The sequence below is a fragment of the Leisingera sp. SA215 genome (assembly GCF_055902035.1).
Window position 1 is genome coordinate 1 of record NZ_JBVVXU010000011.1, and the last position, 114,725, is coordinate 114,725.

A 114,725-nucleotide genomic window follows, 5' to 3' on the forward strand; every position below is an offset into this window, starting at 1 on the left:
AACCGCTGCTCCAGCAGATTTGGCGAGGGTCTGAGGCTGTGATTGCTGTCTGTGGTGCGTGGCTTCCGGCGCTTGTGCAGGCGCGGTGAGACATTGTTTTTCCGCATTATTCTGGCCACGCGCCGCTCCGAGACATGGGCCCCATCGGCGATCAGATCCTGGTGGACCCGCTTTGACCCATATCTTTTTTTGCTTTGGGAAAACGCCGCTTTGATCTTGGCCAGCAGGTCTGCGTCCCGGTCGGTACGCAGCTTTTGCCGCTGATCTCGGGCTGGTTGCGACTGAACAAAGCCATAAAACCAGCTGCGCGCAATGCCAACAATGCGACAGAGATGAGTGATCGGGTAAACAGTCTTGTGGGCAGCGACAAATGCATGCTTGTGTGTCATGTCTTCGCTGCCCTTGAGGCGAAAAAAGCAGAAGCTTTCTCGAGGATTTCATTTTCCAGCTTCAAACGTTTGTTTTCCTTGCGCAGACGGTCCAGCTCCGCCGCATCCGCCTGCTGCCTGCGCAGTGCCGCCATTGATCCTGCCGCTTCGATCTCCAAGCGCCAGGTCTTCAACTGCGAGCTCGTCATACCCAGTTCCCTGGCCACGCCGGTTTGTGTGGCGCCAGGCTGATAAAGCCGACCAACAGCTGCGGCTTTAAACTCGTCTGTGAACGTCCGCCTCGATTGTCCCATTCCATGTTCCTTTCTTGGACAGGGGTACTTTACCCCGGTGTCCGGGAACAGGAACGAAGTTCAGCTGTAATCGGCTCAAGCCAGCCCGGAGCGGCCGTAGACGAGGGGTGCCGCGTCAAAGATGCTGCCTGTGCAAAATTCCATGGTCACTTTCCAGGAAGCGGACCCTCGACAGGGCCAAGCTGCCTCATGTGATGCTGCGGGTTGCACTGGGGGCAGCGGAGCTGTAGCTTTCCCGGACGCCACGCGCGACGTTATAATGATGCGCGGCATTGCCTGGCGTCGGAGAAGCGCGCAAGCGGGAAATCGCGGTGTTGGAATTGGGCAGGCCAGCTGGCTTTTGTGTGGTTGCCGCCTGCTTTGCAAGGAGAACATTGACCTTTTGAACCAGTGATCGAGTGCGTACTTGTTTAAGGCCTTCTAGTGCGGCCTCTCAAGCGCCGCTGGCCGATGTGGAGATCCGCGGGTCAGCTCCAAATCTAAAATTCGGACTGTTGCGTCCTTAACTTTGCGCTGGTTTCGCTCACCCTGATCTGGTCGATCAACTTGCCCATCGGGGCTTTGCCTTCCTCACATTCCTTCGTTCTCGTTTACCTTACGTATTTTTCCCTCACGCGGTCGCTGCGGCCGGTTCCCGATAAGCCTCCTGCTTCGTTGTCATCGCCCAGACTGCGCGCGCCATTGTGTTGGCTAATGCAATTGCCACGACCATGCGCGGTTTGCGTTTGAGCATGGCGTTGAGCCAACCGTTTTTGAAGTCGTGGCCGCGAGAGGCCCGGCTGATCACCGACATCGCCCCAATGATCAGAAGCCGTCGGATGCCCCGCTGGCCCATCTTCGACGTTCGGCCCAGGCGTTGTTTTCCCCCTGTCGAGTTTTGTCTCGGAACCAGCCCCAGCCAGGCTGCGAAGTCTCGTCCCCGCCGGAATGTATCCATAGGCGGTGCAAAGGTTTCGATGGCCGCCGCTGTGATCGGCCCTAGCCCCGGCATCGTTTGCAGCCGTCCTGATGTCTCTTGCTGGCTGGATTTGGCGTTGATCTGTTTCATCGTTTCGTCAATTCGGCGTGTTTTGTCGGAGATCTGGCAGAGCAGATCACGACAAATATCTCGGGCTTCCTGAGGTAAAGATGCGTCCACATCCTCTACGATTCCGGCCACCTTTCGAAGATGGCGCGGTCCTTTCGGAATGACGTGCCCGAACTCGTACAAATACGATCTGATCGCGTTGAAGAGCTCGGTCCGTTGCTTCACCAGCTTTTCCCGGCAGCGGAAAAGAACAGCGCTCGCCTGCTGACTTTCTGATTTATGCGCAACAAAATGCATCGAGGGACGCTGTGCGGCTTCAACGATTGCCTCGGCATCCGCTGCGTCGTTCTTTTGACGCTTGACGAAGGGTTTCACATAGTGCGGCGAGATCAGCTTGGTCCGGTGACCCAGTAACTCCAGTTCACGCGCCCAATAATGCGCACCACCGCAAGCCTCCATGACCACAAACGATGCCGGATGATCGGCCATGAAGCGATGGAATTGCGCCCGCGTGAGCTTCTTTCGGAAAATAACAGCCCCGTCCGCAGCCGCGCCGTGCAGCTGGAATACGTTCTTTGCCAGATCAACGCCGATGATGATATCTTCCGTCATGGTTGCCGTCCTTTCCATTTGAATGTGTTGTTCAGACTCTCATTCATGGCACATCGCGATGCCGTTCGGGGAATTGGCGGCAACCACCCCATCTAAAATGGCGCGTCTTCACCAGTAAAATGGCGCGTCTTCACCAGATGTTCAGGTTTCGCCGGCAGGGTCTTATCCACCGAGTTTAGCGTGGGTCTTCGAAAGTTTGTGCGAGTCATGTAAGGGAGGCGGAGTTGATGCCAATAATAAAGATATACGATTGGTCGCTTTATACGTTGCCACCGGCAATCCCGATGACGGACATAGAGGGCGATACCCATTCCAACGATCCGGATAGCCCGGATTATAATGCCTCGGCGCCAACATGGATCGGTGAAACCTTCACATTCAACGGCGGATCAGGTTCCCAGTTAGAAATCATTGATGATGACGGTCAATTCGAGGACGAATATGTAGAAACTGGCGGAGCTCAGACACTTGGCCAAGATGTCACCATAAATGGTGTAACGTATCTGGCCGGTTCTGTCGTTGAGAATGAGTTCTCAATGTTGGATTCTGCTGGCAATGAAGTGTTCGTTGTCAGGATTGACGGTGTAAACGTTGGTTTTGGCTATCCAGAGGGGCAAGAACCTGTCAACGGAACAGCATTTACAGCTGTACAGGGGCGCGATGGCGATCCATTTGATAGCGGCGACGGCACATCATCCAGTTCGGAGCCCTACAGCAACATAGTCTGCTATGCCCTTGGCACGATGATCGGCACACCGGACGGGCCGCGCCCGGTGGAGACGCTGAAACCTGGCGATTTGGTTCTGACCCGCGATCACGGCCCGCAGTCAATCCGCTGGGCACGCTGCAGCGACCATCCGCTGGAAGAGGTCGAAGCCGGTGCAAAGCCGGTGCAGATCAGGGCCGAGGCATTGGGTCGGAACCTGCCCGCGCAGGACCTGATCGTCTCGCCGCAGCACCGCATATTTGTCGGCGGGAACGGGCAATTAGACGAAGTGTTCACCAGCGAGGCGTTCGCGCCCGCAAAATCCCTGACGGCGGTGCCGGGCATCCGCCATATGAAGGGCAAGAGAGAGATCACATGGGTTCACTTCGCCTGTGACCGGCACGAGGTTGTCACCGCCAATGGCTGCCTGTCGGAATCGCTGCTGCTCGGGCCGATGGTCGTGAACGGGTTGACCGCCGCCGAGCGTCGCGCGGTCGTCGGCATTTTCGGACCTGCGCCCGCACCCAACACGGCCCTGAACGGCCCGCCGGCACGGGATTGCCTGACCGTTGGCGCAGTCAGGCGCAAGATCGCCAAACAACGCAAAGACAGGGATCGTATCTTGACCAAGGAAATCCGGAAATGGGATCTGGACCTTGCGATGGAAAAACACGAGGCAGAGCGGTTCGGAGAAAGCTTTCGCCTTGTACAGAGCAAAGCCCGGCAGAAATCCTGAATCGGAGCCGAAATTGGCCTGCGGACCAAGCTACTACAGGTCCCGCCGGCCCAGACATAGACCCAACCTGGCCGCCCTCGGCACCCTCGGGCGCGCTCTTCCCAACTGTGCGATCTTCGCCGGCGCCCAGAACCGCAATTCGATGATCGAAGGCATCCGCAGGGCAGGCGCGGAAAAGTTCATCTTCCGTCACAATTACGCTGCTCACCTCGACGAGTTGATGAGCGATATCGATCCTGATCGCCCCAAATTCGTCGCGTTCGAGAGTGTCTGCAGCATGGACGGCGGCATCGCCCCGATCGGGGTCATCTGCGATGTCGCCGAAAGGCATGGCTCGCTAACCTGTCTCGATGAAATCCATGCCGTCTGATTTTAGGTACGCGCGGTGGCGGCGTCGCCGAACGTGAGGGACTGGCGCATCGCCGGACCGTGATCGAGGGCAGCCTGACCATAGCCTTTGGCGAGATGGGCGGCTACTTCGCCGGCCCGTCCATGCTGATTGGTGTCATCCGCAGCATGCCCGACAGCTACATCTTCACCACCTCTCTCTGTCTTCATCCTGCCGCGGTCGCACACACCGCGATCCAGCACGTCAAGGCCCATCCTGAAGACCGGGACCGACAGGCCGCCAATGCCGTCCGCCTCAAGGCGATGCTCCGCGACGCCGCTCTGCCCGTCCTCGATACGCCGGGTCATATCCTGCCGGTGATCGTCGGCGACGCGCATCTGTGCCGCCGCATCAGCGAACGATTGCTGGCCGAGCACGCTATCTACGCCCAGCCGATCAACTACCCGACGGTCGCGCGTGGGCAGGAGCGTCTGCGCATCACCCCGACGCCGTTTCACACCGAGGCCCATATGCGCTCGCTGGTCAATGCACTTCTGGCGGCCGGCAGCGGCCTGGGTTGGGCCGCCATAAAGCCGGCCGCCTGATGTCTGAACTTTTCAGGACCGAGTTGCACGGATTGAACAATGGCCGCAGGCACCCCACGCCCCCAAGAAAATTCATGCTATCAGCTCAAAGCGGGAGCGGCCCAATCCGGTCATTCGGTTGAGAATCTTTGCACCGATGCCGGCTTCGGCCTTCTGGTTTTCAAATTTCGCTCCCGCAGTTTCTCTCCTATAACCGCCTTTCACCTGCCGGTCTGTGCTTTTCCCCGCTGCACTGATTGTAGCCAGTGGACTGCTGCCTGGCCATTCGGCCTCGGCTGCGGATTTCAGTAATGTGACGGTCGCGAGACGTCGGGTTTCGTGCCGCATCTGCGCTGAGCGCCGCCAGAAACAGCGAGGGTTGCTGCATGACGGGCGCGCAAAAGACCGGAAGTCCGATCGAAACCGCTCTCAAAACCGGCATGCCCGTAACCCGGATAGTAGGGATGTAACAGGTCACGAAAACCGCAGGATACAACGCATGTTGAGAAAATCCCGCAAACTCTGTGTTAAGGCTGACTGCAAGAGTGCCGCCGCGTCATCCTGGACCCTGCATTGAGGATGGCAAGGCGCAGAGGCGTTACCTCGCGAAATTTACAGCACTCCCGGTAACTGCGATAAATACTTAAACTTCACTCGGGAAATCTACTGTTTTGAATGCAGGCTGCAACCGCAGCCGGGGTGCAAAACACACCCCGGCCGGCGGCTTACTCCCCGGGAACGGCCTGCAGCTCCGGTTCGTCATGGTGATGATGCTCTTTCACCGGGCGCATCGCGAGATTGGCAAAGAAGGCCGCCGCCAGCAGCGCCGCCATGCAGTACATCGTGGTGTTATAAAGGCTCGGCGTCGGATCCAGGGTGCCTGCGGGGGCGATCTCCATCAGCCGGGCGATGGTCACGGTCTTAGCCGCCACCAGCTGATCCAGCTGCGCCACCGGGGCGCCGAATTTCTCGGCAAAGGTGGCGGGATCGACCTTGGCCGCCAGATCCTGCACCGCGCTGTTTACCGACATCTGCCGCAGCGAGGTGATGGCCAGCGGCCCCAGCACGCCCGCGGTCGACCAGGCGGTCAGCAGCCGCCCGTGAATGCCGCCCACATGCATGGTGCCGAACATATCCGCAAGATAGGCCGGAATGGTGGCAAAACCGCCGCCATACATCGAGAAGATCAGCATGGTGGCAAGGTAGAAGCCGCCCAGATACAGCAGCGAGGGGTTCGCCGCCGCCGCCGAGGCAAAGTACGGGATCGACAGATACAGCACCGTGCCCAGCACGAAGAAGCACATATAGGTCGCCTTGCGCCCGATATAGTCCGATGTCGACGCCCAGAAGAACCGCCCGACCATGTTGAAGACGGAAATCATCAACACATAGGTCGAGGCGAAAGCAGCCGTCGCCACCAGCGGCATCACCGAGCCGAAAATCTCAGACATCATTGTCTTGGCAACACCGATCACGCCGATGCCCGCGGTCACGTTGAAGCACAGCATCACCCACAGCTGCCAGAACTGCGGCGTCTTCAGCGCCTGGTCGATATGCACGTTATTCTGCGTCACCAGACCCGAGGCCGCAGGTTTCGGCGCCCAGCCCGCCGGTGCCCAGTCCTTGGCGGGGACCCGGTACTGGAAGGCGGCCAGAATCATCACCACGAAGTAAACGATACCCAGCGTCATGAAGGTCTGCGCGGCGCCGGTATTGCCGGTGCCCACCGCATAGGCGCCGGCCTCCCCGCCAAACTCGGCAGCCTGCGCCGCGCTGGCGATCACCACCTCGATTTTGCCTTGCGCGGTTTCCGCAAAAACCCGGCCGTTTTCAACCACGGTCTGCACCGCGTCCTTGGCACCCAGATAGGTCGGTGCGGTTTCGTAGAAATCCAGCAGCCAGCCCTTGACCGGCGCGGCGATCATGGCGCCGCCGCCAAAGCCCATGATCGCCATGCCGGTTGCCATGCCGCGCCGGTCTGGGAACCAGCGTATCAGGGTCGACACCGGAGAGACATAGCCCAGTCCCAGCCCGCAGCCGCCGAGCACCCCGTAGCCCAGATAAACCAGCCACAGCTGATGACTGGAAATGCCGAACGACCCAACAATGAAGCCGCCGCCCCACAGCAGCGCCGCCACCACGCCGACCATGCGGGGACCGACCTCTTCCAGCCATTTGCCGGCAAATGCGGCGGCCAGCCCGAGGAAGACAATGGCGACCGAAAAAATCCAGACAACCGAGCCGAGGCTCCAGTCATTGGCGCTGGAGGCCACCACCCCCAACTCGCGGGTCAGCGGCGGGTTGAACACCGACCAGGCATAGACCGAGCCGATACAGAGATGGATGGCGATCGATGCCGGCGGCACCCGCCAGCGGTTAAAGCCGGGTTCGGCAGTGATGTGGCTCTTGTGCAGAAAACCCAGTCCACCGGGTGATTGGTTGCTCATATGTAATCCTCCCTGTTGCTGTTCCGGCGGCTGCAACCTCCTATTGCGGCCCTCCGGAATGGCCTGCGGCGTCGCGCAGTAGCTTGACAAAGGCGGGGAGCCGGCCGATCTGTCAAACAAATAATTTAGTTATAACAATAGCTTATCTCGCCACTTTGTCCGACCGGCGAACCCCAGGCAGGCGGTTGCGGGACAATCTGTCCGCCCCGGGGCTGCGACGCCCCGCAGATTTGCGCCAATTTGTCCGGATCAGCTGGCGGCAGGAGAGGGCAGAAAAATTTCGAACCGGCTGCCCTGTCCGGGCTTCGACTGCACGGTGATGCTCCCGCCCGCGCGATTCACCAGCTGGTGACTGATCGACAGGCCCAGCCCGGTGCCCTGCGCCAGCTTGGTGGTGAAGAAGGGATCGAAGATGCGGCTCTGCAATTCTGGCGGGATGCCGGTGCCGGTATCCTCGGCGGTGAGCAGCACGCCGTCCGGGGCATCTTCAGCCGTCAGGGAGAGGCGGCCGCCGCCGGGCATAGCCTGCACTGCATTGAGGATCAGGTTGACCAGCACCTGCTGCAATTCGGTGCGCGACATCCGCACCTCGCCGGTGCTGTCCAGACGGGTCACGGCCTTGACCCCCGCCGCTTCGATCTGGTGGCGGGTCAGCACCAGGCAATCGGACAGCACTTCGGCGGGGGAGACTAGCCCGGCGGCGCCGGAATATTCCTCCGGCCGAGCGAATTGCAGCAGCTTGGAGACGATCACGCCGATGCGGTAGACCTGATCGTCGATCAGGCGGAATTCCTCGTCGACCGGGCGGGCCTGATCGCCCAGCAGCGTGCGGGCAAGGTCAAGGTTGCCCTGGATCACCGCCACCGGATTGTTGATCTCATGCGCGACCGAGGCAGTGATCTCGCCCACCGCAGCGAGTTTCTCGGAGACGATCAGCCGCTCGGTGGTCTGCTCCAGCCGCCGGTTCGCCTCGCGGAGGTCGGCAGTGCGTTCCTCGACCTTGGCCTCGAGGCTTTCGCCCCAGTGGCGCAATTGCCGGTCGCGCTCCTGCACCTGATCCAGAAGGCTGTCTAAGTGCGACGCCACCCGGGCAATCTCGCCACTGGCGTCCTGCGGGCGGTTGCGGGCGGCAAGGTCGCCCTGTTCGACCATGGCGATGGTCTGGGTCATGCTTTCAAGAGGGCGGAAGATACGCCCGGCCCACCGCAGGAAGATCGGCACAGACAACGCTGCGATCAGCAGGAAAGCCCCCCCGAGCGCCAGCACCGATTGGCGCTTGGCCTGGCGGAACGGGGTTTCCAGAAAGCCGACATAGAGCATGCCGGCCCGCTGGCCGCGGCTGTCGAGGATCGGCTCGTAGGCGGAGATATACCAGTCGTTCACCACAAAGGCCCGGTCGAGCCAGGTTTCGCCGCGCCCCAGCACCAGGCCGCGCACTTCGGCAGAGACCCGGGTGCCGAGCGCGCGCACATTTTCGAACAGCCGCACATTGGTTGAGATCCGCACGTCCTCGAGAAACAGCGTGGCGGTGCCCTGGCTGCCCTCCGGCAGGCTTTGTTTGCGGTACACCAGCGCGTTGATGGTGTCGATGAAATCGAGGTTGCGGTTCAGCAGCCGTCCCCCGACCAGCACCGCCCGTTGGCCGTCCGGCAGGGTCACCGGGGCGGCCGAGTGGATGATCATGCCGCGGGTTTCGACGCTGCGGGTGGCCGGGACGGCGGCCTCGGTCGCAACCAGCGGGATGGCGGCGCGGGCGGCGAGGCCGGGGCTCAACGCGTCAAGCTGGTCAGCGTCCAGAATGTCGACAGCGCTTTGCCATTGCCCCTGCAGCGCGCCGCGGATGACGGGCCAGTCTGCAGGAGTGAAACCGGAACGGCCATCGAACCCGGCCAGATAGAGGAAATCGAGACCGAGCCGGGTCCGTTCCTGCGCTAGGAAATCTGCAGTGCTGCCCGCCGTAAGCGCGCTGCGGAAACGGACTGATTGCGCCACCGCATCCAGCAGTTCGCCCGAGGTGGCGGTCAGCCTGGCCAGATACTGGTCAGCAATGGTCAAATCCCCGTTAACCTTGCTGATCAGCAGGCCGTCGATCTGGTTCGACCAGCGCCAGGTGGCGAAGCCCAGCAGCAGGGGCATCAGCACCAGCATCGGCAGCAGCGCAATCAGCAGAAGCCGGACCCGGACCGACCGCATGAGCAGACGCAGCCTTCGCATGGCTTAAAGCCCCCAAACCGCACATTTACGGTCAATGGTCTTGCGCGAGACCCCCAGCCGCCGCGCCGCTTCGCTGCGGTTGCCGCCGACCGCCTCCAGCGCGTGCAGAATCTCGCGGCGCTCGACTTCTTCCAGCGGCAGGATGTCAGCAGCGGGGCGGGCCGGGGCCAGCGTGTCCAGGGAAAAACTGCCGAAGATCAGCGAGCGCTCAACAAAATTCCGCAGCTCTCGGATGTTGCCAGGCCAGTCATGACGCAACAGAGCGGACTTGACGCTGGCGGACAGCTCCAGTGGCGGCAGCTGCAGCTGGGCGGCGATTTCGGTGAGGAACAGTTCAGCAAGTTCGACAATGTCGGTACCGCGTTCGCGCAGGAGCGGCATTGCCACTTCGAGCACGTTGATACGGAACAGCAGATCCTCGCGGAAATTTCCTGCAGCAACTGCCCTGGCCAGTGTGCGGCTGGAGCTCATCACAAAGCGGACATCGAGCTGCACCGTCCGCTCGGTGCCGATCGGCCGGATACGGCCATCTTCCAGCACCCTCAGCAGCGCGTTTTGCGCCGACGGGCTGAGCTCACCGATTTCATCGAGGAAAACGGTGCCGCCCTGCGCCGAGGCAAGCAGCCCTTCACGGCCGGCAGGGGCACCAGGAAAAGCGCCAGGAGCGTGTCCGAAAAGTTCGTACTCGATCACATCCGCCGGAATGGCGCCGCATTGCACAGGCACGAAGGGCGCCGAAGTGCGGCTGGAAAGCGCATGCAAGTGGCGTGCGGCAACCTCCTTGCCGGTGCCGGAGGCGCCGGTGATCAGCACCGGGGTAGAGACCTGTGCCACCCGGTCCAGCAAGACGCGCACATGGTTGATGGCGGCCGACGCTCCGACCAGCTCGCGGCGGCGGCGGCGCCCGACGCCAGTGGTTTCCAGTTCTCTCCGCAGCAGCATATTCTCGCGTTTCAGCTGGGCCGTTTCGATGCAGCGTCGCAGAGCATTGAGGATCTGATTGGAGCGGAAAGGCTTTAAAACGAAATCCGACGCCCCGGCCCGAAGAGCGTCGATCGCCGTTTGCAGATCGGCGTAGGCCGTAATCAGGATTGTATCCAAGAAGCCGCCGTCCCGCCGCTGCTCCTCCAGCCAGTCCAGACCTTTCTGGCCAGGCATGATGTTGTCAAGGATCATTACATCATATTGCCGGGTATTGAGCAGCGCAGCAGCGGCTTCAGTGTTTTCGGCCTGATCCACCAACTGACATAGAGGGCGCAGAGTTTTCACGAGGAAATTGCGCATGCCCGGCTCATCGTCAACGATGAGAATACTTGCCTGCTCGAGCGGGTCGGCCAGCTTTGCCATATCTGTATTTTTCATACCTGCCGCTCTTCTATGGGGCCGGTATTGGACTATTGTCGCTTTCCTTTGCTTTGTCGAGAGATCTGGGCCTGCCTCGCTGCCGGCCGGGCACATTCCAGCGGCCGCAGCTTGGGCGCACCTGCGAAATACCTCGCCTCACTCTGCTACGGGCGGCATTCTGAAGCCCGCTGCGGGAATGAGGCAGTCAAGGGGTCAGGAATTAAGTTACCCGCCGGCGGATGCCCCTTCAACGCGTCCGCAAGAGGCAGCACAGGCTTCCGCTGCGCACAACGCCAGGTGGTGCCGTTGGCCCAGACCGCCATCCGGGATAGCGTGTCGAGGGCGTGCAGGGGTACAAGCCGCTCTAAAGGCCCATTTTATATGACGACGGTCACTATTCACCTCCCTCGCCACGAGATGACATCCGCAGATTTTCGCAACCTCCGCACCGCCGCCGTGAAGGTCTGCCGCACCATCGCTCAGACCGGCACCGCGTGATCATTGCAGTCAGCCCCGGTTTCGGTCCTCGTCAGTTAACTTTAAGGTGCCAGAGTTGATATCCGACGGGTTTGACGATACCGCCGCAGCAGAATCCCTGCGCGAAGTTGCCCGGCGGTGCTACAGATGGGACCGGATCAGGCTGCAGTACTTCGGCCTGATGCAGGCGGATACACAGAAGACAAGAGGTCAGAGGCGATGCAGATAGATGAAACAGGGCTGCCGGGCCTGAAGGTGCTGACACCCGCACGGTTCGGCGATGCACGCGGGTTCTTCAGCGAAAGCTGGAACCGGCAGCGGCTGGCCGCCCACGGCATCGATCTGGATTTTGTCCAGGACAACCATTCCGTTTCGGCGCAAACCGGCACCCTGCGCGGCCTGCATTTCCAATCGCCTCCCCGTGCCCAGGACAAGCTGGTGCGCTGCGGCCAGGGCGCCCTGTTCGACGTGGCGGTGGATATCCGCAAAGGCTCGCCCGCTTACGGCAAATGGTTCGGGATCGAGCTGTCGGCAGAGAACGGCAAGCAATTGCTGGTGCCCAAGGGCTTCCTGCATGGCTTCCTGACCCGGGCGCCGAACACCGAGGTGATCTATAAATGCACCGATTACTACGCGCCCGAGTGCGACGGCGCGGTGGCCTGGGACAGCTGCGGCATCGATTGGGCGTTTGACGGCACGCCCGTCCTGTCGGACAAAGACAAAAGCGCACCCGCGCTGGCTGATTTCGACAGCCCCTTTGCCTGGGAAGGATAAGTGATGAAGATACTCGCAGCCGGAGGCGCGGCATGAAGATACTGGTGACCGGCGGGGCCGGCTTTATCGGCTCGGCAGTGGTGCGGCTGGCCGTGGCGCGCGGCCATCAGGTGGTGAACCTGGATGCGCTGACCTATGCCGCCTGCCTGGCAAATGTGGCCGATGCCGCAAAAAGCCCGCTTTATGCCTTTGAGCAGGCCGATATCCGCGACCGCGCCGCGCTGGACCGCGTGTTTGAGACCCATAAACCGGATGCCGTGATGCATCTGGCAGCGGAATCCCATGTCGACCGCTCGATCGACGGACCAGGCGATTTTGTCGAGACCAATATCACCGGCACGTATCAGATGCTGGAGGCCGCCCGGAAATACTGGATGCAGGCCGGCAGGCCGGACAGCTTCCGCTTCCACCACATCTCAACCGACGAGGTCTATGGCTCGCTGCCTGCGGACCCGGCAGTGATGTTCACCGAAAACACCGCCTATGATCCGCGCTCGCCCTATTCCGCGTCCAAGGCCGCCAGCGACCATCTGGTGCGCGCCTGGGCCGAAACCTATGGCCTGCCGGTGGTGCTGACCAATTGCTCCAACAACTACGGGCCCTATCATTTCCCGGAAAAACTGATCCCGGTGGTGATCCTCAATGCGCTGGCGGGCAAACCTCTGCCGATCTATGGCGACGGCTCCAACGTGCGCGACTGGCTGTATGTGGAGGATCACGCCGACGCCCTTTTGCTGGTGGTGCAAAAGGGTGCATCGGGCCGCAGCTATAATATCGGCGGCGAGAATGAACGCTCGAACCTGGAGCTGGTGCAGACGCTCTGCGCCATTCTGGACAAGAAACAACCGCGCAAGGACGGGAAATCCTACACAGACCAGATCACCTTTGTCACCGACCGCCCCGGCCATGACGCGCGCTATGCCATCGACCCCAGCCGCATCCGCGACGAACTGGGCTGGCGGCCGTCGGTGACGGTTGAGGAAGGCCTGGAGCGCACCGTGCAATGGTATCTCGACAACGAGACCTGGTGGCGCGCCCTGCAGGACCGCGACGGCGTCGGCCAGCGGCTGGGCACTGGCAAGTGAACCGGGGCAAGTGATGGCTTTCCGGCTGGAAAGCCTGCCTCCGGCGGGAGTATTTGGGGAAAGATGAAACGGAGCGGGGAAGACCTTATGAGTATCCTGGTTTTCGGCAAGACCGGCCAGCTGGCACAGGAACTGGCAATGCTGGAAGGCGTCACCTGCCTGGGTCGCGATCAGGCGGATCTGAGCGATCCCGAAGCCTGCGCCGCAGCCATCCGCACCCATGCGCCTGCCGCCGTGATCAACGCCGCCGCCTATACCGCCGTCGACAAGGCGGAAGAGGAAGAAGCCCTCGCAAAGGTGGTCAACGGCGCGGCGCCTGGCGCGATGGCGCAGTCCTGCGCGGATCGGAACATTCCCTTTGTCACCGTCTCCACCGATTACGTCTTTGACGGCAGCGGCACTGTCCCCTGGCAGCCCAGCGATGCAACCGGCCCGGTGAATGCCTATGGCCGCTCCAAACTGGCAGGCGAACTGGCTGTGCAGGCGGCGGGCGGCACATATGCCATCCTGCGCACCTCCTGGGTGGTCTCGGCGCATGGCAGCAACTTCGTGAAAACCATGCTGCGTTTGGGCCGTGCGCGCGAGCGGCTCACCATTGTCAGCGACCAGACCGGCGCGCCGACCCCCGCGCGGGACATCGCGGCTGCCTGCATGAAAATGGCGCGGCAGCTGCAGGCGGATCCGGGAAAATCCGGGATCTACCATCTGGCAGGCGCGCCCCAGACCTGCTGGGCAGGCTTTGCCAGAGAAATTTTTGCCCGGGCCGGGATTGCCTGTGCGGTAGAGGATATTCCAACCTCCGCTTATCCCACGCCTGCGGCGCGCCCCTTGAATTCACGTCTCGACTGCACATCGTTGGAGACAGTTTTTGGCATCCCGCAGCCGGACTGGCGGGCAGGACTGAACGACATATTGACAGAATTGGGAGAATTGGCATGACAGATGGCAAGCCCGGCACAGGAACCGCCCCCGCCCGCAAAGGCATCATTCTCGCGGGCGGCTCCGGCACCCGGCTCTATCCGATCACCATGGCGGTCTCAAAACAGCTGCTGCCGCTCTATGACAAGCCGATGATCTATTACCCGCTCAGCGTCCTGATGCTGGCGGGCATTCGCGAGATCTGCGTGATCACCACGCCGCAGGACCAGGAGCAATTCACCCGCCTCCTCGGCGACGGCAGCCAATGGGGGGTCGAGCTGACCTATGTGGTGCAGCCTTCACCCGACGGTCTCGCGCAGGCGTTTATCCTGGCCGACGACTTCCTGGCCGGCGCCCCCTCGGCGCTGGTTCTGGGCGACAATATCTTCTTTGGCCATGGCCTGCCGGACCTTCTGGCCGCCGCCGATGCGCAAACCGCCGGCGGCACTGTGTTCGGCTATCACGTGGCGGATCCGGAACGCTATGGCGTGGTAGGGTTCGACGATCAGGGCCGCGCGCGCGAGATCATCGAAAAACCTGAGGTGCCGCCCTCGAACTATGCAGTGACCGGATTGTATTTCCTGGATGGCACAGCGCCGGAACGGGCCCGGCGGGTTGCACCGTCGCCGCGCGGCGAGCTGGAGATTACCGATCTGCTGCAGATGTACCTGGAAGAAGGGTCATTGCGGGTTGAAACCATGGGCCGTGGCTACGCCTGGCTGGATACCGGCACCCATGGCTCGCTGCTGGATGCGGGCAATTTCGTGCGCACCCTGCAGGAGCGCCAAGGGCTGCAAACCGGCTGCCTGGAGGAAATCGCCTATGGCGCGGGCTGGATCGATGCGGTCCAGCTGAAGGCGCGGGCGGAAAAATTCGCCAAGAACGCTTATGGCGCTTATCTCGAAGGCCTGCTGAAGTAGGCGGCCCGCTCCCGCCCGCGCATCTGCTGTCACGGCGAAGTCACACTAGCACCGGGACGGTTTACGGCTACTCGATTTTTTTACACAGGTAGGCCGGATGCCAGGTCCGTAGATCAGCGAGGTGGTCGCAGGATTTCGGACCAGTTGCTAAGCTGTAGCGCCTGACGAAGGAACGACCACATATGACGACGCGGAAAGGCTATTCGGCGGAGTTCAAGGCCAAAGTTGCTCTTGAGGCCATTCGTGAAGAACTGACGACGGCCGAACTGGCCAAGAAGTACGGCGTCCATCCGACAATGATCAGCGGTTGGAAGAAGACGGCGATCTCGAACATGGCTTCCGCGTTTGGCGGGAAGCCCCAGGAAGAGCCGCCGATCTCACCGAAGGTCGTGGAAAAACTGCATGCCAAGATCGGCCAACTGGTGGTGGAACGCGATTTTTGTCCGAAACCTCCAGCTTTAGCCTCGGAACTGGAGGCAAAAAGCGGTGACGCACGAGCATCCCGATCTCGGCGTCCGGCGGAGGTGCAAGCTGCTGTCGCTGGCCCGCTCAAGCCTGTATTACCACCCCCGCGGTGAAAGCGCCGGGAACTTGGCGTTCATGGAGATCATCGACCGCCAATTCCTGAATAGGCCGTGGCATGGCTCGCAGCAGATGGCCCGTCACATGCAGCGAGAGGGGCACAAATGTGGACGCCACCGGGTGCGGCGGTTGATGCGCCTCATGCGCTTGGTGCCGAACGACCAGGAGCCCAAGACCAGTCAAAAGCCTCCGGAACACAAGGTTTGTCCATATCTTCTCAGGGACTTGGTTATCACCCGCCCCAATCAGGTCCTCCTCTCGGGATCATGCTGCGCATGACCCTGCCGGGCAACGGGTGTACCGACATGACTCTGAGTAATTGATCATCCGCGCTCTCGAACGGTGCACAGTTGCTGCACCAGAAAAAGGAGAGTTGTGATGGAACGCTATTTTGTTGGCCTTGACGTGTCGAAGGATGAAACAGCGGTTTGTCTGCGGGATGATCGAGGTGACATTTTGGCATCTTTCAAGAAGCCTACGGACCCGGATGTCCTCTCACGCGCATTGAGTGCGGAAATGGAACATATCGTCTGTGTCGTACTTGAGACCGGGCGGATGACAAACTGGCTGTATGGTGAACTCAGTCAGAGGGGTCTCCCAATGGTCTGTATCGATGCACGTCAAGCCCATGCAGTTCTGAGCCAGATGCACAACAAGACCGATGAGAATGACGCTGCCATGCTGTCGAAACTGGCCCGGACGGGGTTTTACAAGAAGATCGAGGTCAAGAGCCGCCTTGCCCAGGAACGTCGCGCCCTTTTGCGCGCCCGGGAAGTTGCAATCAAGATGCGCATGGACACGGGGAACACGATACGAGGGTTACTGGCCAGTTTTGGGATCAGATTGCCCAAACATCTGCAAACCTAAGAGCAACGGGTCCGGAAAGTTCTGGAAGGTCAGGCCGTTCTGGCTGGAGTTATCGAACCTTTATTGAAGTTGCGGACAGAAGCGCTTCGACAGGCCGCGTTTCTGACCAAAGAGATGACCCGTCATTCGCGGAATGATGAAGCCTGCCGCAGGCTGATGACGATACCGGGCGTCGGAGCTGTCAGTGCCGTCACGTTTGTGGCAACGATCGACACGCCGGACCGCTTCAAACGATCCAGATCTGTCGGAACCTATATCGGCCTGACATCAAGACGCTACCAATCTGGCGACATCGATTTTGGTGGCCGAATATCAAAGCGTGGCGACCGAATGTTGCGCACGGTTCTGTACGAGGCAGCCAACAGCCTGCTTTGCCGCGTGAAATCCGGTCCGGGCCAGCGCCTCAAGGAATGGGAAATGGCGCTGAAAAAGCGCACCAGCCATAAGAAAGCTGTTGTGGCCTTGGCCCGAAAACTCTCCGTGATCATGCGCGCGATCTGGAAAGACGGCACCGAATTTGAACCCAAGGAGACCTAAGAAAAAGCACCCGAGCCGCGATACACGCGCTCGCCCAAAGTTGCCGTACCGACCACAGCGGCAGGCAATCGACAAAACCCGAGCGATCTACATGCGAGCATCATGCATCGCGAATATCACCTTCGGGACGTCGACGCCTTGGATGCCGAGATGAAGCACCAATTGGGATGACTTCGAAAAGAACCTTGCAGGTGGCCGATACAAGCGACAATATCAACGAGCGCAGATGATCAATTAAAGAACCTGCATTCCGATGCGGCGCGGGTTCCTTTACCTGATCGCCATCATCGACTGGTACAGCCGGAAGGTGCTGAGCTGGCGGCTGTCGAACGCAATGAACGCCGGGTTCTGCATAGAGGCCTTGAAGGATGCGCTGGCCAAATACGGTCAGCCGGAGATCTTCAATTCAGACCAGGGTTCGCAGTTCACCAGCACCGGCTTCACCGACGTGCTGCGCGACGCCAAGGTGAAGATCCCGATGGACGGCCGCGGCCGCTGGCCCCGCTCTCGTCGTTTGCAAGCAAACGACTGCCGCGCAACGGACAACCGGATGATCGAACGGTTCTGGCGGTCGCTGAAATACGAATGCGCCTGCCTGAACGCCTTCGAGACCGGCTCGGAGGCCCGCAACGGGATCGGGGCATGGATCAACCATTCCAATGGAAAACGTCCGCACTCATCGCACGGGCTGCTGACGCCCGCCGAGGCCTATGATACGCCACCCCAGATCCTGAAAGCCGCCGCCTGACATGAAACCCAGGCTATAGCTTAACCCGGCGGAAAACTGGTCGCAAAAACAGAACCACCTCTGTTGGGCTGCTGCAGCTGTCCACCTTATGCGCGAATTGGCTGTACATGACCGGGGCTGTTCTAGCCTCCCGCAACAGGGAGCATATTGTCGTTGATTTCACCGCACAGGCAATTTCCTCGCCGCGGCTGCAGGCGCTGCGGGAACTGCTGCTGGCGGTGATTGTGCTGGTGCTGGATGTGTTCTTTCTGTCGCTGGCGCGCGACATGCTGGGCTGGTCCTTCCGGCGGCCGCAGACTACCCCGGGCCTGGGCATTCCGCTTCTTGCGGGACAGGGCGCCATCGTATTCGCCGCTGCGGCCGCCACGTTATATGCGCTGCGTGATGCCGTGGCCGGGATTCTGAAACTGTTCATTGCCAACAGGGAGACCTGAGCTATGGAGCCGATCTGGGCAATCCTTACCCTGCTGGTCTTGATGGTGTTCGGCGTGCCAGTTGCCTGGTGCTTCGCCGGCGTGCTGATGTACCTTGTCTGGACCTATGACGTCTCGACCCCGACCCTGCTGCTGCAGGGCTTCCGGTCACTGGATTCGGTTATCTTGCTGGCCCTGCCGCTGTTCTTGCCGCTGATACTGGCGAATAACGTGGGTCCGGTGCATTTCGGAACCATTGTCGCCCGTTCAGTTGTGATCGGCGCCAACAGCCCGCCGGTTGCGCCGATCCTGTATATGGCCTGCCGCACCGGCAATGTCTCGATTCACCGGGCAGTAGCACCGGCGTTGATGATGATCTTCCGGGGTGCGTTGCCGGTGATGCTGGCGGTGACCTTCCTGCCAGCGCTATCGCTGTTCCTGCCTCGGCTGATAGGTGTTTACTAGGTATAGTTTTCAGTATCTGGCACGGCCTGGCAGGCAAATGCCTTCAAAAGCCACAGGTGTGGCGGGTAGGATGGGCGCTCCCGCAAAAGGGCCTTGTTGCGGGAGTGCGCCCTGGCGGTTTTTGGGCGAAGGGATGCAGGGGCTCTGTTGCGTCGGGCCTTCTAGGCTGAAATGTGCGGTGTTTCCGTTTCCACTCAAGCGGTTTCAGAACAGAGGTTCGCAGCGAAGACGATCCCATGGTATAAGCCGCGCTTTGGGTTTTACCGGCACAGCGCCGGCACGGCGGAAACGGACCTCATCACGGCCCCTGTTCTTCCAGTTGCCGGCGGCGCCAGCAAAGCGTTTTTTCAAGCCTATGCAAACCGGTGCCGCTATGGCCGGTCTGGCGCAGCGGCCTAAGTTGGACTATCGACTATTCACGGTCTGGGACGGAGGAACCACTTATGACGAAATTTCTGAAACATATGGGCGCCATGATGGCAGCCGGCGTGCTGCTGGCAGGAACTGCTCAGGCTGAAACGCGGGTGACCTACAAGTCTGCCAAGAGCGGCTCCTCTTACTACCAGATGGGGGTGGAACTGGCAGAAGCAATGAAAGCCGGAACAGATGGCGGCATCATCGTCACCATCGAGGAAAGCCAAGGGTCGACCCAAAACGTGATGGAAGTGCGGGCGCGCGGCGGCGACTATGTGTTCACCACTCCGCCAGCGCTGGTCGGCCTCGCGCAGCAGGGTAAAGGCCCCTTCGAGGGAAAGTCGGCGCCGCAATTCGATGAAATCCGGGCATTGTTCCCGATCCCTTCTCTGACCATGCATTTTGTGATGGCCGGCGAAGGCGGCACCGGCAAGCTGGACGACCTGGCGGGAAAGACAGTGTTGCTGGGCAAGGGCTCCTTCGGTGCGACCGAAGGCGAGAAGTACCTCACCCTGTTCGGCCTCGCCGACAAGGTGAAGATCGCCGATGCGGAGCTGTCGAACGCGGTTGCCGCACTGAAGAACGGCCAGATCGGCGCTTTCGTCACCGCCGGCTCCTTCCCGGCGCCGAACGTGGTGGAAGCGGCCGCCTCGACCCAGGTGACCCTGCTGTCGCTCAGCCCGGAACAGGTGGCTGAGACCAAACGCACCAAACTGGTGATCCCGGCGGGCACCTATGCGGGCCAAGATGAGGATGTGACCACCACTTCGCTGCCGGTTGCTGCCTTCACTACCACCAAGATGGACGAGGAAACTGCCTATCAGCTGACCCGCACCTATTGGGAGCAAAAGGCCGAGATGGCGGATACCTCTGCATGGTGGAACGGTGTGACCGAGGAACTGATGGCGCATATCACCACACCGCTGCACCCGGGTGCTGCCCGCTATTACGAGGAAGCCGGTATCGCCCTGCCGGACGCCCAAAAGCAATAATCGACTGTTCGGCGCGTCTCGGGGCGGCTACCCCCGCGGCGCGCTGTTTCTTTTAAAGGCCCCCCAATGACAAAATTACCGACGCGCCGCCTCGCCGCTGGCTTCTGGCTGCTGCTGGCCACAGGGCTGGTGGCCTACCACCTTGCGCTTGTGTTTGCCGGGATCGTTCCGAACCTTGTGAGCCGCCCGCTGCATATGGCGTTTATCCTGCCCTTTGCGCTGGTCTTTGGCGTCAAGGCGCGGGGGCGGCTTTATTCGGGAATTGTGCTGGCGGTGCTGGGCTGCGCGGCGGCCATATGGGTTGCGGTTAATGCGGATGCATTGGGCGATCAATACGGGTTCCTTGAGGGGCGCGGGCAGATCGTTATTGCCGTGCTGCTGCTGGCCGTGGTGCTGGAGACCGCGCGGCGCGCGATCGGCTGGCCGCTGCCAGTAGTGGCAGCGCTGGCCCTGCTCTACGGGCTGTTCGGCCAGCACATTCCGGGCGAGTTCGGCCACTCCGGCACGCCGCTGGAAAGTTTTCTCGGCACGCTCACCATCGCCGAGGGCGGCATCTGGGGATCGCTGACCGGGGTGTCGGTCGGGGTGGTGTCGATTTTCGTGATCTTCGGCGCGGTGCTGAACGCGGGCGAGGCAGGCCAGGGCTTCATGAATGTGGCCGGGGCCGCCGCCGGCCGTCTCAAGGGCGGCGCGGCCAAGGTTTCGGTTATTTCATCCGCGCTGTTCGGTTCGATCTCCGGCTCGGCGTCGGCCAATGTCGCCTCTACCGGCGCCATCACCATGCCGGCGATGACGCGGCTGGGCTACCCCAAGCGGCTGGCGGCAGCGGTCGAGGCAGTGGCTTCCTCCGGCGGTCAGATCATGCCGCCGCTGATGGGGGCGGGCGCCTTCGTTATGGTGGAGCTGACCGGGGTGCCCTACACCTCGATCATGGCGGCGGCGGTGCTGCCTGCGCTGCTGTATTTCCTGGCGGTCTGGGTTGGCATCAACGCCTACAACCGCCGCTTCGAGCTGCGCGGCGTGCCGCCGGAAGAGCGGCCGCAGCGGCGCGACGTGATTATAACCTCGCTGTTTTTCCTGGTGCCGTTCACCGTGCTGCTGTGGGGCATGTTCGGGGCTGGTTTCACGCCTGAATATGCCGCCGCCCTGTCGGTGCTTGCTGGTGCGGTTCTGCTGCTGTTCAACGCCGAGATGACGTTCAAGCCGCGCCAGATCCGCGACCGCGTGATGGCGGCCTTGCTGAATGCGGCGCGGCAGGTTTCGATGATCGCCGCGATCATCCTGTGTGCTTCGATCATCATCGGCGTACTGTCGATCACCGGGCTGGGCGTAAAAATCACCTCGCTGATTATCCAGGGGTCGGGCGGGCTGCTGTGGCCGTCGCTGATCCTGACCGCGATCGCATGCCTGATCCTGGGCATGGAGGTTCCGACCACCGCGGCCTATGTGATCTGCGTTTCCGTCGCCGGACCGGCGCTGACACAGCTTGGGCTCGAGCCGTTGCAGGCGCATCTCTTCGTATTCTGGTTCGCGCTTCTGTCCACCATCACGCCACCGGTCTGCGGCGCTGTGTTCATCGCAGCGGGTATGATCGGGGAAAGCTGGCTGAAGGTGGCGCTCACCGCAATGTCGCTGGGCGTCGGGCTGTACCTGATCCCGCTGGGGATGGTGGCCAATCCGGGCATCTTGAACCTCGCCGATGATCCGCTGAACGCCCTGATAGCACTGCTGCGCATGGGCGTGGGGCTGACGCTGGTCTCTGCCGGGTTGATCGGAGCGCGCCGCCTGGCTCCCACCATAGGACTCTGCGGGCTTGGGCTCGCGGTCACGTTCTCCGGTCTCTGGATCTGAGCACGGCCGGGCCGAAACTGGCCGTAATCGAGGTCAGCCTGAACCGGTCCCGGCTTTCAGCGTGATGTCCATGGGGCACTGAAAGTTGTCAGCGCGTGCTCATTCTTCAGCGGCGCCGGAAAAGTGACCGAAAGGCCCGGCTTCGCGGCCCTGCCCTGTTTCCGCCGTCAGGATCTTTCCCGTTCTGTGACGGCCTTGAACGCCGGACGATCGGCGCAGCGCCTTATCCAGGCTTGGACCGAGGGCTGGTCCGGCATGGCGTCCGGAAGCCAATGGAAGGGGCTCGACAGCAGCAGGTCGACCGCCGAGTAGTCCTCTCCGAGAAGATAGGGCTGGCCGTCCAGCGCTTCGGACAGGCGGGCGAAAACGGCATCCAGGTCGCGGAATGTCGCGTCCAGGACGGGATGATCGATCTTCGCCCAGTCGAGCACCAGCACGGGCTCCATCACGCCCTGATAATAGAACAGCCAGCTCAGGAAGGCGCCGCGCTGCGGGTGCCCGGCGGGACGGCCGTGCCCGGCCTCGGGGAACTTGTCAGTCAGGAAGGCGACGATTGCACCGCGCTCGCGAACGCTATCCTCGCCGTCGCTCAGGTAGGGCACCTTTTTCTCGGGGTGCGGATTGCGCGGGTCCGGACCGCCGCTGCCGTCCGGCCGGGCGACAGTGACGCCGACCACGTCGATACGGTCGGCGATGCCCATCTCCTCGATCAGGACGAGGATGGACGTCGAGCGGGAGTTCGGGGCGTGGTAGAGTGTCGGCATGGGTATCTCCTGGAATTGCGTGATGCCTTGACTTAGCTGCAAGCTGCTGACAGATCGCGTCAGCATGGCCCGGACCGACCGCCTCATGCGCCTGATGGACGCGCTGCGCCGCCTGCCCGCGCCGGTCACGGCCGCGCGGCTGGCGCAGGAAACAGACGTATCAAGGCGGCAGCTCTACCGCGACATCGCCACGCTGCGCGCGGGCGGCGCTCTGATCGATGGCGAGGCCGGGGTCGGCTACCGGCTGACCGAGGACCCGGCGTTGCCGCCGCAAAGCTTTTCCCGGCTGGAGATCGAGGCGCTGGTCCTGGCCGTGGGAGAATTGCGCCAGACGGGCGATGCGGCATTGGAGGCGGCGGGCCGTTCCGCCCTTGCCCGGATCATAGCCACGCTCGCCGACGGGCAGTCGCAGCAAGCCATGCACACCGTTTTGCGCAGCTTCCGCCCGCCGCCTGCCCGCGTGGAGTTCACCGTCGACATGCCGCTTCTGCGCCGCGCCTGCTGGGAAGAACTGGCGCTCGACGTGCGGTATCATGACCTCAAGGGCCAGGTCACGCAGCGCGAGGTCTGGCCCCTGGGCATCAGTTACTCGGACGGCACACTGATGGTGCTGGTCTGGTGCTGCCTGCGGCAGGACTGGCGCGTCTTCCACGCCGCCGGGATCGAACACGCAGGCCTTAACGGACGCAGCTTCCGGCCCCGGCGTGTGTCTTTGCTGCGCGGCTACGCAGCGCGGCACACTGCTCCCGGATCGTCCGAAAGAAAGTAGGAGCGGCCGATCCGCACGGGGCTGCCGGCTCCGAAAGAGAAGGGGCTGGACTGCAAGCGGCCTCCATGTGCTGCCAACCCCTGGAGGACCGGTATACGCGGTATTTGCTGGAATTGGACGAGAAGGGCAAAGGACTGTGATGATATCGCCGCTGCCATTGTTCTGCTGACTTTGCCATGCGGCCTGTGACGGAAACCTTCAGCCGGCATCCCGTTTCAGACAATCCAAAATGCCGCTGGCCGGATTGGCGGCTTGATATCGTCATGTTTCCCATCTGCCGCCCTCAATCTTCACTCCGGCTCCACAGCCGGAACCGGGCTGGCACAGGGTCGCCGGTCAATAATTGACAAAATTAGTAAATTAAATTACCCGCCGCGCTCGAAGGAGATGCGGATGTTCTACGACCTGGCCGGATTGCGTGCGTTTGCCGGCAATCCTTGCGTGATTGCGGCGGACGGAGCCGAGCTGACTTACGCTGCGCTGGCTGACGCCGCCGCAGAGTTCGGCAGACTGCTGCCGCAAGACCGGCGGCTGATTGCGGTTGAAGCAGCCTCCGATCCCGAAGCCGTCATCGCCTATGCAGGCGCCTTGGCCGCGGGCCACGCTGTGATGCCGCTGCCGGCCGCAGACCCCGCCACCGCCGCCCGCCTTGAGGAAAGGTTCCGCCCGGCTGCCAGCTTCCGGCGCATGGGCGGAACCTGGCGGCTGCTGGCGCACGCGCATGACCCCGCAGAAATCCACCCGGATCTGACACTGCTGCTGCAGACCTCCGGCAGCACCGGCCACGGCCGCGGGGTGCGCCTGTCCGGCACTGCGGTGGATGAAAATGCCAAGGCCATTGCCCGGTATCTGGAAATCCGGCCCGAAGACCGCGCCGCGCTGATCCTGCCGCTGCATTACTCCTACGGCCTGTCAGTGCTGCACTCGCATCTTGCCGCCGGTGCCAGCCTATGGCTCTCTCCCGGCTCGGTGCTGGACCGCGGTTTTGCCACAGCGCTGGAGGCCTCCGGCGCCACCAGCCTGGCCGGCGTGCCGCATCACTTCCGCCTTCTGGACAGCGCCGGCCTGTCCCATTCTCTGCCGGTGAACATCAAAACCCTCACCGTCGCAGGCGGTGCCATGGAGCCGGGTCAGGTGCACGCCTGGGCCACCCGGATGCAGGCCCGCGCCGGGCGGTTCTTTGTCATGTACGGCCAGACCGAGGCCACCGCGCGGATCAGCTACCTGCCGCCGGAACTGGCACTGGACAATCCCGGCGCCGCCGGCCGCGCCGTTCCCGGCGGCCGCCTGCTGCTGCGCTCTGCAGCCGGTAGCGAAATCACCACGCCGGAAGGCGAAGGCGAGCTGATCTACCAGGGCCCGAACGTGATGATGGGCTATGCCGAAAGCTGCAGTGATCTGGCCAGGGGCGCAGAACTCAGCGAACTGGCAACCGGCGATCTGGCCCGGCGCGATGCAAACGGGCTTTACCACATCACCGGCCGGCTCTCGCGGATGTCCAAGATCGCCGGCCTGCGCATCGGCCATGACGCCATCGAACGGGCCTTGGCCGCTCAGGGGCATGAGGCCGCGGTTTGGGGCGATGACAGCCGCATCTCGATCGCCATCTGCGGGCCAAAGGACGGCATTGCCGCGATGGCCGCCAAGCTGGCCGGCATCGGCCAGCAGCATTTCACCGTCCTGCCGCGTAAATCCCTGCCGCGGCGCGCCAATGGCAAGATCGACTACCCGGCGCTGAGGACGCAGTCAGCGCAGCCCAAACCTGCCCGGAATGTGCTGGCAGCCTTTCAGGCCGCCTTTGCGCCGCAGACCGTGGGCCGCAACGACAGTTTCGCATCGCTCGGCGGAGATTCCCTGCGCCATGTCGAGCTGTCCCTGGCCCTGGACGAGGCCCTCGGCGGCGCCCCTGCCGGCTGGGAAGTCATGCCGATCAGCGCTCTGGAGCAAGCCGCCCCGGCGCCCGGCGCCAGCCTGCCCTTCGATCTGGCGGCGCGTGCGGTTGCCATCCTCGCGGTGGTGGTGGCGCATCAGACCTTCTGGCCGGTGTTCGGCGGCGCCGCGGCGATGGTGATCCTGATGGGGATGAGCGTCGCAGGCTTCCGCTGGGACGCGCTGAAATCCGGCGATATGCGCAGTTTCTTCAAACCGGTGGCGGCGGTGCTGATCCCCTATTACCTGATCCTCGCAGGCTACGCCGCGGCCTGGGAGCAGGTGCCCTGGGTTTCCCTCTTTCTGGCCGGCAACTTTGCCCTGACGATCCCGGAAACCCACCTGATGCTGCCGTATTTGTACTGGTTCATCGAGGCCTATCTGCAGATGACCCTGCTGGTGGCGCTGCCCTTTGCCCTGCCGCCCGTGCGCCGCTGGCTGGTCCGCCAGGGCGCGTTCCGCAGCGGGATGTGCTTCCTGGCACTTGCCGTGGCATTGCGGCTGATCGTGCCGGAGGTCTGGCCAATCGGCGGCCGGGCACAGTTCACCGTGCCGTGGGTCTTCTACCTGTTTGCCCTGGGCTGGTGCATCACCGCCGCCAGCACGCTGCGGCAACGGCTTCTGGTGCTGGGGGCAGCCTGCCTGATCATGCCCGCGGCGGCCTATCTTGGCGGCAACTGGTACGGCGGCTGGATCAAATACATGTGGCTCTTGGCGCTGATTGCCGGGCTGCTGTTCGTCACCCGCCTGCCGATGCCGCGGTTTGCGGCCCGCCCGCTGATGCGGCTGGCGCAGGCCGCCTTCCCGGTCTACCTGCTGCACCGTTTTGTGCCGGAACTGCTGATGCCAATGATCGGGCTGGAGGGCCGCAGCCCGCTGATCGATGCGCTGGCAATCATTGGCGGCCTGGCCCTCGGCCTGGCCGCTGCCGCCGTGCAGCGCCAGCTGGTGCAATCCTGGATCAGCGCCCGGAGCCGCCGCCAGCCGGCCGCGGCACCGGGCTAAGCCAGCGCCGAAACTGCAGCGGCGATCCGGGACAAGGCTTCCTGCAGCTCCGTCTCGGATGTCGCATAGGAAATCCGGAAATAAGGGGAGATGCCAAAGGCCCGGCCCGGCACCACGGCCACATGATGGCGGTCCAGAAGATAGGCGCAAAAATCCGCGTCCGTCTCAAGCACAGCCCCCTCCGGCGTCCGCTTGCCCAGCACGCCTGCGCAGTTGGCAAAGGTATAAAACGCCCCCTCCGGCACCGGGCACTCAATGCCGTCCATGCCATTGAGCGCCTCCACCACCAGATCGCGCCGCGCCTGAAAACCGGCCCGCCGCTCTGCCAGCACCTCCTGCGGCCCGTTCAATGCTGCCGCCGCTGCCGCCTGCGAAATGGACGACGGGTGCGATGTCGATTGCGACTGCACCACTTTCATCGCCGCAATCAGATCTTTCGGCCCGCCCGCATAGCCCAGCCGCCAGCCGGTCATCGCATAGGCCTTGGAAACGCCGTTGACCGTCAGCACCCGCTCCTTCAGCCGCGGCTCCACCTGCGCAGGCGTGGCGAATTCGAACCCGCCATAGGTGATGTGCTCATACATGTCATCGGCCATCAGCCAGACATCCGGATGCCGCAGCAGCACCTCCAGCAGCGGCCGGTAATCCGCAGCGCTGTACCCCGCGCCTGCCGGGTTCGAGGGCGAATTCAACAGCAGCCAGCGGGTGCGCGGGGTGATTGCCGCCTCCAGTTTCTCTGCGGTCAGCCGGAACCCTGTGTCACTGCCGCAAGGCACCAGCACCGGCTCGCCGCCTGCAATGCGGATGATATCGGAATAAGAGGTCCAGTAGGGCGCGGGCACGATCACCTCATCGCCGGGATCAAGGCTCGCCATGAAGGCATCAAACAGGATCTCCTTGGCGCCGGTGCCCGCGATGATCTCGTCCAGCCCATAGTCCAGCCCGTTATCGCGTTTGAACTTCGCCTGCACCGCCAGCCGCAATTCCAGCGTGCCGCCAAGCGGGGTGTATTTGGTCTCCCCCGCCCGCATCGCGGCGGCGGCGGCCTCCTTGATATGGTCCGGCGTGTCGAAATCCGGCTCTCCTGCGCCAAGGATGATCACCGGCGCCCCCTGGCGCTTCATCCCGGCAGCTTTTGCGCCGATGGTCAGAATCTCCGAGACCTCGATCGGGTCAAGACGGCTTGCGCGGCGGAACTGGGCCATGGCGAGGGCTCCCTGCTGGTTTGCTGGCGCTGCAAGGTTGCCGCGGCCAATACATCAGGAAAACCGGCCGTTTGCGACAGCATTCATTCCGGTTTGGCATCAAATTCCAAGGGCCGCGCCCATGTGGCCCCTCTCAATCCGACTTCGATCGCAATTGCTTCTTCAGCCACCGTTCAAGCTTCTGCACCGCTTCCGGCACCGGCCCGTGCGGGCGCACCAGGTAATAGCGCTTGCGCGACACCAGCTCCGGTCCCGGGATCCGCAACAGATCCCCTGCCGCAATCTCCCGCGCCACCATGTCATAGGGCACAATCGCCGCGCCCAGACCCGCCGCCGCGGCCGCAATCACCATCGAATGCTGGTCGAAATAGCGCCCGTCCTGCCGCGGTGCCCCTGTCAGCCCCGCACGCTCGAACCATTCCGCCCAGGATCCCGCCCGGCTGTCCAGATGCAACAGCGGCGCCTGTGCCAGATTACCCGCCAGCTCCAGCCGGTGCGCGGTGTAAAACCCTGGGGCGCAGACCGGCACCATTTCCTCGCCGAACAAGGGCGCCATATGGGTGCCCGGCCAGTTGTCCAGCCCGTAGTGCACCGAAAGGTCAAAGTTCTCCCGCGCAAAATCAAACGGTTCCAGCCTCGTCGAGAAACTCAGCTCCACCTCCGGATGGCGGGCGAAAAAATCCGGCAGCCGCGGAATCAGCCACAGATTGGCAAAGGCCGGCAGCACCGCAATCCGCAGGGCCGAGCGGCCCGCACCGGCAGCTGCAGCCTTCTGCAGCGTCGCCCGCAAACCGGCCAGATCCAGCTCCAGATCGGCGGCCAGCCCCTGCCCTGCGGGCGTCAGCACCACACCGCGGCCCGACCGCTGGAACAGGTCGAATCCCAAATCCGCCTCCAGCTCCTTTACCTTTTTGCTGACGGCGCTTTGCGTCAGGCCCAGTTCCTCTCCCGCAGCCGTGAAACTCTGATGCCGCGCAGCGCTTTCGAAACAGCGCAGATGGGTCAGGCTTGGCAGCCGCATCTCAGGCCTCCCCCAGCTGCGACAGCAGCCATTCGCGGAATTTGATCAGCGGATACTCCTCTGCCTGATCCGCAGGCCAGACCAGGAAATACTCGCCCAGACTCACCGCTGCCCCTTCCATCGCCAGCGCCAGCCTGCCTTGCGCAATCTCGTTCTGCGCCAGGAAATCCGGCAGCAATGCTACCCCCAGCCCATGCACCGCCCCCTGCGTCATCGCCGAGGATTGGTCAAACAGCATCCCCCGCAGCTTTGCCGCCGGCACATCATGCAAGTGAAACCATTGCTCCCAGCAATCAGGATGGGTCTCCAGATGCAACAGCGGGTAATCCAGCAGGTCCGCAGGCGCAGACACCGGCCCCGCCATCAGCCCCGGCGCGCAGACCGGCAGCACATATTTCGGCATCAGCGGCAGATACGCCACCCCCGGCCAGTCCCGGGTGCCGTAATGGATCGCCGCCTGCGCCGTGCCCGCATCAAAGCTGAACGGCAGGTTGTGGGTATGCAGGTTCACCGTGATGCCGGGATGCGCGGCGGCAAACTCCCGCAGCCGCGGCGCCAGCCAGTGCAGCCCGAAGGACGGCAGGATCGACAGGGTGAAGCTGCCGCCGTCCGGATTGGCCCGCAGCTTGACCGAGGCCTGCGCCAGCCGGGTCAGGATCGCGCGCGCCTCCTTGGCAAAGCCTGTTCCGGCAGGCGTCAGCTGCATCCGCATCTGGTCACGGGCGATCAGATCGACCCCCATCTGCTCCTCCAGCTGTTTCAATTGGCGGCTGATGGCGCTTTGGGTCAGGGACAAATCCTCTGCCGCAGCCGAGGCACTGCCCAGCCGGTCCACTGCCTCCAAAGCCAGCAGCGAGGGGATTGAGGGCAGAAAACGGCGCGGCGCAATCATATGACTCTAACTCATAGGGGCAGAATTTAGTTTCATTAGCAATCCAGAGAGCGCAGTGCAATTTCTATATCAGAACCCTATCCGGCAGGATACCCGCGGAATCCACCCAAAAGTTTTCCTCATGCCCTGCCCCGCTCGACAAGGACCCTGATATGCCCCACTCCGACATCCTCGCCGCCGCCGGCCTGAGCCAGGCCGAACTGACCGGCGGCAGCCTTGCCGTCACCACTCCCGTGGACGGCAGCGAAATCGCCCGGCTGAAGACCCACTCCGCGGCAGAGGCCAAAGCCCGGATCGCCGCCGCCAAAGAGGCCTTCAAATCCTGGCGCCTGGTGCCCGCCCCCCGCCGCGGCGAACTGGTCCGGCTTCTGGGTGACGAATTGCGCCGCGAGAAAGAAAACCTGGGCCGCCTCGTCACTCTGGAGTGCGGCAAGATCTACCAGGAAGGTCTCGGCGAAGTGCAGGAGATGATCGACATCTGCGACTTTGCCGTCGGTCTCTCGCGCCAGCTTTACGGCCTTACCATTGCTTCCGAACGCCCCGGCCACGCGATGCGCGAAAGCTGGCATCCGATGGGCACCTGCGGCATCATTACCGCCTTCAACTTCCCGGTTGCGCCCTGGTGCTGGAACGCGGCGCTGGCGCTGGTCTGCGGCGATCCGGTGATCTGGAAACCGTCGGAAAAGACCCCGCTCACCGCCCTCGCCGTGCAGAAGATCTGCGAACGCGCCATGGCGGCTTTCGGCGCGGACGCCCCCGACGGGCTGATCCAGGTGCTGATCGGCGAACGTGATCTGGGCGAGGCGCTGACGGCTTCCAAAGACGTTGCCATCATCTCCGCCACCGGCTCGGTGCCGATGGGCAAGGCGGTCTCCGCCGACATGTCGAAACGGCTCGGCCGCACTATTCTGGAGCTCGGAGGCAACAACGCGATGATCGTGGCGCCCTCCGCCGATCTGGAAATGGCCCTGCGTGCTATCGTCTTTTCCGCCGTCGGCACCGCCGGCCAGCGCTGCACCTCTCTGCGCCGCCTGATCGTGCATGAGGATATCTATGACGCGCTGATCCCGCGCCTGATCAAGGCCTACGAGGGCCTGCCGATCGGCGACCCGCTGGCAGACGGCACCCTGGTCGGCCCGCTGATCGACGGTGCCGCCCTGGACGCGATGACCAGCGCGCTGGAACGCGCCCGGGCAGAAGGCGGCACCGTGCATGGCGGCGCCCCGGCCCTGACGGACACCCACGGCGCAGCCGCCTATGTGCATCCGGCCATCGCCGAGATGCCCGCCCAGACCGCCATCATGCACACTGAAACCTTCGCCCCGATCCTCTATGTGGTGAAATACTCCGATCTCGACCAAGCCATTGAAATGCAGAATGAAGTACCCCAGGGCCTCAGCTCCTGCATCTTCTCGACAGACGTGCGCGAAACTGAATATTTCCTCTCGGCAGCGGGCTCGGACTGCGGTATTGCCAATGTGAACATCGGCCCCTCCGGCGCTGAAATCGGCGGCGCATTCGGGGGCGAAAAGGAGACGGGCGGCGGCCGCGAAAGCGGCTCCGACGCCTGGAAGGGGTACATGCGCCGGCAGACCAACACCGTGAATTACTCGCGCGAGCTGCCGCTTGCTCAGGGGATCAAATTTGACATCTGAACCGGCGTCCAGCCTCTGGCAGCAAACCTGTCAGGAAAACACTGCCTTCCCGGAATTCACCGGGGAGGCAAAGGCCGACCTTGTGGTGATCGGCGGCGGCTACACCGGCTGCAGCGCGGCGCTGCAAGCCGCAGAAATGGGCGCCTCCGTCCAGCTGATCGAGGCGGCGGAGATCGGCAGCGGCGGTTCGGGCCGCAATGTCGGGCTGGTGAATGCAGGCCTCTGGCTGCCGCCCGAAGACATCAACGCCGAACTTGGTGCCGTGTCCGGCAACCGCCTGTCAGCCCTCCTGAGCGGCGCCCCTCAGAGGGTGTTCTCCCTGATCGAAAAACACCGCATTCAATGCGAGCCGGCACACACAGGCACCTTGCACTGCGCCCATGCGCCGGCCGGGCTCAAGGATCTGCAGCGCCGCCATGCCCAGCTCACCGCCATCGGCGCGCCGGTGGAATTGCTGGACCGGGACGAAGCCGTCCGGCGCACAGGCTCCGCTGCCGTGCACGGGGCTCTGTTCGATCCGCGCGCAGGCACAATCCAGCCGCTCGCCTATGTGCGCGGCCTGGCCCGCGCCGCCGCAGCTGCCGGCGCGCAGCTGCACAGCCATTCCCCTGCCGCCGCGATCAGCCGCGGCGGCAGCAGCTGGCATGTCTCCACCCCCAAGGGCAGCATCCGCGCCAAACATCTGATTATGGCGACAAATGCCTATGCCCGCGATATCACCGGCTATCAGACGCCGCAGGTGATCCCGGTGCATTATTTCCAGGCCGCCACCGACCCGCTTCCCGCCGCGCTGCTGGAGAAAATTCTGCCGGGCCGCGAAGGCTGCTGGGACACCGCGCTGGTGATGTCCTCCTGGCGGCTGGATCAGGCCGGGCGGCTGGTGATCGGCGGCATGGGGGCGCTCAACCACTGCGGCAGCGCTCTGCACCGCAATTGGCTGCCGCGCAAGCTGGCGGCGCTCTATCCGGAACTGAAGGACATGCCCCTGCGCAGCCACTGGCACGGCCGGATCGCGATGACCACCGAACACCTGCCCAAGATCCTCGATCTGAACGGCGGCTTGGCCTGCTTCGGCTACTCCGGCCGCGGCATCGGCCCCGGCACGCTGTTCGGCGCCGCCATGGCCGAAACCTTGCTGACCGGCGACCGCTCCCGCCTGCCAGTGCCGCCGTCACACGGCCACGCGATCCCCTTCGCGTCCTTGCGCAGCACCTATTACGAAACCGGCGCCGCCCTCACCCATCTGGTCAGCAACCGCTAAAAAGGCGGGCCGCCCTGGCCCGCCTCCGCTTATTTACAGCTGGCAATCGCGGCGCCAAGGTTTTGCAGCAGCGCCGGATAAAACTGCGGTCCCGGCTCCAGGCTGGCTCCCAGCGGATCCAGCACAGCAGTGCCTGCCCCGGTGCCGTCCAGCACGGTGGCCGCCAGGCCGGGATTGAACTGCGGCTCCGAGAACACGCAGGACACTTCCAGCTCCGCCACCACATCGCGCACTTCAGCAATCCGGGCCGGGCTGGGCGTGCTGGCGTCGCTCAGCGAGATCGCCCCTGCCGTCTGCAGGCCAAAGCCCCGCTCGAAATACTGATAGGCATCATGGAACACGATGAACTGCCGGGCCCGGAACGGCTCCAGAACCGCCGTGATACTGGCGGCAGCCTCCGCAATCTCCTGTTTGCCTGCCTCTGCGTTGTCCTTGTAGGCGGCAGCGTTATCCGGATCGTGTTCTGACAGCTCTGCTGCGATCACGTCCAGCCACACCTGCGCATTTGCCGGCAGCAGCCAGGCATGCGGATCGGCCCCCTGGTGATCATGCGCATAGGCCGCAGCGTGAGCCTCATGGCCCTCGTGATCATCATCGTGATCATCGTGGCCTGCTTCCCCATGCTCGTCATGATCATGGCCCTCGTGACCGTCACCGCCTTCGCCGCCGGCATGCGCTTCGTGATCCGCATGATCTTCATGACCGTCCTGATCGCCGTGTTCCCCATGCGCCTCCTCATGCGCATGCGCCTCAAACCGCGCCCCTTCGCGGAAGGCCAGCACCGTTGTGCCCTCTGCCTGCAGCAGCTCAATCCGGTGCGCGTCCCCGGCCAGCTTCTCCAACGGGCCTTCCAGCCAGGGGGTCAGCGGTTCCCCCAGCCAGAAGACCAGATCCGCCTGATCCAGCGCCCGCGCCTCCGAGGGGCGCATTGAATAGCCATGCGGCGATGCTCCCGGCGGCACCACAAGGTCAGGTGTGCCCAGGCCCTGCATCACCCGCGCAACCAGCCCGTGCACCGGCGTTATATCCGCCGCCACTCGCGGCACCTCCGCCCAGGCAGCCCCCGCCCCGGCCCCGGCCAGCAAGGCCACCGCTGCCGCACTGTTTTTCCACATGCTGGATTTATGCATTTCCGCCTCATGTAACTTTATAACATCACGCGGTTGATAAACGTCATAACATAACATATCAAGAGCCAAATCAGCCTCCGCCCAAAGGACCCGCGCAATGGACACCATCGGTTTTGAACCGCATGACCACAGCAGCTGCATTCACGATTGCATCGCGGCGGTGGACACTCAGTGCCGCACGGCCGGGCTGCAATTCACGCCCGTGCGCCGCCGGGTGCTGGAGATCCTGCTGCAGGAACACCGCGCGCTCGGGGCATATGAAATCCTCGACCGCCTGCGCGAAGAAGGCCTGGGTTCGCAGCCCCCGGTGGCCTACAGGGCGTTGGATTTTCTGGTGAAAAACGGCTTTGCCCATAAGATCGAACGCCTGAACGCCTTCATCGCCTGCACCCATCCGGGCGAACATCACGCGCCGGTCTTCCTGATCTGCCGCGCCTGCGATGCGGTGGCTGAATCGCAGCGCGAGCCTACCCAGGGCCAGCTCGGCCAGGCTGCCCGCGACGCGGGGTTTGTCATCGAACGCGCCGTGATCGAGGCCGAGGGGCTGTGCCCCAAATGCCAGCAGGCAGGCGCCGCATGAGCTTGATTTCTCTCGATCATCTGACTGTCGCTTATGGCGGCAAGACAGTGCTGTCCGGTGTGAACCTGGCGATTGAACCCGGCGAGATTGTCACTGTGGTCGGCCCCAACGGGTCCGGTAAATCCACCCTGCTGCGCAGCGTGATCGGCGCCCTGAAACCCACAGGCGGCGCCGTCAACCGCGCGCGCGGCCTGCGCATCGGGTATGTGCCGCAGAAACTGCATATCGACCCCACCCTGCCGCTGACCGTGCGCCGCTTCCTCAGCCTGCCGGAACGGGTTTCCGATAGCCGCGCCTCCGAGGCATTGGAGCAGGCCGGCGCCGGCGATCTGGCCTCCCGGCAGATGTCCGGCCTCTCCGGCGGCCAGTTTCAGCGGGTTCTCTTGGCGCGCGCGCTCCTGAACAATCCGCAGCTGCTGATCCTCGATGAGGCCACCCAAGGCCTGGACCAGCCCGGGTCCGCCGCCTTTTACCAGCGCATCGAGAAGGTCCGGCAGGAGCTTGGCTGTGCGGTGCTGATGGTCAGCCATGAGCTGCATGTGGTGATGGCGGCCTCGGACCGGGTGGTCTGCCTGAACGGCCATGTCTGTTGCGAAGGGGCGCCGGAACATGTCGCCTCCGCCCCGGAATACCGCGCCCTGTTCGGCACCGGCACCCAGGGTGCACTGGCGCTTTACCGGCATGAACACAATCACAGCCATGATCATGATTGCACACATGGCAGCCATCACGAGGCGGCAGAATGATCCTGCTTGACGATTTCCTGATCCGCGCCGCCCTTGCGGGGATCGGCGTGGCCCTGGCCGCGGCACCATTGGGCTGTTTTGTGGTCTGGCGGCGGATGGCCTATTTCGGCGATGCCACCGCGCACGCGTCGATCCTGGGCGTGGCGCTGGCGCTCAGCTTTGATGTCTCGGTCTTTGCCGGCGTGCTGGCGACTGCGCTGGCCATGGCCACCACTGTCTCGGCGCTTGCCGGGCGCGGCTATGCAATGGATACGCTGCTGGGGGTTCTTGCCCATTCCTCGCTGGCCTTCGGCCTGGTCGCAGTGTCTTTCCTGCAGGGCGTGCGGATTGATCTGATGGCCTATCTCTTTGGCGATATCCTGGCAGTGGGCCGGGGCGATCTGGCGGTGATCTGGGCCGGTGCGCTGCTGGTGCTGGCACTGCTCTGGTGGCGCTGGTCCGCGCTGCTGACGGCCACATTGAACCCGGATCTGGCCCATGCAGCAGGCATTGATCCCCGGCGCGAACAGATGGTGCTGACGCTGGCTTTGGCGCTGGTGGTGGCGGTTGCCATCAAGGTGGTCGGCGTGCTGCTGATCGCCGCCATGCTGCTGATCCCGGCAGCGGCCGCCCGCCCCTTTGCCGTCACGCCGGAACGGATGGCGGTGATTGCCGCACTGCTGGGAATGCTGGCGGCATCGGGGGGGCTGCAGCTGGCTTTTGTGTTCGATACCCCCGCCGGCCCCAGCATCGTTTGCCTGGCGGCCGCGCTTTTCGCCGCCGCCAGCCTTGCCGGCCTGGTGCTGCAGCGGCATCGCGGCTGATGGCTGTCCTATCGCACCCCTGCCGCGAGGGACAGCAAACGGCCCTGTTGCGGGCAGCGGGCCTCACTCCGGGCCTGTCTCTGCCTGCGGAAGACCCCTTGGCCGGCCTGGGCAGGCGCCGTCTCAGCTGCCAGTGCGCTGCAGGTTGTCATCGCTGGTCCACTTGCTGACCGCTTCGATCAGCGCCTTCTTGTTGATCGGCTTGCTGAGGAAATCATCCATCCCCGCCTGCAGGCATTTCTCCCGGTGGGTCTGCAGCGCATTGGCGGTCAGCGCCACAATCGGACATCTACTGCTGCCGGTCTCCGCCTCGATCCGGCGCATCTCGGCGGTGGCCTCCAGCCCGTCCATCTCCGGCATCATCATGTCCATCAGGACAATGTCGGGCCGCTCTGCCTGAAACTGCGCAACAGCCTCCACACCGTTCTTGGCAACACTGATCTTCAGCGGCGTATTTTTCAGCATTTTGGTAACCACCAGCTGATTGGTGCGGTTGTCCTCGGCCAGCAGGACATTCACCAGCCGGCCCTGCGGCGCATCCTTGCCCCCGCCGCCGGCAGCAGCAGCCGGCTTTTGCTCCTGAACATTCAGCACCCGGGTAATCACCTGCCGCAGCTGCACCGCCCGCACAGGCTTCAGCGCAAACTCGCAAATCCCGATCGCCTCGCAATCCGACCGGCTCAGCGCCTGTTCCACCGAGGACAGCACAATCAGCGGCACCGTTTCAAAACCCGGCATAGCCCGGATCCGGGCGGCCAGTTCCTGCCCGTCCATCGCCGGCATCTGGTAGTCGAGAATAATGAAATCGAACCGGCGCCCGTCCAGCTGCGAATCCGACAGAATCTCCAGCCCCTCATGCGCCGAGCCGGCCAGCGTGCAGGCCACCCCCCAGGAGCTTAGACGTTCGGACAGCATCACCCGGTTCAATTCCAGGTCATCCACCACCAAGCCGTGGAGCCCGGCCAGGCTGAGCGGGCTGTCCGCCCGCACCGGGGCAACATGACCGCCCGCCTGCAGCGGCAACTCGATGGTGAACACAGACCCCTCGCCCAGCTCCGACCGCACCTGCACCGAGCCGCCCATCAGCTTCAGCAGCCGCGCCGAAATTGCCAGCCCCAGGCCGGTGCCCTCGAAATTTCGGCTGGCGGCATTGTCAGCCTGTTCGAAGGCGCGGAAGATATGCCCAGTCCGGCCCGGCTCAATGCCGATTCCGGTATCGGTGACCTGCAGCGTCAGCAAATGGCGGCCGTCCTGCTCGCGGCCGGTCAAATCGATGTAGACATAGCCCTTGCGGGTGAACTTGACCGCATTGCCGGCGACATTGGTGATCACCTGGCGGATCCGGCCGGCATCGCCCATAAAGATTTCCGGCAGCGCGGGGTCGTACCGCAGGGTCATCTCAACCCCTTTTTCCGCGGCCTTGGGCGACAGCAAGGTGACCACATCCTCCAATGCCGTCTGCAAATTGAACGGAGCAAGGTTAAGCTCGACCTTGCCGGCCTCGATCTTGGAGAAGTTCAGGATGTCGTTGATAATTGTCAGCAGCGCCGTGCCGGATTTTGAAATGGTCTCCGCATACATCCGCTGGTCCTCGTCCAGCGCGGTGTCCTGCAGCAGCTCTGCCATGCCGATCACCCCATTCATCGGGGTGCGGATCTCATGGCTCATATTGGCCAGGAATTCCGACTTGGCGCGGTTTGCGATATCTGCCGCTTCGCGCGCCTGCTCCATCGCGTATTCGCGCTCGTCGCGCTCGGCAAATGCGTCCTCCAGCACGCCGACCGAAAAATCCAGTGCCCGGAATTCCCGGGAGGCGAACCAGGGCAGCGGCCGCAGCGGGCTGCGCAGCCCGGCAATGGCATCAGACATCCGGTTGTGGATCATCTGCAACGGACGCAGCGCCAGAACATGCACCAGCAGCAGCACCAGCAGCGACAGCGCCAGCACCGGCACAACGGTCCAGATGATGATCTGGCGCACCTTGGCCGCCACCAGCGCTTCGCCGTCGCGGGTCGACCACTCCACCATCATGGTGCCGAAGGAAGCGCCTTCGAGCTCAATCGGCCGTTCATAGATCACATGATGGTCCGGCGGCGGCACGGCCGGCGCATTGGCCGCGGCCAATAGCCTGCCCGACGGGCTGCGGATCTGGATCGATACAATCTTCGGGTTACGGGTGACCGCCTCGATCAGCCCGGTTTCCAGTACCGGAACATCCTCCACAATGATCGATTCCAGCATCAGCCCGCTGAGCAGTGAAACCGTCAGGTCAGCCTGGTCGGCGAGCTGCTCCTCAAGCCGCTGCACCTCCTGGCTCTGCGCCAGATGGCCGACCGTCAATCCAACGGCCGACGCGGCCAGCAGCAGCGACAACACGATCTGAAAAAGTATGCCTGTACGTTTCATATCTCTACTGCGGCACCTCAGAATGCCAGGCTTCGCTCCATTGCCCGGCGGATGATGTCATAGTCGGCATCAACCCCCAGCAAAAAGCCGTTTTTTGATATCCGGCGCACGATTTCCTCGTTTTCCGAGGACAGCATCACCTTGCGCATCGCCTCCAGCACGCTGTCCGGCATATCCGGCGCTGCCAGCCAGGGTTTGGTCACATTGTCAAACGAGGCCAGCGCCCGGATCGGCACCCCCTTGGCGACCAGTTTCTTGAACGTGCTTTCCTTCAGCGCGCCCGCGGTATACTTGCCCGCGCCGACCGCCTCGCCGACCAGGTCGTGGCGGCCGAGATAGGCGAATTCCTGCAGGTCGGCGCCGCTGATACCGGCCTCCAGCAGGTGCTCCTGCGCCAGGTAGCGGCCAATCGTCGACAGTTCATCGCCAAAGGCAAAGCTCAGCCCGGCCAGTTCCTCAACCGACCGCAGGCTGCTGTCCTTATGCACCACGATCACCCCCTTGAACCGCTTTCCGCCGTTCTTGGATTCCATCGCGACAATCCGGATTGCCGGATTCTCCATCATCACATGCACATAGGACGCCGGGCCGAAACGGGCAAAATCCACTTCGCCGTCAGCCAGCTGGCGGATGCCTTCGCCATACTCCTTGGCGATCTTCAGCCGGATCGAGACCGGCTCCCCCAGTTCATCGCTCATCCGGCCGGACAGGAAAGACAAGAAAGGCTGGTACTGTTTGACCGTTACGGTTGGTTTATCGGCTGCATAGGTGCCGAACACCAATTCGATCCCGGCCTGGCCGGTGCCGGGCAGCAGGGCCGCAAGTCCAACGGCCAGCGCAGCCCCCCGGGCCGCTTCCCGCAGGCGCGTCCTGAAAACCCTAACGATATCAACGCTACACTTAAAAAGTGTCACGGTTCTAGCCTCCTGACTGCGATCGGCTGGCACCGCCGGCGGACCGCCATACTTCGTTACATAGCACATGGTTAAGAACGCAATGTTAACGCGCCTTGTATTCTCCGAAAAATTTTACGGTTCCTTTATTCTGCGCCCCCTATATTAACCATTCAGTAAGACTTTCGTAATCTTTTAGGCAAATTCGCCATAATGTCAGAATATCAGCCTCAACAGGTGCAACAGGAACTGCCGTGAAGAATACCAATTTGCCCCCCAGGACCGCCCGGTCCTTCCGCCGCTCAGCACAAGTCACCGTGCTCACATCGCTTTTTTCAGCGTTGCCCGTTGCGGCCCTGGCCATTCCATCGCCGGAACTGGTGATCGGCTCGGTGTCTTCGCTATCGCAGGTTCTGGCCGTGGGAATTGCCATGGTTTCCGGTCTTGGCGCAATCGTTGCGGCAAAACTGGGTTTTACCCCCAAACCGGGCGGTTCGCCACGCCGCTACCCGGTCAAGCTGATCTTCACCCTTGTGCTGGCAGCCATTGCTCTGGCTGCAGGAAACTATTGGCAGTACTCCTCGCACAGCGCTGCCGAGCTGGCAAGGCTGCAGGCCACTCTGACCCGTCCGGCGCAGTTTGACGGCACCGCCATCAAGGATGCCAGCCTCAAGGAGACCAGCTTCTCCAAACAGGAGAACCACCCGCTGGCGATGAGCACCGCAGACGCCGCGGCGGCGCTGCAGGATGGCTCCACCCTGTTCTACGACATCCGCGAGACCGGCGAGAACGCCATGGGCACCCTGCCCGGCGCCACCCACATCCGGTTCCCGGACTTCCTGCAGTCCCGCCCGGTGCAGCCCGGCCAGAAGGTTGTGCTGTTTTGCCATAACGGCAACCGCTCTTCGGAAACCTGCGCCAAGCTGGCGGCGATGGGCATCGACTGCAGCTTCATTGCCGGCGGCATCGAGAAATGGATCGTCGAGGGGCGCGACTTCTCCGACAAGGACGTCAAAACCCTCTCCGACCTGCGCGCCATTCCGGAATACCCAGGCAAGGATGTGCTGCTCAGCACCGGTGATTTCGAGGCGCTGCTGACCACCGAGGATCTGCAGATCGTCGACACCCGCTATCCCGGCGATTTCGAGGCCGGCCACCTGCCCGGCGCCGTCAACATCCCGATCCGCAAGATGACCACCGAGGACCTGATGGCACGGATTGCGGACCTGGATCCGGAGAGGCCCACAATCGCCGCCTGTTATGACCGCCGCAGCTGTTTCATGAGCCAGGTGCTGGGGCTGGAGCTGTCGCAGCAAGGCATTGATTTCCGCGGCCGCTACACTCTGCCATGGGAATATTTCGTCGCACCGAAACCGAAACCGCATGTGCAGGACTGGCTGGCCGAGCAGCAGACCGGTCTGTGGGACAAGGCGATCTCGGCGCTGGCAGCCGCCCTCCTGTGGGTGCATGAGCGCAGCCATATCCTGCTGGGCCTCTTGGCGCTGTCCATCGTGACCCGCATTCTGGTGCTGCCCGTCGCACTGAAATCCGAACGCGATCAGATCATCACCAATGAGACCGCGGACGAGATGAAGGCGCTGAAGGCAAAGCTGGCCCATGACCCGGTGCGCAAGGCCCGCGCGGTGCAGGCATTCTACGCCGCCAAGGGCCTCACCCCGATGAAAAACCTCACCGCGCTGCTGTTCCTGCCGGTGATGATGCTGGGCGTTTCCGCCGCACAGGAGGCCAGCGCCAGCCTGCAGGCCCCGCTGTTGTGGATGGCCGACCTCGGCGTGCCTGACCCGCTGTTCATCATGCCGGTGCTGTTCTGCGCCCTGGCCGCGGTCTACCTGTTGTGGGCCGTCGCCAAGACCAAGCGGCAGAAACTCTTGTGGATGGTGCTGGGCATGCCCGCGCTGTTTGCGATGGTGTTTTCCCTGTCCGGCGCCGCCAATGCCTACCTCTGCTTCAGCCTGACGCTCTTGCTGGTCCAGCGCGCCTATGTCACCGGCATGCACCGCAAACTGGGCGCGGCGCTGTCTCTGCGCGCCCACAAACGCAGGCTTGCCAAACTGCCCCGCGGCGTGATCCCGATGGGCTATACCGAGGAACTGCAGGACGCCGGCAACAAGGCGCTGCGCCTGTCGATCCTCAGGAACGCGGGCCTGCCGGTGCCCGGCGGCGTCATTGTCCGCTCCGACGCCATCCAGAACTACCGCGCCATGGCGCCTGCCCGCAAAGATGCATTTGCCGCACAGGTTTTCGCACTGGCCGGCGGCAAGCCGGTCGCTGTGCGCTCCTCCGCCAGCAACGAGGACGGCGCCGATCAAAGCTTTGCCGGCGTCTTTGAATCGGTGCTCGACGTGACTGCGGACAGCATGCGCGCCGCCTTGGACGCGGTGGTGGAAAGCTTCTCCTCCGCGCGCGCCGCCAGCTACTCCGGCGAGGGCGACAGCACCGGTCAGGGCAATATCGTGGTGCAGGAGATGGTGCAGGCGGAATATGCCGGCGTCCTTTTCACCCAGGACCCGATGGCCCCCGGCATGGCGATGATCGAATGGGTCGAGGGCTGCGGTGAAGACCTGGTTTCGGGCCGTGTCACCCCGACCTCCCTGCGCTTTGGCCGCTACACCGGCCTGCCCGCCGCCGAAGATCAGGACCAGACGCTGGACATGGCGCCGCTGCTGGCGCTCGGACGGCAGATCGAAGACACTTTCGGCGCCCCGCAGGACGTGGAATGGGCCTATGCAAACGGTGCGTTCCAGATCGTGCAAAGCCGCGACATCACCACGCTCAGCCTCGGCACCGAGCAGGAGAAAACCCGCCTCGCCGAATGGCGCGAAGTGCTGGACCGTTACGGCGATGCAGATCCGGACCAAATCATCCTGGAACAGGACGAAATGTCCGAGGTGCTGCCCCGCCCCACCCCGCTCAGCTTCTCGCTGATGAGCGATCTGTGGGCGCCAGGCGGCAGCGTCGACCTGGCCTGCCGCGATCTGGGTGTGCCCTATGGCCTGCCCGAGGGCTGCGACGGCCATCTGGTCAACCTCTTCGGCAAAACCTATGTCGATGTGGCGCTGAAACAGGGCATGACCCTGAAACTCACCGCCGCCAAGGCCAAGCAGCTGCGCAAACGGGCGCAGCCGATGATCACCCGCTTCCGGGCCGAGGTGATGCCGGAACTGCGCAACAAGCTGGCGATCTGGCAGGCCGTGGACTATGCCGCCCTGCCCCAGGACAAACTGCTGGAGACAATCGCCACCCTCAAAGAAATGTTCATCCGCGAGGTCTATCTGGAAGCGGAGAAGATCAACATCCTGGCAGGCTTCACCATGGGCGAGGCAGGCACCGCCGCGGCGGGCGACCCGGCCCTGCGCGCCCATCTGATGCACGCGGACCTGCCCAACGCGCCCTCCAGCCTGCTGGCCTCCTGCACCGGCAAGGACGCCCAGGCACGCGCCATGCGGCTGATGGGCCACCGCTCGATCTTTGACTACGAGCTGTCCTCGCCGCGCTACGCTGAGGCGCCGGCGCTGCTCAACTCGCTGCTCGACAGCGCGGTTGAGCCGATCGGCACCGTCCCGGTCCCTGCCAACCTGCCGGATGAGCTGGACGGCACCATCGGCATCGCCATCGCCTATCAGGACCTCAAGGAACAGGCCAAGCACGAGGCCCTGCGCGTCGTCGCCGAACTGCGCCGCGCCCTGTTGGCGCTGGGTCAGTGCAGCGGGCTCGGCGATCTGGTGTTCAGCCTGACCTTCGGCGAAGTGCAGCAGGGCAACTGGGCCGACCCGGACACGCTGCGCCACCTGGCAGAGGCCCGCGCCAAGACCGAGGCGCTGCGCAAGAAGTCCGCGCCCTCCGCCGTCACCCTCAGCCTACGCGATTGCGAACTCTTGTCGCTGGGCGTCCAGACCCAGGCGGGCGGCGGCTCCCTGGGCGGCACCTGCGTGGCCGGCGGCGGCAGCGCCACCGCCCGGGTGTTCTGGATGGAGGACGACAGCGACATCAGCCCCGCGGCCTTTGCCGATTTCCAGGACGGCGACATCCTGGTCTGCCGGATGGTCAACCCGGCCTGGCTGCCATGGGTGCAGCGCTCCGGCGCGGTGCTCAGCGAGGTCGGCGGCTGGCTCAGCCACATGGCCATCGTTGCCCGCGAAAAGGACGTCCTGATGCTGGTCGCCTGCAAGGGTCTCGACAGCCTCAGCCACGGCGAACGGGTGACCGTCAGCGAAGACGGCAGCATCCATCCGCTGCAGGAAAAGAGCCTCAAGGCGGTCTCCGCCTGATCTGACCGGCAGCGATAAAGACACCAAACACCCGCGCCGCCAGGCAGCGGGTGTTTTTCATATCTTGCGGCGGACAGGCGGGACATCCCCCGCCGCTTCCATCCTTGCACTTTTGGCAAAGATTGCCATATGCTGATGACGTAAAGGGAGACCCGCCCATGGCCACCATGAACGTATCCTTGCCGGATCAGATGAAAGACTGGGTCGAAGACCAGGCCCGCGCCGGCACCTATGCCAATTCCAGCGATTACGTCCGCGACCTGATCCGCCGCGACCAGGCCCGCGCGGCCGCCATTGGCGAACTGCAATCCGCCATCGACGCAGGCCTCGCCAGCGGCCCGGCTGAGGCGCTGACAGCCGAAGGGTTCAAGGCCGCCATGCGCCGCAATGGCTGAACCGCGCTGGCGTCTGCGCCCCGCCGCCCGCGCCGATCTCGCCGCGATCTGGCGCTACGGGCTGGAAACCTGGGGTGAAACACAGGCCGATGCCTATGCCGGCAGCCTGTTTACCTTGTTCGATCTGATCGCCGGCTTCCCCGGGATGGCCCGCGAACGGACTGAGTTCACCCCGCCGGTGCGCATTCATCCAACCGGTGCGCATCTGGTGATCTACCGGCTGGAACAGGGCCGCCCGGAGATTATCCGCGTCCTGCACGCCCGCCAGGACCTGATGGCTTTCCTTTCGGAATAGACCGGCAAAGAACACCCGCCCCGCAGCCACTGCGGCAGGCCATGCCTGTTCTTTCAGACATCCCCGTCGATGAACGGGTTCTGAGCTTCATACTGGTCCCGTGTGACCCTCTTGTGATCGCCTTCCAGCCGGACTGCGGCCATTGCCCGGTCCGCATAGATCTCCGACCGCAGCGGCCACGCCAGCGCCGCATCAAACAGCCCCGGCATCAGGTCATAGGGCGCGTTTTCCCTGTCCACATCCCGCATCCACAGCTGCGACCCGCAGGTGCTGCAGAACGCCCGTTCGGCAAAGGCGGTGGATTGATACCGGGTCACCGGCCCCTCCACCGTTACCGCCTCCGCCGCGGCCTCGAAACACAAAAACAGCCCGCCGGTCCAGCGCTGGCACATCCGGCAATGGCAGGCGCCGATGCGGGGATCGTGCTGCCCCTGCACACGGATCTTTACGGCGCCGCACAGGCAGCGGCCTTCCAGAACGTCACTCATACCCGACCTCCTTGCTGACCCGGCAAGGGTACAGCAGTTCCAGTCTCAGCGGGAGGTTCCGCAGATCAAAGCCGCAAATCGGCCTGATCCGGCGCCAGCACATATTTCAGATCATAGATCAGCGCGCCCTCGGTCCCCAGGCCGCGGACCGCCGCCGCGCCCATCTCCCGGAACTCCGAATGCGCAACCGCCAGAACAACCCCGGCATAGGCCCCCTGCCCCGGCGCCGGCACCAGCGGAATGCCGTATTCCGCCCGCGCCTCTTCCGGGTCCGCATGCGGATCATAAACATCCACCGCCGCCCCGTATTCTTCCAGGCTGCGCACCACATCGATCACCCGCGTATTGCGCAGGTCCGGGCAGTTCTCCTTGAACGTCAGCCCCATCACCAGCACCCGCGCACCCGCAACCGGCAAGCCGCGTTTCAGCATCGCCTTGACCATTTCCCCCGCAACATAGGCGCCCATGCCGTCATTCAGCCGCCGCCCGGCCAGCAGGATCTCCGGGTGATAGCCCAGCTGCTCCGCCTTGTGTGTCAGGTAATAAGGATCCACCCCGATGCAGTGCCCGCCCACCAATCCGGGCCGGAACGGCAGGAAATTCCATTTGGTTCCAGCCGCTTCCAGCACCGCCTCGGTGTCGATCCCCATCCGGTTGAAAATCTTCGCCAGCTCATTGACCAGCGCGATGTTGATATCCCGCTGGCTGTTCTCGATCACCTTGGCCGCTTCGGCCACCCGGATGCTTGCCGCCTTGTGGGTGCCGGCCGTGACCACCTCGCGGTAGAGCGCATCGACCCGTTCGGCCACGTCCGGCGTCGAGCCGGACGTCACCTTGACGATATCCGCCAGCCGCCGCGCCTTGTCGCCGGGGTTGATCCGCTCCGGTGAATAGCCGGCAAAGAAATCCTTGTTGAACACCAGCCCCGAGCGCGTTTCCAGAATGGGCACGCAGTCTTCCTCGGTGGCGCCGGGATAGACGGTGGATTCATAGATCACCAGATCGCCCGGTTGCAGCACCCCGCCGACAATGGCCGAGGCCGCCAGCAGCGGGCTCAGATCCGGCCGGTGGCTGGCATCCACCGGCGTCGGCACGGTGACAATATAGATCGAGCAATCCGCGATCTCGGCCGGGTCCGAGGTGAAGCTCAGATATTCCGCCGCCGCCAGCTCCGGCCGGCCCAGTTCGCGGGTGCGGTCCTCGCCCCGGCGCAGCTCGGCAATACGGCCGGGGTCAATGTCAAACCCCAGCACCGGCCGGTGCCGCCCGAAGGCCGCTGCCAGCGGCAGCCCCACATAGCCAAGGCCAATGACACAGATCTTGTCCTGCACGCCGCTCATCGGGGCTGCTCCTTGTTACTCGCCGGGGGTCTTAAGCCAAGCCCCCTGCCCGCCCACATAAGGCCCTGCCCCCAAGGGCTTCAACCGCCCCGCCGCGGATTTGGCCTCAGGCTTCCACAACAATCGCCGCGACATCGCCGTCCACATCCCGGCAGGCCGCCAGCAGGCGCGGCATCAGATGCGCCATCACATAATTGGCGTGGAACCGGCTCGGCGCCTTCAGCACCAACCGGCCGCCTGCCCGCCCGGCCTTTTCCAGCCCTTGAATCCACGACGCATAATTCGCCGGGTCCTCCGCATGCAGCACTGCCTTGGCCAGGCTCCACTCGCTGCCGTCCGAGACATCCGGCGCAGGCGGTGCCGCTCCGGGGCGCAGGGGCACCACATTGGGCGCAGGCTCGTCCTTGTTCTGCATCCGGTGTTCGAAATCCGGGCCCACAGCCGCCCAGCGTTCCCGGGTGTCCGCCAGCAGCCGCTCCAGATCGATGCCGTATTCGGTGACCCGCCCGCGGGCGCCCTGGCGTTTCACCACCAGCCAGCCCAAGCCCCGCAGCTTGGCCATCTCGCGCTTCACCGTGCGTTCATCGACATCCCACAGCCGGGCAATCTCGCGCTGGCCCACCGCCAGCTCATCGCGCTGCCAGTTGTAGCGTGCGGTCATCAATGTCATGAACCGCAGCACCAGCTTCTGCGCCCCCTTGCCCTGGCCAAGCGCATATGCCCCCATCGCTGTGAGGATGTCATACTTCAACGCTGAGGCATTGCGCCCCGCAGGCCGTTTGGCAAGCATTGCTGCCCCCGTTTCTCTTCCCTGCCCTGCTGGGCCGGGATATGCTGCCTCAAGTGCTCCCAGCTGGTTTTGCCGGGAATTGCGCCATCCGGTTTGCTCCGAACTCAACGCTATTCGTTTGTTGTACCTGATTTGCGTCCGGAATTCCGATTCTGTCAAGCGCTCAGCGGAATTGAATTCAATCCCAATCCCTTTTTCGAAAGAAAAATTGGTATCAATGGTATGGGGGGACATCCAGTGTGTCCCCCAATGGGCCGGAAATGTCCCCCAATCTGCTGTGTCCTTGCGCGGGGTGTCCCCCTAAATATGGCCCCCGGACGCCAGGAAAATCCAATAAAACGAATCGCTTGGCGGATCGGCTTCGAATCGGTTCCGCCCTTGTTTTGCTGGGCTTTCCGCAGATCTGTCCCCGCGGGGACAGGACGCTGTTCCAAACCATATTAGCTTTTGCGTTTTTTGCAAATTCGGCGTAAATGAATATTGAGGCTGAATTAGCGTCCGCAAGAAATGGGCGCCGCCAAATAGAAAACGTGTGAGGCTAAGGAGCAGCGATGTTTACGCACGAAGACCTGTCCAAAATGCAGGCCCAATCATTGAAGATGCAAAGCTGGATCCGCCAGCAGACCTTCTCCCCCGAAATGGAAAAGACCCTGCGCCGGTTCTCCTCCTGGGAAGTGGCCGAGCTGATTTTCCGGGTCAACCAGTCGACCCTGCGGGGACGGCTGTCGGCGGACCCCTCTCTGCCCCAGGGCCATGTCGAGGAGGACGGCCGCCAGCGCTGGTATTCGCTGGAGGAAATCAACGAGCTGCGCCGCCGCATCAAAATCAACCGCAAATCCCTGCTGCCCAAACGCCCGGCGGGGAAACGGGCGCTGAGGGTGGCGATCTCCAACTTCAAGGGCGGCGCCGGCAAATCCACCGTTGCGCTGCATTTCGCCCATGCCGCGGCGCTGGACGGCTATCGGGTGCTCTGTGTCGACTTCGACCCGCAGGCGACCCTGTCGCACTCCATGGGCCTCAGCGATGTCACCGAGGATTACACCGTCTGGGGCATCATGGCGCGCGACCTGGTGCGCGAGACCGAACGGATGAACGCGGTGGCCAGCGGTGCCGAGTCGGGCACCGCCCTGCCCCGGCGCCAGCTGCCCGACGCGATCACCGGCATGGGGCTGCAGGACTTGCGGGTCAGCGACTTTGTCAAACCGACCAGCTGGCCCACCATCGACATCATCCCCTCCTGCGCCAATGCGGCCTTTGTCGAATTCGCCTCGGCCCAGTACCGCCACCTGAACCCGGAATGGTCGTTCTTCGCCGCGGTCTCCCGCTACCTCGATCAGCTGCCCGCGGAAGATTACGACCTGATGATTTTCGACTGCCCCCCCGCGATCGGCTACCAGTCGATGAACGCGGTCTTTGCCGCCGACATGCTCTATATCCCGTCCGGCCCCGGCTATTGGGAATATGACTCCACCACCTCCTTCATCGGCCAGCTGTCCGAGGCGCTGGAAGATCTGTCGGCCTTTAACGGCGTTGTCCCCGCGGGGACATTTGCGCTGCCCAAGGTGTTCCAGGATGTCCGCTTCCTCCTCACCCGTTACGAAAGCGGTAACGATTTGCACCGTGCGATGCGTTCGGCATTTATGAAGGTGTTTGAGGGTAGAATGACCGAACACCCGATTGAGATGACCCGCGCAGTCGAACAATCGGGGCGGTTCCTGAGTTCGATCTATGAAATCGACTACCGGGATATGACCCGCGAAACCTGGCGCCGCGCACGTGCGTCGTTTGATCAGGCTTATGACGAATTCAAAGCCTACGCGGTGGAAGCCTGGGAAAAACTGGAGGATGAGGCATGAGCAAACGCAGAGTCTTCGACATCGACTTCCCGTCTGAACCACAGGTTTTCCCCGCGGGGACAGCCGTAAAAAAACCGGATGAGCGGCCGGCAGATGCGCGCCGCGGTCCGATGGCCACGGCGATTTCGGAAAACGCGGACGCGTTGCGCGCCCGGGCTGAAGCCGAGCAGGACATCCGCGCCGAGAACGACCGGCTGGCGCATGAATTTGTCCGGCTGAAAAAGCTGGGCCTGGTGGTCGACCGGATCCCGCTTGGCATGATCACCATGAAAAAGCTGATCCGCGACCGCAAGGATGAGCGCGATCCCGAGCTGGACGAGCTGAAGGAGTCGATCAAGGCGGTTGGCCTGTCCAACCCGATCCGGGTCGAGGCCAAGGACAACGGCCAGTACGAGCTGATCCAGGGCTACCGCCGGATGCGGGCCTATTTCGAATTGCTGAGCGAGACCGGCGACAAGAGCTATGCCCATATCCCCGCGGGTTTGGTGGCCAAGGGCGACAGCTTGCAAAGCCTGTACCGCCGGATGGTGGACGAGAACCTGGTGCGCCGCGACATCTCATTCGCCGAGATGGCCCAGCTGGCGCTGCGCTACGCCGAGGACACCGGCACCGGGGCCGAGACCATCGAGGATGCGGTCAACGATCTGTACGCCTCGGCCGGCCGTCAGAAGCGGATTTACATCCGCCACTTCGCGCAGGTGCTGAAGGCGGTCGGCGACGATCTGAAATTCGCGGAGGCGATCCCGCGGGCGCTGGGGCTGGACCTGAAAAAGCGGCTGGAGGCGGATGCGATGAACGCGCAGGTGCTGCGCGACACGCTGGCGCGGGTGCAGCCCTCGAGCGAAGAGGCCGAGCTGGACGTGCTGCGCAGCTTTGCCGAGGGCAAGCGCAAGAACGCCCCCCGCGCGCCGTCGCCACAGCGGCCCGGTGTCGCCAAAACCACATTGCGCTGCACTGTCCCCGCGGGGACAGTCCGCTGCCAGGCCCGCGACGGCAAGATCGAGATGGCGATGGAACGCGACTTCTCGGAGATCGACCGGCACAAGCTGGAGGACGCCATTGCAGCCTTCTTCGAGGCTTTGGAACAGGAAGACTGACCATCTGTCCCCGCGGGGACAGGACCGGAAAATCGGCGCGGCCCGGCAGAAATGCCGGGCCTTTTTTATGCCTGGCGCTGGCCGCCGCCGGTGTTTTCACCACCTGTCCCCGCGGGGACAGGTCAGGTTGCGGCGTGGCAGCTGCCGGGGCCAATAGTGTCTAACCGGACCGTTTGAGCCTGTTTTTATAGCTGTCGCCGCAGGGACAGCGCTTGGGCCTTTGGCTGCGGCACGGCGATTTCCCTCATCCCGACACTATTGGCCTTGAACGCGGGGTCCGGAAAACGGCCCCTGTCCCAGCGGGGACAGACACAGAAAAAGCGGAGCTGCCAGCGCCTGCCGCCGGGCAGCCGGGACCGGCCGTGTCCCGCTGAAGGGTTTTGCAGATTTTGCTCCGGGACAGTCCTGCCTGTCCCCGCGGGGACAGGGACGGAAAAACACCGGTACAGGCCCGGATGCTGCCAGTGTTTGGCTGCATGGTTCCGTCGCGGGCCCCCCTGGAATTTCCGGGTGTCCCCGCGGGGACACCTACGTGGTTCAGACTGAGCGCGTGCAAAATCCTGGCTTGTCCCCGCGGGGACAGAGCGGGCGTTATGGGGGTGAAGGGCATGGGCAGCGGCGGGCAAACCTATCCGCCGGGCGGGGGCGCATATGTACCTCTGGGGGGGCTTTCGGCCCGCCGCGGCAGGCCGAAAGCCCGCAGTGTCCCCGCGGGGACAGCAGTTTGAAACCGGCAGACTGCAGCCAGGAAAACAGCCGTGTCCCCGCGGGGACAGAGGAAGGGCCGCAGGCAGCGACAGGGGGGGAGTGCAAAAAATGAGGCCCGGCAGAGGTGCCGGGCCTTTGGGTTTTCCGGTGCTGTCCCCGCGGGGACAGCCGGCGATTTTCGATCTGAAGGGCGGGTCAGTTCAGGATCTTGAACTCAATCCGGCGGTTCTTCGCCCGGTTCTGCGCCGTATTGTTGGGCACCAGCGGTGTGGTTTCACCGTATCCAACGGCCACCAGCCGTGCGGCCGGAATGCCGGTTTCCTGCAGATACCCGTTGACCGCCGCTGCGCGTTTTTCGCTCAGCTGCATGTTCCAGGCGGCTTTGCCCTGGCTGTCGGTGTGGCCGCCGACCTCGACGACCATGCCGGGGCAGCGGCGGATGATATCCGAGAGACTGTTGAGAAAGTCGCGGGAACTGGCATCAAGCCGGGCGGTGGAGGGCGCAAAATTCACGCTGCGGCCTTGCGACAGGATTTCGAACCGTCCGGCACAGGCCTCGCGGCTGAAGTCGCCGCTGGATTCCAGCGCAGTGGCGGCCCCGGCGGCGGCTGTCCCCGCGGGGACAGAGGCGCTGCCCGGGGCGGTGCGGTCAAACATCAGATCCATGCTGACCAGCCCGACAGGGGTGATGGTGACGCCCGCGGCTTCCTCCAGCTTTTCGCGGCCGGGGTTCAGCTTGAACGCCTCAAGCTTGAGGATGACCGGCTGCACGGTGGCAACGGCGACGCGGTCGGTGCTGAGCAATGTTACCGCTACCGGTACGGTCAGATCTGCCGTGACCCCATGCAGCGACACGGTGACCGGCAGCTCGATCTGTTTACGCTGCACTGCAGCAAGATCGGCGATCTGCGCCGGGTCGATCCGGGCGGTGACCACCGCCTCGGGGTAGGTGAAGGTTTCAAAGAACAGGAACCGCATTCGAACGTTGCGCAGGTCGATGGAGGTATCGACGGAATCGAGCGCGATGTGGATCTTGGCCTCGCCCTGCTCGGAGATGCTGCCGGAGAAGGCGGCAAAGCGGCTGGATTCCGCAATGCTGCCTTTTTTGATCGATATAAAGCGGATGGCAGAGGAGTCAGGGTTGAGCTGCCAGCCGTGCTCAAACGGGCCGGCGGCCAGGGCCGGGCGGATGAGAAATGAGAAAACTGTTAAAAATAAAAGAGTTATACGTATCATGCGCGATCCTTTCGGGTTGCCAACGTGAAATTCCCGCCAGCAGGCAGGGACGAAAGAGACGGGCCCAGACTAACAGCACACTTGCTGCCGGGCGCAAGGGCACGATAGTTTCGTAACCAAATACCCTTAAGAATTGCGAAGCTGCCCTGCGGGGCGAGAATTGGAGCAGATGCGTGCGTGGTTTGATGATCTGGGTCCGGCTGGTGGTGCTGGCTGTTGCGGCGGCTTGCTGGGGGGGCAAGGTGCTGTCCGAAGAACGGCTGGCGCTGGTGATCGGCAATTCGGCTTACGGTGCGGTGCCGCCGTTGGACAATCCGGTGCGCGACGCCCGGCTGATCGCAGAGACGCTGGAGCGCCTGGGCTTTGAGGTGACGCTTGCCGCGGATGCCAGGCAGATTGAAATGAAGCGCGCCATCGGCCAGTTCGGACGCAAGCTGCGCAGCGCCGGAGAGGACGCAACCGGTCTGTTCTACTATGCCGGCCACGGGGTGCAGAGCTTTGGCAGCAACTATCTGCTGCCAGTGGATGTGGCGCTGGCGGATGCGGCCGATCTGGATCTGATGGCGGTGGAGGCGCAGTCGGTTCTGCGGCAGATGGCCTCGGCCAGGAACCGCACCAATCTTGTGATCCTGGACGCCTGCCGCAACAACCCGTTCAAAGACATTGCCGACCTGAATGAAACCGGCCTGGCGGAGATGAAGGCGCCGACCGGCACCTTTCTGGCCTATGCCACGGCGCCGGGCGGAGTGGCGCTGGACGGCGAGGGGGCGAACAGCCCCTTTACCGAGGCGCTGGCGCGCGAGATCACGGTGCCGGGGCGGCCTGTGGAACAGGTGTTCAAGCAGGTGCGCCGGGCGGTTCTGGACCTGAGCGGCGGCGGCCAGACGCCGTGGGACACCTCCTCGCTGGTGAGTGATTTTGTGTTCCTGCCAGCCGAGCCTGAACAGGTGTTGAGCGCTGCGGAACTGCAGGAGGCGCAGTTCTGGCAGTCGGTTCAGGCGTCGCGGGACGCGATGCAGATCATGCTGTACCTGCGCGGCTACGGCGATGGTAAATACGCCGATGAGGCGCGGGGGCTGCTGTCTGAACTGATGGCGGAAGAATTGCAGGGCGGGGCGGCGGTTGCGGCAGCGCCGGTTGCAACCGCCCCGGTTGCGTCAGCGCCGGCGGCGGCTCCCGCACCGGCCGCTGCGGACGCGGAAACGGCGATGTTCCAGGCCGCGCAGGACGATGGCAGCCAGGCGGCGTATGAGGCTTATCTGATGGCCTATCCGGAGGGGCGGTTTGCCGGGATAGCGGCGGCGGAAGCGGCGGCGGTGAAAGTCGGCGCAAGCCAGGACCCGGCGGCTGGCGATGAGGCGGCCCCGGCGGCGGCGCAGCCGGATCCCGCGCCGGCGGCGCTGGCGGAGGCGGGGCCGGTCACCTATGCCAGCCCGATGCAGTCGGAGATGCCTCAGATTGCCGGGCTGACCCTGGCCGAGGCGGTGACCCGCTCGCCCGTGTTTCCGCCCATTGAAGGCCTGCCGGAGAGCTATTGGAAGGATCAAACCTGCAGTGCCTGCCACCAGTGGACGCGGGACCGGCTCTGCACCCAGGGCAACACCTATCTGAGCCTCAACATGCAGCGCTCGCTGGGCAAGCAGCATCCGTTTGGCGGGGTTTTGAAACAGACGCTGAAAAGCTGGGCGGCGGGCGGTTGCCAGTGACCGGCTGAGGGGCTGCTGCAACAGGGCTGGGCTGAAACAGGGCAGGGAGGGCTCCCGCCTGCTGCGGTGCATTTGAAAATGCACCTCTGCCGTTGGGCGCGGCGCTGTGCTGGGCACAGCGCTGGGTTCCACCTTTGGAAAAGCAGACCTTTCGCGAAGCAGCATTTGCGGGGTCATTGGCTGAGAAGCGCTTAACGGCAGTTCTGCCCTCAAGGCGCCATGCCGAGGCTAATCCGCCCTTTGCGGCCTCAAGGGTGAACCACGCGTGCCGCGCGGCTGCCGGCGCAGCCATTGATCCCGTAAAGGGCGGGGGAGCGCGCTGCGCCCGGCCCAAGGCCGCCAAGGCCTGGCGGCACAAGCCGCGGGTCTGCGGGCGCGGGAGTTCTGCGCTTTCAGTCAGTTGGTCACGGAGCATGGGTGGTGATCAGGAAATAGACCCATTCGCCTTTGAAATCAGGGTGTTCGGCGCGGGCCTGTGCAACTTGGACGCGCAGGAACTCAAGGTAGGGGGCCGCGGGTTCGTTGAGCGGACGGAGATCCGCATAAAGCGGGTGCGAGGCGGCAAAAGCGACGGCGATTTCCTGGCCGTAGGGCGGGCCGACAGTGATTTGCAGGCCGGGATCGCCGGCCTCTCTGGCGCCGACACGCAGGGCGCTTTTGGGGGCGGTCTTGTCCAGCGGCGCCTGCGCGTTCGGCGCGAGATGCAGCACTGCGCCGCCGGCGTCGAAATAATCCACATAGACATAGGCCGGGTAGTCCGGCGCGGTGAGGTCGAAAAACAACCGTTCGCCGCCGGAATAGTCGAGCACCCGGGCATGGGCATCGGCGCCGACCAGCAGCGGATTGGTGATCTGGTCGGTGCTTTGCGGCAGGCCGACACCTGCAATCCCCGCCAGCGCGCCGCATTGCGGGCGCGGCAGCAGGCGCATCAGATCCGAGACCGTGATATCGGCCCCCATCCGGGCCTGAAGTGCGGCCAGGACGGGGCGGCGAAGCCCGTCCTCGGGCAGGTGGCCGCGCACCTCCAGCGTGGCGGTTTCGGGGGTAAAGGCGGCCTGCAGGCGGGAACAGGGCACAGCAGCGAGGATACCGGCAACCCCATCGCGCAGGGGGGCGCCTTCGGCCATCGCATCACCGGGTTGCACGAAGGCCTGAAACGCGGCGAGCGAGACCGGGTCGATATCGCCGGAGCCGCCCTGGAAGGCCAGCGCGGCCTTGATGCGGGGGGCATCGGGGACGGCGGCCGGAGTGTGTTGCGGATTGGGCGCGGCGACGGCCAGCGGGGCGGCTTCGGGCTGTGCCTCGGGGCTGGGCTGGCTGGCGGGAGCGGCTTGCGGCAGGGCCGCGGCACCGGGGGGGACGGCAGCGGCGGCGGTCAGCGTGGCAGCGGTATCCGGAAGCCGGACGCCCGGATCCTGCGCTGCGGCCAGCAGGATGGGCGCGGGTGCCGCGGGCACCGCCGGTTGAAAGGCTGCTGGGGCAGGTGCCGCAGTTGCGGAGGGCAGCTCAGCGGAATTGGCCTGCTGCGGGGCCGGGCGGGAGCCGGCCAGGCTGACGGCCGGGACAGCGGTGCTGGCGAGACTGTTTCCGGCGGTCCGGACCGGGGCAGCTGCAGGAGCCTGTGCCGTTGAGGGAGCAAGGTTTGCCGCCGCAGGCGCGGCGGATGTGAGGCGGTCCGCTGCGGGTGCTTGCGGCCGGGCCTGCGACTGGGGGATGGCACCGGCATCAAGACCCTGCGTTTGCGCTTCGCTTTCAGGGGCTTGTTCGCCTTCGGGCGCCTGCGCCACGGCCTCGGAGCGGGGGATGCGGTGGGCCTGCAGGTTGAGGCGGCTTTCCGGGTTGGGCTGCTGCGGCACCGGGTCGGGGGTGAGCGAGATCAGCAGCGCGCCAGCGCCCGCGGCGTGGACCAGCGCCGAGGCCGCAAGACCCAGCGCCCATATGGCAGGGGCGCGGCTCACCCGCCCGTTTCCGGGGTCACCACCAGAACCACGTCCTTGAACCCCAGCGCCTCGCCCTGGGCCACCAGCGGCAGCACCCGGCGCAATTCAGCTGCGCGGTGGGCGTTGATGCGCAGGCGCAGCTCCGGGTCTTCTGCCAAGAGGGCGGAGAGGGCAGGGGAGAGGGCCTCGCGGGGGATGGCATCGCCGTCGAGGGCCAGATCGCCGCTGGCGGAAATGGCCAGGGTGATGCCGCCCGCGGGCATGTCGCGGCCGGTGACGGCGGTGGCGGGGCGGACATCAAACGGCGCGGTGGCGTCCATCCGGCCGATCAGCATGAAGAACACCAGCAGGAAAAACACCACGTCGATCAGGGCGATGATGGTTTCCGAATGGGGGCTGCGGGCGGGGCGGTTGAGTTTCATGGCGCCGCCTCCAGCCGCAGCACGCGCAGACGGGTGACGCCGGCAAGTGCTGCGCTGTCCATCACCGTAATCAGGGCCTGGGTCCGGGCGGCGCCGGAGGGCAGGATCACCACCTGGGTCAGGGGGGCATCGGCCACCGCGGCGGAGAGGGCGGCGTGCAGGGTTTCTGCAGTCAGCGCCGTGCCGCGCAGGACGGGCACGCCATCGGCGCCGAGGCGGATCATCAGGGTTTTCGCTGGTGTCCGGGGGCTGGCGGCCGGGCCTTCGGAGGGTTTCACCGCCGGGATCATGTCGAGGTTCAGATAGGTGGAGGTCACCATGAAAAAAACCAGGAGGATCAGCATGACATCGATCATCGGCACCAGCGAAATCAGGGCGCGGGGGCGGGCGGGCCGGTGGATCCTCATGGCAGCTCTCCCGTGTCAGCGCGACCCGTCGATCAGCAGCAGGCGGCCGGCGGCGCTTTCGATGGCCTGGGCGGCGGCGTCGATGCGGGCGGCAAACAGCCCGGCGGCAACGGCGGCGGGGATGGCAACCAGAAGGCCCGCGGCGGTGGTCAGCAGCGCCTGCCAGATGCCGCCCGCAAGCACCGAGGCATTGGCGGCGCCCTGCGCCAGTTCAAGCTCCTGGAAGGATTGGATCATGCCGAGCACAGTGCCGAGGAGGCCGAGCAGAGGTGAAACCATGGCGATCAGCTCCAGCAGGCGGATCAAGGCGTTCATCCGGCTCACTTCCTCATTGCCGCGGCGGGTGAGCTCGTCTTGCAGAAGGGGCCCGCGCAGACCTTCCTGCAAGGCCTGCATGGCATAGCGCATCACCCGGTCCGCCGGGGATTTGCCGCCTGCGACACTGTCCTGCGCCTGCTTGCGGTCGCCGCTTCTCCAGAGCGCCAAGGCCTGTTCGCGGGCGGCCCGGCCGGAGCGGACCGGCCAGAGCTGGATCAGCTTCACCGCAATCACCGTCAGCGACAGCAGTGACATCAGCGCCAGCAGCGCAATCACCGGTCCGCCGGTGCCGAAGATTTCCCAGGTGCCGCTCATGGCCTATTTCACCAGCGGCGCGGCAGCGCGGGAGCCAAGCTCCAGAAACGGGAAACAGTCGATCTGGTCCTGGTTCTGGGGCTGGCAGGAGGTGATGTCGTGCAGCAGGATTTCCGAGATGTTGCTGCAGTTGAGTTCGGGGATTTCAAAGAGTTTCAGAGTGGTGCGCTGGACGGGCAGGGGGGCGGCGTCGATCGACAGCAGCCGGTCGATCACCCCCTGGCCGTCGAGGATGGCGAGCGACATTTCAAACCCTTCGAAGCTTTTGCCGGTCTGGTTGCGGAACAGGAAGAAGGCGCGGCAGCCGCCGCCTTCGATCTCCTCGGTCTTGTTCAGCTCAACCCGCAGCGGACCGGTCTCAGCCGCGGCGGTGAGCGGCAGGCAGATCAGGGTGAGGGCAGTCAGCAGGCGTTTCAGGGGCATCACTGTCTCCGGGTTCCGGTGGGATGCCCAGCCCGCAACCGCTGCGGGCCGGGCTGTTTCGCGGTCAGACCAGGGCGGTCAGCGCCTTTTCGATCTTGTCCATGGCGTCGCGGGCTGAATCGAGATCGCGGCGTTTCAGATGCCGGGCGGCCACATGCAGGGCGCGGCCGAGACGATCGCGGACCTCGCCCGGCGCGCGGGCGACATTGGCCTGCAAGGATTGCGCGCGCTTGACCTGGGCGCCCAAGCTGCGCTGGTCCATCTCGCGCTGGCCGCGTTTCATCGATTTGGCCTCATCCTCGCGGTCCTGGCCGATGCGGGCGACGGCGCGTTCGATCACCACGACCATCGTCTCGGCCTCTTGCAGGCGGCCGTCGTTGATCAGGCTGACGGATTTGGCGAGCGCGCGTTTGAGTTTCAGCTCCAGCGGGCCGGGCGCCAGGCCGATACGCGGCTGGATGCGTTTCAGGCGGCGCTTGAGCGGTGCGATGGCCTGGGGGTCGATGCCGGAGGCGGAGATATCGGCGGCCTCTTCCCCGGCCGCCTGGCCCTCGGCCTTTTCCGGTTTGAGACTGTCCAGCAGGTTGCCGCCGTCATCATAGAACAGCACGTTGACCTGGGGTTTGTTGCGCCGGAGGAAAGTCTTCAGCTCGGTGACCATCCGCTGCGGCGCGCTTTCGCAGGTCATTTCCATCTCGCCGGAGCGCACCACATAGGTGCCCCAGGCCATCGGCGGGCCGCCGCCCTCCTTCTTCATCGGGGTCTTCAGGGTTTCCGGTTTCTTGCCCGGCTGGATCATCAGCAGCGGGTCTTTGGCCTGGTCCAGACAGAAGGCGAAACTCATCCGTTTCTTGCAGCCCTCGCGAACCATCGCTTTGACTTCCTTGCCGGAAATGCGCTCAATACTCATTATTCGCCCGCCGCAAAAAGCTGTGAAAACATTTGACTTTAGGATGCCGATAAGGCTCACTTGGGGTCAAGTTTTAGTTTCAGATTAGGGCAGCCTTAACCACCAGGCCCGAAAAGGGTGGGGGCTGCTTGACGTTAAGTCAATAGAGCCGCAGAACCGGAAAAATAGCGGGGGGCAAGCGAGACAATGGATCCGGCAGCATTACTGCAATCCAAAGGGGACGACGCGCCCAGCGGCGAGAACCTCGAATACGATCCAGCCTTCACAGAGATGGAGCTGGCCGCCCAGCCGGGGGAAGAGTCGGTTGTGGGCAACGAGACGATCGAAGCCACGGATCCGGATTACCGCGAAGTTCAAAAGAAAGCCCTGGAGGTGCTGGAGCGCAGCCATGATCTGCGGGCCGCAGTGTTCCTGGCCGATGCGCTGCTGCAGTCCGAAGGGCTGACCGGTTTTGCCGATGCGACGGCCTATATCCGCGGCTGCCTGGAGGGCTTCTGGGAGAGCTGCCACCCGGAGCTGGATGAGGACGACGGCGACCCGACCATGCGGATCAACGCGGTGCAGGATCTGTGCGGCCAGCCGGACGGAATGGCGGGGCCATCGCCGCTGTACCGCTCGCTGCGCCGGGCGCCGCTGTCCGAGAGCCGCGGTTTCGGCCGCTTCTGCCTGCGCGACATCGAGATCGCCGAAGGGGTGATGACCGCCCCCGAAAGCATGGAGCATATTCCCGACACGGCGACCATCGGCGCCGCTTTTCAGGACAGCGACGAAGAAATCGTGGCGGCAAGGCTTGCGGCAATCGTGTCGGCGGAAGAGAATGTCCGGGCAATCTCGGCGGTGTTCGATGAGCAGACACCGGGGCAAGGCCCGGATCTGAGCACGCTGATCAAGCTGCTGCAGCAGATCGCCAAGCGCATCCGTGCCTACGCCAACATGAGCGCTGAGGAAGAGGCCGGCGATGACAGCGCTGCAGAGGATACAGCGGCTGGCGACGCCGGAGAGGCCGCACCGGCTGCTGGCGGGACTGCCGCGGCGGCAGCGCCGGGGGTGATCAATTCGCCGGCGGATGTGTCCAGCGCGCTGGACCGGATCATTGCCTATTACCGGCGGCGGGAGCCGTCGAGCCCGCTGCCGATCCTGCTGGAGCGGGCGAAGAAACTGGTGGGGGCTGACTTCCTCACCATTATGAATGACATGGCCCCGCAGGGGGTGGAGAATGTCCACCTGATCGGCGGGATCGAAGACGACGACGACTGACACGGCGACTGACACGGGGCCTGCCGCGCTGCACGGCGCCGCGGCCGCCGTGAAAGCAAGACGAGTAAGGAGACCTAGATGGCCGGAAGTTCACAGAAATTCATTGCCCGCAACCGGGCACCAAGGGTCCAGATCGAATATGACGTGGAGCTGTACGGCGCTGAGAAGAAAGTGCAGCTGCCGTTTGTGATGGGCGTGATGAGCGACCTGGCGGGTAAATCCGAAGTGGAGCAGCCCGCGGTTGCGGACCGCAAGTTCCTGGAAATCGACGTCGACAACTTCGATGACCGGATGAAGTCGATGGCGCCGCGCGCCGCCTTCACCGTGCCCAACACGCTGACCGGCGAAGGCAATCTGGCGGTCGACATCACCTTTGAGAGCATGGACGATTTCAAGCCCGCCGCAATTGCCGCCAAGGTGGAGCCGCTGCGCGAGCTGCTGGAGGCGCGCACCCAGCTGTCAAATCTGATGACCTATATGGACGGCAAGACCGGCGCCGAGGATCTGATCTCGAAGATCATCCAGGACCCGAGCCTGCTGAAGACGTTGGCCGCGCAGCCGAAACCCGGCGGCGACGCCGAGAGCGAAGAATAAGAGGGGAGGACGAAGATGGCTGAAGAAGAACTCCAGGCGGAAGCCGCTGCCGGCGAAGCCGCCTTTGGCTCGGCCGAATTCGCGAGCCTGCTGCAAAAGGAATTCCGCCCCAAGTCGGACCAGGCCAAGACGGCTGTTGAAAGCGCCGTCAAAACCCTGGCTGAGCAGGCGCTGGCAAACACCGCGCTGGTGTCCGACGATGCGCTGCGTTCCATCGAGAGCATTGTGTCGGCGATCGATGCGAAGCTGACCGAGCAGGTCAATCTGATCCTGCACAACGAGGAATTCCAGCAACTGGAAAGCGCTTGGCGCGGTCTGCATTATCTGGTCAACAACACCGAGACCGATGAGCAGCTGAAAATCCGGGTGATGCCGATCACCAAGAAGGAGATGTCCAAGACCCTGAAGAAATTCAAGGGCACCGCCTGGGACCAGTCGCCGCTGTTCAAGAAGATCTACACCGAGGAATTCAGCCAGCTGGGCGGCGAGCCCTACGGCTCGCTGGTGGCGGATTATCATTTCGACCACTCGCCGCCGGACATCGAACTGCTGGGCGAGATGTCCAAGATCGCCGCGGCCGCGCATGCGCCGCTGATCACCGGCGCCAAGCCGACCCTGTTCCAGATGGACAGCTGGTCGGAACTGTCGAACCCGCGCGATCTGACCAAGATTTTCCAGACCCCGGAATATGCCGCCTGGCGGTCCCTGCGCGACAGCGAGGATGCCAAATACGTCGGCTTGGCGATGCCGCGGTTCCTGGGCCGTCTGCCCTATGGCTCGAAGACCGACCCGGTTGACGAGTTTGCCTTTGAAGAAGATACCGCAGGCGCCACCAGCGACAAATACGGCTGGGTCAACGCGGCCTATGGCATGGCGGTGAACATCACCCGCTCGTTCAAGATGTACGGCTGGTGCTCGCGGATCCGCGGCGTGGAAAGCGGCGGCACGCTGGAAAACCTGCCCTCGCACACCTTCCCGACCACCGATGGCGGCGTCGATCAGAAATGCCCGACCGAAATTGCCATCGACGACCGGCGCGAGGCGGAACTGGCGAAGAACGGCATGATGCCGCTCTTGCACCGCAAGAACACCGATGTGGCCACCTTCATGGGGGCGCAATCGCTGCACAAACCGGCCGAATATGACGATCCGGATGCCACCGCCAACGCCAATCTGGGGGCGCGGCTGCCGTATCTGTTCGCCACATGCCGGTTTGCGCACTATCTCAAGTGCATGGTGCGGGACAAGGTCGGCTCGTTCAAAAGCCGTCAGGACATGGAGTCCTGGCTGCAGGACTGGATCAACAACTATGTTGATTTCAACGCGGATATCTCTTCGGAGAACGAGAAGGCGCGCAAACCTCTGGCCGCCGCCGAAGTGGTTGTGGAAGAGGTCGAGGGCAACCCGGGGTATTATACCTCAAAATTCTTCCTGCGCCCGCATTACCAGCTTGAGGGGCTTTCTGTCTCGCTGCGGCTGGTATCCAAACTGCCCTCGGAAAAGGGAGGCTGATTTTCCACTCCCCAGCCTCAAACGATCATAGTGCAGTAGAGATCTTAGTTATTGAAAGGATAGAAAAATGGCTGCTAACATGTTTGTGCAAATTTCGGATGTCGAGGGTGACGCCACCGAGGAACAGCACAAGAAATGGATTGTCATCCAGTCCGCAAGCTGGAACGTCGAGCGTGCCGTTGAAATGACCGATCTGGGCTCGACCCAGCGGATGCATGCAAACTCCAACTTCGGCAAGATTGAGCTGACGTCGCAGATGGGCAAAGCGTCGAACGGCCTGGCGCTGTCGGTGGCCAATGGCACCGTGCGGCCGGAAATCATCATGCACTGGTGCCGTTCGGGCGACAGCGCCAGCGCAGGCCTGCTGGTCTATTCGGTCTGGAAGATGAAAGACGTGGTTGTCGACAGCTACTCGATCTCGGCTAGCGAGGACGGGATCCCGGAAGAGACCTGGTCGCTGGCCTATGCGTCGATCGAGCATGAGTACAAATCGACCAACCAGAAAACCGGTAAGCTGACCACGGAAGGCACCTTCAAGTGGAACGTTCAGACCGGCAAGGTCGAGTAAAACCATTGGCCGGCCCCGGGCGTATTTGCGCCCGGGGTCTGTTTTTCCCGGCGTATTTGCAGCCTCCACCCTAGTTGCGGAGTAGACCCCGATGACACCCGAAGAGCATTTGAAAGCTGGTGATCCCAGGGCGGCGCTGGAGGCGCTGCAGCAAAAGATCCGGGGTGATGCGAGCAATGCCAAGCTGCGGGTTTTTCTGTTTCAGCTGCTGTGCGTGCTGGGCGACTGGAACCGGGCGATTGCCCAGCTGAAGGCGGCGGCGGGTTTGGATGAAGGCGCCACGGTGATGGCGCAGGCCTACCGCGAGGCGATCATTTGCGAAGTGTACCGCGAGAAGGTTTTCGCCGGTGAAAAGGCGCCGCTGATCCTGGGCGAGCCGGAGGAATGGCTGGCGCATCTGATCGAGGCGCAGAAACTGCTGGCGCAGGGCAATCCCAAGGAAGCCGCCGAGCTGCGCGCGAAGGCGTTTGATGCGGCGCCGGCCAGCCCCGGCCAGATCAACGGCAAGGCATTCGACTGGATCGCCGATGCCGATATGCGGCTGGGCCCGGTGCTGGAAACTGTGGTGAACGGCAAATACTACTGGCTGCCGTTTGCGCAGATCGTTTCTTTCGAGGCCGAGGAGCCGAGCGATTTGCGCGATGCGGTCTGGACCGCCGGCACGCTGACCCTGGCGGGCGGCGGTTCGGTGGCGGCAATGATCCCGACGCGGTATCCGGGCTCTGAGAAAGCCGACGGGCTGTCGATGCTGGCCCGCGCCACCGTGTGGGAGGATGCCGGGGCGGACACCTATACCGGCCTTGGCCAGCGGCTGCTGACGATTGGCGATGAAGATATTGCCATCATGGATGTGCGCACACTCCGGATGGATGGGCATGACGTAGAGAATGGCTGATAAAACACTGGCCGAGCGCCTGCAGCCATCGCTGCTGGACCGGCTGACAGACAATGCACCTGGCGATCTGAAGGAAACCCGCGAGAGCCGGGTGATCGATCTTTCGCGCTTGCGGGACATCATTCAGCGCGATTTGTCCTGGCTGCTGAACACGCAGAATGTGGAAAGCCATTTCGATGCCCGGAGATACCCGTCGGTCTCGGCTTCGGTGCTGAACTACGGGCTGATCGAAGTGGCGGGCGAAGCCTCGACCAGTGAAAAGGCCGAAGCGATCCGCCGGTCGATCAAACAGGCGATTGCCACATATGAGCCGCGGATCATCGAAGGGTCGGTGGATGTGCAGCTGCAGGAAGGCACTGATGCCACCGAGATGACCGTGGGGCTGGAAATCCGTGCCGATATGTGGGCGCAGCCGATGCCGCTGGAGCTGTATTTGCGCAGCAAGGTCGATCTGACCACCGGCGAAGTGGAAATGGAAAGGGCCATGTAAGATGGATACACGGCTGCTGACCCATTACGAGAATGAGCTGAACTATTTGCGCGACATGGGCGGCGAGTTTGCTGCCGCCTATCCCAAGATCGCCGCCCGGCTGGGAATGGAAGGGGTCGAGGTTCTTGATCCCTATGTGGAACGGCTGCTGGAGGGGGCCGCTTTTCTGACCGCCCGCGTCCAGCTGGAGCTGGAGCTGCAGTATCCGAATTTCACGTCGAACCTGCTGGAAATCATCTATCCGCATTACCTGGCGCCGACGCCGTCGATGATGATTGCATCGTTTGAGCCGGATGTGGCGAATTCGGCGGTCAAAAGCGGCTATGTGCTGAAGCGGGGATCGACCCTGCGGTCGCGGCTGACCGAGGGCGAACAGACGCCCTGCGAATTCCGCACCTCTGCCGATCTGACGATGTGGCCGATCCAGATCACCGAGGCGCAGTATATCGACGGCCGCGGCGAGCTGGTCGCGGCGGGGGTTGCCGCGGGATATGATGCCCGCGCCGGCATCCGGCTGCGGATCAAGCGGATTGACGGCGATCCGATCAGCAAACTGGGGATGGATGATCTGTCCCTGTATCTGACCAGCGAGGCGGGCAACAGCTGGCCATTGCTGGAGCTGCTGTGCACTCAGGTGCAGGGGATCGTCGCGCGCTCCACCGACCGGCGGGCGGACTGGCAGCTGCCGCTGCGCGGCGCCAAAGTGGTGCAAAAGGGGTTCAGTCCGGAGGAGGCGCTGCTGCCGCAGCCGCGCCGGGTCTATGACGGCTACAGGCTGTTGCAGGAGTATTTTGCAATGCCGGAGCGGTTCCGGTTTGTGGAACTGCAGGGGCTGCAGGCGGGGTTGAAGAAATCCGCGGGCAACGAGGTTGATCTGTATATCCTGCTGCGGGAGGGGATGCCGGAGATTGCCCCGATCATTATGCCGGAAGTGTTCAAGCTGAACACGGTGCCGGCCGTGAACCTGTTTGAAAAGCGCTGCGACCGGGTGCGGATTGCGCCGATCGATACCGAACACCATGTGATCCCGAACCGCACCGCGGGTCTGGATTTTGAGATCTACGGGCTGAACAGCGTGGTCGGGATCAGCGGCGAGGGGGAGGACGACGTGATCTTCCGCCCGTTCTATTCCGCCAATGATTTCACCGCTGCGGGCGAAAGCCACCCGGCTTATTACACCGTCAAACGGCGGATGCGGCAGCGTTCGGAGAAGGAGCGTCTGCGCGGGGTGCGCAGCTCTTATCTGGGGTCGGAAGTCTATCTGACGCTGGTGGACCGGTCGCAGGTTCCCTATTCCCCGGGGCTGGAGCAGCTGGCGGTCAACGCGCTGTGCACCAACCGCGACCTGCCGATGCTGCTGGCCACCGGCAATGACGATGTGTTCCACCTGCCCGAAGGCGGCCCGGTGCGCAAAGTGACGCTGCCGGTGTCGCCGACCCGCCCGCATCCGACGCTGGCGCAGGGGGATACCGCTTGGCGGCTGATTTCGCACCTCAGCCTGAATTACGTGTCGATTGCCGAGACCGGCAAGGGCCAGTCGGCAGAGGCGCTGCGCGAGTTGGTCGGGCTTTATGCGCCGCTGGGCGACCGGGTGACGGAAAAGCAGCTGGAGGGGATCCTGTCGGTGGACGCACGGCCCATTGTGCGGCGGATGAGCGACGAGATCCTGTCGACCGCGGTGCGCGGGCTGGAGATCACCCTGGGCTTTGACGAGAGCTATTTCGAGGGCAGCAACATCTATGTGCTGGGGGCCGTTCTGGAGCGGTTCTTCCGCGGCTATGCCAGCATCAACTCATTCACGGAGACAGTCCTGAAGACTGAAAAACGCGGGGAAATTGCCAGATGGCGACCGGAAAAGGGCCTCGGCCGGACGATCTGAGCCTGTATGGCCGGTTGGCCATGGCGCCTGAAAAGCACCATGTTTTTCAGGCCCTTCGGGTATTGGAAGCGCATTTCGATGACGCCCCGCGTCTTGGCGAAAGCCGCCGCCCGCGCGAGGACAAGCTGCGGTTGGGGCAGGAGGCGGAACTGGCGTTCCCGCCCTCGACCATTGCCGCATTCAAGCCGGCTGAGGGGGGGAAACCTGCCGTTCTGACCAACCGGTTCTTCGGCCTGTTCGGGCCGCAGGGGCCGTTGCCGCTGCATCTGACCGAATACGCCCGCGACCGCAAAAGGAACCACCGCGACCCGACGATGGTGGCCTTTGCCGACATGCTGACACACCGGCTGATGAGCCTGCTGTACCGGGCCTGGAGGCAGGGCTCGCCCGCCGTCAGCTTTGACCGGGCGGACGATCCGATGGCGCGCAAGGTGTCGTCGCTGATCGGCTATAACGGGTTCAAGTTCACCGGCCGGGACGACATGCCCGATCTCGCCAAGCTGCATTTTGCCGGCCATCTGGCCAAGGGTGCCAAGAATGCCGAGGGGCTGGTGTCGATCCTGTCGGCGTTTTTCGAGGTGCCGGTGCAGCTGCAGGAATTTGTCGGCAGCTGGCTGGAGCTGGAGCCGGATGACCGCTGGCAGCTGGGCTCTGGCGGCCTGGGCCAGTCCACCAGCATCGGCGACAAGGTCTGGAGCCGCTCGGCCAAGTTCCGGATCCGCATCGGGCCGCTGAAACTGGAAGATTATGAACGGCTTTTGCCGGGCGGCGAGCCATTGAAACGGCTGCGGGCGATTGTGCGCTCTTATGCCGGGGATTTTCTGGATTGGGACGTGAACCTGGTGCTGGCGGGCGACGAGGTGCCGCGGGCATCCTTGGGCGGCAGCACCCGGCTGGGGCATACCAGCTGGATCCGGTCGCGCCCCGATCCGGACGCGGACCAGCCGGACGTGAATGATTTATATCTGTACCCTGGATTTGGCGCCGGGGCTGAAGAGCGAGTAGAGGGAGGGATTTAGGATGACCGAGATCAGCCGCGTGGCGCTGTTTGGCAAGCTGAACAAGCTGGGATACCAGGCCGTTGAGAGCGCAACCGTGTTCTGCAAGATGCGGGGCAACCCCTATGTCGAATTGGTGCATTGGATGCATCAGCTGCTGGCGCAGCAGGACAGCGACATGCACCGGATCATCCAGCATTATGATCTGGATGCCGGCAAGATTGCCACCGAACTCACCCGCGCCCTGGATATGCTGCCGCGCGGGGCCTCGACGATCTCGGACCTGTCGGACCACCTGATGGATGCGATGGAACGCGGCTGGGTCTGGGGCTCGCTGCTGTATTCCGCGGGCCAGGTGCGCAGCGGCCATCTGTTGCTTGGCATGCTGAAGACTCCGGCGCTGCGCAACATCCTGTCCTCGATGTCGCCGGAGCTGGCCAGGATCGGCGCTGATGATCTGGCCGACAACTTTGATAAGGCAACCGATGGCTCGCCCGAGGAACGGCTGGGGGCACAAGACGGCTCCAACGTCACCGGCGGCGGGGCGGAGCCGGGCGAGGCTTCGGGGTCGATGGCGCCGGGTGCGATGGGCAAGGGCGAAGCGCTGCAGCAGTTCTGCACCGATTTGACCGAACAGGCCCGCAATGGCGAGATCGACCCGATTGTCGGCCGGGATGAGGAGATCCGCCAGATTGTCGACATCCTGATGCGGCGGCGGCAAAACAACCCGATCCTGACCGGCGAGGCCGGGGTCGGCAAGACCGCGGTGGTCGAGGGTTTTGCCCTGCGGATCGCGCGCGGCGACGTGCCGCCTGCCTTGCATGATGTGCGGCTGCTGATGCTGGATGTGGGCCTGCTGCAGGCCGGCGCCAGCATGAAAGGCGAGTTTGAGAACCGCTTGCGCCAGGTGATTGACGAGGTGCAGGCGAGCCCGGTGCCGATTGTGATGTTTGTCGATGAGACCCACACGCTGGTGGGGGCCGGCGGTGCGGCGGGCACCGGCGACGCGGCCAACCTGCTGAAACCGGCGCTGGCGCGCGGGACGCTGCGGACTATCGGTGCCACCACCTGGGCCGAGTACAAGAAATACATCGAGAAGGATCCGGCGCTGACCCGGCGCTTTCAGGTGGTCAAGATCGACGAGCCGGACATTCCGAAGGCGATCCTTATGATGCGCGGCATTGCCTCGATGCTGGAAGGACATCACCGGGTGCAGGTGCTGGACGAGGGGATCGAGGCTGCTGTCAGCCTGTCGGCCCGGTACATCCCGGCGCGGCAGCTGCCGGACAAATCGGTGAGCCTGCTGGATACGGCCTGTGCCCGCGTGGCGGTCAGCCAGCATGCGGTGCCGGCCGAAGTGGACGACAGCCAGCGCCGGATTGAGGCGCTGACCACCGAACTGGAGATCATCGGCCGGGATGAAACGGCGGGTTACGAGGTTGCTGACCGGCGCGAGGCGGTGGAGGCGGCAAAGGCAGTTGAAGAGAAAAGGCTGGCCGGGCTGACCGAGCGCTGGGACAAGGAAAAGGCGGTTGTCGAGGGCATTCTGGACCTGCGCGCCAAGCTCCGGGAGGGGGCCGCGCCCGTGGATGAGCCGGCTGATGCCGGGGACGACGCGGCGGAGGGCGCCGCCGGAAGCCCGTTGACGGAGGACGAACGCGCCGGGCTGATGCGGCAGCTGAAGGACAAGAATGCCGAGCTGGAAGCGCTGCAGGGCGACTCGGCGCTGATCCTGCCGATTGTGGATCATCAGGCCGTGGCAAGCGTGGTGGGCGACTGGACCGGCATTCCGGTGGGCCGCATGGTCAAGGATGAGATTGAGACCATTCTGAATCTGGAGGAACGCCTGGCGCAACGGGTGATCGGCCAGGATCATGCGATGAAGATGATCGCCAAGCGCATTCAGACCAGCCGCGCCGGGCTGGATAACCCGAACAAGCCGATCGGGGTGTTCATGCTGGCCGGGACCTCGGGCGTGGGCAAGACCGAAACCGCGCTGGCGCTGGCCGAGGTGCTGTATGGCGGTGAGCAGAACGTCATCACCATCAACATGTCGGAATACCAGGAGGCCCATACCGTCAGCTCGCTGAAAGGCGCGCCGCCCGGCTATGTCGGTTATGGCGAGGGCGGGGTGCTGACCGAGGCGGTGCGGCGCAAGCCCTACTCGGTGGTGCTGCTGGATGAGGTTGAGAAGGCGCACCCGGATGTGCATGAGATCTTCTTCCAGGTATTCGACAAGGGGGTGATGGAGGACGGCGAAGGCCGCATCATCGACTTCAAGAACACGCTGATCCTGCTGACCTCGAATGTCGGCACCGAGACGATCATGGATCTGTGTTCCGACCCGGACCTGATGCCGGAGCCGGAAGGCATGGCGAAGGCACTGCGCGACCCGCTGGTCAAAGTGTTCCCGCCGGCCCTGCTGGGGCGTCTGGTGGCGATCCCCTATTATCCGCTTAGCCCGGAGATGATCGGGGAGATCACCAAGCTGCAGCTGGGCCGGATCCAGAAGCGGGTGCAGGAAACACATGGGGTGCCGTTCGAATATTCGGACGCCGTGGTCGAGGAAATCGTCAACCGCTGCCAAGAGCTGGACAGCGGCGGCCGGATGATCGACGCCATCGTCACCAACACCATGCTGCCGGATATCTCCAACGAATTCCTGCGCCGCCTGATGGAGGGCAGAGAAGTGCAGAAAGTCGCCATTGGAGTCACCGGCGGGGAGTTCACTTACGCGTTTGATTGATCGCGCCTGAGGGTAAAATGCGGGAAGGAAGCCCCATGGTTAAACAAGTCGTGATGGACCTGAAGAACCTGGACATCAAAGTATCCGGGCTGGAGCTGGTCGAACCGCCGGACCTGTCGTTCAAGGTGGTGGTCGAGCTCGGCAAGAAGATGGAAAAGCATCCCGTCAAAGACAAGAGGACTCAGCTGGTGATCACCAGCAAAGCGCTGGACGGGACCGTGTTCGACGCGGCCTGATGGATGGAAAAGGACCGCCGGGCGCCAAATGTGCCCGGCAAGACGCAAACGACCGGGTGGAGAATTGTATTGGACAGCAGCGCGCAAACCGCAGTGACGCTCCGGGACAGGGCCCGGGAATTTGTTGAGCGCACATGGGTGACCAACGCCATTCTGGGGGTGATCATTTTCAACGCGATCACTCTGGGGATGGGCACCTCTGATACTGTCCAGGCCCATGCCGGCGGTCTGCTGGATGTGATCGACCGGGTGGTGCTGGGCATCTTTGTGGCGGAGCTGGCGCTGAAGCTTTTTGCCTATGGCCTGCGCTTTTTCACCTCGGCCTGGAACATATTCGATTTCGTGGTGGTGTCGGTGGGTCTGCTGCCGGACAGCCAGGGCCTGTCGGCGCTGCGCGGCCTGCGCGTGGTGCGGGCCCTGCGGCTATTGTCGGTGGTGCCGCAGATGCGGGCGGTGGTGCAGGCGCTGCTGGACGCGCTGCCGGGCATGGGGGCTGTGATCGTGATGATCTCGATCGTGTTCTATGTGTTCGGGGTGATGGCGACGCTGATGTACGGCGATACCTTTGACGCCTGGTTCGGCACCCTGGGAAGGTCGCTCTATTCGCTGTTCCAGATCATGACGCTGGAAAGCTGGTCGATGGGTATCGTGCGTCCAGTGATGAAGGAATTTCCCTTCGCCTGGGCGTTCTTTGTGCCCTTCATCGTGATCACCGCGTTTTCGGTCCTGAACCTGTTCATCGGCCTGCTGGTCAACACCATGCAGTCGGCGGTGGAAGCGGAGGCCGAGGCCGAATTCGAGCAGCTGCGCGATCTGGTCAAATCGGAGACTGACGTGGTGGATGCGCATGTCCTTGAGCTGCACGAGGAAATCAAGGCGCTGAGGGCGGAGATCGCGCAGATGAAAGGGCGGGACGATGGCTGACAGCTCGCAGAAATTCATCGCCCGCAACCGGGCCCCGCGTGTTCAGATCGAATATGACGTGGAGCTTTATGGCGCCGAGAAAAAGGTGCAGCTGCCCTTTGTGATGGGGGTGATGAGCGACCTGGCAGGCAAATCCACGGTCGAGCAGCCCGCGGTTGCCGACCGCAAGTTTCTGGAAATCGACGTCGATAATTTTGACGAGCGGATGAAATCGCTGGCGCCGCGCGCGGCATTCACGGTTCCCAACACGCTGACCGGAGAGGGCAATCTGGCGGTTGATCTGACGTTTGAAAGCCTGGCGGATTTTTCGCCGGGGGCCATTGCCGCCAAGGTGGATGCACTGCGTCCGCTGCTGGAGGCGCGCACCCAACTGCAGAATCTGATGGCCTATATGGACGGCAAGACCGGCGCCGAGACGCTGATCGAGACGATCCTGAACGATCCGTCGCTGCTGGCGGCGGTGTCGGCGCCGCCGGGGGATGCGGGCAGCGCGGCGGCCTTGGAAAGCCTGCGCAACCTGGAGCTGCCCGGGGAAGAGGCCGGCAGCAGCGATGATGTGCTGGCCGGACTTGCGGCTGCGGCACCGGCGGCTGCGGCCCCCGAAGATACGTCCGGCGGAGTTCTGGACGCGCTGCGCGACGCGGCGCCGGAAGATCAGGCGGCTGAGGATGCCTCGGCGGGGGTTCTGGAAGGTTTGCGGGAGGCGGCCCCCGAGGATGCTGCAAGCGAAGATGCATCCGCTGACGTGCTGGCCGGGCTGAGCGCCGCCGCACCGGCAGACCCCGAACCGCGGGACGACGCGGCGGATGCCTTGGCGGCTTTGGCTGCGGGCGGCGTGCCGGAAACGAAAGAAGAGGACGGGGCGGACACAGTTCTGGAGGGGTTGGCGCAGGCGGAGCTGCCTGAAGCGGTGGAAGCCGATACCTCCGGCGATGTGCTGGCCGGGTTAGCGGCGCAGGAACCCGCGGACGCTGGCGGGGAGGATGCGTCAGGGGCGGCGCTGGAAAGTCTTGCAGCCGTGGAAATGGCGGAAACTGAACGGGAAGATCATTCCGGTGTTCTGGACTCGCTCGCAGATATTGATGTGCCGGAGCAGGCAGATACGGCGGCGGAGGATGCGCTGGAAGGGCTGGCGGCGGTTGAAATTGCTGAGCAGCCCGCGGAGGATCACTCCGGCATCCTGGACGGGCTGGCAGAGCGGGCGCCGGAGGATGAAGCGGAAGACGATACCGCGGGTGCCGCCTTGGAGAGTTTGGCGGCGGCAGATGTTCCGGACGCGGATGCGGCTGATGAGACCGCATCGGTTCTGGATGAACTGGCCGCGATCGAAGCGGACGGCGGCGGCGATGACACGGCGGGTGCCGTGCTGGACAGCCTGGCATCGGTGGAGCTCACTGAGGACCAAAAGGAAGATGTTGCCGGCGTTCTGAGTGAACTTTCCGAGGTTGAGCCAGAGGCAAAGGATGACGGCGGCGAAGCCGCTGCGGTGCTGGACAGCCTGGCTGAAACAGCGGGCGAAGACGATGTTGAGGAAGGCAGCTTGGACGCCGTTCTGGACGGCCTGCTGGACGATGCTGAGGTGGAGGAAAACACCGGCCGCGCGGCAGAGGATGCACTGGACAGCCTGGCCTCGGCCGAGACTGCAGAAACGGCGGAAGACGAGGCCGGTGATATTCTCGAAGGCTTGCTGGAGGGGGGCCTGGAACAGGATGAAGACACTGCTGAAGATCTGGGGGCGGTGCTGGACAGCCTTGAAACGCCCGAGGAAACTGACGGCGGGGACAGTGCGGCCGACGTGCTGGCCGGGCTGGTGGAGGATCTTCCGGAGGACGCGCCAGTGAAGGAGGATGGCCTGGACGGTATCCTTGGCGGTCTGGAAGAACCGGAGGACGATGCCGGGGACGGCGGTCTGGATGATTTGCTTGCGGATCTTGACGGCGATGCGCTTGGCGAGGACGCGGCGGAGGACGTCCCGGATGACATGCTGGCGGGCCTGGGCGAAGACGAAGACGCCGACGGGGCTGGCAGCGCACTCCTGGAACCGGATGCCTTGCCGGAGGGTGGAGAGGATGCGGAGGCGCCGGCCGGCGATGATGCTCCGGACAGTCTTTTGGGAGACCTGACTGACGAGGATGAGCTTGTATCCGCGGAAGATCCCGATGCGCTTTTGAGGGGACTGGAAGAAGAGCCGTCCGTGGATGCAGCGGAGGATCGCAGCAGCTTGGGTGATTTGCTGGGCGGATTGGATAGTTCAGCGCCCGCAGATGAGGACAGTTCCGAACTGAATGCGCTTGTTGATGGCGGGGACGCGGAGGGCGGCGATGATCTGGACAGCTTGCTGGGCAGTCTGGACGAGCCGGAAGATGCCGCGGCTGAAGATGAAGACGACAGCAGTCTTGATGATCTGCTAGGCAGTTTGGACGATGATGCCGCCGCCAAAGATGATCTGGATGCGCTGCTGGGCGGTCTGGAGGACGACGGCGCAGAGGCGGCGGAGGATGCCAGCCTTGATGATCTTCTGGGTGATCTCGGCAGCGAGGAAGAGGAGGGCGATCTGGACGGTCTGCTGGCAGGCCTCGGCGAGGAGGCTTCGGCGGAAGAGGCCGAAGATGACGGCAGTGCCGAGGATGACCTGGATGCTCTGCTTGGCGGTCTGGGGGATGCGGAGTCCGACCTGGACAGCCTGATGGGCGATAACGGGGATATGGATCTTGATGATCTGCTGGGAGATCCTGGTAGTGATGGCGAGGATGCCGGAGACGCGGGCGGCGAAGATCTGGGCGCGCTTTTGGAAGATCTGGACGCCGGGGAGGGTGACCCCGCGGCAGAGGCTGCGGCGGTTGACGTGCCGGATGATCCTGAATTCGCTTATGGCACCCTGAGCGCGGACCGTCCTGACCCGCAGAAGCTGGAGCGCAAGCGGTTCCGGCTGGCCATTCTGGGGGATTTCTCAGGCCGCGCGGCCAAGGGCCAGCTGGAGACCGGCGATGGTCTGGCGGCGCGCAAAGCGATCCTGCTGGATCCTGACACGGTCGAGGATGTGATCGAGAGCTTTGCGACCGAGCTGGTGCTGCCGATCGGCAAAGAGGGTGCCGGGATTGCGGTGAAGCTGAAGGATCTGGACGGGCTGCACCCGGATGAGCTGTATGAAAACGTTGAGCTGTTTTCTGAGCTGGCGGGACTGCGCAAACAGCTGCAAAGCGGTGCGACCGCGGACCATGCGGCGGGCACGCTGAAGGCCTGGGCTGAGAAATACGGCACCAGGGCGCGGGCGCCGAAGCGGACCTCGGCGGGCAATTCAGTGCCGGCCGACAGGCGGCTGAGCGCGTTTCAGAAGTTGATCGGGGCAACCGGCATCACCCCGCGCCCGGCCTCGCCGGTGGAGGAGGTGCTGGCGCGGATCGTCGGCCCGCATATCCGGGCGCTGCCGGACCCGGATGCGGCGGCGATGCAGAAAGCGGTGGATGAAGCGCTGGGGCACGCGATGCGGCTGGTGCTGCACCATCCTGAATTCCAGTTGGTGGAGGCGCAGTGGCGCTCGCTGGACCTGATGGCGCGCTCGATCGAGGCCGACGATACGCTGGATGTGATGCTGTATGACATCTCGGCCGAGGAATTGGCGGCGGATCTGGCGGCGGAAGAAGATCTGTCGAAAACCGGGTTTGCGCGGCTTTTGACCGGTGCGCCGCTGGACGAGGAGACCGGGCGCGGCGGCTATTCGGCGCTGATCGGCATGTATCAGTTTGAAGAGACGCCGCCGCATGCGGAGCTGCTGGGCCGAATTGCGCGGGTGGCGGCGCATGTGGATGCGCCGTTCTTTGCCGCGATTTCGCCGGAGTTCCTGAAGACGCCGAAGGCGGAGCGGCCCAAGCTGGTCGCGGACGCCTGGGATACGCTGCAGGGCATGGCGGAGGCCGGGCATCTGGGGCTGATCAGCCCGCGGTTCCTGCTGCGGCGCCCCTATGGCGAGAAGACCGAACCTTGTTATGAGTTGGATTTTGAGGAGTTTACCGAAACAGAAGGTCTGAAGGGCATGCTTTGGGCCAATCCGGTGGTGCTGGTGGCAATCCTGCTGGGGCGGTCGTTCCGTGAGAACGGGCCGTCGCTGCAGCTGGGTAAAATCATGACTTTGGGGGAGATGCCCTATCATTATGTGAACGACAAGTTCGGCGACCAAGTGGCGCTGCCCTGCACCGAGCGCAATATTGACCTGGACAAGATTGCACTGGCGCAAGAACGCGGGTTCATGGCGGTGAGCGCGGTCAAGGGGCGGGACGAGGTGCGGCTGACCTCTTTCAATTCGCTAAAGGGCAGCGAGATTCTGGGGCCCTGGACCGGCTTGCCGGCGCCGGAGCCCTCGCCGCCTGATCCGCGGGGAATGCCGGAACCGGCAACTGCTGCGGGCGAGACCGAGGACGGCGATGACCTGGATCTCGATTTGGATTTGGGCGGAGATGATGGGGATGATCCCGGCCTTGATGATCTGGATCTTGGAGACGGCGGCGGGGATGACGATGGTCTTGGGGATCTGGACGACCTGTTGGCGTCGTTCGGGGACGACGGCGATGACGATGACGACGACGGCGAAATGGATGCAGACCTCGCCGCGCTTTTGGATGATTTATGATGCGGATGTTTGAGAACACTGCCGGCGATTTCCGGCCCGGTTCCCGTCGCGGAAAGGAGGACCCATGGTTGTAAGCAAGGGCCATGAAAACGACCTCGCCTGGATGTCGGGGACATATTCCACCGACGGGCTGCAGATGAGCCGTGCGATTGTGCGCGAAGGGCTGAGCAAGCTGACCGAGACCACGATCGAATTTGCCGCAACCAAGAGCCAGCCCAAGCTGCAGGATCTGGTCGGCAAGCAGATGAATGTGCATGTGATGCGGCAACAGACCGAGCATCAATTCAACGGGCTGTGCGTTTCGGTCGAGTATCTGGGCTTCCGCAACGGGTATGAGATGTATGTGGCGGAGGTGCGCCCCTGGTTCTGGCTGCTGACGCGGACCAGCGATCTGCGGGTCTTTCAGGAAAAGACCTCTGTCGATATTATCAAGCAGCTGTTCAGCGAGCACGGCTTCAGCGATTTCACCGACAAGCTGAGCGATTCCTACGAAGCGCGCGAATATTGCCTGCAGTACCGGGAGAGCGATTATGCCTTTCTGAGCCGGCTGATGGAGGAAGAGGGGATTTACTTCTACTTCGACAGCCCGGCCGGCGATACCGCGCGGGAGAAGCTGGTGCTGTGCGATGGGGTCAGCGGACATTCTCCCATCAAGGGCGGCGCGGCGATTGAATTCCATGCCCGCGACGACAGTGACCGCCGCCGCGAAGAGCATATCTCGGAATGGGCCAAGGAGGAAATCCTCACCCGCGGCAAGGTCACGCTGAATGATTTCAACTTTGAGACGCCCTCGGCGGATTTGACGGCGGCCACCGCGATTGCCAAGGGGAACCACTCCTACAAGAACTACGAAGTGTACGACTACCAGGGCCGTTATCCGTCCAAGACGCCCTTGGGGGACAAGCGGTCGCGGGTGCGGATGGAAGCGGAGGCGATCAAGCACATCCGCTGGCGCGGTGCATCAAGCGTGGCGACGCTTGGCACCGGCAGCACCTTCACGATGGAAAAGCACCCGGTGAAGGAAAACAACAAGGAATATCTGGTCATTGAGACTGAGCACCATATCAAGGTGGCTTGGGATTACGGCGAACGGGAAAGCCAGAAGACGGAGAAGGTTGCGACCAAGGGCGCCATGCGCCGCGATCTGAAACCGAAGAATATGGATGTGCCCGAAGAGATGGAGCATGACGTCTATGCCTCGACCTTCAGCGCGATCCTGAAGTCCGATCAGTTCCGGGCGCCGCTGGTGACCCCCTGGCCGGAAGTGCAGGGGCTGCAGACCGCGACCGTGGTCGGCCAGGATGGTGAAGAGATCTGGACCGACGAGCATGGGCGTATCAAGATCCAGTTTCATTGGGACCGCGAAGGCAAGGACAATGAAACCTCGTCGTGTTTTGTGCGGGTGGTGACCCCCTGGTCCGGCAAGAACTGGGGCATGGTGGCGATCCCGCGCATGGGCCAGGAGGTTGTGATCCAGTTCGAGGACGGCAATCCGGACCGGCCGATCTGCACCGGGATGCTTTACAACGCGGAAACCATGCCGCCCTATACCTATCCCGACGATCAGACCCAGCTGGGGATCAAGACCAACTCCTCCAAGGGGGGCGGCGGCTATAACGAGCTGATGTTCGATGACAAGAAGGACAGCGAACTGATGCGGGTGCAGGCCGAGAAGGATCATCAGATGCTGGTCAAGGACCGCTCGACGGTGACGGTTGGCATGGATGCGCCCGACCCGGAAGTGACCGGCGCCGATGAAAAGAGCTATGTGTTCACGGTTCAGCAGCACATGACGGAAACCGTGCATGAGGGCGACCGCACCGAGGTGGTGGAAACCGGCGACAAGTCCGAGAATATCCAGACCGGAAACATGACCCTGGACGTGGATACCGGCAATCTGACCGAAACCATCGCCCAGGGCAACCATACGGAGACTGTGTCGCTGGGCAATTTGACCGTGGACGTGACCGCGGGCAAGATCGCGATGACTGCGGGCCAGGAGATCAAGCTGACCGTGGGTCCTTCCTCGATCAAGATCGACAATTCCGGTGTTACGATCAATGGGCCGATGATCAAGATCGAAGGTTCTGGAATGGTTGAGGCCAAGGCGCCGATGACCACCGTGAAAGGCGAGGCCATGCTGACCCTGAAGGGCGGCCTCACGATGATCAACTAGGTGGTGCAGATGTCGGCAAGATTTGAAAAGCTGGTGAAAATGCCCGCTGACCCGGTGGCCAAGCTGTTGTCGCGGGCAAATGTCATCCTGAAAACTCCGCTGGAGGCGCCGCCGACGGCGCAGGCAGGCGTGGTGCTGGAGGAACTGGACCGCAAGGGCGCGCTGGTCGATCTGCTGCGGCTTCTGGCGGTGCTGCTGCCCCCGCGGGAGCGGGTGTGGTGGGCCTGCCTGGCGGCACGCGACTACATCGGGCCGCGTTCGGACCAGGATCCGGCCTCGCTGACGGCGTCGGAGACCTGGGTGTTTGAGCCATCGGAGGAAAACCGCGACAAGGCGCGCATCACCCTGGATCATGCCTATGTGGATGATGACACGGTGAACTGCGCGCTGGCGGTGCTTTATGCGGCCGGAACGCTGGGACCGGGAGAATTGAATCAATATCCGGCCCCGGCAGGGGCGTCCGAGGCGGCGGCCTTTGCCATGAATATGGTGGCCTTGGGTCAATTGTCTGATAAGTTTGAAGAACACGGCGGCGTTCTGATAGAGCGGGCGCTGGATATTGCGCGTGGCGGCAAGGGACAGGTGGTTCAGGTGCCGGAAGCGGCAACGCATAGCTGAGGGAGGATTAAAGGTATGGGAATGCCACAGGCCCGGATGACGGATTTGCATGCCTGCATGCTGCCCTCAACCCCGCCGCCGCCGGTTCTGCCGGTGCCGACGCCGATCCTGCCGCCCTGCGCGGTGACAGTGCTGGTGGCGAACCTGCCGGCCGCCCGTCTTGGGGATATGTGCACCGCCGCGCCCGCGCCGCATCCGATCATCAAAGGCTCCGCCACAGTGCTGATCAACAACATGCCGGCCGCGCGGATCCTGGACAACACCGCCTGCGGCGGCATGGTCGTCAAGGGTGAATTCACCGTGCTGGTGGGAGGTTAGGCCCAAAAATGGGAGTGACGCTGAAATTCCAGAGCTCGGGCGCGATGCCCGGCGATGCGGCCCCTGTTCCAATGCGGGGTCCGAGCCTGACAGTGGGACGCGGCGCCAGTTGCGATCTGGTGCTGCCCGACCCCGATCAGCAGCTGTCGCGCAATCATTGCGTAATCGAGGATCACAACGGCAATGTGGTGGTGGTTGATCTCAGCTCGAACGGCACCTTTCTGAACTATTCCAAGATCCCGCTGGGCCGCACGCCGACGCCGCTTAACAACGGGGATGTGCTGTGCGTCGGCAACTATGAGCTGGTGGTGGAAATCCGCGACGATCTGGCGGATATCGGCGGCATGATTGCAGCACCCGCCGCGCAGGGGGCGGCCTCGCACGGCAATGCCGCCAATGCGCCGGACCCATTGCAGCTGCTGGAAGATGCCGGGCCGGGCGGTGATTTCCTGGATGATCTGCTGGGCGAGGGGCTGAAGGGGCCTGCACAGCTGAACCCGGTGGATCCGATTGATGAGCTGCTGCCGCCCCTGGGCGAGGAAGAAGATCCCTTCTTTCAAAAAGCCAGCGACGGGCGTGAGGGGGAGGGCGCGAGTCTTGCCAACCACAACCCGGCCGCTTCGGACGGGTTTGCAGTGCGTGCAGCGCAGTCCAATATGATCCCGGACGATTGGGACGATGATTTCCTGTCCGGTATAGGCGAGCCGGAAACCCCGGCGCCTGACCCCGACCCGCAACCCGTGCCGCCGCCGCGCGAGGTTCCGTCCCCGGTGCCGGAAACCCCGCCCGCAGCACCACCGCCGGAAGTGCCGCCTGCGCCGCCGACCGAGATACCGCCGGTGCAGGATACGGCTGCCGGGGAAGCGAAAACCATTGCACCCGCGGCAGCACCTCCGGCGCAGGCGCAGGACGCAGTGGCCGCGTTCCTGAAGGGCGCGGGCGCCGAAGTCAGCCTCGATCCGGCGGAACAGGCCAGCACCATGGCGCGCATGGGCCGGGTGATGCGGACCCTGGTCACCGGCCTGCGCGAAATCCTGATGACGCGGACCTCGATCAAGTCGGAATTCCGGATTGAGCAGACGATGATCTCGGCCGGCGGAAACAATCCGCTGAAATTCTCGATCACGCCTGAACAGGCGGTTGAAGCGATGGTCCGCCCGGCAACCAAAGGCTACCTGAGTCCGGAATCCGCTGCCGAAGAAGCGCTGCGCGACATCAAGGCGCATGAGGTGGCGATGGTCACCGGCATGGAGGCGGCGCTGAAAGGCGTGCTGAAGCGGCTCGACCCCAAGGCGCTGGAAGGCCAGATCGAAACCAAAGGCGGCCTCAAGGGTCTTTTGCGAGGCAAAAAGGCACAATACTGGGACGTCTATGAACAGCTTTATGCAGAGATATCCGACCAGGCTGAGAATGATTTTCACGACTTGTTCAGCCGCGAGTTCGCGCGTGCCTACAAGGATCAGCTGGACAGGCTGAAGGACTGATGCGCACCGCGCCGCTGGCGCGTGCCCGCAACTGAGAGGAGATCCCGGTGTCCTGGGACAGTAAAGTACTTTGGACGGAGGGGCTGTTTCTGCAGCCGCATCACTTCCAGCAGTCCGACCGGTATACCGAGGCATTGGTTGCCGGGCTGGCGCGGCGGCTCAGCCCTTATGCCTGGGGCGTCAACGGGCTGGAGATCGACCATGAGGCGCTGAAAATCGGCCAGTTCGCGGTCAAGTCCTGTGAAGGGCTGACCCATGACGGCACGGTGTTCCGGGTGCCGATGGCGGATCCGCATCCGCCGGCGATGGAGGTGCCGTCGACGATCAAGGATTGCATCGTCTACATGACCGTGCCGCAGCGCCGCCAGGGCGCCACCGAAGTGGATCTGAGCGGCGCCGAACGATCCGCCAGCCGGCTGCGCCCGGACAAGCAGGAAGTGACCGATGTGACCTCGACCGAGCGCAAGCCGGTGGAGCTGGATGTGGGCAAGATGCGTCTGCAGTTCGCGCTGGAGGTGGATGACCTGGCCGATCTGCTGGCGATCCCCGTGGCGCGCATCATCGAGGTACGCCCGGACAAGGAGATCGTGCTGGACCAGGCCTTTGTCCCGGCTTGCCTGGATGTGCGGGCGGCCCCTGCGCTTAGCGGTTTCCTGCGCGAACTGGAGGGGCTGCTGGCGCACCGGATGGAAGCGCTGGCAGGCCGCTTGTCGGAAGCGGGCGGTGCCCGCGGGGTAGCGGATGTGTCGGATTTCATGCTGCTGGCGGTGGTCAACCGGATGCTGCCGCAGGTACGCCACCTGCGCAATATCGAGAATCTGCACCCCGAACGCCTGTTCACCGCCTGCGCCGGGCTGGCCGGGGAACTGTCGGTGTTCATGTCGACCGAAAAACAGGCGCCGGAGTTTCCGCCCTATACCCATGACAACCTGGTCGAGTGCTTTGCCCCGGTGATCCGGGTGCTGCGCCAGTATCTCAGCTCGGTGCTGGAGCAGACCGCGATCCCGATCAAGCTGGAGGCGCGCAAATACGGCATCTCGGTCGGGGTGATTGCCGACCGCAAACTTCTGGGAAATGCCGGTTTTGTGCTGGCGGTCAGTGCCGACATCCCGGCCGAAGACGTGCGCAAGCATTTCTCGGGCCAGGCCAAGATCGGCCCGGTGGAGGAAATCCGCCAGCTGGTGAATTCCGCCCTGCCGGGGATCACGCTGCGGCCCTTGCCAGTGGCACCGCGGCAGATCCCCTATCATTCCGGCGTGGTCTACTTCGAGATGGATGCGGACAGCCCCTACTGGCGCAAGATGACCACATCGGGCGGCATCGCGGTGCATGTGTCGGGCCAGTATCCGGGGCTTAAGATGGAGCTTTGGGCGATCCGTAATGCATAAGGGAAAATGCTGAGATGGCTGATTATGACGATCCCTTTGCCGAACCGGGGGATACCGATAAGACGGTGATCAAGCCGAACCCTGGCGGGCGGCGGCCGGCAACGCCGGTGCAGCAGCCGGAGACACCGCAGGTCCAGCCTGCGGCAGGACAGACTGCCGAGTCGGAGCTGGATGCCTATGGCGTGCCGCAGGCGGCTGCACCGAGGCCGCAGGCTGCCGCAGGCGGGGCGAAGGCGCCGAAGATGGCGCTGACGGGGATGAACCAGCTCACGGCCTGTGCCTCGACCCTGTTTGCGCTGATTTCCCGCATCCGCAACCGGGCTCAGCATATGGACCCCGATGGTTTGCGCAAGAATGTGGTGGCCGAGGTGCGGGCGTTTGAAAACCGCGCGCTGCAGGCGGGCATTGCTGCGCAGACCGTGAAGATCGCGCGTTATGCGCTGTGCGCGACCCTGGATGACGTGGTCCTGAACACGCCCTGGGGCGGGCAATCCGCCTGGGGGCTGCAGTCGATGGTCGCGACCTTCCACCGCGAGGTGGTTGGCGGCGACAGGTTTTATGACCTGCTGGCGCGGCTGGAGAAGGAGCCGGGTGGCAATATCGATATGCTCGAATTCCTGTACATGTGCCTGTCGCTGGGGTTTGAGGGCCGTTTGCGGGTGGAGCAGGGCGGTTCCGAGAAACATATGCAGATCCGCGGCGCATTGGCCCGGATCATCCGGAATCAGCGCGGCCCGGTGGAGCGCGATCTGTCACCGCATTGGGAAGGCCTGGTCAAACCGTTCAAGGCGCTGTCTGTCTGGCGGCTGGTGTGGATCACCCTGGCAGCCACCGCGGCGGTGCTGGCGTTGCAGTTCCTGGGTCTCAGCTGGATGCTGTCGAACAAGACCGAGAATGTGGTCGGGCAGCTGACGATTGTCGATTCCGGCCCCAAGGCAGAGCTGGAACGGCGCGCGCCGCCGCCGCCGCCGCCGCCAACCGCGCCAACGACCGAAGAACAAATCGCCAAGGTCACCGGCTTCCTGGAGCCGGAGATCAAGGAAGGCATCGTGCAGGTCTTCCAGAAGGGCAACACGCTGATTATCCGGCTGGCCGGTTCCGGCATGTTCGGTTCCGGCTCGGACCAGCTCAGCCAGAAATTCCGGACCTCGGTGAACCGGGTGGCAGAGTCGCTGAATGACGAAAAGGGCAAGATCATCGTGGCGGGCCATTCCGACAATATTCCCATCCGCTCGTCCCGATTCCCATCCAACATGGCGCTGTCGCTGGCGCGTGCGAAATCGGTGATGGCAGGGATGGCCAAGGTGATGACCGATCCGGACCGGTTGTCGGCCGAGGGACGCGCCGACAAGGAACCGATTGCAGACAACAGCACCCGCGCAGGGCGGGCCAAGAACCGCAGGATCGAAATCCTGCTGGTTCAGGAGGTTGAAGGATGATCCGCCGTTATATCTTTCCCCTGTTCCGGTCGATCTACACCATCCTGCTGGTCCTGGCAGCGGTGCTGTCGGCCTGTGTATGGTTTTTCGCGCCGTTCATCGGCGGCGGGGAGTGGCGTCCGTTTGACAGCGTGATGTCGCGGCTGATCACCATCGGGGTGATCTTCCTTTTGTATTTCATCACCATTGGCATCATCTTCTGGCGGCGGCGCCGCAAGGACAAGGAGATGACCGAGGAGATCGCCGAGGCGGTGGATACATCGGAAGATGATGTGCTGTCCGAGGAAATCGGCGAGCTGCGCGGCAAGTTCAAGATCGCGATGAAGGAGCTGCGCAAGTCCAAGGGCGGGCGGCGTCACCTGAACGATCTGCCGTGGTACATCATGATTGGCCCGCCGGGTGCAGGCAAGACAACGGCGATTGTCAATTCCGGCCTGCAGTTCCCGCTGGCCGAGAAACTTGGCAAGGCCGCGATCGGCGGCGTCGGCGGCACCCGCAACTGCGACTGGTGGTTCACCAATGACGCGGTGCTGATCGACACGGCGGGGCGTTACACCACCCAGGAAAGCGACGCAGAGGCGGACAATGCCGCCTGGCTGGGCTTTCTGGGGCTGATGAAGAAATACCGCAAGCGGCAGCCGATCAACGGTGCGATCATTGCGATTTCATTGTCGGATCTGTCGCTGCAGGATGAGATTACCCAGAAAAGCCATGCTGCCGCCGTGCGCCGCCGCCTGGCGGAGCTGCGCGAAAAGCTGGGCGTGCGTTTTCCGGTCTATGTTCTGTTCACCAAAGCGGACCTGATTGCCGGCTTCCAGGAGTTCCATGACTCGCTGGGCAAGGAAGACCGCGAGCAGGTCTGGGGCTTCACGCTGCCGTTGCCCAAAGGCAAGAAGGAACAGCCGCCGATTGCCGGGTTTGATGAGGAATTCGGTTTGCTGCTGGGGCAGATCAATGCGCAGCTTCTGGAGAAGATGCAGACCGAGACCGACCATCAGCGGCGGGCGCTGATCGCTGGTTTTCCGGCGCAGGTTGCCTCGATGCGCGGGGTGGCGCGCGACTTCCTGACGGAGGTTTTCCAGGACAACCGCTATGAACAGCGCCAGATGCTGCGGGGGATTTACTTTACCTCGGGCACCCAGGAAGGCACGCCGATCGACCGGCTGATGCTGGGCATGGCGCAGACTTTCGGCATTGGGCGGCAGGCGATTGGCACCGGGCATGGCACCGGGCGGTCATTCTTCCTGACCCGGCTGTTTGAAAGTGTGATGTTTCCAGAGGCCGGACTTGTGTCGGCGGATGACAAGGTGGAACGGCGCTACCGCTGGACCCGCCGGATTGCGATCACCGCGACTGTGCTGGTGGCAGTTGCAATGGGGGCGCTTTGGGTGCGCTCTTATCTGAAGAACACCGATCTGATCACCCAGGCCGAAGGCCAGGTTGCCGCCTATCAGGCCGCCGCGGCGCAATTGCCGCCCAGCCCGGTCGGCGACACTGATCTGGTGCCGGTGGCCGCTGCGTTGAATAATCTGCGCGACATGCCGGGCAATCCGGTGCTGTCGGATCCGGAGCCTGACAGGGCGATGACCTATGGCCTGTATCAGGGCGAGGTGATCGGCACTCAGGCGGCACAGACCTACCGTGGGGCGCTGAACCGGCGTTTGCTGCCGCGGCTGCTGGTGCGGCTGGAGCAGCAGATCGAAGGCAATATAAACAATCCCGACACGCTGTATGAGGCGCTGAAGATCTATCTGATGCTGGGCCTGCAGGGGCCGATGAACCAGGATCTCGTCAAGGAATGGATGCGGCTGGACTGGGAGCGGATTGCCTATCCCGGCATCGCCCGCAACCAGTTGCGGGCGGATCTGATGGACCATCTGACCGCGCTTTTGTCACAGCCGATGGAGGAGATTGCCCTGAACGGACCGCTGATTGCCCAGGCGCAGAACATCCTGTCGGAAATGCCGCTGGCGCAGCGCGTCTATAACGGCATCCTGAACTCTCCAAAAGCCACCAGCCTGCCGAAGTGGCGGATCACCGACGTTGGCGGACCGTCTGTCACGCGGGTGCTGGTGCGCAGTTCCGGCAAACCGCTGAACGAGGGGATCGAGGGTATCTTTACCTATGACGGTTTCCACAATGTGTTCCTGCCGGAGGCTGTCAGCGTTGCCGAGCGGGTGCACCGTGAAGCTTGGGTGCTGGGTGAGCAAAACGAAACGGCCCAGAACAAGGCCGTGCTGCTGAAGCTGAGCCGCGACGTTCTGGACCTGTATTACAACGATTACATCAGCCGCTATGACCAGATCCTGGGCGATATCGACATCATCCCGCTGGAGTCGCTGTCCCATGCGGTGGAAGTGACCAACGTGCTGTCCGGGCCGACCTCGCCCATCGTCAACATTCTGACCGATGTCGGTTCGGAAACCCGGCTGGACGAGGACAAATCGGTGCTGGATGCGGGGTCGCTCGCGGTCGGCGCCCAGAATGTGGCGGCGATCGAGGCACGGTCCAACCTGTCGATCCAGGGCCAGATCCTGCTGGAAGCGCTGGTCAGTTCGGCGGAGAATGCACCTGGTCAGGCTGCAAAACCGCCGGGCGCCTATGTGCAGGAGCGGTTCGAATGGCTGTTCAATCTGGTGAACCGGCCCGAAGGCCAGCCCTCGCAGCTGGATGACCTGATGGGGCAGTTGCAGCAGGTCTATCAGGAGCTGAACAAAATGTCCTTCTCTGGCGTCGCCACGGGCGGGCAAAGCGGCCAGGCGCTGCTGCAGTTCCAGCAGACCGCCAGCCGGATGGGCGGGCCGCTGCCCCGCTGGGCGACGCAAATCTCGGCGGGCTCCTCGGGGATCACCTCGGAAGGCACCCGGGCGTCGATCAATGCGCGCTGGCAATCGGCGGTGCTGCCGTTCTGCGAACAGGCGCTGTCGAACCGCTACCCGTTCAACCGCTCGGCCCGCGCCGATGTGGCAATGGCGGATTTTGCCAAGCTGTTTGCCCCAGGCGGGATGATTGACGGGTTTTTCAATGATCAGCTGTTGAAATACGTCGATACCCGCAGCCGTCCCTGGACCTGGAAACGGGTGAATGACGTGGATCTGGGCATCAGCCCGGCGGTGCTGCAGCAGATGCAATATGCCTCCGAGATCAAGGAAGCGTTCTTTGCCGGCGGTGCCCAGCCGGCGGTGCAGTTCCAGATCACCGTCAATGCGCTGGACCCGAAAGCGAAGGAGGTGGTGCTGGAGATCGATGGCACAAAAGTGGCCTATAATCACCGGTCCGGCGCACCGACGCCTGTGGCCGTGACTTGGCCGGGGTCGGTCGGGCTGGCGCGGATCACCCTTTTGCCTAAGAAGCGCGACGCCGAGAATGCCATGTCACGCGATGGCCCCTGGGCCTGGTTCCGGCTGCTGGATGCGGCTGAGGTGCGGCGCACCAATGTCTCTGACCGGCGGCGGGTGAACTTCCGTGTTGGCGGGCGTCTGGCGCTGTTCGAGCTGCAGTCCGGGTCGGTGATTAACCCCTTTGCCCTGCCGGCTATGGCAAAATTCAGCTGCCCGAAGTCGATGTAATGGCAGGGTTCGGTGCATTCGGTAAGATGCCTTCAGCCGGAGATTTTTTCCGGCTGAACACGCCGGGCGGGTTTGTGCGGGTCTGGGATGCCTGGCTGCAGCAGGTTATGCTGGACGGGCGGGGGGCATATGGTCCCGGTTTTGATGCCTGTTATATGACCGCGCCGATCTGGCGGTTTACCCTGCCTGCCGGACTGGCCGGTGCGCAAAGGGTAATCGGGGTGCTGATGCCCTCGGTCGACCGGGTTGGCCGGCGGTTTCCGCTGACGCTGATGGCGGCGCTGCCAGGGAATGGTCCGGCTGCCGTGCTCCATTTAGGCGAGGGGGCGCTGTTCGAACGGCTGGAGGATGTGGCGCTGGATGCATTGGAGGATACGATGACCAAGGACAGCCTGGCGGAAGCACTTGCATGTATTCCAGTGCCGGGGATGCGGACTGCGGCGCCATTGCCGGGCAAACGCCGGGACCTTGTTTTGGCCGGTGCCCAGGGGTCGGAAGTGCTGTCTGGCGCCTTGGAGGATGCCGCGCTGGACGAAAGGCTGACTGGATGCAGCCTGTGGACGGCGATGCTGGATGGCGTGCCGCGGACACTGGCCTGCACAGGTCTTCCGCAGGACGGCACCGCATTGGGTCTTTTTGATCCAGCAGCGCCGGTTTGGGCGGATGCGGAGGGGCTGTGATGAACCAATTGCGCAAATACCGCTATACCGCGCAGACCCATGTGGGGCTTAAACGCAAGGTCAACGAGGATGCGGTTCTGGCGCTGCCGGAGCATGATATCTGGCTTGTAGCAGACGGAATGGGGGGGCACGACGCAGGGGACTATGCCAGCCGGCTGATCGCTGATGCGGCGGCCACGATCCCGCTGGGCCTGGATCCTGCGGCGCGGATGCATGCGCTTCGGGAGGCAATACAGAACGCACATAAGGTGATCCGCGCGGAGGCCGAAGCCCGTGGCGGCGGCACAATAGGATCGACTGTTGCGGCGCTGGTGATGGCGAACCAGCATTTTGCCGGTCTATGGGCCGGCGACAGCCGGATCTACCGGTTGCGGGGCGGCCATATCGAAATGCTGACCGAGGATCACTCGGCTGTGGCTGAATTTGTGCTGGCCGGCAAAATGACATGGGACGAGGCGGAACAGCATCCGCAATCCAACGCGATCACCCGTGCTGTGGGTGTTGGGCAGGAGTTGGAAATCGATAAGATCCGCGGCAACACGGAACCTGGCGACCGCTTTCTGATCTGCTCGGACGGGCTGACAAAATATGCCACCTTTCAAATCCTGGAGGATGCGCTGACCGGCACACCACTGGAAACCGTCGGCGATCAGTTGATCCAGATCGCGCTGAACGGGGGCGGTGCGGACAATATTACCGCTGTGGTGATTGATGTCCTGTGACGCCGCCGTTTCCCCGCAAAGGAAACGGGGCGGAAACCGCAAGTTTTCCGGCTTGGAACTTTCGTGAAACTCCGGGTCCCTGATCAGGGTTTGGCGGTGACCAGAATGCGGCTGTCCAGCGAGCGGATACGGCTGGAATCGGCCTCGTAGCTGGCCTGCAATGCTTCGGCAAAACCAACCGCGCTTTCGGAGGTCGGGCGCATGCCGTCAAACAGAGGTTCCGAGGAATGCAGGACCAATACTTTGCTTTTGCCTAGGGTGCTGTCATCAACCTTGAAAGCAATGCCGCCGCTGGTGGCAGATTCTTCCAGACTATAGGCGACCCGGACGGGAACTTCGCCAGCGGCATCGTCCCGCAGGCTGGCAACGGAATTATCTTCGCGCGAGATATTGGGCAGCAGGTGGAACACATTTCCCGAAACATCCAGGATCGACACGGTCAGGTAACCCTTGGTCACATGATCGGGCAGCACGATGTCTATGACCGGGTTTTCGCCAACAAAGAAACGACCGGATGGGTTGGGCTCGATGCTGCTTCCGCCAACGGCGAATTCCACTTTTGCGCCGCCGGATGGGGCTTTGGGCAGATGCTGTTCGACAACGCAAAGCGCGTCGTTCAGCACCTCCACATCCAGCACCACCTGGCGATCATGCGCCAGTGCCCGAAGCGCATCGAACAGTTCAAGCCGGGTGGCAGTGCTGGTGACACGGCCGCTGACCAGCACCGGATCGCTGGGCGCATAGCCGTCGTAATGGCCATTGCCGTCCCGCAGCAGCGGTCCGCAATCAGCAAAGGCTTCCATCACCGCCTGGACCTCGGCCACCGGCAGCATCGGCAGCTCAAACCGGATCTCGGCCTTGCCTTCCAGCGCGCCGGGCAGGCCGTTGCGGAACCTCTCGTTCAGCGTCTCGGCGACATTCGCGTCGTCGGTGGTGCCGGTGAGCCGCGCCTTGTTGTTGCTGACCACCAGGCGCCATTCGCGCAAACCCTCAAGCGGCGTGACCGTGTCGAGCACATCGGTGCCCCAAGTGTCAGATATGGCGCCGGAGGCCAGCGTCAGATCAGCATCCTGGGACAGCGCCAGAAGGGCCTCCCGTGCCGCCTCTGACGGCACGTTGCCAACGATCTGGAGCGGCCCGTCGACGGGCTTTTCTGCAATGAATGAATAAGGGCGGGCCACGGGGTAGGACGGCTGGAGAAGACTGTCGAGCATGCCGCTGAAATAGGCGCCGGCCCCGCCGCCGCCGAGCAGCAGCAGAACCGCCAGGACCGCCCAAAGGCCGCCGCGGCCGTCTTTTTTTTCGTCAACCTTCCGGTGAACCGGTTTGGCGGCGGGCGGCGGCGGGGCGGGCTGGCTTGTCTGCGGCACGATGATGGTGGCGTCCTCAGCCGGGCCATCCAGCACATCCCCCAGGTTGCCGCCATCGGGATTGTCCAGAAAGGCCAGAACTTCACCTGCAGTCTGGAACCGCGCGTTCGGATCCGGTGCGCACATACGCTCAATCAGGGTCTTGAATGGTTCAGGCAGGCCATCCGTGTCGAGTGGTTTTTGCTTGTTTTCAACCACTTCCATGGGGTTGGCGCCGAGCTTGGGTGCCGCGCCGCGGAAGTTGGCCAACAACAGCGCACCCAGCGAATAGATGTCTGAGCGGGCGTCGGTGTCACCGCTCATCTGTTCCGGTGCGGCATAGGAGTATTTGCCGGCAAACTCATTTCCGACAATGGTCTGGGCGCCCGGATTGGTATCCTTGGCGATGCCGAAATCGATAATCACGGCCTCGGCCGGATCGCCGCCGCGCAGAATGATGTTGTCCGGGCTCAGATCGCGGTGGACGATATTGCGGACATGCGCCGCCTGCAGGCCCTGGGCCACCCGGCGGCAAATCACCAGCAGGTCCTCAGCCGCCATCGGCCCCTGTTTCAGACGCTTGTCGAGGCCGGGGCCTTCGACATAGTCCATCAGCAGATAGATATGGCCGTCCGGTGTGCGGTGATTTTCCGAATAGCGCACCACCGCAGCATGGCGGATTTCGCGGATATTTTCCTCACGCGCCATCAGGACGGTGAAGTCCTCGTTGGCGGCAAGTTCCTGTTTCAGCACTTTCAGCGCCACCAGGTTGCCGGAAATTTCCGAGCGCGCCTTATAGACATGAGAGGTGCCGCCGCGGCCCAGCAGGCATTCGATCCTGTAGGTATTGTTCAGCAGGTCACCCGGCTGGAACAAGTCGCCAGGGCGCGATTCAAGCATGGAAGTCTCCCTGGCCTCTGGTCTGGCGCGGGTCGGGGCGGAGTTCAGCCCAGAGCCTGGAATTCAACACGGCGGTTTTCATCAGCGCGCGTATTGTTTTCATTGAAGGGTGCGGTTTCACCCATGCCGATGGCTTTGAGCATATCCTCGCTCACACCGCAGGAGCTGATCAGGTGGCGGCGCACTTCCTGCGCCCGCAACAGTGACAGCCGTTCATTATAGGCGGCGGATCCAGAGCTGTCGGTATGGCCGATGATCTGGAACACGGTGCCATCGAGCGCCTTCATCGACGCGCACATATTGGCCAGTTTCGGCGCCTGATCGGCGCGTAGCGCGGCGCTGTCGAAATCAAAGGAGATCTGGACATTGATCTGGGTCTGCCGGTCGACAGGATTGTATTCCTCGGCTGCGGCGGCAACAGTTGCGGTTTCCTGCGCAGGATCTTCGGCCGCAGCTGCGCTGCTTGGCACGATCACCAGGCCGCGGGTCTTCTGCTTTTTGAAAGCTTCGGTGATCTCCTCGACCGACAATTCGCCGCCATTCGACTGCGCCTGAGCCAGTGTAGCGACTATCAGGCCCGCACCAAGAACACTTGCAAAAATTCCTTTAAGGCGGATCATGCCCGGCGCCCTCCCCTGCCATTTCAACATGGCTGGCAGTCTATACCAGCACCTGCGGCCTGCCAATGGCAGGCAGAGTGCAGAGCGGGAAAAAAACACGGTGTTTCCGGCAAGTTGTAATCAGGGGGTTTACTGCCGGGCGGCGAGGGATTGAAATGGGCGCAGATGATCCGGGAGGGAAAATGCGGGTTCTGCCAGCTGTAATAATCGCCATTGGCCTTGTGCTGGCTCCGGCAGTTTGGTTCGGGCTCAGCTGGCTGCTGAGCGAAGAAGACTTCCAAGGGGCGGGCGGCGTGGATTCGACCGCGCGGATCGAGATCGAGATGCTGCGCCAGCAGGTCGAGGATCTGCAATCCCGGATGACGGATTTGCAGAGCGAGGTTGCCAGCCTGCCCGCTGGAGGGGCAGGAGGCGGCACCCCTTTTACCGATGACGCAGCCGGGGAAGCCGCGATCTGGAACCAGACCGGCGGCGCCGATCTGGATTACGCCCAGGTGGTGCTGATCGCCGACCGGCTGAACGTGAACCGGGGCCTGCGGGTCACCGGCGGCAGGTATCTGACGGAGAAACTGGGCCGCCCGCGGGAGGAATTGAACGACACCTGCCAGCCGATGACCAATGCGAACCTCAAGGAAAAGCTGGTCACCGAACGGGTCGGGCCGATCCGGGTCAGCATGCTGCGCCCGGCGATCGAAAGCCTGAAGGTCGTGTTCGAGAACATCCGCCAGGCGGATCCGGATCTTTATGCCCGCATCAACACAGCCGGTGCTCTGTGTGTGCGGCGGATCCGCGGCACCGCAAATTCATTGTCCACCCACAGCTATGGCCTTGCCGTTGATCTGAATATTGACGGCAAGCTGGATAATTTCACCGACGGCAAGACCCAGCTGGGACTGACCATCATGGCGGATTTTTTCTATGATCAGGGCTGGGTCTGGGGCGCCGGGTTCCGGCGTGAGGACAGCATGCATTTCGAGATCAGCCGGCGCCAGTTGGATGCATGGATCGCCGATGGTCAGCTGTGATTGTGTTCCGCGGTTCTGCCTGTCAGCTTTCCAGCCCGTAAGCCTGCCGGATTCCCCGTTGGGTTCCCGGTCCGAAGTCCCCATCAATGGCGCCGGTGTAGAAATTGTTCTCCTTCAGTTTCTGCTGAAGGGAGCGCCGGGTCTGCGCTGTGAACATATTGGGCCGCTCGCTCAGCAGATTGAGCACATCCGAACTGCCGCTGCGCAACGCCGCATAGAGATAATGGGCTGAATCTTCCGGGCCTTTCGACGGGATCAGGCCGTCATCTATGAGGGCCGCAAAATTGAACTGGGCCTGGGGATGGCGCAGATCCGCGGCGCGCTCAAAGAAGGTCAGGGCTTTTTTCGGGTTGGCAGGCAGTCCCAATCCGCCCTGATAGTGCAGGAAACCGAGATCGTTGATTGCATCAGCAAATTCCTGGGCAGCGGCCGCCTGGTACAGTTCCAGGGCCCTGGAAGGGTCCGCGGCGACACCTGTGCCGCGCTCATAGAGCTTGGCCAGTTCGAACTGCGCCTCGGGCGAGCCGGCCTCGGACGCCCGCTGCAGGAAGCCGACCGCCGCAGCAGGATCAAACCGGCCCTCATTCGGGTTGAGCCTGATATAGGCCAGGCCCAGCATCGAGCGGGTATCGCCGAGATCGGCCAGCGCCAGCAGCTGCTCTTCCTGGTCGGGCTTCAGCGCCGCCCAGGCTTCGGAGGCATCCGCGACCGTGACCGGAGCATCATTCTCCCCCGGGCCGGCGAGATAGAAGGGCACGCCTGTCAGCGAGCCATAGGTATGAGGTTCCTGCAGATTGGCGGTGTTTTCCATCACCCGGTCGCGCACCTGGCGGAACATCAGGCTGATCTCCAGCCCTGGCTGCACCATCTTTTCTATCAGTGCAGCGGCATAGGGCGAGTTGCTGCCGCTGCCGTCCAATGCCACCTGGCCGTCCTTGGCGGCAAAGGCCACCAGGGTGCCGCGGTCCGGATCGGCTGCTGCCATGCCGCCGCCGCCGCGGGTCGTGGCGGTGGCGGCGGTGTCCTGGCCGCTGCTTTGCGCCAGCGCAATTGAATCACCCAACGGGTTGTCGCGGCAGCTGTCAAGGATCACGATCCGCATCTTGCGGGCCCGGTCCACTGCCGCCAGCAGTTGCTTCAGGGACAAGGACTGTCGCTGCACATCGCGGTTGCTGGCCACCTCGGCATCTGCCGGGATCAGAAAATTCTCGCCCTGCACCTCGATCCCGTGGCCGGCGAAATAGACCAGCGCCAAATCCGCCACTTCGGAACGGAAAGTGAAATCCTCCAGCAGCTGCACCATAGCGGAGGTGCCGGGGTCCAGAGCGAGGCTGACGTCAAAGCCGATCCCTTCCAGCGTGTCCGCCATCGCCACTGCATCATTGCGGGTGTTCTCCAGCGGCGGCAGGTGCTGGTATTCCGCCACGCCGATAACCAGAGCAATGCGATCGCTTGCGGCCTGCGCATTCGCTGCAACAAGCAGACAGGCTGTGAAGATCAGAGGTTTGATGAAAAACGACATGCGGATACCCGGGCTGGCAGTTTCAGCTATGGCCCAATGTAGTCCGCTGCGGCAGCAAAGAAAAAGAAAATTCGCCGCTGGCGAAAGCGATATGACAGCCCCGCCCGGCCCGGGCGGGGCTGTCAAATTTCAGGCGTTCGTCAGGTTGCCTGCAGCGCGCAGCCGCTCGCGCAGTTTCTCCAGCGTGACGCCGGCCGCGGCGGCCGGCAGATCGGCAGGCCCGGATTCATCAACCTGCGCCTGCACGCGCTTGTAGAAACCGGAGAGCCCGGACAGAGTCTGGATCACCAGATCAAAATCCTGCAAAGAGCGCAGCTCCTGGCTGGTTGGGGCAGTGCCCCGTTCCAGCACGTCCAGAACCACGTTTTCCAACGCTTGCATCTGGCTGCGCAACTGCTCCATCTCCCAGGCCGACGCGGCGCATAATTCGCCTAGGGCTTTGTCGGGACGATCCATGGTTATAGCCGCCCGACGACCTGTTCGATGGCCTGCTTCATTGTGGCCACCGTGAACGGCTTGCGGATAATATTGTTCAGCCCCAGCTGTTTGCCCACCTGGATCATCTCTGGAGTCGGTTTACCGGTTACCAGAATGAATCCAACCCGCTGGGTCATCTGATGGCCGCGTACTGCCTGCAGCAGCCCCAACCCGTCCATGCCCGGCATGTTGTAGTCCGACAGCACCAGATGCACCGGGGTCTGGGTCAGTTTCTGAAAGGCGGACTGGCCGGCGTTCTCGACCATGTAGTTTTTGATGCCGATCTCATCCAGGCTTTGTGTGATGATCCCCCGGCTTGTCGACATGTCGTCAACGACCATAACGCGGAGAGAGTCTTTCAAGCTCATTTTTCTTTCCTTCTGCTCTGCTTGCAGCCGCGGTCAGGTTTTCCTGCCTGCGGGTAAGTTGACGTAAGTGGTGATCCCGGCCGTCTTCAGCTGCTGCGCCGCCGGGCCGGACATGCGCTCGGAGTGGCCGATGAAGAGGTAACCGCCCGGGTTCAGGGCATTTTGGAAGGCGCTCCAAACTTTCTGCTGGGTTGGGGTGTCGAAATAAATCGCAACATTCCGGCAGAAAATCGCATCGAACCTGCCGCGGAACGGGAAGGGTTCAATCAAGTTCAGCACCCCGAAAGTGATCAGCTTGCGCAGACTTTCGGGAAAGCGTCCGTCGGGACCGCATTTGGGTACCAGCTTGCTGTATTTAGCATCAATCTGGGCCAGTTCGTCCTCAGGGTACTTCGCCGCTTGGGCATGCTGGACCACAACCGGATCAATATCGGTGCCCAGGATCTTGAAATCCAGCTGCGCAGCTTCCGGACAGATGTCCAATACCGTCATGGCAATCGAATAGGGCTCCTGCCCGTTCGAGCAGCCCGCCGACCACAACCGCACCCGGCCGCCGCGGCGCGCCTGTTCGATCAGCGGCGGCAATACGTCGTTGCGCAGCGTCTCGAAATGGTGCGGCTCGCGGAAGAAATGAGTCACGTTGGTGGTCAGCAGCGACAGCAGCCCGCTGCGTTCCTGGTCGGCATGCGGACCGTCCAGGCTGGCCAGGTAATCCTTGAACCTGGTGATGTTGCGCTGGCGCAGCTTGCGGGCCAGACGCGAAGACACCAAGGGCTTTTTGCTGCTGGCCATTGCCAGGCCGAAGTGTTTGTGCGCGAACTGCGCGATGGCTTCGAATTCCTGGTCCGTCAGCGAAAAGTTTTCTGTGCCGGGAGAGATGGAACCTTCTGCCCTCACGGCATCACCTGCTCCGGAGCCGAGATCACCGCATCCAGATTGATGATGCGCACCATGGTATCATCGTGCGAGATAATCCCCTGGATGTACTCCATCGTGTTGCGGCTATCGACCGGCGGGGTATCCTGGATGTCGTCCGGATTGATCGAGATGATTTCGGAGACCGACTCGGCCAGCAGGCCGACCGGCTTGCCATGCACCGACACGACGATGACCACATTACGCTCGCTGGCTTCGGTCTGCTGCAGGCCGAAACGGGCGGACAGATCGTAGATCGGGATCACCGCACCGCGCAGGTTCATCACCCCCAGCACATCGGCCGGGGCATGCGGCAGGATCGTTACCGGTGACCAGCGCCTGATCTCGCGGATCTGGGTGATCTTCAGGCAGAAGGCCTGCCCGGCCACGGAGAAGCTGACAAACTCGCTGTGTTCAGCGTGTCTCAGTTCCTGATCGGTTTGCTTCACTTCAGCTTGCATTGCTCATTCTCCGCTCGGTGTCAAAGGCGGCTGCCGTGGGCGAGGCCGCAATGATGCTTTCAGGGTCCAGGATCATGGCGATCTTGCCGTCGCCAAGGATGGTTGCAGCGGCGACGCCGGCGATCTCTCCGCAGACGCCGTCCAGGCTCTTGATCACCACCTGGCGCTGGTCGTGGATGTCATCCACCGCCAGGGCGCAGCGCTGGCCGGTTTCGGTTTCCACCAGCAGGTAGACGCCGGCCTGCCGGTCGCTTTTGCGGTTCAGCCCCAGGCTGCCGGCAACGTCGCAGATGGGCACGAAATTGCCGCGGATCGACAGCAGAGTGCCGTCGGCGCCGAGGCTGTTGATCATGTCATCGCTGCCGCGCATGGTTTCGACGATCGAGGTGATCGGCACCACCATGGTCTGGTCGGCAACCGATACCACCATGCCGTCCATCACCGCCAATGTCAGCGGCAGGATGATGGTGAAGGTCGACCCCTTGCCGGGGGTGGAGGAGATGTTGATGCGGCCGCCCAGGCCGGTCACCGCATTCTTCACCACATCCATTCCGACACCGCGGCCGGAGAGGTTGGAGACCTCCTTGGCGGTGGAGAAGCCGGGCATGAACAGCAGATTGTCGATCTCGCCGTCAGTCAGCTCGGCATTTTCCGGGATCAGGCCCTTTTCGATCGCGATCTGCTTGACCCGCGGGCGGTTCACACCGGCGCCGTCATCCTTGATTTCAATGCAAACACTGCCGGACCGATGGGAGGCCGACAGCCGGATTTCACCTATCTTGGATTTCCCGGCGGCTTCCCGGTCCTCGGGCTTTTCGACCCCGTGGTCCACCGCATTGCGCAGAATATGGGTCAGCGGGTCGGACAGCCGTTCGATTACCGTCTTGTCGACTTCGGTGTTTTCGCCCTCATTCACGAGTTTACAGGTTTTACCGGTTGCAGCCGAAGCTTCGCGGACGATCCGGGCCATGCGCTGGAACAGCGGTTTCACCGGCTGAGCGCGGATGGCCATGACACCTTCCTGGATGTCACGCGCGAGGTTTTTGAAACCTTCAAGCTCTGTTTCAACGTCCCGTGTATCAGAGACGTCGAGGTTGGCGATTTGCTGCGCCAGCATCGAGTGATTGATGATAAGCTCCCCGACAGCGTTGATCAGCCGGTCCACCCGCTCGAGTTCGACGCGGAGCGTGGGCTTGGGACCGCCGCGCTGCTCCTGCATGCCGCTCTCGGTTTTCGGGGCCGATGCCTTTTCTTCGGCAGCTGCCGGTTTGGCTTCGGGTTCAGGTGCGGGGACCGGCGGTTCAAAAGGGACTGCGGATGCCTCCCCCTCGGCTGCGTCGGCTGCAACCGGTGCGCTGAACATAGCGTCCAGTGCTGCCAGTGCCTTGGCTTCAGCTTCTGCGTCGCCATCGCCTTCGATCGACAGTTCGCAAAGACCTTCGACAAATTCGAAGACTGCTTCGACAATCGACCGGGAGTCCCTGGTCACCAAAGTGATGTCCCAAGCCAGGTAGCTTTCGCTCATATCCATCGCGTCAAAGCCGGGCAGCTCGGTTTCGTCAAGCTTCACGGTCAGATCGCCCATGTCCCTAAGCGCCTGGAACAGGAAGAACGGCTCATTGCCGGTGCCGTACATTTCCTTCAGCGGCCGGAACCTGATCCGGTAGGTTTCCTGCTGCGGTTCTGCCGGTGTTTCCGGCATGATGCCAAGATCGGCCACCGGCACGGGAGCGCCAAGCCCCATCGGCTCGAAGGTGAGGTCTTCCTCTTCTTCGGGGATGTACTCATCCAGTGCCGCCAGCAGCGTGTCGTGATGCGCCTCGTCTATCTGGCCGCCGTCGCGGGCGGCTTCGACCAGCGCTGACAGGTGGTCGCTGGAGCGCAGCAGCAGCTGGATCAGCTTTCCATCCAGTTCCATCCGGCCGGCGCGCACTTCGTCAAACACGGTTTCGAACCTGTGGGCAAAGGCCACCAGATCGTCCAGGCCAAAGGCCCCGGCGCCCCCTTTGATCGAGTGCACGGCACGGAAGATTGCGTTGACTATCTCAGGGTCGTGATCGCCTCCTTCGATGGCGGTCAGCCCCTCATCCGTTGCTTCAAGGAGCTCTTCGCACTCCTCAAAGAAGGTATCCTGAATCGAACCCGACATCTTAGGCCGCAGCTCCTGTCACACGCTTGAGAGCGAAGATCAGAGACGCATCGTCAAACGGTTTGGTGATCCAGCCGGTGGCGCCGGCGCCGCGGGCGCGGGATTTCAGCTCAGGTGCGCTTTCGGTGGTCAGAACCAGGATCGGCACCTTGGAATTGATCCCGGTGCCGCGCAGTTCCTCGATCACGCCGAAACCGTCGAGGTTGGGCATGTTGATGTCGGTAATCACGACGTCCGGATCGACGTTGGGATACATGTCCACGCCTTCGCGGCCATCGACCGCGCAGTGGTATTCAAAACCGGCCTCTTCCAGGGTCGCGGCCAGAAGATTCCGGATTGTGCGGGAATCGTCGATTGCCAGAACTTTGGTCTTCATGCTGTTTCCTCGTCTTCAAATCGGTTGGGCTCCAGCCCCAGAAGCGTCAGGGACTTGCGGCAGGATTCGGTTATGTGGGTGACGGAGAAGCCTACCCCCTCGGACCGCCATTGCTGCTCTGCCCCGAGCAGAAGCTGCAGGCAGCGGGAGGGCATCAAGGCAACGCCGCGGCAATCAATTTCGACTGCATTGGAACGTGCCCCTTGAAGAAAGGCGATCAGCGGATCCAGTTCCGCGAAGGCATTGGGCAGATCCAAAACATGTTTTTGCGTTTCCGTAGTCATTGTCGGCGATTCGCACCCCCGTTGTCGGCGATCAGTTCGAGTTTGATGATGGAATGGATATGCGGCGGGCCTTAACATTTGATTGCCGGTGCGCTCGCGTAGAGGGGGGATTCTTAAGGAGATTGGCAGCCATTCAGCCGCGGAAATCTTCTCAATTTTTATCTGTGGCGGACGGACCGTGGAAACACCTGGCGGCTGTGGTGAGGGAGCGGATGCAATCCTTTTGCAACCTGAGGGAGTATGTTTACTCAGCCTTTACCGAGTAGCGCCGCAGCGCTGCAGAATTCAGCATTTTTTGCAATCATGCGGGGCGGATCACCCCCCTCCGTAAGCCGCAAATTAACGTATGCTGCGCATCCTGAGAAACATCATGCTTTGCGGGAGCCTAAACCGCAATGCTCTCAGGAGGACGGAATGAAAGCGCTAAAATCGCTCAAGCTGGCACATAAGCTGCCACTGTTTATTGTTGGATTCTGTGTGCTCGTAACGGCGATTCTCGTCACGATCAGCACGATCAGCTTCCAGAACAGTGCAGAGAAAAATGCCGAAGACCAGTTCCGCTCCATGGTGGCGGACCGGAAGTATGCGGTACAGACACTGTTGGACGGAATTCATGCGGATGTGCAGACACTGGCGGCAGTACCGTCGACTGCAACCGCGATCGAATGGCTGACGATGACCTGGAACGATCTGGACGGAAATCCGGGACAGATCCTGCGTCAGGCCTACATAGACGATAACCCGAATCCGCTCGGGCAGAAGCATCTGCTGACGCGTGGAAAGGGTGACTCGCCTTATCACATGCATCACGAAAGCTTTCATCCGGCGTATAAGACCCTGATCGAAAGCAAGGGCTACTATGATGCCTTCCTGATCAACCTGGCCGGCGACATCGTTTATTCGGTGTTCAAGGAGAGTGATTTCGGAACCAACATGATGACCGGCCCGTATAAGGGCTCCGGCCTGGCAAAGGCGTACCGCTCTGCCCTGGAAGGCAGCCGCGGCGAGGTGTTCTTTGCTGATATGGACCCCTATGCGCCCTCTGCCGGTGCCGCAGCGGCCTTTGCTGCCGCGCCTGTTGTGAACGACGCCAATCTGACGGTCGGCGTGCTGGCAGTGCAGATTCCGGTGGATCTGATGGGGGCCATTGTCAACAATGACCAGGGTATGGGGCAAACCACCCAGATCTATATTGTCGGCTCAGACATGAAAGCCCGGACCACTTCGCGGTTCGAAGATGGCTATCAAGTGCTGTCGCAACTGCCATCTGCGCCCCAGATCACAGCGGCCTTTGACGGAGACTCGCACGTCCGGAAAGATGTGCCCGGGCTGACCGGCCATACCGTGCTTGCCTATTCCGAACCGCTGCCGCTGGAATTCGCAAATTGGGCAATCATTGCCGAACAGGACTGGGCCGAACTGATGGCCCCAGCGGTGGAGAAGCGCAACATGCTGCTGCTTGCCTCGTTGTTCTGCGCGGCGGTCATGTCCTTCTGCGGCTGGCTTTTCGCCCGCTCTATCACGCGGCCGATCGACCGGATCTGCAGCAATATGGAGGCCGTGTCGTCCGGTGAACTCGATACCCATATCGAAGAGGCGAACCGGGGTGATGAAATCGGCAAGATCGGCAAGACTCTTGTCTCGATGCAGGACGACCTGAAACTGGCCCGTGCCGCAGAAGAGGAACGCGCGGAAATGCAGCGGCAGCAGCAAGATGTTGTCGAAAGCCTGAGCGCCGGGCTGGTGCAGTTGGCCGAAGGCGATTTCTCCCAGGCGATCCAAGACGCGTTTCCGGAGGAATACGAGCAGCTGCGGGAAAACTACAACAGCACGGTCCGCAACCTCAGCTCCACGGTCCGGCAGGTGATTGAAGCCTCCGGGAGCATCCGCAATGGAGCCGCTGAGATCAGCCAGGCGTCGGACGACCTGTCTCACCGCACCGAAAGCCAGGCGGCTACGCTGGAAGAGACAGCTGCGGCATTGGATGAACTGACTGCGTCTGTGAAATCCGCTGCCGAAGGCGCCCGCAGCGTCGAGGCCACAATGGCCAAGGCCCGGACGGAAGCGGAGAACAACCGGGAAGTTGTGCAGAGCGCCGTGTCCGCGATGACCGAGATCGAGCAGTCCTCGAACCATATCTCGCAAATCATCTCGGTGATTGACGACATCGCTTTTCAGACCAACCTCCTGGCGCTGAACGCCGGCGTCGAGGCTGCGCGGGCGGGTGAAGCAGGCAAGGGATTTGCCGTGGTTGCCTCGGAAGTGCGCGCCCTGGCGCAACGGTCTTCGGATGCAGCGATGGAAATCAAGACGCTGATCGGCGACAGCACCAAACAAGTCGAGCGCGGCGTTGATCTGGTCGGCAAGGCCGGCGAGGCGCTGCAAAGCATCGTTGAGCAGGTCACCCATATTTCGCAACTGGTATCCGGCATTGCCGAAGGCGCGGCTGAACAGTCGACAGGCTTGCATGAGATCAATACCGGCGTCACCCAGCTGGATCAGGTGACGCAGCAGAATGCGGCGATGGTGGAAGAAGCAACCGCGGCCGGGCATATGCTGAACACTGATGCTGGCAAGCTGACTGAACTGGTTGCCCAATTCCGGGTGGCTGACGGCGGCGCAGCCCCGGCTGCAGCCCGTCCCGCATTCTCGGCGGCGCCCGCTCCGGCGGCCAAACCTGCGCCCTCGGCACACGGTGAGGCAAACTGGGAGATCGAGGCCTGCCCGGTGCCCGCCGCGGCGGCCGCCAGCGGCAATGCTGCGCGCGATCTCTGGCAGGACTTCTAAACACTCACCGAGGGCGCCGCAGCTTCGGCTGCGGCGCCCTCACACATGTCAACCTGTGCCTGCCATTCCGAGGGCATTGCAAATTGACTGGGGATCCCATTGCCTTCTCGAAATATATTGATCATTACCACTGACCGCAGCTTTGCCCGCAATTTGCAAAGCTACATGGAATCCGCCTACCCTGGCATGAAGGTTCTGTTGGCCAACAATCTGATGATGGCCTACAATCAAGCAGAGGCCGCGCAGCCGGTTTTTGCCTTTGTGGAAGACGGGTTTTCCAAACTGCCTGAATTTGAAATGATGATGGCGCTGTTTTCTGCAATGGACACCCGTTGGGTGGCCGTCATGGACACTCAGTCCGCGACGCCGGCCAGAAAGTCCTCGCCGCTGCTGGATGTCGGGGCGGGCATTTTCGAGCTGACGAAAGCGGATCATCCCAGCCAGTTTGCCCAGTATTTCGACATGATGATCAATGCGCCGCGGCGCCGCGCCCGTGCGGCCCCGGGCACTGCCGGCGCCCGGCCTTCTGCCGCGGCCACTGCCAGCAAGAAGCTGATCCTGATCGGGTCTTCTACCGGTGGTGTCGAAGCGTTGCGCAGCATTCTGGTCGGCTTTCCCTTTGACTGCCCGCCGACGCTGATTGTCCAGCATACCGGCAGGAACTTCGGATCCGGTCTGGTGTCGCTTCTTGACCGGCTGTGCCCGGCGCGGGTGCGTGCCGCCGAAGACGGAACAGCCTTGGAGCCGGGCCATGTCTATGTTGCTGCAGGCCAGCGCCGCCATATGGGGCTGAGCAGCCGCAGGCCGCTGCGCCTGCGGATGAAGGACGGACCTGATATTTCCGGCCATACTCCGTCTGTAGACGCTCTGTTCACCTCTGCCGTGCCTTATGGAAAGGACGTTGTAGCCACGATCCTGACCGGTATGGGCCACGACGGCGCCCAGGGGCTTCTGGAGCTGCGCAAGGCCGGCGCGAAGACCTTTGCCCAGGACGAAAAGTCCTCGGTTGTCTATGGGATGCCCAGGGTGGCCTGGGATATCGGCGCCGCACAGCAGCAGGTACCACTGCCACGGATGGCAAGCACACTGTTACAGGCCAGCAAGGCCTGAACGTACCACAGGAAGGACCAAAAACTTTGACCACTGTCTTCGCCAATTCAAAGTCTGTAACAGTTCTGCAAGGGGAATACCGGGTGACCACTGATCCGAAGACCGTTTTTTCAACGGTGCTCGGTTCATGTATTGCAGCCTGCATTTATGATCCGGAAAATGGTGTGGGCGGAATGAATCATTTTCTGCTGGCCAATGCCCGCCAGGGCGGCGCGGCCAATGCCCGGTATGGAATCCATGCGATGGAACTTCTGATCAATGGTGTTCTGAAAAAAGGGGCAATCCGGTCCAACCTGAAAGTCAAGGTGTTCGGCGGCGCCAAAATGTCCGCAAACCTGTCGGACATCGGGGCAGCCAATGCCGATTTTGTACAGCAGTTCCTGCGGGATGAAGGCATTCCCTGCATCTCCTCCAGCGTTGGCGGCACCTCGGCCCGCCGGGTGCGGTTCCATGCGTGCTCCGGCGCAGCTCAGCAAACCCATGTGCAAGACGACCGCAAGCTCGGCGAATTGGAGCAGCGCGCGGCGGCGCGACCCATTCCGGCCCCTGCTGCGGCTGGCGGAAGTGCAGGCGTGGTCGATCTATTCTGATTTGGAACGCCGGCAAAGGTCAGTTCGGGCAATCGAAATTTTCGTTTGCCCGTGCCTGCCCGCGGAGGTAGTTCCTAGGAATGATGACAAAAATCCAAACTTCAGTTTTCGCATTCCTGGTTCCGCCCGGAGCCTGGCGGGGCCTTTTGACTTCTGTTGCCTTGTTTTTGGGCTTGGCGGCCATGGCGCAGGCGCAGATTACGGTCTTCGCTGCATCCAGCACCAAAACAGCGCTGGATGAGGCTGCAGCCGGCTACTTGGCTGAAACCGGACAGGCTGCCACATTGTCTTACGCAGGCTCCTCGGCGCTGGCACGGCAGATTCAGCTTGGCGCCCCGGCGGATGTCTTCATCTCGGCGAATCCCGGCTGGATGGACGTGTTGCAGCAGGACGGGCTGATTGCCCCTGCCTCGCGGCTGGATTTGCTGACAAACCGGCTGGTTCTCATTGCACATGGGGCAGATGCCGCGCCGCTGGACCTGGAGACTGCCGACCTGGGCGCACTGCTGGGGGAGGGCCGGCTGGCGATGGCGCTGGTTGATGCGGTTCCGGCCGGGATCTACGGCAAAGCCGCATTGACCGCATTGGGGCAATGGCCCTCCGTTGCGTCCAAAGTGGCGCAGGCCGCCAACGTGCGCGCCGCCCTGGCGCTGGTGGCATCGGGCGAGGCGCCATTGGGTGTGGTCTATGCCACCGATGCACGGGCCAGCAGCAATGTCACAGTGGTCGCGGCTTTCCCGGAGGGCAGCCATCCCCCGGTCCTCTACCCGGCTGCGGTAGTCTCAGGCGGCAATGCAGCTGAGGCCGGGGCTTTTCTTGACTATTTGCGGAGCCCGGCAGGCCGCGGCATCTTTCTGCGCCACGGCTTCGGAGTGGCTGATCAGTGAGCACCGCTGCAGCATGGCTTAGCCCCGAGGAGTGGCAGGCCGTGATGCTGTCACTGCGGGTTTCGCTGTGGGCAACGCTGGCCGCGCTGCCGCCGGCGGTCTTTGTGGCCTATGCGCTGGCACGCTGGAAATTTCCTGGTAAGCAGCTCCTGAACAGCCTGGTGCATCTGCCGCTGATCCTGCCGCCGGTTGTGACCGGCTATTTGCTGCTGATGATGTTTGGGACCAAAGGGCCCATCGGCGGGGCGCTGCAGCAGATCGGTATCGTCTTTGCTTTCCGCTGGACCGGAGCAGCGCTGGCCGCGGGTGTTATGGCCTTTCCGCTGATGGTGCGGGCGATCCGCCTGTCGGTTGAGGCCGTGGATCCCAAGCTGGAACAGGCCGCTGCCACGCTGGGTGCCTCACGGGCGGTATGCTTTGCTATCGTCACACTGCCGATGATCCTGCCTGGCCTGATCGCCGGCACAGTGCTGGGGTTTGCCAAGGCGATGGGGGAGTTCGGGGCGACGATCACCTTCGTCTCCAGCATTCCGGGGCAGACGCAGACGCTGCCGTCGGCGATTTATACTTTTCTGCAGGTGCCAGGCGGTGAGACCGCAGCACTGCGGCTGACGCTGGTGTCGATTGCCATTGCATTGATGGCTCTTCTGATATCGGAATACCTGGCCCGCAAGGCAGCCGACAGGTCGGGAGGGCGCTGATGCTGTCGGTTACATTGCAACACAAGCTGCCTGGTCTAGGCTTGAATGTTCACTTCGAGGCCCCGTCAGGTGTAACCGTGCTGTTTGGCAGATCCGGAACCGGCAAAACCACAGTGATCCAGGCTGTAGCGGGCTTGTTGCAGCCGGATCAGGGACGGGTGACGCTTGGGGGCGAGGTTCTGTTTGATACCGGCCAACGCCAGTGGCTGCCGCCGCACAAACGCCGGATGGGCTATATCTTTCAGGAGGGGCGGCTGTTTCCCCATCTGACCGTACGGCAGAACCTGCTGTTCGGGCAATGGTTTGCGCCGCGTGGCGCCAAACGGGAAAGCCTGAACCGGGTGGTGGAGCTGCTGGGGATCGGCCCCTTGCAGCAGCGCCGGCCCGGATTGCTGTCAGGCGGTGAAAAGCAGCGGGTGGCGATCGGCCGGGCGCTGCTGGCGGCGCCGCGGATGATACTTGCGGATGAACCGTTGTCGGCGTTGGATGAGGCGCGCAAAGCTGAGATCCTGCCCTATTTCGAGCGGTTGCGGGACGAAGTCGGCATTCCGATCCTTTATGTCAGCCACTCGGCCGCCGAGGTGGCCCGGCTGGCGACAACGGTTGTGGTGCTGCAGGACGGCCAAGTGCTGCGTCAGGGCAGTGCCGCTGAGGTTCTGAGCGACTCTGCGGTCCTGCCAGCCGGGGTGCGGGCCGCTGGCGCGCTGCTGGAGGCGCAGGTGGTCTGCCACCATGCCGACGGGCTGACAGAACTCAACGCCGGCGGCGTGCCGCTGTTCCTGCCGCAAATCGCTAAGTCGCTTGGCAGCCCGGTGCGGGTGCGGATCCTGGCGCATGACGTGATCCTGTCGCGGCACCGGCCCGAGGGCCTGTCGGCGCTCAACATTCTGCCGGGCACGGTCGAGCATGTCCGCACCGGCAGCGGCCCAGGCGCAATGGTGTCATTGCAGACGCCCGCAGGCCGGGTGCTGGCGCGGGTGACACGGCGGTCGGCGCAAGCCTTGGAGCTGGAGGCCGGGGCTGAGTGTTTTACCGTGGTTAAAACTGTCTCCATCGCGCCGGAGGATATCGGCGCTGGCGGGTAAGCCGGTCCACGTCTTCAAAAATACCAAAACAATCCTTCAGGTATTCTTGCTACGGAAATAAGTTCGAATGCGGCCGCGGGGCGGCTATTAATGGGGCAGCAGTTCAGCAGGAAAGGCAGCCGATGACCAAACGATCCTATTACGCACCCGAAGGCGGGTTGCCGCCGCAGACCCAGCTGCTGACTGACCGCGCCATGTTCACCGAGGCTTATGCGGTGATCCCCAAAGGCACGATGAGCGACATCGTAACAAGCCTGCTGCCGTTCTGGGACAAGGCGCGGTTCTGGGTGCTGTCGCGGCCATTGTCCGGATTTGCTGAGACATTCTCGCAATACATCGCCGAAGTGCAGCCAGGCGGCGGCAGCGACCGGCCGGAAACGGAGCCCGGCGTGGAGGCGGTTCTGTTCGTCGTGAAGGGCTCGATGACCCTGACCATTGACGGCGCTGCACATGAAATGGAGGAGGGCGGCTATGCCTTTCTGCCGCCGCTTGCCAGCTGGTCACTGCGCAACAACGGGGACGCACCAGTGCGATTCCACTGGGTACGCAAGGCGTATCAAGCCGTTGCGGGGCTGGACGCGCCCGAGGCCTTTGTCACCAATGAAAACCATGTCGATCCCACTCCGATGCCGGAGACCGAAGGCAAATGGGCGACGACGCGGTTTGTCGATCCGAACGATCTGCGCCACGACATGCATGTGACGATCGTGACTTTCGAGCCCGGTGCGGTGATCCCGTTTGCCGAGACCCATGTGATGGAACATGGGCTTTACGTGCTGGAGGGCAAGGCGGTTTACCGGCTGAACCAGGACTGGGTCGAGGTAGAGGCCGGCGATTACATGTGGCTGCGCGCCTTCTGCCCGCAGGCCTGTTATGCGGGCGGGCCGGGCAAATTCCGCTATCTGCTGTACAAGGACGTGAACCGGCATATGCCGCTGGCCCCGCTGCGCTGACACGCGGGCGGAGCGCCCGGCCCGGATATGTGCCCGGGCGCTGCCCGGCTGTTCAGCCGGGCCGGGTTTCCACAGCTGCGGGCGCGCCCAATCCATACGAAAGTTTTTCCGCGGCGTCCTTCACCAGGGCGCCGATGCCGTTGATACCACCGTCCGGCATCCGCGCGGTTGGGCCGGAGATGGAAATCCCTGCCAGCACCTCGCCCTGCATGCCAAAGACCGGCGCCGCCACGCAGCGCATGCCCGGCGCCTTTTCCTCATCATCGAAAGACCAGCCGCGGCTGCGGATCTGTTCCAGATCACCGCGCAGGGCTTCGGGGGAGGTCAGGGTTTTGCCGGTGAATTGCTCCAGCACCCGGCCGCGCAGGAACCGGGTCAGCTGATCCTCCCCGAAACAGCTGAGCAGCGCCTTGCCGATGCCGGAGGCGTGCATCGGCGAGGTGGTCCCCGGCGGGAAGAAGGCGCGGATCGACTCATGCGTTTCCACCTGGCTCACGAACATGACGTCGCCGCCGCGCTCGATTCCGAGGTTCGAGGTCTCGCCGGTGGCTTCCATCAGCTCGCGCATCACCGGCCGCGCCCGTTCGATCACGCTGGAGCGGCGCAGGAAAGCTGAGCCGAGACGGAAGGCCATGGCGCCGATGTGCCAGGTTTGCGACTGCGGCTCCATCTCGACGATCTGGCGCGCCTCCAGCGTCGCCAGCACCCGGTACATGGTGGCCGCCGACTGATCCAGCGCCGTTGACAACTCGGTTAGCGTCATGCCGCTGGCGCCGGCCAGCGCATCCAGCACGTCCAGCGCCCGGTCCAGCGCCTGGATGGTGGCCGGCTGACTGGTGGAATCAAAGCTTTTGGGGCGGCCTTTGCGGCGCGGCGGCTGGGGCATTTTCAAGCCTTCCTTGGCAATTCAAGCAGCAGCTTATGGATAAAACTGAAAATCATTTCTGTACAGTGAAAAAAGTAAAGGCATTGAAATTATGCAGAAAATCTCCAATTTTTTAGTTTTTGAAAGCTTTTTTCAAAAAAGTTTCCCTGCACGCCGCTCTCTCTTACAGTGAAGGAAATCGCCACAGGAGGGCACGACATGAGCTTTCAAAACCCGGTTTTCATCCCCGGTCCGACCAATATGCCCGAAGCGCTGCGCAAGGCAGTGGACATGCCGACGCTGGACCACCGCTCGCCGCTGTTCGGCCAGATCCTGCACCCGGCGCTGGCTGGCGTAAAGAAGGTTCTGAAAAGCGAGAGCGCCGAGATCTTCGTGTTTCCGTCGACCGGCACCGGCGGCTGGGAAACCGCGATCACCAACACGCTGAACGCAGGCGACAAGATCCTGGCTGCGCGCAACGGCATGTTCAGCCACCGCTGGATTGACATGTGCCAGCGACACGGGCTGGACGTTCAGGTGGTTGAGACCCCTTGGGGCGAAGGCCTGCCGGCGGATCGCTATGAGGAAATCCTGACCGCCGACAAGGGCCACGAGATCAAAGTGGTTCTGGCCACCCACAACGAGACCGCAACCGGCGTCAAATCCGACATCGCCGCCGTGCGCCGCGCGCTGGACGCCGCGGGCCATCCGGCGCTGCTGTTTGTGGATGGTGTCTCCTCGATCGCCTCGATGGACTTCCGGATGGATGAATGGGGCGTCGATATTGCCGTCACCGGCTCGCAAAAAGGTTTCATGCTGCCGCCGGGTCTGGCCATCGTCGGCTTCTCGCCCAAGGCAATGGCGGCTGCCAAGACCGCGACCCTGCCGCGCACCTTCTTTGATATCAAGGACATGGCTGCTGGTTACGCCAACAGCGCCTATCCTTACACGCCGTCTGTCGGATTGCTCAACGGTCTGAACATGGCCTGTGGTATGCTGCTGGACGAAAGGCTGGAGAATGTCTTTGCCCGTCACCACCGGATTGCCGAGGGTGTCCGCGCCGCGGTCCGGGCCTGGGGGCTGGAGCTGTGCGCCGTGTCGCCGGAGGTCTACTCCGACAGCGTCAGCGCCATCCGAACGCCCGAAGGCTTTGATGCGAACAAATTCGTCAGCCTGGCGGCGGAGAAATACGGCGTCGCCTTTGGCACCGGTCTGGGTGAGGTTGCGGGCAAGGTGTTCCGCATTGGCCACCTCGGCAGCTTGACCGATGTGATGGCGCTGTCGGGCATTGCGACCGCTGAAATGGTCATGGCGGACCTGGGACTGAACATCCAGCTGGGCTCGGGTGTTGCTGCTGCGCAGGACTACTATCGCGGCAACACCGCCAACAGCGCCAAGGCCGCCGCGTAATGAAGGATACTGCCATGTATATCCCGACTTACGAGGACATGCTGGCCGCGCATGAGCGCATCCAGCCGCATATCCGGCGCACGCCGGTGCGCACTTCGGCCTATCTGAATGAGCTGACCGGCGCCGAGCTGTTCTTCAAATGCGAGAACTTCCAGGAGCCGGGCGCCTTTAAGGTGCGCGGCGCCAGCAACGCGGTGTTCGGACTGGATGAGGCGCAGGCGGCCAAGGGTGTGGCGACGCATTCTTCGGGCAACCATGCCTCCTGCCTGTCCTATGCGGCGATGCTGCGCGGCATTCCGTGCAACGTGGTGATGCCGCGCACCGCGCCGCAGGCCAAGAAGGACACCGTGCGCCGCTATGGCGGCAAGATCACCGAATGCGAGCCCTCGACCTCCTCGCGCGAGGAGACCTTTGCCAAGGTGCAGGCCGAAACCGGCGGCGACTTTGTGCATCCTTACAATGACCATCGCGTCATTGCGGGGCAGGGCACATGCGCCAAGGAATTCGTCGAACAAACCGATGGCCTCGACATGGTCGTGGCCCCGATCGGTGGCGGCGGCATGATCTCAGGCACCTGCCTGACGCTGTCGACGCTGGCTCCGGAAACCAAGGTGATCGCTGCGGAACCGGAACAGGCCGACGATGCCTATCGCAGCTTCAAAGCGGGCTACATCATTGCTGACGATGCGCCCAAGACCGTGGCCGACGGGCTGCTGGTGCCGCTGAAGGAGCTGACCTGGCACTTCGTCAGCAACCACGTCAGCGAGATCTACACCGCCTCGGATGCCGAGATCATCGACGCGATGAAGCTGATCTGGAAGCACCTGCGCATCGTGATGGAACCGTCCAGCGCGGTGCCGCTCGCCACCATTCTGAAAAACAAAGATGCCTTCGCGGGCAAGCGCGTAGGCCTGATCGTCACCGGAGGCAATGTCGACCTCGACAAGCTGCCCTGGATGAACAGCTAAACTGGGGAATACTGATATGAACGCACAGACCAAATTTGACGACCTCGAAGTCGGCTATGATGTCCCGGCAGTGCCGGGCATGGACGAAGCCGACATCCAGACCCCCTGCCTGGTGCTGGACCTGGACGCGCTGGAGCGCAACATCAAGAAGATGGGTGATTACGCCAAGGCCCACGGCATGCGCCACCGGGTGCATGGCAAGATGCACAAATCGGTGGATGTGGCCAAGCTGCAGGAACGCCTCGGCGGCGCGGTTGGCGTCTGCTGCCAGAAGGTCTCCGAAGCGGAGGTTTTTGCCCGCGGCGGCATCAAGGACGTGCTGGTCTCTAACCAGGTACGCGATCTGCAGAAAATTGACCGTCTGGCCCGCCTGCCCAAGCTGCGCGCCCGCACCATCGTCTGTGTCGATGACATCGAAAACGTGGCCGATCTGTCGGCGGCGGCGCAAAAGCACGGCACCGAACTGGAAGTCCTGATCGAGATCGACTGCGGTGCAGGCCGCTGCGGCGTGACCACCACCGAAGCGGTTGTTGATATTGCCAAGGCGGTGAACGCGGCTGAGAACCTCAAGTTCACTGGCATTCAGGCCTACCAAGGTGCAATGCAGCACATGGACAGCTATGAGGACCGCAAGGCCAAGCTGGACATCGCCATCGCGCAGGTTGCCGATGCCGTTGAGGGCCTGAAGAAGGAAGGCATCGAGTGCGAGCTGGTTTCCGGCGGTGGCACCGGCTCCTACTACTTCGAGTCGAACTCGGGCGTGTACAACGAACTGCAGTGCGGCTCCTATGCTTTTATGGACGCGGATTATGGCCGTATCCTCGACAAGGACGGCAACCGGATCGACCAGGGTGAGTGGGAAAACGCGTTTTTCATTCTGACCCAGGTGATGAGCCACGCCAAGGCCGACAAGGCCATCGTCGATGCCGGTCTCAAGGCGCAATCGGTGGACAGCGGGTTGCCCTTCATCTTCGGCCGCGACGACGTGGAATATGTCAAATGCTCGGACGAGCATGGCGTGGTTGCCGACCCTGAGGGTGCGCTGAAGGTCGGCGAAAAGCTGCGCTTGGTGCCCGGCCACTGCGACCCGACCGCCAACGTGCATGACTGGTACGTCGGCGTGCGCAACGGTAAGGTCGAAACCGTCTGGCCTGTCTCGGCCCGCGGCAAAGCATACTGATCCACCAATCCCCGAACTGGCGGAGGTGCGCTTGCCGCCCTCCGCCTATTTTTGTTTAGGAGAAACAAATATGTACATCGTTCCAGAACAGGAAATCGCCGCTCTGATGACCCGCAAGGCGGCGTTTGACGCGGTGGAAAATGTGTTTGCCGCCATGGCAGCTGGCGACGCCTACAACTTTCCCGTTGTGCGTGAGGCTATCGGCCATGAGGACGCGCTTTATGGTTTCAAAGGCGGCTTTGACCGCGCCGGGCTGACCCTTGGTCTCAAGGCTGGCGGCTACTGGCCGAACAACCTGGAAAAGCGCGGGCTGATCAACCATCAGTCGACCGTCTTTCTGTTCGACCCGGACACCGGCAAGGTCAAGGCGATGGTGGGCGGCAACCTGCTGACTGCGCTGCGCACGGCGGCGGCGTCCTCGGTGTCGATCAAGCATCTGGCACGCAAGGACGCCAAGGTGATCGGCATGATCGGCGCGGGGCATCAGGCCAAATTCCAGCTGCGGGCAGCCTTGGAGCAGCGCGAGTTTGAAAAGGTCATCGGCTGGAACCTGCATCCGGAGATGCTGCCGAACCTGCAAGAAGTGGCGGATGAGGCGGGGCTGCCGTTTGAAGCGGTGGAGCTGGACGGCCTGCGCGAGGCGGATGTGATCATTTCGGTCACCTCGTCCTTTGACGCGATCCTGAAGGCGGATCAGGTCAGCCCCGGCACCCACATCGCCTGCATGGGCACCGATACCAAGGGCAAGCAGGAGGTCGATCCCCAGCTGCTGGTAGCGGCAGACGTGTTCACCGACGAGGTCGCCCAGTCCATCTCCATCGGCGAGGCGCAGCACGCGGTGGCGCAGGGCCTGATCACGGAGGCTGACGTCGCCCAGATCGGGGCGGTTATCAATGGCACCAACCCGGGGCGCACCTCGGACGAACAGATTACCCTGTTCGACGGCACCGGCGTGGGGCTGCAGGATCTGGCGGTTGCTGCCTCTGTCGTGGAACGCGCAGTTGAGGCCGGTATCGCCATCGAAGTCGATTTCTGAACCGGTTAGAATAGCAAATGAAAAGGGCGCCGCATTGGCGCCCTTTCTGTTTTCAGGATCCCCGCGTTTCAGGCGCGGTCTTCATGCGGCAATGATCCACGGCCCTGGCCGCTCATCCCGCCGGAGACTTCTTCGGTTGCTTCCCCCGTCAGTTCGACTGGCAGAAGCAGGTTCAGCACGATGGCAATCAGTGCTGCTGGCAGCAGGCCGCTGGTGAGCAGAATGCGGGCTGTTTCAGGCATATGCTGCAAGGCACCGGGTTCAAGCTGCAGGCCGAGGCCGATGGACAGCGCAATGGCAAAGATCACCATGTTGCGGCGGTTCCAGTCCACGTCGGACAGCATTGACACGCCGGCCGCGACCACCATGCCGAACATCACGATCACGCCGCCGCCCAGAACCTCGATCGGAACTGTGCGGATAACCGCACCGACTTTGGGCACCAGCCCGCAGATGATCAGGAAAATGGCGCCGCAGGTCACCACATGGCGGCTCATCACCCCGGTCATTGCAATCAGGCCGACGTTTTGACTGAAGGAGGTGTTGGGGAAGGCGCCAAAGAAGCCCGCAAAGGCCGTTCCCACACCATCGGCATAGGTTGCGCCTGCAATCTCCTCCACGGTGGCTTCACGGCCTGCGCCGCCCTTGGTCACGCCAGAGACGTCACCCACGGTTTCCACCGCAGAGACAAAGCTCATCAGGCAGAAGCCGATGATGGCCGCGGCAGAGAACTCAACCCCGTATTTGAACGGCTGCGGCAGGGCAAAGGCCGCTGCCCGCTCCCAGGAGCCGGAGACCGCCTCAAATGTCAGCATGCCGGTCATCAGCGCATAGATGTAGCCCACGATCAGCCCCAGCAGCACAGCCGAGACCGACAGCATCCCCTTGGAGAAAAACTTCAGCCCCAATGTCACCAGGATCACGACCAGCGCCGCCGACCAGTTCAGAAGCGAGCCGTATTCCGGCGTGCCAATGGCCGGAACCCCGCCCGCGGCGTACTGAATGCCAACCTTGACCAGCGCCAGGCCGATCATGGTAACCACCAGACCGGTTACCAGCGGCGGCAGGGCAAAACGGATCTTGCCGATCACCGTACCCAGCAGACTGTGGAAGATACCGCCGACAATGACGCCGGTGAAAAGGGCTGCCAGCCCGTCCACGCCCTTGCCCGCGACCAGCGGAATCATGATCGGCAGAAAGGCGAACGACGTACCCTGCACAATCGGCAGCGCCGAGCCTATGGGGCCAAGGGTAAGGGTCTGCAGCAGCGTCGCGATGCCGGCAAACAGCATCGACATCTGGATCAGGTACAGCAGTTCGGGGAAATCCGGCGAGTTGGAGCCGAAGCCGAACCCGGCGGCACCGGCAACAATGATCGCCGGTGTCACATTTGAAACGAACATCGCCAGCACATGCTGGATGCCCAGCGGCACCGCCTTGTGCAGGGGCGGGGTGTAGTTGGGATCGCGCAGCTGTTCTGGCGTCCCGATGGAAGTATCAACCATGTGTTCTCCTGTTGGTCATGGGGATCTTGCCGCTTCTTGTTTTTTTTGCTGGCGGCTTCTGGGAGTGGTCAGTCCGCGACCACAGTGAATGGCTCCTTGAACCAGTGTTCCTCAAGGTTCGGCGAGGTGCCGATCCGGTCGACAACAATGTATTGGCCGGGCGCACCCAGCGGCGCGAGTACCCCGTGCCAGGTGCCCTGGTGCAAGTTTATGGATTGGCCCGGCTGGCTGATAAAGGCCTGCAGGTTGACCGGCACGCCGTTGTCGTCATCCGCCACCACCACCAGCATCGGCACGCCGCTGACCGGCACGAATGCCTGGCTGCCTTCCGGGTGGCGTTCCACCATATCGACCTTGTGCGGCAGGTGGCGGGCCTTGGCATCAAACAGGCTGATGCCGGCCCGGCCGTCCGGGCCGAAATCCAGGGCTGCGCGATCGTGGTGACGGCCGCACATGCCCTGATTGATCATCTTGTCGGGCGCGCCGGCGACCTCGATCACGTCGCCATAAGGCGCAAAAGCCGCTGCCGTCAGCGTCTTTGCTGTCAGCAACCGGCTCACGGCAGCAGATCCTGCAGACGGAACTGGGCAATACGCTCAACCTGGCGGCAGGCCTCGTCGAACTCGGTCGCACGCTCATTGTGGATGCGGCGGTGGAACGCCTCCATGATCGACACCTTGTTGTGGTCGCGCACCGCGATGATAAAGGGAAAGCCGTGCTTCTCCACATATTCGGTGTTGAGCCGGGTGAAACTCTCGCGCTCCTCATCGGTCAGCATATCAAGGCCGGCACTGGACTGTTCCGAGGTGCTCTCAGCAGTCAGACGGCCGGCGGCGGCCAGCTTGCCCGCCAGATCCGGGTGTGCGGTCAGCACGCCCAGGCGCTCTTCCTCGCTGGCGGTGCGGAAGATGCGGCACAGCGCATTGTGGACACCTGCGGCGCAGTCATGCGCCGGGCCCAGCTCCAGATCAAAGGCGCGGTCGGCGATCCAGGGCGAATGCTCGAAGATCGAACCGAACTTGGTGACAAACTCTTCGCGGTCCATCCGGCTGGGGCGCTCGCCTTTCACCGGCGGATGGGTTTCGGCCCAATGCTTGGCAATCTCGATCCGGCGCGGGCACCAGACGCCCTCAAAGCCTTGGATGTAGTCGATAAAACGTTTAAGACCCGCAACCTTGCCCGGCCGGCCGATCAAGCGGCAATGCAGCCCGATGGTCATCATCTTCGGTGCACCGGCCTCGCCTTCGGCATAAATCACGTCGAAGGCATCCTTCAGATACTGAAAGAAATGCTCACCGGTGATCCAGCCCGGCGAATTGGCGAACCGCATGTCATTGGCTTCCAGCGTGTAGGGAATGATCAGTTGATCGCGGCCGCCGGTTTCCAGCCAATAGGGCAGGTCGTCGTCGTAGGTGTCGGAGATATAGTCAAACCCGCCTTCTTCGGCCACCAGCCGCACCGTGTTGGCGCTGCAGCGCCCGGTGTACCAGCCGCGCGGGCGCTCGCCTGTTACTTCGGTGTGCAGGCGCACCGCCTCGGCGATGGCGGCGCGTTCCTCCTCCTCGGCCATGTCCTTATGCTCGACCCATTTCAACCCGTGGCTGGCGATCTCCCAATCCGCATCCTTCATCGCTTGCACCTGCTCGGGCGAGCGGGCCAGCGCGGTGGCGACGCCATAGATGGTCAGCGGAATGCCGACGCCAGTGAACAGCCGGTGCAGCCGCCAGAACCCGGCCCGCGAACCGTATTCATAGACCGATTCCATGTTCCAATGGCGCTGGCCGGGCCATTGTGCGGCGCCGGGAATGTCGGAAAGAAAGGCCTCCGAGGCCGCATCCCCGTGCAGGATACAGTTCTCACCGCCTTCTTCATAATTCAGAACAAATTGCACGGCGGCTTTGGCCCCATTGGGCCACTGCGGGTCAGGTGCGTCAGCACCGTATCCGCGCAAGTCACGAGGATAGCGCGTCACGTCAGGTCTCCTGTCTTTTCATTATCTATATAACAAAACAATCACGTTCGGCTTTCAGTATATTTTTGAAAGAACTTTTTGACTCTTCCTTCTGTATGCAATGGGCTGAACAGCGCATACCTATGGAAACAGTTTAAATAGGAGGCTGGCATGACCGGATTTCTGACCACCCATGTGCTGGACACCGCCCGCGGCTGCCCGGCGGAAGGGCTGAAGATCGATCTCTACCGGATCGAGGGCAGCGAGCGTAGCCGTCTGCGCAGCCTGACCACCAATGATGACGGGCGCACGGATGAGCAGATCCTGCCTGCGGTTGAGTTTGCCACCGGCACCTATGAGCTGGTGTTTCACGCGGGCGGCTATCTGCGGGCCACCGGGCAGGCGGGCGCCGAC

At 63.0% G+C, this 114,725-nt stretch carries 100 protein-coding genes and 2 pseudogenes (1 of these 102 running past the window's edge); 64 read left to right on the forward strand and 38 right to left on the reverse strand.

From position 1 onward, the window contains the following. From AC0KW6_RS13130 to AC0KW6_RS13140, 3 genes are all read right to left on the reverse strand, one after another. Positions 1–389, reverse strand: a 389-nt coding sequence (locus AC0KW6_RS13130; protein ID WP_474035091.1) for an IS3 family transposase, incomplete at its 3' end; no start/stop codon positions are given. Then, positions 386–682 (reverse strand): transposase, encoded by a 297-nt coding sequence (locus tag AC0KW6_RS13135; RefSeq protein ID WP_474035092.1) that lies wholly within the window; start codon positions 680–682, stop codon positions 386–388. The genes AC0KW6_RS13130 and AC0KW6_RS13135, both read right to left, overlap by 4 nt. Positions 683–1,292: 610 nt before the next feature. Then, positions 1,293–2,321: an IS110 family RNA-guided transposase gene (locus AC0KW6_RS13140; protein WP_474035093.1), complete on the reverse strand. Its 1,029-nt coding sequence runs from the start codon at positions 2,319–2,321 to the stop codon at positions 1,293–1,295. 227 nt (positions 2,322–2,548) lie between these two features. Here AC0KW6_RS13140 and AC0KW6_RS13145 point away from each other — a divergent pair, with 227 nt between their 5' ends. From AC0KW6_RS13145 to AC0KW6_RS13155, 3 genes are read left to right on the forward strand one after another with little or no spacing between them, the layout of a single operon-like run. Further along, the gene (locus tag AC0KW6_RS13145; RefSeq protein WP_474035094.1) at positions 2,549–3,763 is read left to right on the forward strand and encodes a Hint domain-containing protein; all 1,215 of its coding nucleotides are present in this window, start codon (positions 2,549–2,551) and stop codon (positions 3,761–3,763) included. A gap of 13 nt (positions 3,764–3,776) precedes the next feature. Then, positions 3,777–4,133: an aminotransferase class I/II-fold pyridoxal phosphate-dependent enzyme gene (locus AC0KW6_RS13150; protein ID WP_474035095.1), complete on the forward strand. Its 357-nt coding sequence runs from the start codon at positions 3,777–3,779 to the stop codon at positions 4,131–4,133. A gap of 59 nt (positions 4,134–4,192) precedes the next feature. Next, on the forward strand, positions 4,193–4,696 hold the full coding sequence (locus AC0KW6_RS13155) for an aminotransferase class I/II-fold pyridoxal phosphate-dependent enzyme (protein WP_474035096.1): 504 nt from the start codon (positions 4,193–4,195) through the stop codon (positions 4,694–4,696). A 72-nt stretch (positions 4,697–4,768) separates the two neighbouring features. Here AC0KW6_RS13155 and AC0KW6_RS13160 read toward each other — a convergent pair whose 3' ends face one another. The 4 genes from AC0KW6_RS13160 to AC0KW6_RS13175 all read right to left on the reverse strand — a co-directional run bounded on the left by AC0KW6_RS13160 (position 4,769) and on the right by AC0KW6_RS13175 (position 10,698). Then, a complete protein-coding gene (locus AC0KW6_RS13160) occupies positions 4,769–5,023 on the reverse strand; it encodes a hypothetical protein (protein ID WP_474035097.1) in 255 nt (84 codons plus the stop codon). Positions 5,024–5,400: 377 nt separating this feature from the next. Then, positions 5,401–7,122: an OFA family MFS transporter gene (locus tag AC0KW6_RS13165; RefSeq protein WP_474035098.1), complete on the reverse strand. Its 1,722-nt coding sequence runs from the start codon at positions 7,120–7,122 to the stop codon at positions 5,401–5,403. 249 nt (positions 7,123–7,371) lie between these two features. Next, positions 7,372–9,336, reverse strand: coding sequence for a sensor histidine kinase (locus tag AC0KW6_RS13170; RefSeq protein ID WP_474035099.1), 1,965 nt, complete (start codon positions 9,334–9,336; stop codon positions 7,372–7,374). A 3-nt stretch (positions 9,337–9,339) separates the two neighbouring features. Then, entirely contained in the window at positions 9,340–10,698 is a 1,359-nt protein-coding gene (locus tag AC0KW6_RS13175) for a sigma-54-dependent transcriptional regulator (RefSeq protein ID WP_323780184.1), read from the reverse strand. Positions 10,699–11,376: 678 nt separating this feature from the next. Between AC0KW6_RS13175 and rfbC the strand changes: the two genes are divergently transcribed. The 13 genes and pseudogenes from rfbC (at position 11,377) to AC0KW6_RS13240 (ending at position 21,723) form a co-directional block, all read left to right on the forward strand. Beyond that, positions 11,377–11,931: a dTDP-4-dehydrorhamnose 3,5-epimerase gene (rfbC, locus tag AC0KW6_RS13180; protein WP_323780181.1), complete on the forward strand. Its 555-nt coding sequence runs from the start codon at positions 11,377–11,379 to the stop codon at positions 11,929–11,931. 32 nt (positions 11,932–11,963) lie between these two features. After that, positions 11,964–13,016, forward strand: coding sequence for a dTDP-glucose 4,6-dehydratase (gene rfbB, locus AC0KW6_RS13185; protein WP_474035100.1), 1,053 nt, complete (start codon positions 11,964–11,966; stop codon positions 13,014–13,016). Positions 13,017–13,103: 87 nt separating this feature from the next. Next, positions 13,104–13,955: a dTDP-4-dehydrorhamnose reductase gene (rfbD, locus tag AC0KW6_RS13190; RefSeq protein WP_474035101.1), complete on the forward strand. Its 852-nt coding sequence runs from the start codon at positions 13,104–13,106 to the stop codon at positions 13,953–13,955. After that, positions 13,952–14,854, forward strand: a complete 903-nt coding sequence (gene rfbA, locus AC0KW6_RS13195; RefSeq protein ID WP_474035102.1) for a glucose-1-phosphate thymidylyltransferase RfbA — start codon at positions 13,952–13,954, stop codon at positions 14,852–14,854. Before rfbD ends, rfbA begins: the two co-directional genes overlap by 4 nt. A gap of 182 nt (positions 14,855–15,036) precedes the next feature. Next, positions 15,037–15,432 carry a transposase gene (locus AC0KW6_RS13200; RefSeq protein WP_474035103.1) on the forward strand — a complete coding sequence of 132 codons (396 nt, stop codon included), beginning with the start codon at positions 15,037–15,039 and terminating at the stop codon, positions 15,430–15,432. 22 nt (positions 15,433–15,454) lie between these two features. Beyond that, positions 15,455–15,715, forward strand: a complete 261-nt coding sequence (locus AC0KW6_RS13205; RefSeq protein ID WP_474035104.1) for an IS3 family transposase — start codon at positions 15,455–15,457, stop codon at positions 15,713–15,715. 99 nt (positions 15,716–15,814) lie between these two features. Further along, positions 15,815–16,303 carry an IS110 family transposase gene (locus tag AC0KW6_RS13210; RefSeq protein WP_474035105.1) on the forward strand — a complete coding sequence of 163 codons (489 nt, stop codon included), beginning with the start codon at positions 15,815–15,817 and terminating at the stop codon, positions 16,301–16,303. 21 nt (positions 16,304–16,324) lie between these two features. Beyond that, positions 16,325–16,840, forward strand: coding sequence for an IS110 family RNA-guided transposase (locus AC0KW6_RS13215; RefSeq protein WP_474035168.1), 516 nt, complete (start codon positions 16,325–16,327; stop codon positions 16,838–16,840). 241 nt (positions 16,841–17,081) lie between these two features. Continuing rightward, positions 17,082–17,588: pseudogene (locus tag AC0KW6_RS13220) on the forward strand (transposase); the annotation flags it as partial. A gap of 77 nt (positions 17,589–17,665) precedes the next feature. Beyond that, a complete protein-coding gene (locus AC0KW6_RS13225) occupies positions 17,666–18,022 on the forward strand; it encodes a TRAP transporter small permease subunit (RefSeq protein ID WP_474035169.1) in 357 nt (118 codons plus the stop codon). 3 nt (positions 18,023–18,025) lie between these two features. Then, entirely contained in the window at positions 18,026–18,466 is a 441-nt protein-coding gene (locus AC0KW6_RS13230; protein WP_474035106.1) for a TRAP transporter large permease subunit, read from the forward strand. A gap of 443 nt (positions 18,467–18,909) precedes the next feature. Next, complete coding sequence (locus AC0KW6_RS13235) at positions 18,910–19,872, forward strand: TAXI family TRAP transporter solute-binding subunit (protein ID WP_474035107.1); 963 nt, start codon at positions 18,910–18,912, stop codon at positions 19,870–19,872. Positions 19,873–19,938: 66 nt separating this feature from the next. After that, entirely contained in the window at positions 19,939–21,723 is a 1,785-nt protein-coding gene (locus tag AC0KW6_RS13240) for a TRAP transporter permease (RefSeq protein WP_474035108.1), read from the forward strand. A gap of 167 nt (positions 21,724–21,890) precedes the next feature. Here AC0KW6_RS13240 and AC0KW6_RS13245 read toward each other — a convergent pair whose 3' ends face one another. After that, complete coding sequence (locus tag AC0KW6_RS13245) at positions 21,891–22,487, reverse strand: glutathione S-transferase family protein (protein WP_474035109.1); 597 nt, start codon at positions 22,485–22,487, stop codon at positions 21,891–21,893. Between the two features lie 64 nt (positions 22,488–22,551). On the opposite strand from AC0KW6_RS13245, the gene AC0KW6_RS13250 reads away from it, so the two are divergent. Beyond that, on the forward strand, positions 22,552–23,256 hold the full coding sequence (locus tag AC0KW6_RS13250; protein ID WP_474035110.1) for a helix-turn-helix transcriptional regulator: 705 nt from the start codon (positions 22,552–22,554) through the stop codon (positions 23,254–23,256). 393 nt (positions 23,257–23,649) lie between these two features. After that, complete coding sequence (locus tag AC0KW6_RS13255) at positions 23,650–26,190, forward strand: AMP-binding protein (protein WP_474035111.1); 2,541 nt, start codon at positions 23,650–23,652, stop codon at positions 26,188–26,190. Here AC0KW6_RS13255 and AC0KW6_RS13260 read toward each other — a convergent pair. The 3 genes from AC0KW6_RS13260 to AC0KW6_RS13270 all read right to left on the reverse strand — a co-directional run bounded on the left by AC0KW6_RS13260 (position 26,187) and on the right by AC0KW6_RS13270 (position 29,308). Further along, positions 26,187–27,395, reverse strand: a complete 1,209-nt coding sequence (locus AC0KW6_RS13260; protein ID WP_474035112.1) for a pyridoxal phosphate-dependent aminotransferase — start codon at positions 27,393–27,395, stop codon at positions 26,187–26,189. The two genes, AC0KW6_RS13255 and AC0KW6_RS13260, sit on opposite strands and share 4 nt — an antisense overlap. Before the next feature lie 133 nt (positions 27,396–27,528). Further along, the gene (locus AC0KW6_RS13265) at positions 27,529–28,416 is read right to left on the reverse strand and encodes a LysR substrate-binding domain-containing protein (RefSeq protein WP_474035113.1); all 888 of its coding nucleotides are present in this window, start codon (positions 28,414–28,416) and stop codon (positions 27,529–27,531) included. Between the two features lies 1 nt (position 28,417). Next, positions 28,418–29,308, reverse strand: a complete 891-nt coding sequence (locus AC0KW6_RS13270) for a LysR substrate-binding domain-containing protein (RefSeq protein ID WP_323778279.1) — start codon at positions 29,306–29,308, stop codon at positions 28,418–28,420. A 152-nt stretch (positions 29,309–29,460) separates the two neighbouring features. Between AC0KW6_RS13270 and amaB the strand changes: the two genes are divergently transcribed. Further along, entirely contained in the window at positions 29,461–30,963 is a 1,503-nt protein-coding gene (gene amaB / locus AC0KW6_RS13275; protein ID WP_323778278.1) for an L-piperidine-6-carboxylate dehydrogenase, read from the forward strand. Further along, positions 30,953–32,224, forward strand: coding sequence for an NAD(P)/FAD-dependent oxidoreductase (locus AC0KW6_RS13280; RefSeq protein ID WP_474035114.1), 1,272 nt, complete (start codon positions 30,953–30,955; stop codon positions 32,222–32,224). The genes amaB and AC0KW6_RS13280 overlap by 11 nt, the downstream gene beginning before the upstream one ends. A gap of 29 nt (positions 32,225–32,253) precedes the next feature. Here AC0KW6_RS13280 and AC0KW6_RS13285 read toward each other — a convergent pair whose 3' ends face one another. After that, the gene (locus AC0KW6_RS13285) at positions 32,254–33,354 is read right to left on the reverse strand and encodes a zinc ABC transporter substrate-binding protein (protein ID WP_474035115.1); all 1,101 of its coding nucleotides are present in this window, start codon (positions 33,352–33,354) and stop codon (positions 32,254–32,256) included. 97 nt (positions 33,355–33,451) lie between these two features. Here AC0KW6_RS13285 and AC0KW6_RS13290 point away from each other — a divergent pair, with 97 nt between their 5' ends. From AC0KW6_RS13290 to AC0KW6_RS13300, 3 genes are read left to right on the forward strand one after another with little or no spacing between them, the layout of a single operon-like run. Next, positions 33,452–33,934, forward strand: coding sequence for a Fur family transcriptional regulator (locus AC0KW6_RS13290; RefSeq protein ID WP_323778274.1), 483 nt, complete (start codon positions 33,452–33,454; stop codon positions 33,932–33,934). After that, positions 33,931–34,680 (forward strand): zinc ABC transporter ATP-binding protein ZnuC, encoded by a 750-nt coding sequence (gene znuC, locus AC0KW6_RS13295; RefSeq protein WP_474035116.1) that lies wholly within the window; start codon positions 33,931–33,933, stop codon positions 34,678–34,680. Before AC0KW6_RS13290 ends, znuC begins: the two co-directional genes overlap by 4 nt. Continuing rightward, complete coding sequence (locus AC0KW6_RS13300) at positions 34,677–35,483, forward strand: metal ABC transporter permease (RefSeq protein ID WP_323778270.1); 807 nt, start codon at positions 34,677–34,679, stop codon at positions 35,481–35,483. Before znuC ends, AC0KW6_RS13300 begins: the two co-directional genes overlap by 4 nt. Positions 35,484–35,606: 123 nt before the next feature. On the opposite strand, the gene AC0KW6_RS13305 is transcribed toward AC0KW6_RS13300, so the two are convergent. Then, positions 35,607–37,889 carry a response regulator gene (locus AC0KW6_RS13305; RefSeq protein WP_474035117.1) on the reverse strand — a complete coding sequence of 761 codons (2,283 nt, stop codon included), beginning with the start codon at positions 37,887–37,889 and terminating at the stop codon, positions 35,607–35,609. Between the two features lie 17 nt (positions 37,890–37,906). Next, positions 37,907–38,725, reverse strand: a complete 819-nt coding sequence (locus AC0KW6_RS13310; protein ID WP_474035170.1) for a PhnD/SsuA/transferrin family substrate-binding protein — start codon at positions 38,723–38,725, stop codon at positions 37,907–37,909. Positions 38,726–39,213: 488 nt separating this feature from the next. On the opposite strand from AC0KW6_RS13310, the gene AC0KW6_RS13315 reads away from it, so the two are divergent. The 3 genes from AC0KW6_RS13315 to AC0KW6_RS13325 all read left to right on the forward strand — a co-directional run bounded on the left by AC0KW6_RS13315 (position 39,214) and on the right by AC0KW6_RS13325 (position 43,761). After that, positions 39,214–43,071: a PEP/pyruvate-binding domain-containing protein gene (locus AC0KW6_RS13315; protein WP_474035171.1), complete on the forward strand. Its 3,858-nt coding sequence runs from the start codon at positions 39,214–39,216 to the stop codon at positions 43,069–43,071. A gap of 158 nt (positions 43,072–43,229) precedes the next feature. Beyond that, positions 43,230–43,466 (forward strand): type II toxin-antitoxin system ParD family antitoxin, encoded by a 237-nt coding sequence (locus AC0KW6_RS13320; RefSeq protein WP_323783669.1) that lies wholly within the window; start codon positions 43,230–43,232, stop codon positions 43,464–43,466. After that, positions 43,459–43,761, forward strand: coding sequence for a type II toxin-antitoxin system RelE/ParE family toxin (locus AC0KW6_RS13325; RefSeq protein WP_323783667.1), 303 nt, complete (start codon positions 43,459–43,461; stop codon positions 43,759–43,761). Before AC0KW6_RS13320 ends, AC0KW6_RS13325 begins: the two co-directional genes overlap by 8 nt. Positions 43,762–43,814: 53 nt before the next feature. Here the strand turns inward: AC0KW6_RS13325 and AC0KW6_RS13330 are convergent, their stop codons facing one another. From AC0KW6_RS13330 to AC0KW6_RS13340, 3 genes are all read right to left on the reverse strand, one after another. Then, on the reverse strand, positions 43,815–44,249 hold the full coding sequence (locus AC0KW6_RS13330; RefSeq protein ID WP_474035118.1) for a GFA family protein: 435 nt from the start codon (positions 44,247–44,249) through the stop codon (positions 43,815–43,817). Positions 44,250–44,314: 65 nt separating this feature from the next. After that, positions 44,315–45,589, reverse strand: a complete 1,275-nt coding sequence (gene tviB / locus AC0KW6_RS13335) for a Vi polysaccharide biosynthesis UDP-N-acetylglucosamine C-6 dehydrogenase TviB (protein WP_474035119.1) — start codon at positions 45,587–45,589, stop codon at positions 44,315–44,317. Positions 45,590–45,695: 106 nt separating this feature from the next. After that, complete coding sequence (locus tag AC0KW6_RS13340) at positions 45,696–46,379, reverse strand: DnaA N-terminal domain-containing protein (protein ID WP_474035120.1); 684 nt, start codon at positions 46,377–46,379, stop codon at positions 45,696–45,698. A 551-nt stretch (positions 46,380–46,930) separates the two neighbouring features. On the opposite strand from AC0KW6_RS13340, the gene AC0KW6_RS13345 reads away from it, so the two are divergent. Beyond that, positions 46,931–48,235 carry an AAA family ATPase gene (locus AC0KW6_RS13345; protein WP_024092386.1) on the forward strand — a complete coding sequence of 435 codons (1,305 nt, stop codon included), beginning with the start codon at positions 46,931–46,933 and terminating at the stop codon, positions 48,233–48,235. Beyond that, the gene (locus tag AC0KW6_RS13350) at positions 48,232–49,332 is read left to right on the forward strand and encodes a ParB/RepB/Spo0J family partition protein (protein ID WP_474035121.1); all 1,101 of its coding nucleotides are present in this window, start codon (positions 48,232–48,234) and stop codon (positions 49,330–49,332) included. Before AC0KW6_RS13345 ends, AC0KW6_RS13350 begins: the two co-directional genes overlap by 4 nt. A 903-nt stretch (positions 49,333–50,235) precedes the next feature. Here AC0KW6_RS13350 and AC0KW6_RS13355 read toward each other — a convergent pair. After that, complete coding sequence (locus AC0KW6_RS13355) at positions 50,236–51,276, reverse strand: OmpA family protein (protein ID WP_474035122.1); 1,041 nt, start codon at positions 51,274–51,276, stop codon at positions 50,236–50,238. 173 nt (positions 51,277–51,449) lie between these two features. On the opposite strand from AC0KW6_RS13355, the gene AC0KW6_RS13360 reads away from it, so the two are divergent. Then, entirely contained in the window at positions 51,450–52,982 is a 1,533-nt protein-coding gene (locus tag AC0KW6_RS13360; protein WP_474035123.1) for a caspase family protein, read from the forward strand. A 404-nt stretch (positions 52,983–53,386) separates the two neighbouring features. Here AC0KW6_RS13360 and AC0KW6_RS13365 read toward each other — a convergent pair whose 3' ends face one another. The 6 genes from AC0KW6_RS13365 to AC0KW6_RS13390 form a co-directional block, all read right to left on the reverse strand. Continuing rightward, positions 53,387–54,940 (reverse strand): DUF4384 domain-containing protein, encoded by a 1,554-nt coding sequence (locus AC0KW6_RS13365; protein ID WP_474035124.1) that lies wholly within the window; start codon positions 54,938–54,940, stop codon positions 53,387–53,389. Next, positions 54,937–55,344 carry an ExbD/TolR family protein gene (locus AC0KW6_RS13370; protein ID WP_474035125.1) on the reverse strand — a complete coding sequence of 136 codons (408 nt, stop codon included), beginning with the start codon at positions 55,342–55,344 and terminating at the stop codon, positions 54,937–54,939. Before AC0KW6_RS13370 ends, AC0KW6_RS13365 begins: the two co-directional genes overlap by 4 nt. Beyond that, positions 55,341–55,751, reverse strand: a complete 411-nt coding sequence (locus AC0KW6_RS13375) for an ExbD/TolR family protein (RefSeq protein ID WP_474035126.1) — start codon at positions 55,749–55,751, stop codon at positions 55,341–55,343. Before AC0KW6_RS13375 ends, AC0KW6_RS13370 begins: the two co-directional genes overlap by 4 nt. A gap of 15 nt (positions 55,752–55,766) precedes the next feature. After that, positions 55,767–56,384, reverse strand: a complete 618-nt coding sequence (locus AC0KW6_RS13380; RefSeq protein ID WP_323775920.1) for a MotA/TolQ/ExbB proton channel family protein — start codon at positions 56,382–56,384, stop codon at positions 55,767–55,769. A 3-nt stretch (positions 56,385–56,387) separates the two neighbouring features. Next, positions 56,388–56,807: a hypothetical protein gene (locus tag AC0KW6_RS13385; protein WP_323775921.1), complete on the reverse strand. Its 420-nt coding sequence runs from the start codon at positions 56,805–56,807 to the stop codon at positions 56,388–56,390. 64 nt (positions 56,808–56,871) lie between these two features. Beyond that, entirely contained in the window at positions 56,872–57,717 is an 846-nt protein-coding gene (locus AC0KW6_RS13390; protein ID WP_474035127.1) for a hypothetical protein, read from the reverse strand. A 186-nt stretch (positions 57,718–57,903) separates the two neighbouring features. Between AC0KW6_RS13390 and tssA the strand changes: the two genes are divergently transcribed. The 22 genes and pseudogenes from tssA to AC0KW6_RS13500 all read left to right on the forward strand — a co-directional run bounded on the left by tssA (position 57,904) and on the right by AC0KW6_RS13500 (position 86,837). Then, on the forward strand, positions 57,904–58,974 hold the full coding sequence (gene tssA / locus AC0KW6_RS13395; protein ID WP_474035128.1) for a type VI secretion system protein TssA: 1,071 nt from the start codon (positions 57,904–57,906) through the stop codon (positions 58,972–58,974). Positions 58,975–59,052: 78 nt separating this feature from the next. Further along, complete coding sequence (tssB, locus tag AC0KW6_RS13400; RefSeq protein WP_129373174.1) at positions 59,053–59,568, forward strand: type VI secretion system contractile sheath small subunit; 516 nt, start codon at positions 59,053–59,055, stop codon at positions 59,566–59,568. A 15-nt stretch (positions 59,569–59,583) separates the two neighbouring features. Next, positions 59,584–61,080 (forward strand): type VI secretion system contractile sheath large subunit, encoded by a 1,497-nt coding sequence (gene tssC / locus AC0KW6_RS13405; protein ID WP_474035129.1) that lies wholly within the window; start codon positions 59,584–59,586, stop codon positions 61,078–61,080. A gap of 67 nt (positions 61,081–61,147) precedes the next feature. Further along, positions 61,148–61,648 carry an Hcp family type VI secretion system effector gene (locus AC0KW6_RS13410; protein WP_044008849.1) on the forward strand — a complete coding sequence of 167 codons (501 nt, stop codon included), beginning with the start codon at positions 61,148–61,150 and terminating at the stop codon, positions 61,646–61,648. 91 nt (positions 61,649–61,739) lie between these two features. After that, positions 61,740–62,543, forward strand: a complete 804-nt coding sequence (locus AC0KW6_RS13415) for a type VI secretion system accessory protein TagJ (protein WP_323775926.1) — start codon at positions 61,740–61,742, stop codon at positions 62,541–62,543. Then, positions 62,536–63,033 carry a type VI secretion system baseplate subunit TssE gene (gene tssE, locus AC0KW6_RS13420; RefSeq protein WP_474035130.1) on the forward strand — a complete coding sequence of 166 codons (498 nt, stop codon included), beginning with the start codon at positions 62,536–62,538 and terminating at the stop codon, positions 63,031–63,033. The genes AC0KW6_RS13415 and tssE overlap by 8 nt, the downstream gene beginning before the upstream one ends. Position 63,034: 1 nt before the next feature. Beyond that, entirely contained in the window at positions 63,035–64,912 is a 1,878-nt protein-coding gene (gene tssF, locus AC0KW6_RS13425; RefSeq protein WP_474035131.1) for a type VI secretion system baseplate subunit TssF, read from the forward strand. Continuing rightward, positions 64,876–65,931 (forward strand): type VI secretion system baseplate subunit TssG, encoded by a 1,056-nt coding sequence (tssG, locus tag AC0KW6_RS13430; protein ID WP_474035132.1) that lies wholly within the window; start codon positions 64,876–64,878, stop codon positions 65,929–65,931. Before tssF ends, tssG begins: the two co-directional genes overlap by 37 nt. 1 nt (position 65,932) lies before the next feature. Further along, positions 65,933–68,656 carry a type VI secretion system ATPase TssH gene (gene tssH / locus AC0KW6_RS13435; protein ID WP_474035133.1) on the forward strand — a complete coding sequence of 908 codons (2,724 nt, stop codon included), beginning with the start codon at positions 65,933–65,935 and terminating at the stop codon, positions 68,654–68,656. A 35-nt stretch (positions 68,657–68,691) separates the two neighbouring features. Next, complete coding sequence (locus AC0KW6_RS13440; protein ID WP_474035134.1) at positions 68,692–68,892, forward strand: hypothetical protein; 201 nt, start codon at positions 68,692–68,694, stop codon at positions 68,890–68,892. A gap of 69 nt (positions 68,893–68,961) precedes the next feature. Further along, the gene (locus tag AC0KW6_RS13445; RefSeq protein WP_323775932.1) at positions 68,962–69,816 is read left to right on the forward strand and encodes an ion transporter; all 855 of its coding nucleotides are present in this window, start codon (positions 68,962–68,964) and stop codon (positions 69,814–69,816) included. Next, positions 69,809–70,309: pseudogene (gene tssB / locus AC0KW6_RS13450) on the forward strand (type VI secretion system contractile sheath small subunit); the annotation flags it as partial. The gene AC0KW6_RS13445 and the pseudogene tssB (AC0KW6_RS13450), both read left to right, overlap by 8 nt. 531 nt (positions 70,310–70,840) lie before the next feature. Continuing rightward, positions 70,841–74,443, forward strand: coding sequence for a type VI secretion system contractile sheath domain-containing protein (locus AC0KW6_RS13455; RefSeq protein WP_474035172.1), 3,603 nt, complete (start codon positions 70,841–70,843; stop codon positions 74,441–74,443). Between the two features lie 64 nt (positions 74,444–74,507). Beyond that, a complete protein-coding gene (locus AC0KW6_RS13460; protein WP_323775933.1) occupies positions 74,508–76,619 on the forward strand; it encodes a type VI secretion system Vgr family protein in 2,112 nt (703 codons plus the stop codon). Positions 76,620–76,628: 9 nt separating this feature from the next. After that, complete coding sequence (locus AC0KW6_RS13465) at positions 76,629–77,237, forward strand: DUF6931 family protein (protein ID WP_474035135.1); 609 nt, start codon at positions 76,629–76,631, stop codon at positions 77,235–77,237. A 15-nt stretch (positions 77,238–77,252) separates the two neighbouring features. Next, on the forward strand, positions 77,253–77,555 hold the full coding sequence (locus tag AC0KW6_RS13470; protein WP_024092578.1) for a PAAR domain-containing protein: 303 nt from the start codon (positions 77,253–77,255) through the stop codon (positions 77,553–77,555). An 8-nt stretch (positions 77,556–77,563) separates the two neighbouring features. Further along, positions 77,564–79,039, forward strand: coding sequence for a type VI secretion system-associated FHA domain protein TagH (gene tagH / locus AC0KW6_RS13475; protein WP_474035136.1), 1,476 nt, complete (start codon positions 77,564–77,566; stop codon positions 79,037–79,039). A 47-nt stretch (positions 79,040–79,086) separates the two neighbouring features. Further along, positions 79,087–80,427, forward strand: a complete 1,341-nt coding sequence (tssK, locus tag AC0KW6_RS13480) for a type VI secretion system baseplate subunit TssK (RefSeq protein ID WP_323775937.1) — start codon at positions 79,087–79,089, stop codon at positions 80,425–80,427. A 14-nt stretch (positions 80,428–80,441) separates the two neighbouring features. Further along, positions 80,442–81,866 carry a type IVB secretion system protein IcmH/DotU gene (icmH, locus tag AC0KW6_RS13485; protein ID WP_474035137.1) on the forward strand — a complete coding sequence of 475 codons (1,425 nt, stop codon included), beginning with the start codon at positions 80,442–80,444 and terminating at the stop codon, positions 81,864–81,866. Then, on the forward strand, positions 81,863–85,435 hold the full coding sequence (gene tssM / locus AC0KW6_RS13490) for a type VI secretion system membrane subunit TssM (RefSeq protein WP_474035138.1): 3,573 nt from the start codon (positions 81,863–81,865) through the stop codon (positions 85,433–85,435). The genes icmH and tssM overlap by 4 nt, the downstream gene beginning before the upstream one ends. Beyond that, the gene (gene tagF, locus AC0KW6_RS13495) at positions 85,435–86,115 is read left to right on the forward strand and encodes a type VI secretion system-associated protein TagF (protein WP_323775940.1); all 681 of its coding nucleotides are present in this window, start codon (positions 85,435–85,437) and stop codon (positions 86,113–86,115) included. Before tssM ends, tagF begins: the two co-directional genes overlap by 1 nt. Then, positions 86,115–86,837, forward strand: coding sequence for a PP2C family protein-serine/threonine phosphatase (locus AC0KW6_RS13500; protein WP_323775941.1), 723 nt, complete (start codon positions 86,115–86,117; stop codon positions 86,835–86,837). The genes tagF and AC0KW6_RS13500 overlap by 1 nt, the downstream gene beginning before the upstream one ends. An 83-nt stretch (positions 86,838–86,920) precedes the next feature. Here the strand turns inward: AC0KW6_RS13500 and AC0KW6_RS13505 are convergent, their stop codons facing one another. Beyond that, a complete protein-coding gene (locus AC0KW6_RS13505) occupies positions 86,921–89,086 on the reverse strand; it encodes a serine/threonine protein kinase (protein ID WP_474035139.1) in 2,166 nt (721 codons plus the stop codon). Between the two features lie 44 nt (positions 89,087–89,130). After that, positions 89,131–89,706 carry an OmpA family protein gene (locus AC0KW6_RS13510; RefSeq protein ID WP_323778923.1) on the reverse strand — a complete coding sequence of 192 codons (576 nt, stop codon included), beginning with the start codon at positions 89,704–89,706 and terminating at the stop codon, positions 89,131–89,133. Positions 89,707–89,888: 182 nt separating this feature from the next. Between AC0KW6_RS13510 and AC0KW6_RS13515 the strand changes: the two genes are divergently transcribed. Next, complete coding sequence (locus tag AC0KW6_RS13515) at positions 89,889–90,731, forward strand: M15 family metallopeptidase (protein WP_323778925.1); 843 nt, start codon at positions 89,889–89,891, stop codon at positions 90,729–90,731. Positions 90,732–90,753: 22 nt separating this feature from the next. Here the strand turns inward: AC0KW6_RS13515 and AC0KW6_RS13520 are convergent, their stop codons facing one another. The 8 genes from AC0KW6_RS13520 to AC0KW6_RS13555 form a co-directional block, all read right to left on the reverse strand. Then, a complete protein-coding gene (locus tag AC0KW6_RS13520; protein WP_474035140.1) occupies positions 90,754–92,253 on the reverse strand; it encodes a caspase family protein in 1,500 nt (499 codons plus the stop codon). 129 nt (positions 92,254–92,382) lie between these two features. After that, a complete protein-coding gene (locus tag AC0KW6_RS13525) occupies positions 92,383–92,709 on the reverse strand; it encodes a hypothetical protein (protein WP_474035141.1) in 327 nt (108 codons plus the stop codon). A 2-nt stretch (positions 92,710–92,711) separates the two neighbouring features. Further along, entirely contained in the window at positions 92,712–93,098 is a 387-nt protein-coding gene (locus AC0KW6_RS13530) for a response regulator (protein ID WP_323778930.1), read from the reverse strand. A gap of 33 nt (positions 93,099–93,131) precedes the next feature. Then, the gene (locus tag AC0KW6_RS13535; protein WP_323778932.1) at positions 93,132–93,995 is read right to left on the reverse strand and encodes a CheR family methyltransferase; all 864 of its coding nucleotides are present in this window, start codon (positions 93,993–93,995) and stop codon (positions 93,132–93,134) included. Beyond that, positions 93,992–94,474, reverse strand: a complete 483-nt coding sequence (locus AC0KW6_RS13540; protein WP_323778934.1) for a chemotaxis protein CheW — start codon at positions 94,472–94,474, stop codon at positions 93,992–93,994. Before AC0KW6_RS13540 ends, AC0KW6_RS13535 begins: the two co-directional genes overlap by 4 nt. Then, positions 94,464–96,623 carry a chemotaxis protein CheA gene (locus AC0KW6_RS13545; RefSeq protein WP_474035142.1) on the reverse strand — a complete coding sequence of 720 codons (2,160 nt, stop codon included), beginning with the start codon at positions 96,621–96,623 and terminating at the stop codon, positions 94,464–94,466. Before AC0KW6_RS13545 ends, AC0KW6_RS13540 begins: the two co-directional genes overlap by 11 nt. A gap of 1 nt (position 96,624) precedes the next feature. Next, entirely contained in the window at positions 96,625–96,999 is a 375-nt protein-coding gene (locus AC0KW6_RS13550; protein ID WP_024092563.1) for a response regulator, read from the reverse strand. After that, a complete protein-coding gene (locus AC0KW6_RS13555; protein WP_323778939.1) occupies positions 96,996–97,283 on the reverse strand; it encodes an STAS domain-containing protein in 288 nt (95 codons plus the stop codon). Before AC0KW6_RS13555 ends, AC0KW6_RS13550 begins: the two co-directional genes overlap by 4 nt. Before the next feature lie 414 nt (positions 97,284–97,697). Between AC0KW6_RS13555 and AC0KW6_RS13560 the strand changes: the two genes are divergently transcribed. The 7 genes from AC0KW6_RS13560 (at position 97,698) to AC0KW6_RS13590 (ending at position 105,396) form a co-directional block, all read left to right on the forward strand. Next, positions 97,698–100,070, forward strand: a complete 2,373-nt coding sequence (locus AC0KW6_RS13560; RefSeq protein ID WP_474035143.1) for a methyl-accepting chemotaxis protein — start codon at positions 97,698–97,700, stop codon at positions 100,068–100,070. 165 nt (positions 100,071–100,235) lie between these two features. Then, on the forward strand, positions 100,236–101,180 hold the full coding sequence (locus tag AC0KW6_RS13565; RefSeq protein ID WP_323778943.1) for a CheB methylesterase domain-containing protein: 945 nt from the start codon (positions 100,236–100,238) through the stop codon (positions 101,178–101,180). A gap of 26 nt (positions 101,181–101,206) precedes the next feature. After that, positions 101,207–101,770 carry a chemotaxis protein CheD gene (locus AC0KW6_RS13570; protein WP_323778944.1) on the forward strand — a complete coding sequence of 188 codons (564 nt, stop codon included), beginning with the start codon at positions 101,207–101,209 and terminating at the stop codon, positions 101,768–101,770. A gap of 182 nt (positions 101,771–101,952) precedes the next feature. Next, positions 101,953–102,657, forward strand: coding sequence for a molybdate ABC transporter substrate-binding protein (gene modA, locus AC0KW6_RS13575; RefSeq protein WP_323778946.1), 705 nt, complete (start codon positions 101,953–101,955; stop codon positions 102,655–102,657). Further along, a complete protein-coding gene (gene modB, locus AC0KW6_RS13580; protein ID WP_323778948.1) occupies positions 102,654–103,358 on the forward strand; it encodes a molybdate ABC transporter permease subunit in 705 nt (234 codons plus the stop codon). The genes modA and modB overlap by 4 nt, the downstream gene beginning before the upstream one ends. Next, entirely contained in the window at positions 103,358–104,443 is a 1,086-nt protein-coding gene (modC, locus tag AC0KW6_RS13585; protein ID WP_474035144.1) for a molybdenum ABC transporter ATP-binding protein, read from the forward strand. Before modB ends, modC begins: the two co-directional genes overlap by 1 nt. A gap of 122 nt (positions 104,444–104,565) precedes the next feature. Continuing rightward, a complete protein-coding gene (locus tag AC0KW6_RS13590; RefSeq protein WP_323778951.1) occupies positions 104,566–105,396 on the forward strand; it encodes a bifunctional allantoicase/(S)-ureidoglycine aminohydrolase in 831 nt (276 codons plus the stop codon). Between the two features lie 52 nt (positions 105,397–105,448). Here AC0KW6_RS13590 and bhcR read toward each other — a convergent pair whose 3' ends face one another. Next, a complete protein-coding gene (bhcR, locus tag AC0KW6_RS13595; protein ID WP_474035145.1) occupies positions 105,449–106,282 on the reverse strand; it encodes an HTH-type transcriptional regulator BhcR in 834 nt (277 codons plus the stop codon). Between the two features lie 198 nt (positions 106,283–106,480). On the opposite strand from bhcR, the gene bhcA reads away from it, so the two are divergent. From bhcA to bhcD, 4 genes are all read left to right on the forward strand, one after another. After that, a complete protein-coding gene (bhcA, locus tag AC0KW6_RS13600) occupies positions 106,481–107,671 on the forward strand; it encodes an L-aspartate--glyoxylate aminotransferase BhcA (protein ID WP_474035146.1) in 1,191 nt (396 codons plus the stop codon). Further along, a complete protein-coding gene (gene bhcB, locus AC0KW6_RS13605) occupies positions 107,671–108,639 on the forward strand; it encodes a beta-hydroxyaspartate dehydratase BhcB (protein WP_474035147.1) in 969 nt (322 codons plus the stop codon). Before bhcA ends, bhcB begins: the two co-directional genes overlap by 1 nt. A gap of 16 nt (positions 108,640–108,655) precedes the next feature. After that, complete coding sequence (gene bhcC, locus AC0KW6_RS13610; protein ID WP_474035148.1) at positions 108,656–109,819, forward strand: 3-hydroxy-D-aspartate aldolase BhcC; 1,164 nt, start codon at positions 108,656–108,658, stop codon at positions 109,817–109,819. A 70-nt stretch (positions 109,820–109,889) separates the two neighbouring features. Further along, positions 109,890–110,855 carry an iminosuccinate reductase BhcD gene (gene bhcD / locus AC0KW6_RS13615; RefSeq protein ID WP_474035149.1) on the forward strand — a complete coding sequence of 322 codons (966 nt, stop codon included), beginning with the start codon at positions 109,890–109,892 and terminating at the stop codon, positions 110,853–110,855. 68 nt (positions 110,856–110,923) lie between these two features. Here the strand turns inward: bhcD and AC0KW6_RS13620 are convergent, their stop codons facing one another. From AC0KW6_RS13620 to puuE, 3 genes are all read right to left on the reverse strand, one after another. After that, complete coding sequence (locus AC0KW6_RS13620; RefSeq protein WP_323775746.1) at positions 110,924–112,360, reverse strand: uracil-xanthine permease family protein; 1,437 nt, start codon at positions 112,358–112,360, stop codon at positions 110,924–110,926. A gap of 68 nt (positions 112,361–112,428) precedes the next feature. Beyond that, a complete protein-coding gene (locus AC0KW6_RS13625; RefSeq protein WP_323775747.1) occupies positions 112,429–112,920 on the reverse strand; it encodes an ureidoglycolate lyase in 492 nt (163 codons plus the stop codon). Then, complete coding sequence (gene puuE, locus AC0KW6_RS13630) at positions 112,917–114,332, reverse strand: allantoinase PuuE (RefSeq protein WP_474035150.1); 1,416 nt, start codon at positions 114,330–114,332, stop codon at positions 112,917–112,919. The genes AC0KW6_RS13625 and puuE overlap by 4 nt, the downstream gene beginning before the upstream one ends. A gap of 150 nt (positions 114,333–114,482) precedes the next feature. Between puuE and uraH the strand changes: the two genes are divergently transcribed. Further along, a protein-coding gene (uraH, locus tag AC0KW6_RS13635; RefSeq protein ID WP_474035151.1) for a hydroxyisourate hydrolase crosses the window boundary here: on the forward strand, positions 114,483–114,725 show its 5' portion. The gene runs 114 nt beyond the window's last position; only the first 243 of its 357 coding nucleotides appear in the window; the start codon lies at positions 114,483–114,485; the stop codon falls past the right edge of the window.

Coding starts and splice junctions, on each gene's coding strand:
- rfbC (WP_323780181.1), top strand. CDS start 11,377: ATGCAGATAGATGAAACAGGGCTGCCGGGCCTGAAGGTGCTGACACCC.
- AC0KW6_RS13455 (WP_474035172.1), top strand. CDS start 70,841: ATGGCGGAAACTGAACGGGAAGATCATTCCGGTGTTCTGGACTCGCTC.
- bhcR (WP_474035145.1), bottom strand. CDS start 106,282: ATGCCCCAGCCGCCGCGCCGCAAAGGCCGCCCCAAAAGCTTTGATTCC.
- AC0KW6_RS13555 (WP_323778939.1), bottom strand. CDS start 97,283: ATGACTACGGAAACGCAAAAACATGTTTTGGATCTGCCCAATGCCTTC.
- AC0KW6_RS13240 (WP_474035108.1), top strand. CDS start 19,939: ATGACAAAATTACCGACGCGCCGCCTCGCCGCTGGCTTCTGGCTGCTG.
- bhcB (WP_474035147.1), top strand. CDS start 107,671: ATGAAGGATACTGCCATGTATATCCCGACTTACGAGGACATGCTGGCC.
- tviB (WP_474035119.1), bottom strand. CDS start 45,589: ATGAGCGGCGTGCAGGACAAGATCTGTGTCATTGGCCTTGGCTATGTG.
- amaB (WP_323778278.1), top strand. CDS start 29,461: ATGCCCCACTCCGACATCCTCGCCGCCGCCGGCCTGAGCCAGGCCGAA.
- AC0KW6_RS13520 (WP_474035140.1), bottom strand. CDS start 92,253: ATGTCGTTTTTCATCAAACCTCTGATCTTCACAGCCTGTCTGCTTGTT.
- rfbD (WP_474035101.1), top strand. CDS start 13,104: ATGAGTATCCTGGTTTTCGGCAAGACCGGCCAGCTGGCACAGGAACTG.
- AC0KW6_RS13440 (WP_474035134.1), top strand. CDS start 68,692: ATGGTTAAACAAGTCGTGATGGACCTGAAGAACCTGGACATCAAAGTA.
- AC0KW6_RS13415 (WP_323775926.1), top strand. CDS start 61,740: ATGACACCCGAAGAGCATTTGAAAGCTGGTGATCCCAGGGCGGCGCTG.
- AC0KW6_RS13250 (WP_474035110.1), top strand. CDS start 22,552: ATGGCCCGGACCGACCGCCTCATGCGCCTGATGGACGCGCTGCGCCGC.
- tssC (WP_474035129.1), top strand. CDS start 59,584: ATGGCTGAAGAAGAACTCCAGGCGGAAGCCGCTGCCGGCGAAGCCGCC.
- AC0KW6_RS13355 (WP_474035122.1), bottom strand. CDS start 51,276: ATGATACGTATAACTCTTTTATTTTTAACAGTTTTCTCATTTCTCATC.
- AC0KW6_RS13470 (WP_024092578.1), top strand. CDS start 77,253: ATGGGAATGCCACAGGCCCGGATGACGGATTTGCATGCCTGCATGCTG.
- AC0KW6_RS13305 (WP_474035117.1), bottom strand. CDS start 37,889: ATGAAACGTACAGGCATACTTTTTCAGATCGTGTTGTCGCTGCTGCTG.
- AC0KW6_RS13200 (WP_474035103.1), top strand. CDS start 15,037: ATGACGACGCGGAAAGGCTATTCGGCGGAGTTCAAGGCCAAAGTTGCT.
- AC0KW6_RS13345 (WP_024092386.1), top strand. CDS start 46,931: ATGTTTACGCACGAAGACCTGTCCAAAATGCAGGCCCAATCATTGAAG.
- AC0KW6_RS13370 (WP_474035125.1), bottom strand. CDS start 55,344: ATGAAACTCAACCGCCCCGCCCGCAGCCCCCATTCGGAAACCATCATC.
- AC0KW6_RS13165 (WP_474035098.1), bottom strand. CDS start 7,122: ATGAGCAACCAATCACCCGGTGGACTGGGTTTTCTGCACAAGAGCCAC.
- AC0KW6_RS13260 (WP_474035112.1), bottom strand. CDS start 27,395: ATGGCCCAGTTCCGCCGCGCAAGCCGTCTTGACCCGATCGAGGTCTCG.
- bhcC (WP_474035148.1), top strand. CDS start 108,656: ATGAACGCACAGACCAAATTTGACGACCTCGAAGTCGGCTATGATGTC.
- AC0KW6_RS13290 (WP_323778274.1), top strand. CDS start 33,452: ATGGACACCATCGGTTTTGAACCGCATGACCACAGCAGCTGCATTCAC.
- tagH (WP_474035136.1), top strand. CDS start 77,564: ATGGGAGTGACGCTGAAATTCCAGAGCTCGGGCGCGATGCCCGGCGAT.
- AC0KW6_RS13390 (WP_474035127.1), bottom strand. CDS start 57,717: ATGAGTATTGAGCGCATTTCCGGCAAGGAAGTCAAAGCGATGGTTCGC.
- AC0KW6_RS13565 (WP_323778943.1), top strand. CDS start 100,236: ATGGAATCCGCCTACCCTGGCATGAAGGTTCTGTTGGCCAACAATCTG.
- znuC (WP_474035116.1), top strand. CDS start 33,931: ATGAGCTTGATTTCTCTCGATCATCTGACTGTCGCTTATGGCGGCAAG.
- rfbB (WP_474035100.1), top strand. CDS start 11,964: ATGAAGATACTGGTGACCGGCGGGGCCGGCTTTATCGGCTCGGCAGTG.
- AC0KW6_RS13500 (WP_323775941.1), top strand. CDS start 86,115: ATGAACCAATTGCGCAAATACCGCTATACCGCGCAGACCCATGTGGGG.
- AC0KW6_RS13135 (WP_474035092.1), bottom strand. CDS start 682: ATGGGACAATCGAGGCGGACGTTCACAGACGAGTTTAAAGCCGCAGCT.
- tssG (WP_474035132.1), top strand. CDS start 64,876: ATGGCGACCGGAAAAGGGCCTCGGCCGGACGATCTGAGCCTGTATGGC.
- AC0KW6_RS13210 (WP_474035105.1), top strand. CDS start 15,815: ATGGAACGCTATTTTGTTGGCCTTGACGTGTCGAAGGATGAAACAGCG.
- icmH (WP_474035137.1), top strand. CDS start 80,442: ATGGCTGATTATGACGATCCCTTTGCCGAACCGGGGGATACCGATAAG.
- AC0KW6_RS13380 (WP_323775920.1), bottom strand. CDS start 56,384: ATGAGCGGCACCTGGGAAATCTTCGGCACCGGCGGACCGGTGATTGCG.
- AC0KW6_RS13515 (WP_323778925.1), top strand. CDS start 89,889: ATGCGGGTTCTGCCAGCTGTAATAATCGCCATTGGCCTTGTGCTGGCT.
- AC0KW6_RS13340 (WP_474035120.1), bottom strand. CDS start 46,379: ATGCTTGCCAAACGGCCTGCGGGGCGCAATGCCTCAGCGTTGAAGTAT.
- AC0KW6_RS13205 (WP_474035104.1), top strand. CDS start 15,455: ATGGAGATCATCGACCGCCAATTCCTGAATAGGCCGTGGCATGGCTCG.
- tssH (WP_474035133.1), top strand. CDS start 65,933: ATGACCGAGATCAGCCGCGTGGCGCTGTTTGGCAAGCTGAACAAGCTG.
- AC0KW6_RS13620 (WP_323775746.1), bottom strand. CDS start 112,360: ATGGTTGATACTTCCATCGGGACGCCAGAACAGCTGCGCGATCCCAAC.
- bhcA (WP_474035146.1), top strand. CDS start 106,481: ATGAGCTTTCAAAACCCGGTTTTCATCCCCGGTCCGACCAATATGCCC.
- AC0KW6_RS13175 (WP_323780184.1), bottom strand. CDS start 10,698: ATGAAAAATACAGATATGGCAAAGCTGGCCGACCCGCTCGAGCAGGCA.
- AC0KW6_RS13465 (WP_474035135.1), top strand. CDS start 76,629: ATGTCGGCAAGATTTGAAAAGCTGGTGAAAATGCCCGCTGACCCGGTG.
- AC0KW6_RS13350 (WP_474035121.1), top strand. CDS start 48,232: ATGAGCAAACGCAGAGTCTTCGACATCGACTTCCCGTCTGAACCACAG.
- tssB (WP_129373174.1), top strand. CDS start 59,053: ATGGCCGGAAGTTCACAGAAATTCATTGCCCGCAACCGGGCACCAAGG.
- AC0KW6_RS13315 (WP_474035171.1), top strand. CDS start 39,214: ATGGTTTCCGGTCTTGGCGCAATCGTTGCGGCAAAACTGGGTTTTACC.
- AC0KW6_RS13255 (WP_474035111.1), top strand. CDS start 23,650: ATGTTCTACGACCTGGCCGGATTGCGTGCGTTTGCCGGCAATCCTTGC.
- modC (WP_474035144.1), top strand. CDS start 103,358: ATGCTGTCGGTTACATTGCAACACAAGCTGCCTGGTCTAGGCTTGAAT.
- AC0KW6_RS13545 (WP_474035142.1), bottom strand. CDS start 96,623: ATGTCGGGTTCGATTCAGGATACCTTCTTTGAGGAGTGCGAAGAGCTC.
- AC0KW6_RS13300 (WP_323778270.1), top strand. CDS start 34,677: ATGATCCTGCTTGACGATTTCCTGATCCGCGCCGCCCTTGCGGGGATC.
- AC0KW6_RS13460 (WP_323775933.1), top strand. CDS start 74,508: ATGGTTGTAAGCAAGGGCCATGAAAACGACCTCGCCTGGATGTCGGGG.
- tssA (WP_474035128.1), top strand. CDS start 57,904: ATGGATCCGGCAGCATTACTGCAATCCAAAGGGGACGACGCGCCCAGC.
- AC0KW6_RS13505 (WP_474035139.1), bottom strand. CDS start 89,086: ATGCTTGAATCGCGCCCTGGCGACTTGTTCCAGCCGGGTGACCTGCTG.
- AC0KW6_RS13325 (WP_323783667.1), top strand. CDS start 43,459: ATGGCTGAACCGCGCTGGCGTCTGCGCCCCGCCGCCCGCGCCGATCTC.
- tssM (WP_474035138.1), top strand. CDS start 81,863: ATGATCCGCCGTTATATCTTTCCCCTGTTCCGGTCGATCTACACCATC.
- AC0KW6_RS13145 (WP_474035094.1), top strand. CDS start 2,549: ATGCCAATAATAAAGATATACGATTGGTCGCTTTATACGTTGCCACCG.
- AC0KW6_RS13590 (WP_323778951.1), top strand. CDS start 104,566: ATGACCAAACGATCCTATTACGCACCCGAAGGCGGGTTGCCGCCGCAG.
- AC0KW6_RS13540 (WP_323778934.1), bottom strand. CDS start 94,474: ATGCAAGCTGAAGTGAAGCAAACCGATCAGGAACTGAGACACGCTGAA.
- AC0KW6_RS13375 (WP_474035126.1), bottom strand. CDS start 55,751: ATGAGGATCCACCGGCCCGCCCGCCCCCGCGCCCTGATTTCGCTGGTG.
- AC0KW6_RS13525 (WP_474035141.1), bottom strand. CDS start 92,709: ATGGATCGTCCCGACAAAGCCCTAGGCGAATTATGCGCCGCGTCGGCC.
- AC0KW6_RS13270 (WP_323778279.1), bottom strand. CDS start 29,308: ATGATTGCGCCGCGCCGTTTTCTGCCCTCAATCCCCTCGCTGCTGGCT.
- AC0KW6_RS13320 (WP_323783669.1), top strand. CDS start 43,230: ATGGCCACCATGAACGTATCCTTGCCGGATCAGATGAAAGACTGGGTC.
- AC0KW6_RS13230 (WP_474035106.1), top strand. CDS start 18,026: ATGGAGCCGATCTGGGCAATCCTTACCCTGCTGGTCTTGATGGTGTTC.
- AC0KW6_RS13530 (WP_323778930.1), bottom strand. CDS start 93,098: ATGAGCTTGAAAGACTCTCTCCGCGTTATGGTCGTTGACGACATGTCG.
- modA (WP_323778946.1), top strand. CDS start 101,953: ATGGCGCAGGCGCAGATTACGGTCTTCGCTGCATCCAGCACCAAAACA.
- AC0KW6_RS13140 (WP_474035093.1), bottom strand. CDS start 2,321: ATGACGGAAGATATCATCATCGGCGTTGATCTGGCAAAGAACGTATTC.
- AC0KW6_RS13245 (WP_474035109.1), bottom strand. CDS start 22,487: ATGCCGACACTCTACCACGCCCCGAACTCCCGCTCGACGTCCATCCTC.
- AC0KW6_RS13560 (WP_474035143.1), top strand. CDS start 97,698: ATGAAAGCGCTAAAATCGCTCAAGCTGGCACATAAGCTGCCACTGTTT.
- tagF (WP_323775940.1), top strand. CDS start 85,435: ATGGCAGGGTTCGGTGCATTCGGTAAGATGCCTTCAGCCGGAGATTTT.
- tssE (WP_474035130.1), top strand. CDS start 62,536: ATGGCTGATAAAACACTGGCCGAGCGCCTGCAGCCATCGCTGCTGGAC.
- bhcD (WP_474035149.1), top strand. CDS start 109,890: ATGTACATCGTTCCAGAACAGGAAATCGCCGCTCTGATGACCCGCAAG.
- AC0KW6_RS13235 (WP_474035107.1), top strand. CDS start 18,910: ATGACGAAATTTCTGAAACATATGGGCGCCATGATGGCAGCCGGCGTG.
- AC0KW6_RS13265 (WP_474035113.1), bottom strand. CDS start 28,416: ATGCGGCTGCCAAGCCTGACCCATCTGCGCTGTTTCGAAAGCGCTGCG.
- AC0KW6_RS13160 (WP_474035097.1), bottom strand. CDS start 5,023: ATGCGGCACGAAACCCGACGTCTCGCGACCGTCACATTACTGAAATCC.
- AC0KW6_RS13385 (WP_323775921.1), bottom strand. CDS start 56,807: ATGCCCCTGAAACGCCTGCTGACTGCCCTCACCCTGATCTGCCTGCCG.
- AC0KW6_RS13285 (WP_474035115.1), bottom strand. CDS start 33,354: ATGCATAAATCCAGCATGTGGAAAAACAGTGCGGCAGCGGTGGCCTTG.
- AC0KW6_RS13550 (WP_024092563.1), bottom strand. CDS start 96,999: ATGAAGACCAAAGTTCTGGCAATCGACGATTCCCGCACAATCCGGAAT.
- AC0KW6_RS13510 (WP_323778923.1), bottom strand. CDS start 89,706: ATGATCCGCCTTAAAGGAATTTTTGCAAGTGTTCTTGGTGCGGGCCTG.
- tssF (WP_474035131.1), top strand. CDS start 63,035: ATGGATACACGGCTGCTGACCCATTACGAGAATGAGCTGAACTATTTG.
- AC0KW6_RS13330 (WP_474035118.1), bottom strand. CDS start 44,249: ATGAGTGACGTTCTGGAAGGCCGCTGCCTGTGCGGCGCCGTAAAGATC.
- rfbA (WP_474035102.1), top strand. CDS start 13,952: ATGACAGATGGCAAGCCCGGCACAGGAACCGCCCCCGCCCGCAAAGGC.
- AC0KW6_RS13410 (WP_044008849.1), top strand. CDS start 61,148: ATGGCTGCTAACATGTTTGTGCAAATTTCGGATGTCGAGGGTGACGCC.
- AC0KW6_RS13170 (WP_474035099.1), bottom strand. CDS start 9,336: ATGCGAAGGCTGCGTCTGCTCATGCGGTCGGTCCGGGTCCGGCTTCTG.